Consider the following 115343-nt stretch of genomic DNA (forward strand, 5'->3'; position numbering starts at 1 on the left):
CAGCCACTGCTTCGATGTTAATTTTATCGCCCCAAGCAGAACCAACTGGTTTAACGTCTTTTAATTTATTTGCAATATGTGCATCAATTTTTTCTTGAGATGTATTAGCAGTAATAATTGGTTTCATACCAAAGATTAATAATTCTTCTGTTGAACCACTAAGGTCAGCAATTTTCTTTGGATTTGCAGGAATTTTAATTTCCCCTTTTGCGTGTTGTACAGTGCGCTCTTCAGTCTTCGCATCTGCTTTCTTTTCTTCTTCTTTGTTAGAACAAGCTGCAAATAGTACAGAAGTAACAACTAGTACCATTGCTAATAGTGCCATTTTAAAATTCTTCATATTCCGACTCCTTCTAGCTGTATTTCTCTTATAATTTGCATGTAACTATAAGAAACGAAAACAACATTTAATTAATATATTTTTATTAATTGTTGTTTATAACCCGTTCTAACGGGCGTTCAACTTCCCATCCGTGGGTAAGAAGCTCAACGTCCATTAGAACTCCCCCTCTCACCTCTTTAAGAGGGGGAAATTCTATTAATTATGCTTTTTTACGCAATTGATTATTAATCATCGCTAAATCGTATGTTAAACAAATTGGTTTACAGTTTACTGGACATGGAACGATTTGAGCTTCGATTTCAAATACGTTACGAAGCGTTTCACTTGTCATAACTTCATCTGGCGTTCCTTGTTTCATTAACTTCCCAGCTTTTAATGCAATCATATGATCAGAGAAACGAGAAGCATGATTTAAATCGTGAATAACCATAACAATCGTTCTGCCTTCTTCTTTGTTTAACTTCTTCAGTAAGTTTAATACCTCAAGTTGATGAGCCATATCTAAGTATGTTGTTGGTTCATCTAACACGAGTAAATCTGTTCCTTGTGCAAGAGCCATCGCAATCCATACACGCTGACGCTGACCACCTGATAAAGCTTCTGCTGGGCGATTTGCAAATTCTGTCATCCCCGTCACTTCAAGTGCCCAATGAATGTAGCGATAATCCTCTTCTTTCAATGTTCCAAATCCTTTTTGATGAGGAAAACGTCCATATGAAACAAGTTCAAACACAGTAAGGCCTGTTGGCACTTCTGCAGTTTGTGGTAAAATCGCCATTTTCTTTGCGATTTCTTTCGTTGGCTGTTTCTCAATTGCTTTTCCATCAAGATAAACAGTACCTCGTTTTGCTTTCAAAATACGAGAAGCCGTTTTTAATAATGTGGATTTCCCACAACCATTTGGTCCAATAATCGTTGTAATTTGTCCTTCCGGAATTTCAACCGTTAATCCATCTATAATTAACCCTTCATTATACCCAACAGATACCGCATCAACTGCTAAAGTTGCCATACAAAAAGCCTCCCTTTATTTTGTCCTCATAAGTAAATATATGAAATATGGTGCGCCAATTACAGAAATAACAAGACCGACCGGTATTTCTGAAGTTGGTAACACACTTCTTGAAATTACATCTGCAAATAAAAGTAAAAACGTTCCTATTAATGCAGCCGTTGGTAACATAATTTGATGTTTACCACCAACGAGGCTTCTCGCTAAATGCGGAGCCATTAAACCGATAAAACCAATACCGCCCGCAACAGCGACAGATGCACCAGCTAAACAAACTGCAATAAATAATAATTTACGTCTTTCCTTTTCTACGTTTACACCAAGACCAACTGCTGTAGAGTCGCCTAAATTCATTACATTTAATATGTGCGCTTTACTAATGGCCAGTGGTAAGAAAATAACCATCCATGGGAGTACACTTAGTACGAACTTCCAATCTGTTCCCCATAAACTTCCTGCCAACCAAATCGTTGCAAAACGGAAGTCGTTCGATGTCATCTTCATAGAAAAAATTAAACTAACAGCACCAAATCCGGCTGCAACAGCGATACCAACAAGAATTAATCGAGTGGATGAAACACCGTCTTTCCATGCTAGTAAATAAATAATAACCGCTGCTAATATCGCACCAACTAGCGCGAAGAATGGAAGGATAAATACAGATAAAAATGTACCAGTTCCAACTTTTCCAAAGAAAAAGTAGACGAATACTACAACTGTTAATCCCGCTCCGGCGTTAATACCGATAATACCTGGATCAGCAAGTGGATTTCGTGACAGCCCTTGCAAAATTGCACCTGACATAGCTAATGCAGAACCGACTAATATAGCAATAACCATACGTGGCATACGAAATTCAAATAAAATAACAGATTGATCTTCTGCACCTAATCCAACCAATGACTTTAATACATCCATTGGAGGTATTTTAAATGTTCCTGTATTTAAGCTTACTAAAAATACAGCAACGATTAATCCTACTAAAATTGTTAAAATAGAAATGTTCTTTTTTGTTAAGACGCTCGTCCTCACATTTTTCCTCTCCCTTCATTACGTGCTAAGTAGAGGAAGAATGGAACTCCAATTAGCGCTGTAATTGCTCCAATTGGCGTTTCAAATGGTGGATTAATAACGCGAGATAACATATCTGCACATTCAATTAACAATCCACCTAAGACTGCAGAACATGGAATAACCCATCTATAGTCTGAGCCTACAAGGAAACGAGTCATATGCGGAATTACAAGTCCAACGAATCCAACCGATCCTGCCATAGAAACCGCAGAACCTGTTAATACAAGAACAAGTACTGTTCCGATAAATTTAATTAATGTCGTATTTTGACCAAGTCCAATCGCAATTTCTTCACCAAAGCTTAAAATGGTAATATACCTCGACATCATAATTGCTATAATGAGACAAACAAGACCAATCGGTACTAACATATTAATACTTTGCCATTTCACTCCAGCAACACCGCCTGCATTCCACATACTTACCTCTTGGGCAAGGTTGAAATACAATGCAATTCCAGATGAAATTGCCCCTAATAAAGCACTAATTGCCGCACCAGCTAAAGCTAATTTCACAGGCGTTAATCCACCTGGTGAAGAAGACCCAATACCATATACAATGCTCGCTCCAAACGCAGCTCCAATAAAAGATGCAATAACAAACATTAAATAAGGTGAATTAGGGAAAAATGCATACATAATTGCAATCCCGAATACAGCACCATCTGTAATCCCCATTAACGATGGGGATGCAAGTGGATTTCGTGTCATACCTTGCATAATTGCTCCTGATACCGCTAAAAAGGCACCTGCAACTACGCCCCCTATTGCTCTAGGCATGCGAAGTTCTTGAATTACGTTATGATGCGTTATAGACCCATCAAACTGAAATACAGCTTGCCAAACGGTCTTTAAACTAATATCTGCTGCACCAAACGAAATAGAAACTGCCATGCTTAAAGCTAACAAAATTGTACCTGCTATTAAAATAATAGAAGCAACGAGCGGTCTGCTCTTAATCTCTTTAACATTCACATCTTGCTGTTCTATACTCCTTGCGCTCGCTTCCATCCCTCAACCATCCTAACCAACAACATATATTTAATAAAATGAAATTTATTCTCAAATAATAATAAAAAAATTAGGTGAATTGACCTTTTTCCTGATAATGATTCTCAGAATCAGACACTTTCTATTCTACCTACCACGTCAAAAGACTGTCAACCATTATTTTGAAATACGAATTCATACAAAACGCTATCTTATGGACATAAAAAAGAAGAGTAATCTGTTCACTCTTCTTTTTCTTACTTATTTAACTTTGCTTCAATTTTTATAATTAATTCGTCTTCTGTTGGAGCCGCAACTGGACGATTATTTACAAACGCGAATGATTTTTTACGACCAGGGCCACAGTAAGACTGACATGCAACCTCGATCGTTGCACATGAATCTACTTTTTTTAACTTCGGAATCAACGTTTTAACGTTCGTTGCCTGACAATCATCACACACACGAAATTCGTTTCCCATTATATATAACACTTCCTCTATTTTAAACTTTTCACAAGTACATTTAAAAATAAACACTAAATGGTATTTTACCGCTCTTTGAAGCTTGTTGCAAGTCTCCGGGCGTAGCTCTATTCCTATATAAAGCTACCTATTTTTTATATTTTCTCCTTCAAAAGCTTTCATCATTCATAGCCACATTTCTTCTCTTCATTGAAATCTACCATATTTTTAAAAGCTTTGTATAAAAGCTCATTTTTTTGCCCATTATAAAAATAGGAAGTTCATAAAAAGAAAGGGAGTTGAATCTATGAAAGTAAGACAAGATGCTTGGACAGACGAGGACGATTTATTACTTGCTGAAACGGTGCTTCGCCATGTTCGAGAAGGAAGTACTCAATTAAATGCTTTTGAAGAAGTAGGAGATCAGTTAAATCGCACATCTGCTGCTTGTGGTTTCCGCTGGAATGCTGTTGTTCGCTATAGCTATGAACAAGCTCTTCAACTAGCAAAAAAACATCGTAAAGATAAAATGCGTGCTGCGGGCGGTGAACAGACAAAAAAACGTTTGCTTTACACACCACCAGCTTCAGCGGCGGCAATAACTGATTATGAAGAACACGTATCGTATGAAACAGCTGTTCAATATACAGAAGCTACTCCATATCAAAAGCCGACTGTCCCTGCTCCAAAAAGCTCAATAACAATGCAAGATGTTATTTACTTTTTACAAACAGTTGGATCTTCAAATATAAAAGTAACAGCTCTTGAAAACGAGAATACGAGATTGAAACAAGAAATTAAAACGCAAATCCTGCGAAATGAAGAACTAGAAAAGAAACTAGAAAAATTAGAACAACAATCTCATACTGTACAAGAGGATTACGAAACACTTATGAATATTATGAACCGTGCTCGTAAATTAGCAGTAATGGATGATGAGGAACGCTCACAAACATCTTTCCGCATGGATCGAAACGGTAACTTAGAAAAAATTGCAGAATAAAAAGGATGCATGCAATGCATCCTTTTTATTCTTTCACCTCTAAACTTTCCCTTTATATATGGGAAAACCCCTTTCTACATTTTTTGCTATAATAGAGATTGTCATTTTAAAAATAAGGGGTTAGTTATATGAGCAATTCCCGTTCGATTTTATCTCAGCCAGAGTGGCGTATTGTGGATCAGTCTAGTTTAGGACCAACATTTCATGCACTTCAGTCATTCGCAATGGATGACACGTTATGCACAAGTATCGGAAAAGGCCAATCCGCTGCAACAATGCGTTCTTGGGTTCATCACAATACAATTGTTCTTGGCATTCAAGATTCACGTCTACCACATTTAGAAGAAGGTATTTCCTTTTTAAAAGAAAACGACTTCAATGTTATCGTTCGTAATTCTGGTGGACTTGCTGTTGTACTTGATGAAGGTGTTTTAAACGTATCACTTTTATTCCAAGAAACAGAAAAGGGTATCGATATCGACCTTGGATACGATACGATGTGGCATTTAATTAAGGAAATGTTAAAAGATTACGATGTTACTATCGAGGCAAAAGAAATTGTTGGTTCTTATTGTCCTGGTAGCTACGATTTGAGCATTCGCGATCAAAAATTTGCTGGTATTTCTCAGCGTCGTATTCGCGGAGGCGTTGCTGTACAAATTTACTTATGTGCGACAGGAAGCGGATCTGAGCGTGCCGCACTCGTTCGTGATTTTTACAACGTAGCAATTCAAGGCGAAGAAACAAGATTTACGTATCCTGAAATTGTACCGAGTACGATGGCTTCACTATCTGAATTACTTGGCGAAACAATTACAGTGCAAGATTTAATGATGCGCCTTTTAAAAACGTTGCAACAATTCACTCCAAAGTTAACATCATCTCAGCTAACAGTAGATGAAGTTCCTTTATATGAGACGAATTTACAACGTATTATTGACCGTAATAATAAGGCACTTGGTTTAGAAAAATAGAAACCAAAAAGACCATCCTATTTCAAAAGAAATAGGATGGTCTTTTTTCATATTAATTCGTTATAGAATTAAAGTGCTTGAGCTGCTGTAATTAAAGCTAACTTGTACACTTCTTCTTCGTTACATCCACGAGATAGATCATTTACAGGCATATTTAAACCTTGTAAGATTGGTCCTACTGCTTCGAAGTTACCTAAGCGTTGAGCGATTTTGTAGCCGATATTACCAGCTTCTAAGCTTGGGAATACGAATACGTTAGCATCACCTTTAATTGTAGAACCTGGAGCTTTCTTCTCAGCTACAGATGGTACGAATGCAGCATCGAATTGGAATTCTCCATCTAAAGTTAATTCAGGAGCCATTTCTTTCGCAATGCGAGTTGCTTCTACAACTTTTTCTGTTTCTGAAGATTTCGCAGAACCTTTTGTAGAGAAGCTTAACATAGCAACGCGTGGGTCAATGCCGAATAGTTCAGCAGTTTTCGCACTTTCGATACCAATTTCAGCTAAATCTTGGCTGTTTGGTGCAATGTTAATTGCGCAATCAGCGAATACATACTTCTCTTCTTCACGTACCATGATGAATACGCCTGAAGTTTTTGTAACGCCTGGTTTTGTTTTAATAATTTGAAGTGCTGGACGAACTGTATCAGCTGTAGAGTGAGCTGCACCACTTACTAAACCTTGTGCTTTGCCCATGTATACAAGCATTGTACCGAAGTAGTTTTCGTCTTTAAGAATTTTACGAGCATCTTCTTCTGTTGCTTTACCTTTACGGCGTTCAATGAAAGATGCTACCATTGCATCCATCTCTTCGTATGTAGCTGGATCATAAATATCAACGCCTGCTAATGTTAAGTTCATGCTAGCAGCTTTTGCGCTAATTTCTTCTTTATTACCAACTAAAATTGGTTTTACTAACTCTTCTTTTGCTAAACGCTCTGCAGCGCCTAAAATTCTTTCATCAGTTCCTTCAGGAAGTACGATAGAAATGCCTTTTCCTTGAACTTTTTCTTTTACTGCTGTAAATAAATTGCTCACGAATAAACCCTCCTACAAATGTTAAAAACTCTACCTTTAAGAATACTTCTTTTCAGCTATATTTTAAACTTATAGCTCCCAAAAAATAGATAAAATGAAAATGATTATATTTTCATAAAATTCAGCCGAGAAATAATGCCTACTTAACCCTTATTTTCTCCCGTTTTCCAGTAAATATAAATGTGACAGTTTTATGCGCCGAAACTTTATGTAGATGTTTTTAATCCTATATATGCTATAGTTAACGTGTAAAATATCATTAACTGAGGTGAATAGAATGAGTGAAGCAACAACAACGTTAGATGGCTGGTATTGTTTACATGATTTACGTTCTATTGATTGGGCAGCATGGAAAACATTATCTAGTGACGAACGCGGACAAGCAGTGTCTGAATTTTTAAATGTCGTTGAAAAATGGAACGAAGTAGCTACTGCAAAAAAAGGCAGTCATGCAATGTATACAGTTGTTGGTCAAAAAGCAGATATTATGCTTATGATCTTACGTCCAACAATGGAAGAGTTAAATGAAATCGAAACAGAATTAAATAAAACAACATTAGCTGAATATTTAGTTCCTGCATATTCTTACGTATCTGTTGTTGAACTAAGCAACTATCTTCCAGCTGATGAAGACCCATACCAAAACCCACAAATCTTAGCTCGCTTATATCCTGAGTTACCGAAAGCAAATCACATTTGCTTCTATCCAATGGATAAGCGTCGCCAAGGTAATGATAACTGGTATATGCTTCCTATGGATGAACGTAAGAAACTTATGTACAGCCATAGCAAAATCGGTCGCCAGTACGCAGGTAAAGTGCGCCAAGTTATTTCAGGATCAGTTGGATTTGACGATTTTGAGTGGGGCGTAACATTATTTGCTGACGATGTTCTTCAATTTAAGAAACTTATATATGAAATGCGCTTCGATGAAGTAAGTGCTCGTTATGGTGAATTCGGAACATTTTTCGTTGGAAACATTTTACCAGACGAAAAGGTAGAGAAATTTTTACACATATAAATCGTAAAAAAGGAACGAATTTCGTTCCTTTTTTTATTACCCTCTATATTTCTCCTCAAAAAACTTCTTTTCTCTGCAAATTTGAACAAAAATCGACAAATTCTTTTCAATTTCCTTACAAAATTGTAACCTTTCTATATCCAAATTTATGCTAAAATGGTACGAGCTATATGCTAATAACGATGCGAAGGTGATAATGTATATGAAGAAAATCTTGTCTATTTTACTAGTGTCTCTATTGTCATTTTCTTCCTTAGAAGTAACAACATCCCATGCGGAAGAAAAAATACATATAGAGGCAGCTGCTGCACTTCTATTTGATGCGGATACAGGAAAAATACTGCATGAACAAAATCCAGATGAATTACTAGCTATCGCTAGTATGTCAAAATTAATTGTTATTTATGCCGTATTAGAAGCAATTAAAGAAGGAAAAATCACTTGGGATACGAAAGTAACTATTTCTGATTACGCTTATGAAGTTTCACGTAATAATGAATTCTCTAATGTGCCGTTCGAAAAAGGACGTCAATATACTGTAAGAGAATTATACCATTCTATCGTTATCTTCTCTGCAAATGGATCTAGTATTGCTTTAGCAGAATTACTTGCAGGCAGTGAAAAGAACTTCTTAAATCTCGCAAATGAACATGCGAAAAAACTAGGGTTAAAGAAATATAAATTTGTAAACGCTACGGGGTTAAATAACGCTGATTTAAAAGGAAAACATCCTGAAGGAACTGATCCGAATGGAGAAAACTCCATGTCAGCTCGCGATATGGGGATTCTTTCAAAAACAATTATTACAAAGTATCCAGAAATGCTAGAGGATACAAAACAAAGATTTAGAAACTTCCCAGATAATCATCCAAAACCAATTCGTATGGAAAATTGGAACTGGATGTTACCAGGTGCTGCTTTCTCTTATGAAGGAGCAGATGGTTTAAAAACAGGAAGCTCTGATACCGCTGGGTATGGTTTTACCATTACAGCAAAACGCGGTGATTTACGTCTTATTTCTGTTATTATTAAAACGAAATCAATGGACGAACGTTTCACAGAATCTCGCGCATTAATTGAGTATGGATTTAATAACTTCGAAAAACAGAAATTAAAAATAGATAAAAACAACAAAATTTCTGTAGTAAAAGGAAAAGAAGACTACGTAACAGTTGCACCAGAAAAAGAAGTGACAGTAGTTACTGCAAAAGGTAGCAAATCACCTTACAAAATTTCTACTGAAGCAGATAAATCACTTGCTGAAGATGGGCATTTAGTTGCTCCTATTAAGAAAGATGCAAAGGTAGGTTCAATCGTCTTAGAGCCATCTGATAAATATGGTTTCTTAGACGGAAATAAAAGTATAAAAGTTACTGCAAAAACGACTGCAGAAGTAGAAAAAGCAAATTGGTTCGTATTAACAATGCATTCAATTGGCGATTTCTTCTCAAATTTATGGTCTAAAGTATTTTAATGATGAAAAGCTAGCTCACGCTAGCTTTTTTTATTTTCCCCTCTAGATGTAAAACTTCGTTTGGTTGTCATATCTGCGTCCTTTTTCTCATACGTATGAACTAGTAATTGTTCCACACTTCATCTAAGAAAAACCTCTTTCCAAAGGGTATTCCAAAAAGAGAGGTGACACATAATGGGTGTTATCGCACATACAGAAGAAGATGTAAAGTTATTAGCTAGACTCATGCGTGCTGAAGCTGAAGGAGAAGGGCAACAAGGCATGCTAATGGTTGGAAATGTCGGTGTAAATCGTGTCCGCGGAAATTGTTTAGATTTTAAAAAAGTACGGAACTTACGTCAGATGGTTTATCAAAATCCTGGTGGTTTTGAAGCTACTCAAAAAGGGTATTTTTATCAACGAGCAAGAGAACAAGATATTGCCTTAGCCCGTCGAACAATTCAAGGGCAACGTTTTTGGCCTGCAAATTTCGCTTTATGGTTTTTTAGACCTGAAGGTCCTTGCCCACCAACTTGGTATAACCAGCAAAACTCTGGACGTTTTAAAAAGCACTGCTTCTTCCAACCATCCGGGGAGGATTGTCCAAGCGTATATTAAGGAATGAAAATGAGGAGGGATTTTTGAATGACACAGCAACAAAACCCGTACTACGGAACAGGTTTTTATCAACCATCTGGAACTTATGTGCAACCGCAACAAATGACCGCGCAGCAACAGCAACAACAGCAAGCGATGCAACAACAAGCTGCTCAGGCTCAACTTGCAGTTTCTCAAGGTATGTTACCACTAGAGCAATCGTATATTGAAAACATCCTTCGTTTAAATAAAGGTAAGCCAGCTACAGTTGTAATGACTTATGAACGCGGTAGTTCGCTTGGTACACAATCTTATACAGGGATCATCGAGGCAGCTGGCCGTGATCATATCGTAATTAGTGAGCCGAAATCTGGAAAACGCTTTTTACTACTAATGATTTATTTAGATTATGTAGAATTTCCAGGAGAAATTACGTATTTACCTGGTCAACAAGCAACTTATGCTCCAAGACCATAAAAAAAAAGCTGGCGAATGCCAGCTTTTGTTTTTTATAACCCTTTTACAACTGCAGTTCCGACTAAAATCCACGCCACAATAAACGCTACACCACCAAGGGGTGTAATTGGACCAAAGAATTTAATACCTGTTGTACTTAATGCATAAAGACTGCCTGAGAACATAATAATCCCAGCTACCATAAGCCAACCCGCAGTGCTTAAAAGTGATGATTGCATTTTGTCCATTAATAGAGCAACTACGAATAAGCCACCTGCATGAAACATTTGATATGTAACGCCTGTCTTCCACACTTCTAACATTTTTGCAGAAATTTTATTTTCTAAACCATGTGCTCCAAAAGCCCCTAATGCAACAGATAGCCCCGCTGCAATACAACCTAGTAAAAAGAAAATTTTCATCTTAATTCCCCTTTTTATTTTTATCATAAGCAATTTTCACATATAATCCAAACGATTTAATCCCTAAAAATCAAATAAAGAATTACCATTTGCACCTTCTTCTTTTATATACACAGGTTCTCCAGAAACTGGCATAACCGGTTGAACTGTTGTTATAGGCTGAGATCCGATTATTTGTGATTGAACTTGTGGTTCTCTATACGTAGAAGGCTCAACTTGTTCATCTAATAATAAATCACATAATGCACGCACAACTAATAAATGCTCTTTTGATTTTTGTCCTTCACTACTTTTTGCCTTTGCAATTTCACTCGCCATTTTATTTAAAACCTTATCGCTAGATACTTGCATTCCTTGTCACCTCTTACTTTGTAGTTCTTTCTCAAATTGCCTCAGTTTCTCCACTGAACCAAATACTATTATCATATCATGTTCTTGCAGTTTTTCCTGCCCCGTTGGATTATGGATAATATCCCCATCTCTTAAAATCGCTAAAATTGTTACACCAAATTGATTTCTCACATTACTCTCTAATAACGATTTACTAGCTAAGTTAGAATCTTTACCAACTTGAATTTCTTCGATTACAAATGATTGCTCTATTCTATACAATACTGTATCAATATAATGCACTGTTAACGGATTCGCAATATCCAACCGTTAATACCGTAATCATCGTCATCCAAAATGCTTGAAACAGGCTAATCTCTTCAATTGTCATAAATCATAGCATTCCTAGAATTACAACAAAAGTCATACATATAATCGCTATCCATAATTGCTTCCGTACATTCATATTATGTTTCAACTCTTTTCTCTATCTACAATCTTTGCCAGAGGAAATGAAATACGTATATACTAGAAAACGGAATCTATGAAAGAGGTTGATATAATGAAGCTATTTCTTTCTGCCTTACAATGGGCACTATTTATTTTAGCTGGAAGTCTTATTGTACCAATTAGTGTCGCAACTAGTTACGGCCTTGATGGCGCTGAAGCTATCGCGTTTGTACAAAGAACATTATTTGTTCTCGGTTTTGCCGGTCTCTTGCAAGCTATATTTGGTCATAAACTTCCTATCCAAGAAGGTCCTGCAGGCCTTTGGTGGGGAATTTTCTCCTTGTATGCAAGTTTAGGCGTCGTATTATTTGGATCAAGCAATGAAACACTTAAGGTCCTTCAGTACGCTTTCCTATTAAGTGGCATCATTTGTATTATTCTTAGTGTTTTTGGACTTATTGATAAACTAGTTCGTTACTTTACACCGACAGTAATTGGAACGTATTTATTCCTTTTGGTCGCACAACTTAGTGGCTCCTTCTTAAAAGGCATGTTTGGCCTTGATGGACAACATACAGAAGTACAGCCAAAGGTATTTATTCTTTCACTCATTGTTATTTTACTATCTTTTTTCATTATGAAGCTACCTATTATTGGACAATATTCCGTTCTTTTCAGTATCGTCTGCGGCTGGATATTATTTGCGTGCTTCGGATTATCTAATCCAGTAACACCTGTGACAGATATAATTCTTCTTCCATCTCTGTTTGTTTTCGGAATGCCTCGCATTGAATGGAACATGGCAATTACGGTAGTTTTCGTCACACTACTACTTCTAACAAATATGTTAGCAAGTATTCGCGTTGTACAAAAGGTTGTTTCTAAGTATGAAGAAAATGCTCCAGATCGCTTCAAACAAGCTGGCATTATAACAGGAATAAATCAATTGCTAGGCGGTCTATTTTCAGCCATTGGCCCTGTTGCCATTTCTGGATCCGCAGGGTTTATTGCAACAACAAATATTTATAAGCGCCTTCCATTTATGTTAGGGTCAAGCTTTATCATTCTTGTTAGTATATTCCCAAAGATTACTTCATTCTTTGCAGCCATCCCCATTGCAGTTGGGTATGCTGCAATTTATCCTGTATTTGCAAGCATGATTGGTCTAGCTTTCCGCGAATATGACACTGTACAAAATAAAGAACAATTATTTAAAGTAGCAGGTCTTTCAATCTTTACAGGAGTCGGCGTTATGTTCGTTCCAGCAGGAGCGTTTTCTACGCTACCACCATTTTTAGCATCATTTTTAAGTAACGGTCTTGTTCTTGGATCTGTAATGGCTATCTTGCTGGAAATATTATTTTCTCGTTCGCACGAAAAACAACCATCGTAAATTGGAAAACTTCCATTATTGCACTCTATCTTTAGAGTTGTTACGATAATGATAAAGTGAAACTTTAATCAGTGGGGGGGTGTTCATCCCCACTGATTATTAGCCCGCACCAATCGGGCGTTTACGGGCAGTTAATCTCCCACCTAACTTCTTTGCTCCAGCTAAATTTTGAGGTGGGAGTCTTACTGCCCGCAAATAGCGGGATAAATTATCATGGGCAACACGCTCATGATAATTTATACTAACAATGCAGAACTTCTCCTAGTTTCATGCAAAGAAGTTCGATGTCTTACTATATATTCCCCACTATCTTCATAAAAATTTATTTCTATTTCAACAAAGAAAGGAATTTTCTATATGACTTATAAAATGATTGTTTTAGATTTAGATGATACTTTATTACGCGACGACCATACAATTTCACCTCGTACGAAAGAGGCTTTAATGACAGCACAAGAGCAAGGAGTTAAAGTTGTACTTGCTTCTGGGCGCCCAACATTCGCAATGCGTGCGATTGCAAAGGAATTACATTTAGCGGAATATGGAAGCTTTATTCTTTCATTTAACGGTGCAAAAATCATTAACTGCAAAACGGATGAAGAATTATTCAGCAGTACATTATCTCCTGAAATCGTTCACAGTTTATATGATATTAGTAAAGAAGAAAATGTATGGATTCATACATACATTGGTGACGATATTATAACTGAAGAAAATAACTCTTATACCGAAATTGAAGGTCAAATTACTGGTATGCCAATCGTAGAGGTAAGTAACCTTAAAGATGCTGTACAACAACCAGTTGTAAAAGTTCTAATGGTAGAAAAGCCAGAATACTTACAAGTGGTAGAAACAAAACTACAAAAACAATTAGAAGGTCAATTAAGTGTTATGCGCTCTAAACCATTCTTCTTAGAATTTACTGAACATGGTGTTACGAAAGGAACGAGCTTAAACCAATTAATCCAAAAACTTGGTATTAAACGCGAAGAAGTTATCGCAATGGGCGATAGCTATAACGATCAAGCGATGATTGAATTTGCTGGTCTTGGCGTTGCGATGGGCAATGCACCAGATGATATTAAAGAAATTGCAAACTATGTAACAGATACAAATATGAACGATGGCGTTGCTAAAGTTGTAGAGAAATTTGTACTAAAAAGCAAAGCGCTTGTTTAATATTTTCATTCATAAAACCTATTTGAAGTCAAATACTTCAAATAGGTTTTTATTTAAATTGCAATGCTTTTGTGACTATATTTTGAACTTTGCACTATTCTCGTAGTGTAAACTTTCTTTTTGTATATAATTAAACAAAATAGACTATTTCATTTTGAAAAAGAATACAAATTTACTATATACAAGCATACATTAAAGGAGGCTACTTCATGTTATCTACACCAATCGGAAGATTAAGAGCAATCGGCTTAATTGAGGGGATTTCTTTCCTATTACTATTATTTGTAGCAATGCCATTAAAATATTTTGCAGGGTTTGCAACAGCTGTTAAAATTACAGGTATGGCTCATGGCGTTTTATTTATTCTATTCATCTTTGCGGTAATTCAAGTAACAATCGTACACCGTAAAACAATTTTATGGGCACTTGGTGCACTTGTTGCATCAGTTATCCCATTTGGTACTTTTGTACTAGATGCAAAACTAAAAAATGAACAGTAATAGTAAAAAGGTAGTTAACAATCGTTAGCTACCTTTTTTGCGTTTATATATTCGGAATTTGCCAATCGATTTCTTTTTCATCCATGTTAGATAAAATCTCATTTACTTTAGAGTACGGCTTACTTCCAAAGAAACCACGTCTTGCTGATAATGGACTTGGATGTACGGACTCAATAATATAATGATTCGTATTCGTAATTAACTTTTTCTTCGCCTGAGCATGGCGTCCCCATAATATGAAAACAACTGGCTTTTCACGTTCATTTAATAGCTCAATTACGCGATCTGTGAAATGCTCCCATCCTTTTCCTTTATGAGAATTCGCCTCACCTTGACGAACCGTTAACACAGTATTTAATAGTAAAACCCCTTGCTCCGCCCATTTTACTAAATAACCATTATTCGGAATTTCATAACCGTATTCATCTCGAAGTTCTTTGTACATATTTAGCAATGATGGCGGCGTTTTAATACCAGGTTGTACCGAAAAGCTTAAACCATGTGCTTGATTCGGTCCATGATATGGGTCTTGTCCTAAAATAACAACCTTTGTATTTTCATAACTTGTATACTCTAGAGCGTTAAAAATATCTTCTTTCTTTGGATAAATCACATGCTCCTCATACTCTTCTTTTAAAAAGTTAGCTAAATTTTGATAGTATTCTTTCTCAAATGCTGACCCCAGTAATGGTCCCCAATCATTCTGCAAAATGTTTTCCATGCCTTCACTTCCTATCCAATTAATTCACCATATCCTGCCTTGTAAATACTACAAACGAAATGATAAGAGATACTACTGCCCAAACCGTTAAATTTATTAAAGAAAATCCCATTGATAACCCTTGTAATGCAGGAAGTTTTCCTGATAAATAATCTGTTAGCGATAAGTTGACACTAAAAATGTATTTCGCACCTTCCCAAGACGTTGCGAATGAACTTAAAATGCCGCCTGCAATTAACGCAGCTAACATAACGCCCATACCAGCTGGTGTATTACGAATTAAAACAGAGACCATAAATGATATAGTTCCAACAACGATAGCAACAAACCAAGCTAGTCCGTACGCCATTAAAATGTATTGCCACTGCGGAATAAGGTGTACAAAGTTTGTATTTAACGTTTCCTTATCAATGACGAATCCTGTTAGCACAGGTAAATTCCATCCAGAGTATCCAAATACAAGCCCTGATAATGCGTAAGCAAACAAACCGACAAGAAGCAATATGAGCGAAATGAAAAATAACATCGTCACATATTTACTAAGGAGTATTTTCCAGCGCCGAATTGGCCTCGTCAGAAGCATTTTCATCGTACCATCGCTTCGTTCTCCTGAAACAATATCAATGGCGACAATCATAACGAGCAATGGAATAAATAACGTTATTCCTTGTTCAATAAACGCCCTCACAAATGTCGGTGCTCCTGGCGCAGTCGGATTAATATTATGATCTAAATAATATTGTTGTTGTTCCACTCTTACTTTTAACCAATCCCGCCATTCTTCTGGCAATCTAGAATTGTTCAAGCGGTTTTGTGAATCAACAATTTGTTGCTGTAATGATACTTTCCAATCAGTCGTACCAAGCCTTTTTTGCGTCGTTTCTATTTCACGATACTGAGCATACACAAAAAGTGGAATCAAGATTGCTAAAATAAGCATGACAACAACAATCCGTTTCTTACGATAAATCTTTTCTGATTCATTTAAAACTAGATTCGCAAATTCACGCATGTTGCTCACCCCTTGTGAGTTCAATAAATAAATCTTCTAGCGTAAATACAAGCTCTTTGACGCTATGTACATCTATCCCGTTTTCTACAAAGTGCTTATTCCAAACATTAATAGACGCAACATCCATACGACATAATAAACGCTCATCTTCTACACTAACTTCCTCTATCTCTTCAGCAGCGTCTAACATGTCTTTCGCTTTGGAAATCGGTGTAACGACCCATTCCACACGATCACTCGCTGTTTTGATCAACTCTTCAATAGGTGCAACTGTTATCATTTTTCCTTTATGAATAATAGCAACACGGTCGCATATCAGTTGCACTTCACTTAATAAGTGACTCGAAATAAATACACTCATATTTTCTTCTTTTACAAGCTTATGTATAAATTCCCTAAGCTCTCTAATCCCAGCTGGATCTAAACCATTCGTCGGTTCATCTAATATGAGCAATTTCGGGTTTCCAAGTAGCGCCTGTGCAATTCCAAGGCGCTGCTTCATACCAAGGGAATATGTTTTTACCTTATCGTGAATACGCTCATCTAAATGAACCATTTTTGCAATTTCAACAATACGTTCATCTGATATATCACCAAGCATGCGCGCAAATTGCTTTAAGTTTTCCCATCCCGTTAAATATGTATAAAGCTCTGGGTTTTCAACGATACTTCCAATTTGACGCATCGCTTCTCTGAAATTTTCCTTAATAGAATAACCACCGATAGAAATAGTACCTTCTGTCGCTTTAATCAGTCCGACTAACATTCGAATTGTTGTCGTTTTCCCGGCTCCGTTCGGTCCTAAAAAGCCAAACACTTCTCCTTGTTTTACATCAAATGAAATGTCCTCTACAAGAGTCTTCTTTCCAATTACCTTCTTCAAGTCTCGTACAGAAAGTATCGTCGTCATTTTACCCCTCCTTGCTCTAGTTTTAATTTACTTACAACATTTTGGACTAAACGCTCCGCCATATATGTGTAACCTACTTCATTCGGATGAAAATGATCTGAGTATAATAAATCTTTCCCACGATTTTGGAATAAATCAAATGTCGGTGTAATATATACGTTTTTATCATTTAATGCTAACTTCTCTAAAGAAGCGTTCCAATCAACAACAATATTTGATGAACCTCTCAAATCTTCTACATCTTCAAAAGGATTGTATAATCCTAACCAAAAAATAGGGCTATCTGTGTTTAATTTACGAATTTCTTCTATAATTTTCTTCGCTTCATTTTGAAACGTTTCCGTATCAGGACGATACGTCTCTAAATCTATCTTTCCGAGCGATTCCCATCCTGGGAACAAATCATTTCCTCCAATTGTTAAAACAATTACATCTGCTTGCTTAATTGAATATTGAGCTCCGCTGCTTTCGATTTGTTTTAACAAATCGGGCATTTTCGCACCACTAACTGCCAAATTGCTTAGTGCAACTTTTTGTTTATAATCTTTTTGTAAATTCTCTTTCATTCGTCCAATATAGCCAATTCCTTCTTTATCACCAACGCCGCGCGTTAACGAATCACCTAAACTAACTACTTGTAACGTTCCTGTTTTCTTTTTCTCTTTTTCCACTACGTCAGTCTTCGTAATTAATTTTGAAGCTTTCGGATTTAATACATCATTTACACCCGAAACAAAACCATATGCAAATAAACAGAAAGACGCAATTGTAATGAGTAGAATTACTTTTACTAATTTTGATCTCATATCAAAACCCCTTTTAGCCCCTATAGATTGTCCATAATTATACCAAACGAATTTTCGAAAAGCGATTTTCACACCTTCTCTATTATGTCGTTTCCCTATCTACCAAATTTGGTAATAACTCTACATGTTTCACATCTATTTCCTCATCATTAATCTTTTCATATAATAATTCAAATGCCTTTACACCAACATTTTTACTGGAATGCGAAATCGTCGTAATACCTAATATATTTGCCACCTCTTGATCATCACATCCGATAATCGTAATATCCTCTGGGATACGAATTCCTTGTTTTTTCGCCTCCGTTACCATTCCTGCAGCAATATGATTGCAAGATACAAGAAAAGCCGTCGGTTTTACAGACATACGAGCCCATTCCCTGACTACATTGCGCCCATCTTCCACCGTAAAACAGCCCTTAAACTTCCAGGCATCTAACGGTGTTACAACAATCTGTTGAAGTGAATCCTCATACGCTTTTTTTCGCCTCTGGCTATTAATACTATTACTTCTTCCAATGCAATATCCGATACGTGTATGACCAGCATCTATTAAGCTTTTCATCCCGCGCAAAAATACTTTGTAGTAATCAATATGTACACTCGAAATGAATTTCGAATCTATTTCTTCACACATCACAATTGGACCAAACTTCGTATACTCTTCAAGCTTTTCCTTACTATTTGTCCGTGAACATATAATTACTCCATCAAGCTTTTTCATTTTTAACATATGTAAAATTTCAAGCTCTTTTTCTTCGCTATAATTTGTCTGGCAAAGCATCATATTATAATTGTTCTTTGCGGTTTCCTTTGATATCCCCCCAATAATGGCACTGTAATATTGATCATTTACGTGCGGCAATAAAACGCCAATTACATTCGTTTTTCCTTTCACTAAATGAATCGCATTCACATTTTGCGTATAATTTAATTCTTCAATAATCGCTAAAATCTCTTTTCGTTTCTGTTCATTCACATACGGATGATTATTGAGTACACGTGAAACAGTTGAAACAGATACCCCAGCAAGTTCAGCAATCTTTCTTATATTAGTCATCTCATTCTCCCCTTCCCCTCAAAAATTCCCGCTTGACCTGGTAAGCTTTCCACAGTATATCCTTTCTTAGCAAATACATTTTGAAAGGATATACAACTATGCTTCGATTCAAACTAGAATATATATTTTTCATTGGCGGTTTACTCATTCTCGCCATCGGTATTAATATGATGACGACAATTACTTCCTTTGGACTTAGCCCTTATGATTCCTTCTTTATTGCACTATATCAAAATTTTGGGATAAGTATTGGTTTTTGGATTTTCATGATTAACTTTGTTTTTACCCTGATCGTACTCTTTTGGGACAAAAAACAAATTACAATCGGCACAATTGTCACAATGATTCTTATTTCTCTTTTTGTTGATTGGGTTGGTTCTATTACGACTATTATGGATGCTATCCGCTCTCTTCCAAAATATATAACACTTGTTTGCGGAAATCTATTCGTCGGAGCCGGAATTGGTCTTTACGTCTCTACTAACCTTTGCGCAGCACCTCAAGAGGCTTTCGTTTTAACTGTTGCTGAGAAAAAGAAATGGACATTTAGAAGAACAGAAATTTCATTAGCTTTTTTATTTTTAACATTAAGCTTCTTATTAGATGGGCCAATCTATTTTGGAACAATTATCTTATCCTTTACAACAGGTTGGATTATTCAAGCTTTTATTCAAGTTGGTACGCAGATTTTAAATAGAAAAAAACCTATTAAGCAAGCCGCTTAATAGGTTTTTTCGTTTTATTAGAAGTGATACTACTTAGCATTTCCTTCAATTCGATAATTTGCTTTCACACAATCTATTTCTTCATACGATTGCAATGTATGTAGAATGTACTCATAATCCGCAAGAGAAGCACGATGCGTTACAATTACGATTTCTGCTTTCCCTTTCTCTTCAAGTGGCATTTGAATGATTTTTTCAAAACTAACACCGCGTTCAGAGAACAATGATGTAATTTTTGCAAATACACCAATTTCGTCTTTCACATGAAGTCTTAAAAACTTTTTCACAATAATTTCATCTGGCTCTTTTAGTACCTTTTGATATTGCGGGACTACAGCACTATTTCCGTTTACACCTAACCTAATATTTTGCATTACAGCAACTAGATCTGACACAACAGCTGTCGCTGTCGGTAAGCTTCCTGCTCCCGGACCATAAAACATCGTTTCTCCTACCGCTTCACCATACACATACACAGCATTATATTCATTTTGTACTGCCGCAAGAGGATGTGCATTTGGAAGTAACGTTGGTTCAACTGTAACCTCTAATTTTTCACCATCTCTCTTTGCAAGACCAATTAATTTAATTGTATAGCCTAAGCTCTTACTATATTCAATATCTTCTGCTGTAATAGAAGTAATCCCTTTTACCTTCACATCTCCAAGCTCTACATTTGTAGAGAAACCGAGAGTAGCCAAAATCGTCATTTTTCTTGCTGCATCTAAACCTTCTACGTCTGATGTTGGATCTGCTTCTGCAAATCCAAGCTGCTGAGCTTCTTTTAACACGTCGTTATATGCTCTCCCTTCGTCTGACATTTTCGTCAAAATAAAATTTGTCGTTCCATTTACAATTCCCATTACTTTCGTAATAAGATCTGAAGAAAGTCCTTCTACGATGCTTCGTAAAATCGGAATTCCTCCCGCTACACTTGCTTCATAAAATAGATCAGCCTTATTATCCTTTGCTACCGCTAATAATTCCGCTCCGTGTAACGCCATTAAATCTTTATTTGCAGTCACAACGTGCTTCCCACTTTGTAAAGCTTGTAAAATATATGCTTTTGCATCATCAATGCCACCCATCACTTCGATGACAACATCAATATTAGGATTATCTAAAATTTCATTCACATCTTGTGTTAATAGAGTAGAAAGCACGTCGACCTCTCTCTCTTTCTCAATATTTTGCACCAATACTTTCGTTACTTTCACTGGACAACCTACTTGGTGTATAAGTCGTTCTTGATGATCTGTAATAATACGAACTACACCACTACCAACTGTCCCAAGACCTAATAACCCCACTTGAATTTCTTTCATAATACTGTCCACCCCTCAAAAATTGTGTTTAGATGAATTATATAGATGAAAAATCTGAAAAACAATGAATTTAGAACATTCGGAAAAATAAAGGCTAATCTTTACAAGGAAAACGCTACCACGTGTTACACAATCATTTACAATACATAAGGGGTTTCTTGATACACGTAATAATTCAACCAATTAGAGAATAATAAATTCCCGTGACTCCTCCACCTAACAAGTGGCTTCTCATTTGGATTATTATGTTTAAAATAATTTTTTGGCACATCAATATTTAACCCTTTTTGGCAGTCCCGTTCGTATTCTTGCTTTAACGTATCACAACTGTATTCACTATGTCCGAGTGCGAAAACTTGCCTTCCATCTTGCCCAATAGCAAGATGAACACCTGCTTCTTCAGAATTGGCTAATAACGTTAATTCTTTCACCTTTTCAATATCACTCTCTCTTACTTCTGTATGACGAGAATGCGGAGCAAAAAACACTTCATCAAACCCTTGTAACAATTTCACATGTTGCTCGCGAACCTCATGTTCAAATACACCAAACATTTTTTCCGCAAGAGGATACTTCGGCACACCATAGTGATAATACAAACCTGCTTGTGCCCCCCAGCAAATATGAAGCGTAGATGTTACATTCGTTTTTGAATACTCCATAATACGTCCAAGCTCTTCCCAATAATCTACCTCTTCAAAAGAAAGAGTTTCAACTGGTGCTCCTGTAATAATGAGTCCATCAAATTTTTCATCCTCAATATCACGAAATGTTTTATAGAAGCTCGTTAAATGGTCCTGCGCTACATTGCGAGACAGATGCGATTCCATATGAAGTAAATGTACATCTAATTGCAACGGCGTATTTCCAATTAAACGAAGTAATTGCGCCTCTGTTTCTTGCTTTGTAGGCATTAAATTTAATATAGCAATTTTCAAAGCACGTATATCTTGTGTTACTGCTCGCTCCTTCGTCATTACAAAAATATTTTCCTTCTGCAATACTTTGCGAGCTGGTAAATCTTTATCAATTATGATCGGCATGTTGTTTGCCTCCGACTAGCGCCGCTTTTAAATCGGCAATAATATCAGAAACATCTTCTATACCGACCGATAAACGGATTAAATCAGATGTAACGCCAGCTAAACGCTGATTTTCTGCGCTTAATTGTCTGTGCGTCGTACTAGCAGGATGTATTACACAAGTTCTTGCGTCAGCTACATGCGTTACAAGAGTTGCAAGTTTTACATTTGCGATAAATTCTTTTGCTGCTTCTAATCCGCCTTTAATACCGAAAGTTAAAACTCCACTAGCACCTTTTTTCAAATATTTTTGTGCTAACGAGTAATTTTCATTACTATCTAACCCCGGATAATTCACCCATTCAATACGCTCATGATTAGCAAGCCACTTAGCAACTTCGAGAGCATTTTCACTATGACGCTCCATTCGTAAATGCAATGTTTCCAGGCCAATGTTGCTAATATATGCATTGAATGGGCTCATACAGTTTCCGTAGTCTCTTAATAATTGAACACGCGCTTTCACAATATACGCTGCTGCTCCAAAATTTTGAACATAGCTTACGCCGTGATAACTCGGATCAGGTTCGACAAGCTCAGGGTATTTTCCATTTGTCCAATCGAAGTTCCCTCCGTCTATTACAATGCCGCCTAGAGAACTTGCATGGCCATCAATATATTTCGTTGTAGAATGGACAATGATATTTGCCCCATGTTCAAACGCCTGGCATAAATAAGGCGTCGCTAATGTATTATCAACGATAAAAGGTACTTCTAATTCTTTTGCTGCTGCTGAAAGTTCTTTGAAATTCAAAACGTTCATTGCTGGATTTCCTAACGACTCTGCATAAACGAGTTTTGTCTTATCATTGGCAAGTGCCACAATCTCATCTGCCGTTAAATTAGGATTAAAGAACGTAACATCGATGCCAAGCTTACGCAAACTCACTCCAAATAAATTAAACGTTCCTCCGTAAACAGTTGAAGAACAAAGTAAATGGTCTCCACTACTGCAAATATTTAAAACCGCAAGCATAATAGCTGCCTGCCCAGAAGCTGTTGCAACAGCCCCTACACCGCCTTCTAAATCCGATAACTTCTGCTCGAATGCAGCTAGAGTAGGATTTCCAATACGCGTATATATATATCCTTCTGCCTCTAAATTAAATAGTGCTGCTAAATCATCTGAAGTATCGTATTTATACGTTGTACTTTGATAAAGCGGCAAAACACGCGGCTCACCATTTTTTGGCGTATAGCCGCCTTGCACACAAATCGTTCCTTTCCCCCATGATTCTCCCATCTCTCATTCTCCTTTCTTTTATCCCGCTATTTGCGGTCAGTAAGACTCCCACCTCAAAATTCGGCGAATGCGAGGAAGTTAGGCGGGAGATAACTACCTGATTGGTGTGGGCTAATAATCCGCGGGGGAGGGACAAAACCCCCACTGATTAAAGTTTCACTTTATGCAAAATAAAAAACTGCCCCTTTCCTGAAAACAAGAAAGGAGCAGTTTGAAAACACGCTCTAAAGGATCTTTCTTATCTCTCAGGATTATTACCTGCAGGATTTGGCACAATTCCGTTATACGGCTGTTGCCAAGGTTTCATCGGGCCTGTCCCTCCACCTTTTCTTGATAAGACTATGCAATTACCGTTGATTTTATAGCAATAATTTCCTGATGTCAAATAGTTTTTCTGAATGTTCTAAATTAAATGCAAGGAATTTAACACAAACAATAAAAGAAATATATTCCATATTCATTTGAAAAAGACCTTTTAAAAACTCCAATCCATATATAGAATTAAATAAGTGGTTTAACCGCGTTGGTTTCAAATTTTCATGAGATCCCAATATATTGAATAAGCCACCCCCTCAAAAAGATACTATATATATATTCAATTCACACTAGCATATTTAATCCTTTCTACATGAAAATTTACATAACGGAGGTACAACATGACAAATAAAAAGGACATGCACCATATACTCGTCCTATATGGCATTCTTTTAGGCTCTATAGTCGGAGTCACGGTCTGGTCATTTTTAGTCACAATAAATATCGGAATTCACTTTATTTGGGGATACTTACCTACTCTTTTCTCTTCTCCCCCTTATTACACCATTTGTGTAACAATCATCGGTGGTATCCTCGTTGGTTTAACACAAAAATACTTCGGTACATATCCACGTCTTATGCCCGAAGTGATGGCTGAATATAAAAAAACAGGTAGAATTGAATACCGTTTTGTACATAAAGCTACTTTAACTGCGATTATCGTTTTAATATTTGGAGCAAGTTTAGGACCAGAAGCTGCACTTGTTGGAATTATCGGTGGACTTTGTACATGGGTAGGAGATCGCTTTAAATTTGCTTTAAAGGGAATGAATGAACTAACAGAGGTTGGAATTGGTGCCACTTTAAGTGTTATTTTTAATGCACCATTATTCGGTTATTTAGCTCCGAATGAAAATGAGGGTGAACAAATTAATGAATTTTCGAAAGGAAAAAAAGCAATTGTATATTTAGCTACCACTTTTGCCGGTTTTTCCGTTTACTTATTGCTTAGTAAACTCGATAATCGTGGATCCTTTATTGTTGATTTTGGGGAAGGGTCTCTTGCTCTTAATGAATGGATCGCCTTTCTACCACTTGCTAGCATTGGTGCTATAGTTGGTTTCTTTTATTTCAAATTAGAATTCACATTAGAGAAATTAATCCACCCCTTCAAGGAATACAAGGTATCACTTGGAATTATAGGCGGTATTTTATTGGGGATCACAGGAACTTTTCTCCCGTACACGTTATTTTCAGGGGAACATCAATTAAAAGATTTAGTCGTTGAATGGAGCCAATTATCCTTCTCGGTACTACTTCTTTCCGGGGTTTTAAAATTATGTATTACTGCCGTTTGTTTAAATACGGGTTGGCGCGGCGGACATATTTTCCCAATTATATTTGCTGGATCAAGTATCGGATATGCTATAGCTTCTATTATCCCTATAGATCCAATAGCTTCTGTAGCCATCGTCACGACAGCTATTTCAAGCTATGCATTAAGAAAACCAATAGCTATAACATTACTATTACTCATGTTTTTCCCGCTCAATTTATTATTACCGATGCTCGGGGCAGCAGCGATTGGGAATGCATTTCCGCTTCCTAAAAACAATGAAGCTACAAACTAATACATACAGGCAGTAGGGACAAAAGTTCCACTGCCTGTTTTTATCCCGCTATTTGTGAGCAGTAAGACTCCCACCTCAAAATCCGGCGAGTGCGAGGGAGTTGGGTGGGAGATAACTGCCCGATTGGTGAAGGCTAATAATCAGTGGGCGATGGCCAAAACCCACACTGATTAAAGTTTCACTTTATTACACATGCTGCTTTAATAGCGCGTATAACTCTTCAAAACTATGCACTTCATATGTTGGCACAATCTCGCTATTATTTGGTTTCTTTTCTGAATTAAACCAACAAGTATCAATTCCCGCTACATATCCACCTTTAATATCAGCACTTAACGAATCCCCAATAATGAGCCCTTCTTCAAAAGCGAAATTAGGAATCCTTTCAAAAACATAATCAAAATACTCTTTCATCGGCTTTTGGAATCCCGTATCTTCAGAAACAAAAATATCTTTAAACAATGAATGTAATCCTGCATTACGTAAACGTTTATCTTGCGTCTTAGAAATACCGTTTGTCACTATATATAAATCATACTCACTTTGGATTTGATTTATAAATTCAAATGCACCTTGCATGAGTTGGTTTCCTTCTTCTAAGTAGATACGATAATTATTTTCGAATAATATCCCATCTACTTCTTCCCCGTACTCTTTAAACAAAATCGAAAATCGTGTATTTACGACTTCATCACGGTTTATTTCACCTTCTTCAAAAGCATCCCAAAGGCTTTTATTAATTTTTTTATACTGCGCTTCAACCTCGCTAGTTAAAGGAATCCCTTTCTCTTCAAAGAGCATACGTAACGCCACTTTCTCTGCCTTCTGAAAATCTAACAATGTATCATCTACATCAAATAGCAATGTTTTATATTTTTTCATAAACCCCTCACACTCTCTTTTCTACAAAAACAAATTTACATAAATCGTATCATTCTTCCTTGTAAAAATAATAGGAGATATCTCATACTAAACATGAGGTGAAAACATGAAAGTCAGTAAAAATAGCGAAGAAATCTCTCATTACATGCAAACTTATAACTTCCATACTCTTTTTTCTTTTGATGTCTTACCGTATGCTGAACTACATTCTTTTCAAAAGAAAGAAAGGATATGTAAGGAGGGAATCGACCTCCCTTATCTCTATTACTTAATTTCCGGGAAAGCCAAAATATATATGAGCCATAAAAATGGGAAAGTTTCTTTAATTAATTTTATTCAAGCACCTTCATTCATTGGGGAATTAGGATTAATTGGCGTAGAATCTGTTACGAAAGCGGTTGAGGTGATTGAAGATTGTATTTGCCTAGCGCTTCCTCTTAAAGATTGTCAGCATCTTTTATTGCAAGATGCTACCTTTCTACAGAAACTATGCAAATTTATCGGCGAAAAAACAATTACCCGAACAGAAAGTTACGCCAAAAACAATAGTTATCCGTTCGAAAATCAATTAGCGGCTTTTATTCTATTAACAGAACAAAATAACAGTTATACAGAAAAACATACTGAGGCTTCGGAATACTTAAATGTCAGCTACCGTCACCTTTTATATGTATTAAACCAGTTTTGCCAGCAAAACTACTTAAAAAAGGAAGGACGAACATATTATATACAAGATCGAAATCAATTAGAAAAACTTGCTGACGAGCTAAAAATATAAAAAACAGCATTAACATAAAAGTTAATGCTGTTTTTTGAGTGGCGATTATAATTTAAATTAAAATTTACTTGCTACTTTAGCCGCTTCTTCAAGACCTGCTGCAATGATCTCTTCTGCTTTATCTGGGAATTGGTTATGTCCTTCAATAACTACCGTTTCCATATTTGTTGCGCCGAAGAAGCCCATCATGCTCGCTACATATTTTACAGCCATTTCCATATCAGCTGCTGGTCCTTCAGAATATACGCCACCGCGTGCATTTAATAACGCAATCTTCTTATCTCCAATAAGCCCAACTGGACCTTCTGGTGTATATTTAAACGTTTTACCAGCACGGTTTAAATAATCAATATACGTGTGTAATACGGCCGGAATCGTTAAGTTCCATAACGGGAAACCGAAAACTACTTTATCAGCCTCTAAGAATTGATTTAAATACTTATCAGCAACTGCTACGACTTTTGCTTCTTCTTCTGTTAAATCAAATCCTCTACCTGCTTTGAATGTACCATTAATCATATCTACGCCTACATATGGTAATTCTTCTTTATATAAATCAAGTTCTACCACTGTATCATTTGGATGCGCTTCTTTATAGTTTGCTAAAAATGCCTCGTATAATTTCACACTAACTGCTTGTTCCGCTGGGCGGTTGTTTGCTTTTACAAATAAAACTGTTGCCATTGTTTTTCCTCCTACTACTCACTCTTATGTTGTTATATATCACTTACGAAAAAGGGTACTCCCTTATAATTATTGTTGCTTACAAATACATTTTATCTTTATATCAAAACAATTACGTCCTCACATAGACGTATTTTTCCATAAAAAAAGTCCACCTTCTAAAGGCGAACTAGGTCTTACGACTTTTGTCTTATACGATTCCATTTTTCACTGCATATAATGCTGCTTGTGTGCGATCGGATAAATGTAACTTACTCAAAATACTACTCATATGAGCTTTTACCGTTTTTTCTGTAATAACTAAAACAGAAGCAATTTCTTTATTACTCATCCCTTTCGCCAATAACTGCAATACTTCATTTTCTCTCGCTGTTAATACATCCACTTGAACGGAAGGTTCTTCTTCTTTCTCTTCCTGTGGTAATGTTTGAGAAAGAAGGGCATTTGCTATATCTGGATGTAATTGAATATTACCTTTATACGCGCTTCGAATAGCTTCAACAAGCTGATCTGGTTCGATATCTTTTAAAATATAACCGCTCGCCCCAGCTTTTAGTGCCGGCAATACATGAGCTTGATCAGAGAAACTAGTCAATACAATTACTTTCACGTTTGGATATTCTTTTTTAATACAAGCTGTTGCCTCAATTCCATCCATCTCAGGCATATATAAATCCATTAATACGACATCTGGACTTGTTTCGCCTACTTTCACTAGCGCCTCTTTCCCATTATTTGCTTCACCAACTAATTCAAAATCTTCCTGTGTGCTTAGAAAAAATGCTAATCCTTTTAAAACAACTGTATGATCATCAACTAACAATACTTTTATTTTCACAAACTTCCCTCATTTTCACATCATAATGGTACATTTACTTTTATACTCGTTCGTTTCTTACTACTTACAATTTTAATTGTTCCACCAACTAATTCTACTCTTTCACGCATCGTAGTCATACCGAGTGATTTCTTCTCTTTTATATCCTTTTCTACAAACCCATTTCCTTGATCGACTATTTCTAATGATACATTTTTCTCCGTCACTTTGAAATAAATCGTCGCTTCTCTTACATTCGCATGCTTACTTACGTTATTTAAAGCTTCTTGTCCAATTCGCCATAGCGCTTCTTCTACTACACGCGGCAAATCACGTACACCTGTAACTTGTTCCCGAATTTTCAATCCTAAACTTTCACCATATTGCTTTAAAGCTGGTAATAACCCTTTCTCTAATCCAGCCGGACGGAGCTGCCAAATTAATGTCCTCATTTCTTTTAAGGCACCTTGTGCTAATTCACGCATCTCATACAAAGACTGATCTACCTTTTCATTTTGACCCTTTAAGACAGCTTCAGCGCCTTTCGTCATAAACGTTAATGAAAACAACTTTTGTGAAACAGAATCATGTAAATCTCTAGCTAAACGATTACGCTCTTCCATTCGTACAAGTTCGCGGCGTTTTTCATTTAATCTTAAGTTCTCTATCATTAATGAAATATGATTTGCTAACGCTTGTACTACATCTATCGTATTTATATCAAATTCTCCATTATTAGAACTTACACTTAATACTCCAAATATATGATCTTGAATATGTATCGGAATAGCGATAACTGCCCTATTGGGATGCTCTATATTACCAACCTGACGCTTCAACAAAACAGATTCTTCTTTTTCCAACGCTTCCTGTGCTGCTGCCCTCAAATCATCTTGTAGTTCACCTTTCTTATAAGAAGCTCTCACAGCTAGTTCATTTTCTTCTCTAATAAAGAATACAACTTGCTCCCATAGAAATAAGCTCCCTATTTGCATTACAATCTCTTCTGGTAATGCATTAAATTTATGAATTGTCCTTAAAGCTTGAATAAAGCGTTCTAACTTTACATAATAATGAGCTCTTCTCTTTTCATTTTCATACAGTTTTGTACGCTTTAATGCCGTTCCAATTTGAAAGGCAACTGATTGTAATAGTACTAATTCTTCTTCCGAAAAATGCGTTTTACCTGGGCTAGCTACATTTAACACGCCAAATTCATCTTCTCCCGCTTTTAGCGGTACTGTCGCATGATGTACAATCCCTTCTGTATCTCCCCAGTTGTATTCAATCGCATTATTAATTCTCTTACATTCAATAATATTAACTGCTCGCTCTAGTTTTCCTTCCACAAAACGGTGTAAGCACCAGCAATTCCCCTCACACATCGGTCGTTTATTTTCGAATTTCAATCCCTCTGGTAATTGGTAATCAATTAATTTTGTATATCTACCATTTTCATCCGCAAGGAAAATCCATCCTGTCGTTAAACCAGTTACATTCAACAGCTTTTCCAGCACAGCTTGAAGTACGTGATATGTATCATTTGAGGTATTTAACGTTTCTGCAATCTCTTTTAATATAACTAATTCATTTGTACGATTCTCTTGAAACATAATTCGTCTCCTACATACAAGATTTTAAATAGTACTTAACATAAATCATCTACTTTTCACTTTGTACTTATTCGTAACATTGATATAATGGTGAAAACATAGTTTTCATTATATCACTTGAGGGGGCTTTCATAATGACATTGAATAAGGCACTTACTATCGCTGGTTCTGACACAAGTGGCGGTGCTGGTATACAAGCAGATTTAAAAACATTCCAAGAACTTGGTGTATACGGAATGACATCTCTTACGACAATCGTAACAATGGATCCACATAACGGTTGGGCACATAACGTATTCCCAATCCCAGCTTCTACATTAAAACCACAATTAGAAACGACAATTGAAGGCGTTGGCGTAGATGCTTTAAAAACGGGTATGCTTGGATCAGTAGAAATTATCGAAATGGTTGCGGAAACAATTGAAAAGCACAATTTCGAAAATGTAGTAGTTGATCCTGTTATGGTATGTAAAGGAGCGGATGAAGCGTTACATCCTGAAACAAATGACTGCTTACGTGACGTTCTTGTTCCAAAGGCATTAGTCGTAACGCCAAACTTATTTGAAGCATATCAATTAAGTGGTGTGAAAATTAATTCTCTTGAGGACATGAAAGAAGCTGCAAAAAAAATCCATGCTTTAGGTGCTAAATACGTACTGATTAAAGGTGGTAGCAAACTAGGCACAGAAACTGCTATTGATGTGTTATATGACGGCGAAACATTCGATCTTCTAGAATCAGAAAAGATTGATACGACAAATACACACGGTGCAGGTTGTACATATTCTGCTGCAATTACAGCAGAACTTGCAAAAGGAAAAACGGTGAAAGAAGCAGTAAAAACTGCGAAAGAATTCATCACAGCTGCAATTCGTCATTCATTTAAGATTAACGAATATGTAGGACCAACACATCACGGTGCATACCGTAAATTCGTTGCACCGAAAGAACTTGTCTAACACAAAGCTTTTTATTAATAAATTTAAAAATAGATTAAAACCCACAGAACATTTATTGTTCTGTGGGTTTTAATTACTTTACAGAAATGTTTTAAAGTACTCCCCAAATTCCTATGATGCTGAACTAACCTTGTTTCTACCATTTCTTTTTGAATAATATAACGCATCATCCGCTGATTGAATAAATTGCTCAGGTGATTTTTTATATTCTGAAAGCCCAAGAGAAACTGTAATTTTAATTTTTTCCCCATTTTGCAGTTGAAATGAATGCTTTTCAACTGCTAGTCGAATTTGTTCCCCTATACGAGTTCCAAATGCTACCCTTTTTTTCGGTAACAACAGAGCAAACTCTTCGCCACCCTTTCGAAAGACTAAATTTGGGAATGGTGCATTTTCTAACAAAATACGCCCTAGTTGTTTTAACACTTCATCTCCAGCAGGATGACCGTACGTATCATTTACATACTTAAAGTGATCAATATCTATAAGTAATAAACAAAGTGAATCATTTTTCATATGCTTGCTACCAATATGACGATTCATCTCGAAATCAAACTGTCTTACATTTCCTAGATTCGTTAATGCATCTATCGTTGCATAATGCTTCATCGTTTGAAATAATTCATTGGATTGCAATACGTAACTTGCACTTACAAATGTGATGTATGCCGCTACAATACAACAAATTAAATATAATACCACTACATATATATCCTTAAATAAAATATAAAGTGGTAGTATTAAAATAGACAAACTGTACACATTAAACCATATCCATTTTGTAAATATAGAAATCTTCATCCGCCAAATGAGAGTAATGCCAATCCCTATTGCCACGATAGTATAGCAGGCCAATTCAGAGGCTAAAGAATATTCAGTAAAAAATACCCGTGTTATTAAAGTGATCATAACTGTTATACTACTAGCTATCGGGCCACCGATTATAATCGCCAAAACAACAGCTAAATAACGTAAATCCAACATAATATCTTCAATATGCACACCAAAATGCATCAATAATATACTTAATATTCCAGTTAAAATACCGACCAAACATTTCTGCCAAAAAGAGAATCCTTCTTTTAATGGCTTATCTCTTAAAAGCTGAGCACCTACAAAGATAAAGGACAGAATGATTGTCATATTTACAAATAGATCTCTAAACATAAAATAATCTCCCTACTTTTTCTTTTCCATCTATCCCTTTCTATATGTTATTGTATTACGAAATCCCTATAATTCCCAAACTTTTTTATTATATTGTTCCACGTGGAACAGCAAAATAAAAAAGGAGACGAAATTTCGTCTCCTCCATTAACAACATCGCGATATCTTTCCGCCTTTTGCATTAAATCTAGCTTCTTGTGCCTCAGCAAAAAATTGCTTTTGACATAAAATTTTCTCTTCTGGATGATGTAATTTCATGTGATTTACATACGTTTCATAACTTGGAACTCCGACAAGTAAACTAATAAATTGCTTTCTCTTTCCCCATACGTTCCGTAAATTTTTAAGCATAGTTCCTCGACTCACTTTCATCTTTTGGAATATATGGTGCCTCTTTTAACGGCATTGGCTTATTTCTTAATACTTGAATCCAAATTCGAAGTGCAGAAATTAATACAGCAATTACAACTATCATAAAAATTCCACAAAGTGCTGCATCAATATAGTCATTAAAAATAATTTGTTTCATTTGCGCAACATTTTTAGCTGGAGCTAATACCTTACCATCATCTAATGCTCCCTGAAATACTTTCGCATGTGATAGAAATCCTATTTTAGGATTTTCATGAAATAACTTTTGATAACCAGCTGTCATCGTTACAATAAGTAATCCTATAGTCGGAATAAGCGTTACCCAAACGTATGCCTTTTTCCCCATTTTGAATAAAATTGTCGTTCCAATTAATAGTGCAATCCCCGCTAACATTTGATTTGCAATACCGAAAAGTGGCCATAGCGTATTAATTCCACCGAGAGGGTCAACCACCCCTTGATATAAGAAGTACCCCCAGCCTAATACGCATAACGTTGTAGCAACCACATTCGCTATTGTGGAATCTGTTTTCGCAAACGGCTTGTACACATGCCCTAAAATATCTTGAATCATAAATCGTCCTACGCGTGTTCCAGCATCAATCGTTGTTAAAATAAATAGTGCTTCAAAAAGAATCGCAAAATGGTACCAAAATGCCATCATCGCCGTTCCACCTATTACTTGTGAAAATATATGTGCCATACCAATTGCTAATGTTGGTGCGCCACCTGTACGTGATAAAATGGTCTGTTCTCCGACATTAACAGCAAGTTCTTTTAATTCATTCGGTGTAATAGCAAATCCCCACGAAGAAATAACTTGAGCCGCTTGTGATACATCTGTTCCGATCAGTGCTGCTGGACTATTAATTGCAAAATAAGTTCCTGGTGTTAATACACAAGCTGCAATCATAGCCATCGCTGCTACAAATGATTCCATTAACATTGCCCCATAACCAATTGGCTGTGCATGACCTTCTTGCTCAATCATTTTCGGCGTCGTACCTGATGAAACGAGAGCGTGGAATCCAGAGACAGCACCGCAAGCTATTGTAATAAATAAGAACGGAAATAAATTCCCGGAGAAGACAGGGCCTGTTCCATCAATAAACTTAGATACTGCCGGCATCTTCAAATCTGGAGCTACAATTAAAATACCAATTGCTAATCCAAGTATCGTTCCTATTTTTAAAAATGTACTTAAATAATCACGTGGTGCAAGGAGCATCCAAACTGGTAATGCCGATGCAATGAATCCATATACGATAAGCATAATAGCAATTGTTTCACCACTAAAAGTAAACATACTTGCAAGTGTTGGATTTTCTGCTACATACTGTCCACCAATAAGCGATAGAACTAGTAGAACAATACCGATTACTGACCCTTCCCCTACTCGTCCTGGTCTAATGTAACGCATGTAAACTCCCATTAAAATAGCAATTGGAATTGTTGCTGCGATTGTAAACATTCCCCATGGGCTTCCAACAAGTGCCTTCACAACTACTAAAGCTAATACTGCTAATAAAATTATCATAATACCTAAAATACCAATCATCGCAATTAATCCTGTAACAGGACCAATTTCATCTTTAATCATTTCTCCTAATGATTTACCATTACGTCTCATCGAAGCAAATAAAATTACAAAATCTTGTACAGCTCCGGCAATAACTACCCCAACGATAATCCAAATAGTTCCAGGTAAATACCCCATCTGCGCCGCCAAAATTGGTCCTACTAAAGGACCCGCCCCTGCAATCGCAGCGAAGTGATGTCCGAATAAAACCCATTTATTTGTTGGAACATAATCCTTCCCATCATTTAACGTATGAGCAGGCGTTTGCCTATTACTATCTAGGCCAAAAACTTTCCTTGCTATAAATCTACTATAAAAGCGATAAGCAATCGCATACACTGATACAGCAGCAACTAATAGCCATACAGCATTAATTGTCTCACCTTGTGATAAAGCTATTACACCAAAAGCAGATGCTCCTACCGCTGCAATAACTCCCCAAAGTAAAATTGATTTCAATGTTTTCACGTACAATCCCCCCATTACTACTTCTTAGAGGAGATTGTACTAAATTTTCTGAATATTTAATTTGAATCCTCCTTATCATGAAGGATTTCTAGGCTATTATGTTAAAATTCTCTCATTACTTGTCATAGCTCAATTTTATTTCGAAGCCGTTTTACATAATTACGGCTTACTGGAATCGGTTGCTCATCGTACCTGTCTAAATGCAAATTATACGTGCCATTATAATAAGGTTTAAGTTCTTGTACATATGACATATTAATTAAATAGCTTTTATGTACACGTAAAAAATCATATGCATTTAGTTTATTTTCTAATTCCTGGAGTGTGTATGTTGAAATATACTGATTATTCGTTGTATAAATTGAAACGGTTTTATTTTCCTTATTTTTACTAATATATACAATATCCTCCGGGAGAATATATCTAATCCCCTCATGGCCTTCTATCGGCAGTTTACGCAGATGACTCTTTGCTTTCTCACCTTGTTCTTTTCCCATTTTATATAAAATGAATTGTAAATCTTCTTCACGAAATGGTCGTAATAAATAATAAAACGCTTGGAAACGAAAAGCTGTAATTGCCTCTTCTATATCCTCACCAATAAAAATAAATTTCGTATAACAATTCACTTCTCGTAACAAACTCGAATATTCAAAGCCAGTACCATCCATTAATTGCGAATTTAAAAAAACAAAATCAGGTGTATGTTTTTTCATTATTAGCAAAGATTCTGTTCCAGTTTTCGCTTCAAAACATTCTACATTTCGAATGTTTTCAGTAAAGTTCTCAACTAATTTTCTTCGCTCTTCTGTTTCTTCCATGATAAGTAAGATTTTCATTTATCCAGCCACCTAATTCCTTTGTCCATATGTCTTGTTGTATACATTCGCTTTAGTAAGAAACATTCCCTTTTTCTTACTATACCATTATTTATCTAAAAAAACAGAAAAAAGGAAACCACTTTGGTTCCCCTTTTCTTTTATCCCGATTGGTGTGGGCTAATAATCAGTGGTTGATGGACAAAACACCACTGATTAAGGTTTCTCTTTATACTAATTCCCTCTGTTTCGTTTCTTGACCAAGTATAACTACAGCAAGTGCCCCAATTAAAATTGATCCACAGAAAATCGTAAATATTAGCGATAGTGAAGCTTGTGAAGCAACTAAATACCCTACTAATAGTGGTCCAAGAATACCACCAATACGCCCAAATGCAGCTGCCATTCCTGCACCTGTACCGCGAATAGTTGTTGGATACTGTTCCGGTGTATAAGCGTATAATGCACCCCAAGCACCTAAATTAAAGAAGGATAGTAACATACCCGCCACTATTAATGCTGTTAATGAATCCGAAATTCCGAACACATAAGCACTACATGCTGTACCAATTAAATACGTAACCAATACAAATTTACGACCAAGACGTTCAATAAACCATGCAGCTGTGAAATATCCTGGAAGTTGAGCTAAAGTCATAATGAGCACGTACTGAAAACTTTTTATTAAACTAAAGCCTTTCAGTACCATTACACTAGGTAACCAAAGGAACATTCCATAATAGGAAAAGACCACACAAAACCATAGAATCCATAACATAATTGTTGCTTTACGATATTCTCCAGACCAAACCGATTTTATATTTTCAATAACAGATGGCCTTTTTGCAACCTTTTGGAATCTTGGAGAATCGGGTAAATTCCATCTTAAATATAAAGCATATAACGCTGGAACTGCACTTAATACCATAGCAACTTCCCAACCGTATTTAGGAATAACAAAATATGAGATAAGAGCTGCGATTAACCAACCACCAGCCCAAAAGCTTTCTAATAGTACAACTATTTTTCCACGTTCGTGCGCTTCAACACTTTCTGATACAAGAGTAGATGCAACTGGAAGTTCCCCGCCAAGTCCCATACCAATTAAAAAGCGTAAAACGAGGAACATCGCGAATGTCGTCGTTAAAGCAGTTAAACCACTACCGATAGAAAATAGTAATAATGTAATAATAAAGACCGATTTCCGTCCTATTTTATCTGATAGTATCCCAAAAAGGAGCGCTCCTACTGCCATACCAATTGAATTAACGCTACCTATCCAACCCATTTCTTGAGTACTTAATCCCCAATCTTTTTGGAGTGCTACGATTACAAATGAAAGCATTCCAACATCCATTGCATCAAATAGCCAGCCAAGCCCTGCTATACCAAGTAGCTTTCGCTTCGAAATTTCTTTTACCTTGCTCACAAGAAGTCCTCCTTACACAGCTGTCTTTACACATCATTTTACATGTGTGTATTGCATAAGTAAAATACTTTCTTATAAAAAATTCCCCTTCATCATTCCCAAAAAGTAAAATGTTTATCAAAAATAAATAAAAAAAAGTAGCGATGTTCCGCTACTTTTTTGAACGCATTACTTCTTTTAAAAATTCAGCTAATACTAACTGACGACGCCAACGTGTTGGATTACTACATAATCTGTAAAACCACTCTAAATGAATAGATTGAATCCATTTTGGCGCACGCTTTACCTCCCCAGCCCACACATCTAAACTACCGCCTACTCCAACAGCCATTTTCGTTTCTAAACGATGCTTATTGTTTTGGATAAAGTTTTCTTGTCTTGGAAAGCCAAGTGCGACAAGTAATAGATCTGGTTTTGCCTCTTGAATACGTGAAACAATATTCTCTTCTTCTTCTTGTTTAAAATATCCATCTTGTATCCCCACGATAGATGCAGCCGAATATGTCTTCGTTAAATGATCAGCCGCGGCTTGTACAACATGTGGTTTTGCACCTAATAAGAAAACAGATACTGGTTTATTCTCTTCTGATAACTTCGCAAATAAATTACACATTAAATCAAAACCTGCTACACGTTCTTTTACAGGTGTACCAAGCATACCACTTGCTTTTACAACCCCAATACCATCAGGTGTAATTAAATCGGTATTTAGTAATGTTTTATGGAACTCTTCATCCTTTTTTGCACACATAACAATTTCAGGATTTGCTGTTACTACCTGAAAAGTATGAGTTTGCTCCAATTCTAGTTGTTCCTTTAAATATTGGACCGTTTCATCCATTGTCATTGTTGAGAAAGGAACACCTAGAATATCAACCGTTTGTACTGCCATATTTAACTATCCTCTCTATCATTAAAGGTTTTTTGCTATTAATTGCTTATATGTTTCTTTCGTATCTTCATATAATTTTTGAAGTGAGAAGTTCATAGTAGCATGCTCATAAATATGCTTGCCCATTACTGATAACTCTCCAGTTTTCCACTTATCATACGCCTCTTCTAATGCCGATGCCAATGCTTTTCCATCACCAGTTGGTACAATCCACCCATAAGTTTCATCTGCAATTAACGGTTCGATTTCTCCAGCTCTAGTCACAATTGATGGTACACGTTGATTTGCCGCTTCTAATAAAACTAATGGAAATCCTTCACTATGGGAAGTTAACAAATTGACATGTGATGAAGCAAATAATTGTTTCACATCTTGACGATGCCCTAAAAATTCAACTTTATCATTAATCCCTTTTTCAGTAGCTAACGCCTTTAGTTCTCTTTCTAACGGCCCGTCACCAACTAATAACACTTTAATTTTCTCCAATTTTGTTTGTTGTAACGCATCGAATAAAACTTCATGTCCTTTAACAGGATGCAAACGCGCTACTTGGATTGCCGTAAACACATCTTCATCAATATTAAACATTTCCTTTTTATTATAGCCATCTGCTTTTTCCTGATCATATTCAATCCCGTTATAGATAACATGCATCTTTTCATTTGAAATACCTAATGCGGCTAAGCTTTTTTTCAACCTATTCGTTACAACAAAAAATAAATCTATATTTTTTAAAGCTTTCAAATTTAATTTAGTAAAAATCCAGCCTTTTAAGCCTTGTTTAGTAAAGTCTTGAAATGGATCACTATGAATTGTCGTAACCCATTTTGCCGCGAATTTCTTCTTCATTAGAGAAACAAAGAAATTCGCCCTAGGACCGTGTGTATGAACTACATCAAATTTTTCTTTATTAATGAATTCACTTATGTTCTTTAAAATGGATAAATCATAGCGAGATTTTTGTGAAAACACATGAACTTTTATTCCTAGCTCTCTTGCTTCTTTCGCAACAATTCCATCTTCAAATACTGCTAATTCTACTTCACCATTCGGAAATTGATCGAGCAGTGAAATAATATGTGTTTTTCCTCCACCATCTTCTGCTCCTGCATTCATATGCAATATCCTCATATTTTTTCCTCCTTTAAATCCTCGCTACATTTCCATCTATCTTTATTTTACTGTACTAAAAAATAAAAGCTAACAAAAGTTAGCTTTTATTTTTATCATTCAATTTCTAAATCTACGATTAGATAAGCTAACACCACTACAAAGTAAATCCCTACTCCTGGTGCTGTCAAAATATGTCCTGCAATATATGCAATACCTAATGCTAATACTAAGCTTGCTGTAATCATTCCATATTTCACATTAAATATTTCCTTAAATCTTGTAATAAATGCTAGTAGGATTCTTACGCCGTAATAAATAAATGGAATCATCATTAACGCAAAACCAATAATTCCGAAATCATAAAACCAATCATGGAAGTCCATTTCGATTAGCTTCGGATCTGGCTGCTTTTGTTCATTATATTTATAGTTACCTGCATAACCCATTCCTAATAACTTTTGTGACGTTGGCGCTTCTTTAAAGAACTGCTTATGTCTCTCTTCATATACTTGACGTCCACTGAAAATAAGATTCTCTTGATTTTCTTTCTTTTGCTCTTTCTCAAGCTCTTTCTTAACTTCAGCTTCTACCTTCGCCTTTTCTTCTGGTTTCTCAACTTTATGTTGTTTTTCTTCTTTTTCTTTAATTTCTTGTTCTTTTTTCAGTTTATCTTTAATTTCTTGTTCTTTTTGACCGTGCTGTGCTACATTTTGTTCTGCTAAATAGTTATTATGAATGCCCATATTTTGTGCTAATGGCGTCATTTTAAATGTTCCAACTACACCAGCTAATAGGACAATCGCAATTAATGCATTAAGTGCAAGAGATTTTTTGTTCGGATTTCTTCTATCAAATAATAATTGTAGTACAATAATCCCGATTGCTGCCGCTAATGTAGCACCAATTGAGCCCATTCCTACTTTCGTACCAACTTGAATTAAAGAGTAAATCATTAGAAGCGATGGAATCCAATATAAAACGTGCTTCACGCTCTTTGTTTTTTGAATAGAATATAATACCACAATAGGGAAAATAATAGCTAAGATTGACCCTAGTTCATTACCTGCATAGAACCATCCTCGGGAACCAACCTTCATCCACTCATAACTTCCAAAGTCTGTAGAAGTTGTAATAGAAATAACCATAATAGCATTAATAATTAATGTTGAATACACAATGTTATTTCTAACTTTATCGCTAATATTTACTGTCTTCTTCAGTGATTTTAAAGCTAAAATGTATGAAACAAGCATAATATATATATATAATGCTTTTCCAATGAATTTAACTTCTTCTGCGATTACAATAGGACTCTTGATTAACTTATTATTAATAAATCCTATTCCTAATATAGCTCCTAGTAATACAAGATAAATCAAAAACTTCCTATTTTCTCTTTCTTTTGCCTGAATTAAAATATAAATACCACCCATTGCCATAATGAGGAATCTTACCATAATTCCAACTGTCGCATTTACTTTTAATAACTCAATGCTAAGAGACGTTAATAAATCTAAAACAGGCTGTAAAATAATAAAAATGAGCAAAAAATGCTCAAATCTAACCCTAGCTTGATTTGCTAACATTCCAAGACCTCCATACAAAATCTTCACATTATCTTTTAATCATAGTTTTCTACTGTTTAAACATACCTAGCAATTATAACATAACTCATATTTAAATTGAGAACTATTTTTCATGCCGAAACTAGTCAAATCCAGCATTATTAGTAACCGAAAACATTGTCTTTTAGCTATCCTTCCCTATCCCTATAAAAACTATCTAACACATATACACTTATTTTCGACCGTACAGAAATATTTTTTTATCATTTTATACAAATGTACAAAACGGACTTCTCCTATTGTACCATCCCTCTAACTAAGCTACATCAAAAAAACTATGCAATGAATCTTCCCACACTTTTTCACTTTACTTTATCGCTACTTATCAAGCATTTTCAAACGCTTTCTTTAGCTATTTCATCCATTTTTCTACATGTAGCGAAAAGTAATTGTTATTTCCAAAACTTTAGTGTATATTTTTTCTCTGGAACATCTTTAAGAGGAAGGAATTAAAGCCATGTTATTAATCGATATATTTACGTTTCTTGGCATTATCGCCGCTGCCATTTCTGGTACATTAGTTGGTTTGAAAAAAGATCTAGATTTATTTGGTGTCCTTTGTTTAGCTGTAGCTACTGCGCTCGGCGGCGGTATTATTCGTGATATTATGATTGGTAACCTGCCTCCTGTCGCATTTGTAAAACCCATTTACTTTTTCGTAAGTGTACTATCAGCATTATTCACATGTATGTTTTTTGAGCGCATTAATAAACTTCAAGTCGTTATTATGCTTTCTGATGCTGTTGGTTTAGGTGTATTTACAGCTATTGGTGCAAATGCAGCAATGTCACATCACGTTGACGCCTCGTTTTTAGTCGTTTCAATGGGAGTTATTACAGGTATTGGGGGCGGTATTTTACGCGACATTTGCGCTCAAGATATCCCGTATGTATTCCGAAAAGAAATATATGCAATTGCTTCTATTTTAGGAGCAGTTAGTTTCCTAATTACACATGCAATGGGGGCACACGTCTTAGCTTTCTATGTTTGTTTATTAATAACATTCGTTATTCGTGTAGTCACCGTAATATATAATGTACATTTCCCAGTTTTCTTTAAAACACATGTAAAAATTAATAAAGGCCATTAAGAGAATTCTGCATAGAATTCTCTTAATTTATATACAATTCCATATACTATAGAGTAATTGTATATAAAAATATATAATTACATTAGAATAAAAAAATGAAAACGTTTTATAAACAGGGGGAAGAATGATGCTTGGGGTTTTTAAAAAAAATAAAACAAACACCAGTATAATTGAATTAAGCAAAGGCCAACAAATCATATTTAACGTGCCTGCTAATTCTGAACTAAAAACTCAAATGGATATGCTACATATTTCAAAGGAAGATTTACAAATTGTTAAAGTATTACAGCCATTTATTTATGAGGAAATAGATTGGATAACAGAAAAATTCTACACCAACATCACAAAACAACCTAATTTAATTGCTGTTATTGAACGCTACAGCTCTATTCCAAAATTAAAACAAACTTTAAAGACACATATTAAAGAATTGTTCAGCGGGAATATGAATGAAGATTTTATTGAACAACGTGTTAGAATTGCAAAAAGGCACGTACAAATTGGTTTACATAGAAAATGGTATACCGCTGCTTATCAAGAATTATTCCGCTCCGTCATAAAGATTTTGCAAACGAAAATTTCAACGATAGACGATTTTTCTTATTCTATAAACGTAATAAATAAATTATTAACATTAGAACAAGAACTCGTTATTGCAGCTTATGAATCCGAATATGAAAGAATCCAAAAAGAACATGAAAAAGAAAAAGAACTGACAGCTATGACGATTACACATATTGCAACAGAACTAGCAGCAGTATCTGAAAAAACAAGCTCTTCTATTCAACAGTTAACATCTAAATCAGAAAGTATCGTAGGAATTGCAAAAACAGGTACATCATTAGCTACGACATCAGAAGAAAAGGCCAATAAAGGAAAAGAACAATTAAATCTGCAAAACAAACGAATGGAAAGCATCCAAACGAATATGGAAACTATCATTACTGATACTCATGAGCTTCTTGATATTTCTAACAAAATTAACGAAATCATTGATATTGTAAAATCAATCGCCGAGCAAACAAATTTACTAGCATTAAATGCTGCTATTGAATCTGCACGTGCTGGCGAATTTGGTAAAGGTTTTTCAGTCGTAGCGGGAGAAATCCGAAAGTTATCAGAGCAAACGAAAGAATCAATTTCCAACGTTACAAAACTCGTTGAAAAAACTAATGAACAAATTATACACGTCTCTTCTTCCGTGGAACAAATAAGCTCTCTCGTATCTGAAGGGACAGATAGTATGCATGCGACAGATCAATATTTCCAAGAAATCGTAAAAGATATGTCTAACTCTAAAGAACAAAATAAAAAAATTGAAAATGAATTAGAGACTATCTCACAAGTAATGAAGAGTATTCAAGACGATTCCTCAACAATGGCCTTAACAGCGGATAATTTACAACTAGAACTAAACCGATAAGACGAATCTCCACTTTGCATTCATCCTTATCATCCATCTACAAAAAAAGAATCCAAAATGGATTCTTTTATTTTCTGAAAAATATTTTTTGGCAATAAAAATAACTCATATAAACGCCAAAGCTTTGTAAAATAAACAAAGCTGGCATACTAATATTATAATATGCCATATCTACTCGGAAGAGCCTTAACGACACATATCCGGTAATTAATAATACAAACAACATATATCCTTCATTTTGTTGTTTCTTGATTAGAAAATGTAATAAAGCTATGGCCATAAACAATGTCACCACTATATATATAAGCTTTTCACTTTTAAATAGAATAGAGTTTGTTCCCTCATCTGAAAATTTGTTAATAACCGGTTTTAAGGGTTTAAATCTTTCTTCTTCAATTTCTTTCAACTCTTGATCAATATGCTCTTTTACACTTTGATTTTTGAATATTTTTTCTTCACTTTGACTTTTTCCAATTAAAACAGTTTGAACATAAGTCTCATTAGAAATTGTATACTGTGACATTCCCATCATCTTGATACCATAACTCACACCAAAATGAGTACTATAAAATACAATAAGGAGTCCTATCATTTTTAATAGTAATTTTTGTTTCGCCCCTGATTGAAACACTTCAATTAACAGCACATATGCAGCTATAAAAATAGGTAAAAATAACCCCATCGGGAAAATCATATTGCTAAGCGCAAATAAAATGGCTGAAATTACCCACATATAAGGATGGTCTAATCCCTTATATAAAAATATGTAACAAGCACAATAAAATAAAAATATTGCGAGTGATTCCGCCGTTAATACAGAACTCATAAATATATTTGGAATATATAAAGCGTAAAACATTGATGCAATACGACCACACTCTTCTCCAAAGACCATTGACGCAATGCGATAAATGAAAAATGCAGTTCCTGTACAAAATAAAATATTAAATAATTGTAAAGCGAATACCGTATCACCAAATATACGAATGATGATCGATTCATAAATAATAAAAGGTAACTGTGCTATATTTTCTATATTATTGCCAATTGCAATCTGCTTTGCAGACTCATACATAGCTTTCATATCACCTATCATCGGACTGTCTACAAATAGAACTGTAATCAGTCTTGCAACTATAGATATGCTTATAAGAAAAATAAGAAATTGCTTATCTGTAAAACGATATTGCAAAATCGATGCTATTAACAAAATAAGAATAATAAAAATCACTAATACGATTGTAATACTTGTTGTACTTCCTCCAAAAAATTGCTTACTTGTTTCAAAAGCCGACCAACAACTATAAACAAAAAATGCGAGTATCGTACCAATCATTATTTTACTAAAGAAAGAAGAAAAATTTGTTCTTATATGATTCATATGTCCATTGCACCTCTATTTCCATTCATAACAAAACGATTCTATCATGAATAGGCACAAGGTTAACAGGGAATTTCTATGACAAATACATGGTCATTACTTTTTCACTTGCAATGTAAGCGAATCCTCTTTTACACTACATTTTAGATAAAATAAATTTTCTTTCAGTTACATGAATACAAATACAGAAGTTTAACTAATCATCTTTTAGAATACACTTTACTTCATTAAGTATCTAATATGAGTATTCCACTTACACATTTCATTCTGATTGAAAACAGACTATAGGGGCTGAATATATGGAAAAGAAATTCATGCGAGAATCAAAAGCAATTAAAACAACACGTGTTTTTCCGAACGATTTAAATAATCACCAAACACTTTTCGGGGGAAAATTATTAGCAGAAATTGATAGTATTGCTTCAATTGCAGCTGCGAGACATAGCCGCAAACATTGCGTAACAGCATCTATCGATTCCGTTGATTTTTTAACTCCAATTCACCAAGCAGATTCTGTTTGTTATGAAGCATTTGTATGTTATACAGGGAAATCTTCAATGGAAGTTTTCGTAAAAGTAATTGCAGAGAATTTATTAGCAGGCGAACGTAGAATTGCTGCTACTTGCTTCATTACATTTGTGGCAATAAAAGATGGAAAGCCTTCGTCCGTACCACAAGTACTCCCTGAAACTAAGGAAGAACATTGGTTACACACAACCGGTTTAGAACGCGCGGAAAATCGAAAAAAGGGACGTTTAAAAAGTAAAGAGATGGCTGAAGTTTTAACTTTAAGTAAGCCTTGGAATATTTAACATAATCTTCTCATCATACATGCACGGGCTCTTCCTTGCATGTATTTTTTATTATAAAAAATACTATTTCTTGCCTATATATTCAGTGGCCCCCTCCTAAAGTCACCCATTAGTTTTTCCTTTATTTCCTTATACTATTAATGGTATATTAAGTAAAGTTGTTTGAAAATAACCATAATGTAGTTAAATATGTAAGGAGTGGTGCGATAATGTCTATCGAGGTACCAATTTCAATACCAAAAACGCTAATTATTATTCCAGCATATAATGAGGAAGAAGCAATTGCAGATACATTAACAAGATTATTAGAACTAAAACAACATTTTACAAGATTAAGCATTTGCGTTATTAATGATGGTTCACAAGATAAAACAGCTCAAATCGTAAAAAATTTCCCCGTTCATCTTATTAATTTACCATATAATCTGGGCATCGGTTCAGCTGTACAAACTGGCTATAAATACGCATATGAGAATGGATATGATATTGCAATTCAGTTCGATGCTGATGGACAACATAATCCGGATGATTTATACAAAATTATACAGCCTATTGCTGAAGGCCAATGCGATATGGTGCTAGGTTCACGCTTTACAGAAAAAACAGCTTATAAAGGTAGTATTTCAAGAAGAATCGGTATTTTTTATTTTACCGCCCTATTGAAAGTGTTAACGAAACAAACATTTATGGATCCAACTTCTGGATATCGTGCTATCAATCGAGAAGTAATTAAGATTTTTGCACACAATTATCCAAAAGATTATCCAGAGCCAGAAGTCCTTATTCATTTAAAAAAGAAAAAACTTCGCATTAATGAGATATCTGTAAATATGCAAGAGCGACAAGGTGGACAATCTTCCATCACACCTCTTAAATCTGCATATTACATGGTTAAAGTAAGCCTTGCTATATTGATGCAAAAAATCGTGAAAGGTTGATAGTGAATGCATATAATTACCTTTTCATTCATCTTTATTTTGTTATTATTCTTCTTAATTATTAATTCTATTCGTCGCGGGACTTTAGAAACAAAATATGCTATTTTGTGGATTTTCGTTTGTGTTGCAATGGCTATTTTAAGTTCTACTGATAAAATTATAAATTGGATTGGAAAACTATTAAAAGTAGAATATCCACCATCCATTTTATTCTTATTTGGATTATTATTCTGTTTCATCTTAATTTTTGACCTAACAAGAAAAATCTCTAAGCTACACCATCAACTTGTAACATTAACGCAAGATTATGCATTATTAAAGCAAAAGTTAAACGTAACGCAAACTGAAACAGATAACGAATAATTTTTTCTATTTAAATACTAATATATAAAAAAAACCCCTTAATCCTTCTAAGAATCAAGGGGCTTTTCATTTCAAACTATTTGTTTCTAATTAATAGTTTACTAATTTTCATAACCGTTGCCACGGTCCCTACTCCAATTATAATAAATAAGAATGGGATTAATGGTAATGCATATCTTTCATATGCAGCATAAAAGCATGTTAAAGCTGTTTGCAGTAAAAGGATTGACCATAAAAATGTAGTCTCTCTCCACCTTTTTAAAAGGAAGATAAATGAAAGTATTGTACATATTAAGAATATCGCCTTAATAAAATTATGTATTTCATTCATATCCTTTGCAGAAACATTGAATACTTCAATATTATGCTCTATAGAATAATACGGTTTTTTCCACATAATTTCTGGCTTCAAGATTAAATAACTCTCTATCATGGAATTCCTATCTGTTTTCCACCATTCTTTCATTTTATCTTTCGCTATTTTTTCTTCTAATTCCATAAATTCATGTGCTTCCAGGTTAGGGTACTTTGCGTGTAATTCTATTTCAAGTGTTGCCATATCCTTACCTTCTGGGTAGCCTTTCCCTTGATACGTTCCAAGTAATAACGGATTCCCTGCCCCAGCAGTTAGTGGAATAAATTTATCAAATTGAATGTAATTGCGGGCCCACCATGGTCCAAGTACGATAAGTCCTATTCCTATACTTATAATCGCTTGCTTCATCATAACGCGGAATGGATAGCGCTTCATTAAGAGATATACAAATAATGGTATTGGATATAAAGCAACTTGTACGCGTAAGTACAATGCTAAAAAGTAGAAAATTAATACAATTAGAAAATGTTTCGTTTTATGAGTATCAGCTAATTTTAAGCTCCAATATAATAATCCCAATGAAAAGAATAAAAACGGTCCTTCTGTTAAAGTTAAATTTTCTATAACAATCTCTGGAGGATACACAGCTAATAAGAAAGCACCTATTAATCCTGCAGCGGGATTCAATAAATAAGTACCAATCTTATAAGTTAGTAAAATACTAAGTACCCCTAATAGGATAATAATTAATTTAGCTACAAAAAGGCCTTCATTACCATTTCCAAAAAAGTAAAATACAGTAGCTAAAAACGCTGGAAAACCTGGCATAATATGAATAGTTGGTTTATCCGGCTCATGATATGTTAACATTCCTGTTTCCAATAAAATGGTTGCCGTTTTTTGATAGCCTATATCATCGCTAGCTATAGTCAAATCTGCACCATGTGTTTGTAAAGTTGCAAAACGAAGCGCAAAACCGACTATCATAATAATCCCTAAAAGGATTACATTAGATTTGCGAGTAAATCGCCTTAACATCTCATCTTCTCCCTTCAAATACATAATTTTCAAATTATATTTCTATATTTTTACAAGGCAATATATTCTATAATAAATACTTTTTATACAAAGTACAATAATAGAAAGTTGATTTACAAAGTTTATATGCGTTAAACTGATACAGATGTTCTTGTAATCTTCTTCCTTTCAAAAGGCTTGTATATATGGTGCAAGACATAAAAAATTTGAGGAGATAAAAATTCTATGATGGAACAAAAACAACTTGTTTCTGTTGTCATACCCCTGTATAACACAGAAAAATATATTGAAGAAACGATGCAGTCAATACTGGATCAAACATATAAAAACATTGAAATTGTAATTGTAGATGATGGAAGTAAAGATCAATCACCTTCTATCGTAAAAAATCTTGCAGAAAAATATCCGGGTCAAGTAAAATACGTTCACCAAAAAAACCAAGGTGTTTCAGTAGCTCGTAATACAGGGATTGAAAATGCTAGCGGAGAATACGTCGCTTTCCTTGATAGTGACGACTTATGGCATCCAACTAAAATTGAGAAACAAGTCGAGAGTATGCATAAAAACAACATGGACGCGTGCTATTGTGGTTATATGAATTTCTACGAAGAAACAGGCGAAAAGGTTGAGCATACAACAAACTTTATTAAAGGTGATATGACCAAACCTTTCTTAACGCATCAGGTTGTTGCTCAAACGAGTACTTGGATTTTCAAAAGATCTATCGTGATGGATCATAACATTCGTTTCACACCAGGATGTAGCTGGGGAGAAGACTTAGAGTTTCTATTTAAATTAATGAGCGTAACAAACGTATGCTATGTAGATGAATATTTGACATATTATCGAATTTTATCAGAAGGAAATCTTTCTTCTAAATATAAAGATTACGACTTAAAAACAACTAAAGAACTGGAAGTATTCAATCGTATGAAAGACTGGGTACATAATAAATCTCAAGACTTCATTACGAAAGACCCTCAGTCACTTATTGAGATTCTTGAGACCTATTTATTCCCTTATACGGTTATCAATAATGCTTGTATATACATTAAAGAAAACTCTCAATTAGATAATTCCCAAGTTCAATTAATCAAAAAAGATATAAAGAAATATTGCCGTAAAATCTATTCAAAAAACGGAAAGCGTAGTAAAAAACTATATGCAATGCTTTGGTTTGTACGAATTAAATTTCTGTTTTCTTAAACCGAAAATATAGTACTCACCTCTCTTTCCATAAACAAATCAAATTTACAAATAGGACAAACTAACAAGGTCCTAAAGAATAGAAAGGTCTTTTTCCATGAAAACAAACAAAATCCTTAAAAATGCCTCCTACCTCTTTGTAGGAAATATTACGGTTCGATTTGTACTTGCTATTGCGACGATTCTCTTTGCAAGATATGTTTCACCAGATGAGTATGGGATGTTTACAGTTGCATTAGCAGTTTCCGCTGTCATTTGTTATTTTACAGATGCAGGCTTGACACATACGTTTATGCGTGAAGGAACAAGAAGCGGCGCTAACATTAGCGTATTAATCAGTAGTTATTTACGTATTCGTTTCGTATTAGCTGTCGTAATTTCTGTACTCTTCGCTATTTTTGCTCAGTTCTTCTATACGGATGCCTACTTACGTGCCATGGTATATTGGGTTGTACTACCGACAATGTTTGGAGCAACTTTACAAGGCGTTGGAATGGCTTATTTCCAAGTAACAGAACGTATGCAATTTACAGCGATTATTTCTGTACTACAAGGTGTAACAGCCGCAGCTGCGCTTCTACTAGGAATGTCATTTAAATGGTCACTTATGATGGTCGCTGCCATGTACGGGGTCTCTAGTCTTATAACAGGAGTCATCGCCTTCATAATGGTGCTCCGCCATACAACAGTTCATAAAGGCTGGGACAAAGGTATTTTAGATCAACTGCTTATTTTCACAATCAATGGCATTATCATTATGCTTTTACCGCAGTTAGGTCCTATTATATTAGAAAAAGTTTCAACACATGAGCAAGTTGGATTCTTTGGGGCTGCCTATAAAATACCTGCCGTACTTTATCAAATACCTGGTGTGATTGCAGCTGCCTTTTACCCAAAGTTATTTGCTTTTGGAAATGAAAAGAATATTGATGAACATAGAAAGCTATCTCAGTTCGAATTAAAACTTATGTCTTTCTTAGGGATGGGAATCTCGATTCCATTTATCGCCGATCCAAGTTTTTGGATTGTTACTTTATTAGGCAAAGAATATGCACCAGCTGGTGATGCTCTTGCAATCTTAGCCTTTATGGTTATTTTACAATCTATCAACTATCCACTTGCTGATAATTTAACAACTATTGGTCAACAGTGGAAGCGTGCGACAACGATGGGAATTGGATTAGCTGTCGCTATCATAAGTTACATCGCATTAGGCAGCCAATTTGGAATGATGGGAGCTGCGGCAGCTGCGATCATTACCGAGATTACATTACTGATCGGATTTACTTTATTCGTTCGTAAAGGTTTTTCATTACTATTCAAAGGAATAATATTCAATGCACTAGCGTTTATAATCAGTTACGCAATATACCGTACAGCATTAATTAACTTACCCCCACTAATAGCTTTAACACTTACTGGTATATTGTACGGTATTATCGGTCTTGCCATTGACCCACAAATACGTGGATTGATTTTAGGATCTATAAATAAAAAGCTGGCTCGAAAATAAATAAAAATAAAAACTTCAAATTTAATTTGAAGTTTTTATTTTATCTTCTTCACTTAGAATGAGCCCTGTTTTCAATCTATATCTTAAATTGACTTGCCTTTCTGGAATGATTATACTTGGAAACGAACAGCCCTAGATGTACAACACCTAGTATTAAAGCAATTCGCAGTTAATCTTTTATACAAACATTAACTCGTTACACCATAAATTACACAACAGAAAACTTTATTACTACCGTTAAAAATCGTCGATTCATCCATAGTTTTTCTTCATTATAAGACAATATCTAAATATGGAGAATATGGATTAAATCTTAATAATTGTATTGGGGAGGCTTATTCATTTAATGACTTCAGAGGTAAATAAAAGAACATTTTTTACTAAAAGCACACTTATTATCATTCCATTATTAATAATATGTGCATTTGCTTTTCATTACTTTTTCTTAAAATCAGACAGTGTATTTTCTAGTACGGGAGATGCATTATCACAATTCAGCTTCTTTACATTCCTTTTACAACATGCATTTAAAGATGGGAATTTATTTTGGTCTTGGGATTATGGCTTAGGTGGAGATTTATTCGGGGAATTTAGTTATTACTATAGTACAGCACCATTTTTCTGGCTTACGCTTCTACTTCCTAAACTAAATTTTGACCAAATCTTTGAGATGAAGCTATATATGAGTATTTTAAAAAGTACATTAGCGATGTTATTCATGTATGGTTCTTTACGTTATCATAATAAAACTATTTTTTCTTCTTTCATTTCTGCCATTATATATGGAGGATGTGTGACTTTTGTTCGCCATTCTTTATTATGGGATTTCATGGCAGATGCTATAGTGTTTTTACCTTTAGTAATATGGGGATTAGATAAATATATTTTAGAGCGAAAAAAGGGATTATTCCTGCTTGCAACAGCACTTATGCTTGCATCAAATTTCTATTTTGCTTTCATTACTAGTATTTTCATCTATATTTATGCCTTTTTCCAATATTTTGCTACACAGCAGAATAAAACAATTAAAACATTTATAACTTATTATATTAGAATTGCTTTCCTATATTCTTTATCACTAGGTTTAGCCGCTGTTTGCTTTATACCATCTGTAAATGGGGTATTTAGTTCAGATCGACTAGCTACAAAATTTACTATTCCATTATTTTTTGAAGATACGTTTTATAAAAACTTAATAGAAAGTATCTTTTTCATTAATAATACAGAGGATTATCAGCTCGCATTCCCAGTTTTCATCCTCTTCCTTATTACAAGTGCGCTTCTAATACGCAATAAACTTGTCACAAATAAGTTACTCTTTACTGGGTTTATGTTAGTTCTATATATGCTTCCATATACGTATTCCGTATTTAATGGCTTTTCCGCTATGCAATACAGATGGTTTTACTTATTTGCATTTGTAGTTGCGCAAACTGCCGCCTACATTTTAGATTGGATGCTACTTAACAAAAAGAAGGTCAACTCTTTAATAGGTCCTTTGCTAGCAACAGCACTATTTATTTACGCATTCTATAGAAAAGTAAATATAAACGGACAACCACTAGAAACGATTGATAAAATTTTAATCGGTACTACTGTTTTATCTATTATTACAATATTACTATGGCGCTATTTGTCAAAAGCAGTCTTACAATCTTTCATTATATTGAATGTACTGGTCAATGTAATATGTATTAATTACATCTATGCAGATACAGCTCTTAGTAAACACTTTAATCAAGCAGGCGCAACAAAAGAATCATTACATGGTCCAGGTCTCGATAATAAGGATGAAATTGACGCAATTCATTATATACAAAATCAAGATAAAGATTTTTATCGAATTATCAATCCAAACAATAATTATAAGAATACACCGATGCTGCAAGGTTATCATGGTACAAGTACTTATCAAAGCTTAGTCAATCGTGATGTTCATGACTTTATGAAAAATAAGTACAATGTTTTCCAAGGATATGATAGTCCATCTATGTTCTTCCAGTTAGATAAACGACTATTCCTTGAGAACATGCTAGGGGTAAAATATTATGTATTAAGTGAAGGTGCTAATAAAACTGATATTCCGTATGGTTATAAATATTTACAACAAGTAGGTCCTTACAACATTTATAAAAACGAATTTGCACTACCATTAGGCTATGTATACGAAGCTGGAATAAGTGATGAAGAATTTTCAAAACTTAATTTTGCTGAGAGAGATCAACTTTTATTAGATGCTGTAGTTGTAGATAATGTTGGAAGTCTTCCGTTAAAACAATTTAATACAAAACAGCTAGATTCAAAACAAATTAAGATTAATCCAAATAAAATTAAGTGGGAAAATATAGATAAAGAGAAAGATATACTCACTGTTCATGAAAATGGGCGTATAATAGTACCTGTTGATAATACCGATATGTTAGGTGATCTCCTTGTTGAAATTAAAATTAGAAATATAAATAAGGAATCATTTGGGGTTACTGTGAATGACAAATCTATGATAAAAGGTAATGAAGATGGAGCTTATGCTTACCCGTTAGAAAGATTTGTTTACAATTTAGGAAAAGATGCGAAGCCAACTGAGCTAATCATTTCTATCCCTACTCCTGGCCAATACGAGTTGAAAGACTTACAAGTCAACAGTACCAACTATAAAACTGTCCCGAAAAAAGTGAATACTTTAAAAGAAAATAGCCTACAAAATATTTACTATAAAGGTAACTACTTAAAAGGTAATATTAATTCTACTAAAGATGGATTACTATATTTATCTGTACCGTATAGTAAAGGATGGTCAATACAGGTTGACGGTAAAGAAACTGAGTTTACGAAGGCTAATTCTTCCTTTATTGGTGTTCCTATTTCAAAAGGGCAGCATGTAGTTGAAATGAAATACGTCACACCTTATTTCAAAATGGGTCTCGTTATTTCTATCATTTCATTTATCATTTGTATCTCGCTTCTAGTTCTTGGAGATAAGGATCGATATAAAAAATTTAAAAGTCGTTTTAAAAAAAGTTATTAAAATAAAGTGAAGTAAAAGTTGAAGATAATTGCTTGAGCTTTTACTTCATGCCCAGTTTAAAATTACACCTAAGGAGGTCCTAACATGACCCTTTCAATAGTAGTACCTTGTTATAATGAAGAGAAGGTACTCAGAGCTTTCTATTCAGAGACTTCTCTTGAAATTCATAAACTAACTACTGATTATGAATTTGTTTTCGTCAATGATGGAAGTAAAGATAACACACTAGAAATTCTACGTGACCTAGCCGATTCAGACTCAAGTGTGCATTATATATCATTTAGTAGGAATTTTGGAAAAGAAGCTGCTATGCTTGCCGGTCTAAAGTATGCTACAGGCGACGCTGTGGTTATTATGGATGCTGATCTACAACATCCACCCGAACTAATAAAAGATATGCTAGACGGCTATAATAACGGCTATGATCAAGTAATTGCAAAGCGAACTAGAACGGGTGATTCACCAGTACGTTCTTTCGTTTCTAGCTTATATTATAAAGTCATGAATAAATTCGTTGATATTGAGCTAGTAGATGGCATCGGTGATTTTAGACTTTTAAGTAGAAGTGCAGTCGATTCACTACTATCTCTAACTGAATACAATCGTTTTTCAAAAGGTTTATTTTCTTGGATTGGTTTCAAAGAACAAATTATTGAATACGAAAATGTATTACGTTCTGACGGAGAAAGTAAATGGACTTTCTCTAAGTTATTAAATTACGGGATAGATGGTGTAATTTCGTTTAACAATAAACCATTGCGATTATCTATATACCTTGGATTATTAACAACGCTTTTAGCTGTTTTATATGTAATCACTACATTTATTCAAATTACCGTTAGCGGCGTCGATGTACCAGGATACTTTACATTAATTTCTGCCATATTATTTATCGGTGGTATTCAACTCATTTTCCTAGGGGTTATCGGTGAATACATCGGTCGTATTTATTATGAAACAAAGCGTAGACCACATTTCATTGTAGCAGAAAAAAAAGTTAGTAAAGTAAAACAAAAAGCTTAGTAAAAAAGTTACTTCTGTAAATAGAAGTAACTTTTTTACTATTATATTTCCCAAAAAAATTAACGCAAAATAATTCTTGAAAAAAGATACATTTTGAAAGGATAGCATTATACTCAATAATTTAGTATCATGATTCAAGGTACTATTTCAAGTTGGACGGAGGATACTATGAGCTTATTAACAGTAGAAAAACTAGGCCATACATTTGGCGATCGCACATTATTTAAAGATGTATCCATGCGTTTACTAGCAGGAGAACATGTTGGATTAGTCGGTGCAAACGGTGTTGGTAAATCAACATTTATGAATATTATTACTGGTCAACTTATCCATGATGAAGGCCGTGTAGAATGGACACCTGGTACAAATTACAGTTACTTAGACCAGCATACAATTTTAACACCTGGTCGCACAATTCGTGATGTATTAGCTGACGCGTTTTTACCTTTATTTGAAAAAGAAAAAGCTTTAAATGAAGTTGCAGAAAAAATGGGAACGGCAACACCGGAAGAATTAGAGGACCTTCTTGAGCAGATGGCAGAAATACAAGATGCTCTCGAAGCAGGTGGTTTCTATTTACTAGATATGAAAATCGAAGAGGCAGCAAGAGGTCTTGGAATTGATGCAATCGGTTTAGATCGTGATGTTTCAGCACTAAGTGGTGGACAACGTACAAAAGTATTACTTGCAAAGCTATTACTTGAGCAACCAGAAGTGTTATTACTCGATGAGCCTACTAACTATTTAGACGTTGAACATATTCATTGGTTAACTAATTATTTAAAAGAATATCCACATGCATTCTTATTAATTTCTCATGATACGGAATTTATGAACAAATGCGTTGATGTTATTTTCCATCTAGAATTTACAAAAATGACGCGCTATACTGCGACATACGAAAAATTCCTAGAACTAGCAGAAATCAATAAAAATCAACATATAAACGCTTATGAAAAGCAGCGTGAGTTTATTAAAAAGCAAGAGGACTTCATCGCAAAGAACAAAGCTCGTTATTCAACTACAGGTCGTGCAAAGAGTCGTCAAAAACAGCTTGATCGCATGGAGCTTATCGATCGTCCTGAAACAGCAATTAAGCCAGAATTCTCATTTAAAGAATGTCGCGCAAGTAGCCGTTTCGTCTTTGAAGGTGAAAATGTAGAAATCGGATATACACACCCATTACTACCAAAACTAACAATGACAATTGAACGCGGTGAAAAAATTGCCATCGTTGGATGTAATGGTGTTGGTAAATCAACATTACTAAAAACAATTTTAGGAAAAATTAAACCTTTAAGCGGTAAAACGAGCCTTGGTGACTTCTTAGAGCCTGCATACTTCGAGCAAGAAGTAAAAGCGGATAATATAACACCAATTGATGATGTTTGGAACACATTCCCTAGCATGGACCAACATCAAATTCGTGCAATGTTAGCAAAATGCGGATTAAAAAATGAGCATATCTCTCGCCCGCTAAATCAATTAAGTGGTGGTGAACAAGCAAAAGTTCGTTTATGTAAGCTAATGGGTGAAGAAAGTAACTGGATCCTATTCGATGAGCCAACAAACCATCTTGATGTTACAGCAAAGGAAGAACTTCAAAAAGCTCTGAAAGCATATAAAGGGACAATCCTTCTTGTATGTCACGAACCAGAATTTTATGAAGGCTGGATAACAAAAGTTTGGAATATTGAAGAATGGGCAGAAAAAAATAACTAAATTATTTCATGTCAGTAAAAAAGGGCCGTTCCTAAAAGGTAATTAGGGACGGCCTTTTTTTATAAACAAAGATTCTTTTCTCTCTCACCACTTAAGAGAACTTCTCACAATATAAAGAAATTAAAAATGTAAATAATATCCTTAATTTTATAAACTTACATTTAGAAGATAATTTTGGTATCATTTAGATAAAATAGGAAAGGAATTAATTAAAATGGTATTTAGTAACCTTGTCTTTTTATGTTTATTTTTACCCGCTGTACTCTTAATTTATTATGCTGTACGCAAAGAACTACAAAATATAGTTTTATTATTTTTTAGTTTAGTATTTTATGCTTGGGGCGAACCCATCTATGTTTTCCTAATGCTGTTCTCTATCTTTGTTAACTATTGGTTTGGTATCTTGTTAGGGAATAGTCGCTTCACAAATGGGCAAAGAAAACTATTATTAACGTTTGCAATTATAATGAACACAGCTATTTTAGGATATTTTAAATACGCAAACTTTTTAGTGGATAATATCAATTCTATCTTCCATACCAATATTATTCTTGAAAAAATACCTTTACCAATTGGTATTTCATTTTTCACGTTCCATGCGATGAGTTATATTATCGATATTTATAAGAAAAAAGTCGATGCTCAACGAAATATCTTTGATTTGGCTTTATACTTTACTGTATTTCCACAATTAGTAGCAGGACCAATTGTTCGTTATAATACAATTTCTCACCAATTACACCAGCGAACTGTTGATGCCGAAAAATTCTCTGAAGGAGTTCGCCGTTTTATTATTGGTTTGGGGAAAAAAGTTTTAATTGCTAACCAATTAGGTGCTATAGCCGATGAGATTTTCGCAATGAATCCTTCTGATATGAGTGTATCATTAGCTTGGATGGGAGCCATTGCCTATACGCTACAAATTTACTTTGATTTTTCTGGATACAGTGACATGGCAATTGGATTAGGAAAGATGTTTGGATTTGATTTTCTAGAAAACTTTAATTATCCATATATCTCAAAATCCATTTCTGAATTTTGGCGTCGTTGGCATATTTCGCTCGGTTCTTGGTTCCGTGACTATGTCTATATTCCTCTTGGAGGAAATCGCGTTACAACTTGGAAAATTTATCGTAACCTCTTCATTGTATGGGGATTAACCGGGTTTTGGCATGGTGCCAGTTGGACCTTTATGATTTGGGGTATTTATTATGGAATTCTAATTGCACTTGAAAAAGCAGGACTTGAAAACCTACTTCAGAAATTATGGAGTCCTCTCCAACATATTTACGTTATGTTTTTAGTTATTATTGGATGGGTATTTTTCCGAGCAGATAATTTCAGTTATTGCCTTGAATTTTTAAAATCCATGTTCGGATTTAACGGTCCATTAACAGACATTAATAGTTATTTCTATGTAATGAATTATTGGGGAATTTTCCTATTAGCTATTATTACTGCAGCGCCCGTATTTCCATGGTTACAAAAAGTGTTATCAACAAAAAGATTTGCTGTTTTATCGCCAATTTATTATTTAAGTATTTTAGTCATTGTTTTAGTATTCCTAACAAATGCAACTTATAATCCATTTATTTATTTCCGTTTTTAAAGGAGGTTCACTATGAAAAAATTTCAAAACCTCACTTTAATAATGGGGTTTCTTACAGTTATTTTTGGAGTGGGTATTTGGACAGCAAAAGTTATCCTTATAGATAAAAAAACATTTTCTGAATTTGAGAACAGAAACTTAGCAATTAGACCTGCTGTAAATGCTTCCACTATAAAAACTGGCGAATTATTTAAAGGTATCGAAACACATTTTACAGATCATATTGGACCTAGAGATTTCTTTCTTGAAAGTTATATAAAGTTCCAATTGTCTATGAATCGAACATTCGTAAACAACATTCATGTTACAAACGATCAATTTATTTTTAATAGGCCTAATATGGAAAATCATTTAAACGATGTTGATGCTGGGGTTCATGAATTAAATACTTTGAAAAAAGATTTTCCTCAAACAGAATTCTATTTTTCTTTAGTTCCTAGTAAGCAAACAGCGTTACAATATAAGCTTCCCTCTTACCTAAATCTTGGGTACGAACAAATACTTAGGGATCACCTTGCTGAGAAATTGGCAGAAACTAAATTCCCTATTATTGATGTATTACCGATGTTTAAAGAAAGTTTTACTAACAAAGAACTAGAACGAATGTATTTAACTACAGACCATCATTGGAATATGGAAGGTGCCTTTTATGCATATGAGGATACGATGAATTTTATTAATTCTCATTCAAACAAATATAAAGGGCAACCAATAAAGAAAGATGACTACACCATTAACTGGGAAAAACCGAAAGGAAAGTTTGTTGGTAGCTGGAATAATCAATTGTACCGCTTAATTGATACTTCATCTGTACAAATTCCGTATGTCCATTATAATTCGGGTGAATCTTGGGACGACTACACAGTTTACTATGGTGCTATTAAAGATGATACCGCTAAGGAATCTATGGCTCAGTTTTACGGAAAAGAAAAAAATAGTCCTGCTCCTGGATATGCTAATGTTTATCAAACGGATTTCCCTGAAATAAACATCATTAATGAAAAGGCAGACAACGATTTACACATTGTTATCTTAAAAGATTCGTATGCTGATGCTACATATCCTTTATTTGCGCGTAATTTTGCTAAAACAACTTTTATTGATCCTCGTTACACTCAAGGAAAAAGTGTGAAACAGCAAATAGAAGAACAAAATGCAGATATTATATTGTTTATATACAACGACACCAACGTTTATGGTGATATGTATAAATTTCAAAATGTAAAATAAAAACTTATTTTCAACTATAATCAGTGGGATTTCAATCCCACTGATTATAGTCTCAATTTATATAGTAATATCGGGCTAACCTCAATCTAAAATCATTCAAATCATTATACGTTTCCAAATTCGCTAACATCCCTCGAATAACTGGAATTCTTGGATTTTGCAATCTCATTTCTGCTTCTAAAACATCTAAAGTTACAAGTAACTCATCATTTTCTAATTGATCAGCTAATGTTCGTTTAAATACAATAATTTCACTTAGAAAATGTTCCTTCACCCGTTCCTTAATAAGCTCGGAACTACAAAGAAATTCTCCTAGTCTCTCTTCATGTAGGACAGGTTCCTCCGAAGATTCTAGAAGCCCCTCTACTAAATTGTCTATCCTTTTTAAAATAAAAGCTGAGACATAGGACAAATCAATTTCTGGTGCATTTAAAATAATTAATTCTAAATACCCACGGCATATCCCTTCCACCATAATTACTAGATCTAACAAGTATGGAATAACCTTTTCACCATAAATGGACAGTAAGCTATTCCGATAAAATGCATGAGACTCTAATTTCATCCTCATCATAAACTCTTCTACTTCTTTATTAAACGGAATTGCATTTTCTCTTGCATGCATAATAATAAATTCTTTATGTTTTTGCACATCAGTAAACTGACAATATAATTGTTTTTCAAATTTTTCACGTGGTAATAAAGATTCTTTTTCAATATCCAGCATTTTCTTCTGAATCTTGTCATAATAATATCGAAGTGTGGCCAATAATAACTCGTCTTTTGATTTGAAATATAAATAAAAAGCTCCTTTTGATATACCACATGCGGTTACGATTTCTTGTACTGACGTTGCATTTACACCCTTAGTTGCAAATAACCTCATAGCCATCTCTATAATTAAGCGCTCTTTTTCTTTCATATTCTCTCTCCTAAATTTAATCTCGCATCTTATGTAAATTCAAACTTGATTTTATTCCACATTAACTGAAAATAAAACTCCCCATATAAAATTTAATGGAGTAAATGGTTTATATAGAAGCCTTTCCATCTATAAAATTCGGTTAGTAAAAGCCAATGATCAGAAAAAGAATAGGAAACCGACTACTTACAGTTTGATTTTATTATACCATCTCTTTTCATTGACGACTGACCAATCGGTCAGTTATATTATGTATTAGACTGACCGATTGGTCAATATAATAAAAAGGGAGCGCAAACATGAACAAAATCATCAATTTCACGTTAAAAAATAAGTTCGCAGTTTGGCTACTAACCATTATTGTTACTATTGCGGGTATTTATTCTGGACTCAATATGAAGCTGGAGACAATTCCTGATATTACAACACCGATTGTAACAGTAACCACGGTTTATCCTGGTGCTACACCAGAAGAAGTAGCCGATAAAATTTCAAAACCAATGGAAGAGCAACTCCAAAATTTAAGCGGTGTAAACGTTGTTAGTTCATCATCTTATCAAAACGCATCTTCTATTCAGGTAGAATATGATTTTGATAAAAATATGGAAAAAGCCGAAACGGAAATTAAAGAATCGCTCGCAAACGTGAAACTGCCAGAAGGTGTGAAAGACCCGAAAGTCTCACGAGTAAACTTTAATGCCTTTCCTGTTATTTCATTAAGCGTAGCGAGTAAAAATGAATCTTTAGCTGCCTTAACAGAAAATGTAGAAAAAAATGTTGTTCCTGGATTAAAAGGACTTGATGGTGTCGCATCTGTTCAAATCGCAGGTCAACAAGTAGATGAAGTACAGCTTGTCTTCAAAAAAGATAAGATGAAAGAATTAGGTTTAAGTGAAGATACTGTAAAAAATATGATTAAAGGTTCGGACGTATCGTTACCACTTGGCTTATATACATTTAAAGATACGGAAAAATCAGTTGTTGTCGATGGTAACATTACAACAATTAAAGCATTAAAAGAATTAAAAATTCCAGCTATCCCTTCATCACCGAATGGTCAAGGTAGTCAAAACGCTGGTGCTGGAACACAAGCACCACAGATGAATCCGGCCGCTATGAATGGCATACCAACGGTTACATTAGAAGAGATTGCTGATATTAAAGAAGTTGGAAAAGCGGAATCCATTTCTCGAACGAATGGAAAAGAAGCAATCGGTATTCAAATTGTGAAGGCTGCTGATGCGAATACAGTTGATGTTGTAAATGCAGTTAAAGATAAAGTAAAAGACCTTGAGAAAAAATATAAAGACTTAGAGATTATTTCAACATTCGATCAAGGTGCGCCTATTGAAAAATCAGTCGAAACAATGCTTAGCAAAGCTATTTTCGGTGCTATCTTTGCGATTGTTATTATTATGTTGTTCCTGCGAAACATTCGAACAACACTAATCTCTGTCGTTTCTATACCACTTTCTTTATTAATTGCAGTTTTAGTAATAAAACAAATGGATATTACCCTTAACATTATGACACTTGGAGCAATGACAGTTGCTATTGGACGCGTTGTTGATGACTCAATTGTTGTTATTGAAAATATTTACCGACGTATGTCTTTATCAGAAGAGAAATTACGTGGGAAAGATTTAATTCGTGAAGCTACGAAAGAAATGTTTATCCCGATTATGTCTTCTACAATTGTAACAATCGCTGTATTCTTACCTCTTGGGCTTGTAAAGGGTATGATTGGTGAAATGTTCTTACCATTTGCTTTAACAATTGTTTTTGCCCTACTTGCTTCCTTACTTGTGGCAGTTACAATTGTGCCGATGCTAGCACATTCCTTATTTAAGAAGGAAAGCATGAGAGAAAAAGAAGTACATCATGAGGAAAAACCAAGCAAATTAGCAAACGGCTATAAACGTATACTTGAATGGGCGTTAAACCATAAAATTATTACATCAAGTATCACAGTCCTCCTATTAGTAGGCAGCCTTGCACTTGTACCAATCATCGGTGTCAGCTTCTTACCATCTGAAGAAGAAAAAATGATTATCACAACGTACAAACCTGAGCCAGGTCAAACGTTAGACGACGTTGAAAAAATTGCAACGAAAGCTGAAAAGCATTTCCAAGATAAAAAAGACGTCAAAACGATTCAATTCTCATTAGGCGGCGAAAACCCAATGAGCCCTGGTCAAACAAATCAAGCGATGTTCTTCGTTCAATATGATAACGATACGAAAAACTTTGAAAAAGAGAAAGAACAAGTCGTTAAAGATTTACAAAAGATGTCTGGAAAAGGTGAATGGAAAAACCAAGATTTCGGAGCAGGTGGCGGTAGTAACGAAATTAAGCTATACGTTTATGGAGATAGCTCTGAAGAAATTAAGCCTGTCGTGAAAGACATTCAAAATATCATGAAGAAAAATAAAGATTTAAAAGACATAGACTCTAGTGTTGCAAAAACATATGCAGAATATACTTTAGTCGCTGATCAAGAAAAGTTAAGTAAAATGGGGCTAACTGCTGCTCAAATTGGAATGGGACTTTCTAATCAACATGACCGCCCTGTTCTTACAACAATTAAAAAAGATGATAAAGATATAAATGTATATGTAGAAACTGAAAAACAAAACTATGAAACGATCGATGACTTAACAAATCGTAAAATTACAACACCACTTGGTAATGAAGTTGCTGTTAAAGATGTTATGACTGTAAAAGAAGGTGAAACTTCTAACACAGTAACACATCGTGATGGCCGTGTTTATGCGGAAGTTAGTGCAAAACTAACATCTGATGACGTTTCAAAAGCATCTGCCGCTGTTCAAAAAGAAGTAGATAAAATGGATCTTCCTTCTGGTATAGATGTTTCTATGGGTGGTGTTACACAAGATATTCAAGAATCATTCAAGCAACTTGGCTTAGCGATGTTAGCTGCGATTGCCATTGTATACTTCGTTCTTGTTGTTACATTTGGCGGTGCCCTTGCACCATTCGCAATTTTATTCTCGCTACCATTCACAATCATTGGTGCACTCGTTGCCTTATTAATTTCTGGCGAAACGTTAAGCGTATCTGCGATGATTGGGGCTCTTATGCTAATTGGTATCGTTGTAACGAACGCAATCGTGCTCATTGACCGTGTTATTCATAAAGAAAATGACGGCCTATCAACACGTGAAGCATTATTAGAAGCTGGTACAACACGCCTGCGTCCTATCTTAATGACTGCAATTGCAACAATCGGGGCTCTTATCCCGCTTGCATTAGGATTTGAAGGTAGCGGCTTAATTTCTAAAGGACTTGGCGTAACAGTAATTGGTGGATTAACAAGTTCAACATTATTAACACTTCTTATTGTTCCAATCGTTTATGAAGCATTAAGCAAATTTAAAAAGAAAAAAGTAAAATAAAAAAATAACCTCGCTGACTGCGAGGTTATTTTTTATTCCCAAACAAGATTAGGAAATCACCATATCCTTCTTTTTCTAAATCTTCTTTTTGAATAAAGCGTAGCGCTGCCGAATTAATACAATAACGAAGGCCGTTTTGTCCCGGGCCGTCTGAAAATACATGCCCAAGATGTGAATCTCCTTCTTTACTTCTCACTTCCGTACGCGTCATATTATGGCTAACATCCATTTTTTCTTTCACACTAGCTGACATAACTGGTTTCGTAAAACTCGGCCATCCACAGCCGCTATCGAACTTATCGAAAGAAGTAAATAATGGTTCCCCCGAAACAATATCTACATAAAGCCCTTCTTCTTTATGATTCCAATACTCATTTTGAAAAGGCGGTTCTGTCCCATTTTCCTGTGTTACATAAAACTGCATCTCGTTTAATCTTTCTTTTAAATGAGCATTATTCTTTGGCCAATGTTGTTTAATAAAAGCATCTCGACCTGAGCCTTTACGATATAACTCATAGCGAAATGTATTCTTCTTATAATATCCTTGGTGATATTCTTCAGCTGGATAAAACGTAGCAGCTGGCAATATTTTTGTCGCAATTGGCTTCGAAAAATGCCCACTTTTCTCGAGCTCTTCTTTTGAAGCCTCTGCCTTTTTATGTTGTTCTTCATTATGATAAAAAATCACCGTTTCATAAGACTGCCCGCGGTCGTGGAATTGTCCCCCTATATCAGTCGGGTCAATTTGTCTCCAATATATATTTAACAACTCTTCATACGGCATTTTATTTGCATCAAATGTAATTTGTACTGCTTCATAATGCCCAGTTGTTTCCGAGCACACTTCTTTATACGTTGGATCCTCTTTATGGCCACCTGTATAGCCTGAAACAACCTGTATAATCCCTTCCATCTCTTCAAATGGCGAAACCATACACCAGAAACACCCTCCGGCAAACGTAGCTAACTCTATCTTTTCATTTACAGCCATTATTTCACCCCTATTCTATCTTCTCCTTACAGTATGGCATAAGGAACGTCATGTTATAAAAGAAAAAGCATCGAACATCGATGCTTTTTCTTTACTTCACTTTATTTTTTTCAACGTCCTTCTCCATTTCATCACTTGTCACATCTAAGACATCTAATAAGAAAATGAAGATTGGAATACCGATAATAAGTCCCCACACACCTAAGAAATGCTCAGAGAAAATTAATACCATAAATGTGTAGAAGATTGGTAAGTTTGTTTTTTGAGACATAAACTTCGGATTTAATACATAGCTCTCAAGTGCATGAATTACTGTTACGATAACTACAATATAAACGACATACATAATACCGCCAATATTGTAAGCAATCATACAGAGTGGGAATAACGAGATAATAACACCCGCCACTGGAATTAAACCAAGCAAGAAAATCATTAACGCTAAACCTAGTAATTGCGGGAATCCTAATATCCATAATGCAATAACAGATAAAACACAGTTAACAATTGCAATTAAAAATTGTGCTTCGATTACTTTTCCAAATGAGCGTGCAAATTTCTTTCCGAAATACTCTATTTCGTTATAGAAAATTGCAAGTCGGCTTTCTTTAAATTTCGAAGTAAAAGCAACGATACGTGCTTTTTCAAGTAAGAAAAATAAACTTAAAATTACAGAAAGTAAAACTTGAAGGCCAAATTTCCCAACATTCGTAATAGATTTATACAAAATGTCTACGCCTTGCCCCACATATTTAGAAAGCTCCATATGATTAACAGCATTAACTGCATACTTAATTAATTCACTATCAGGTGGATTTCTTAAAAATACATTAAATTGATAAATCAATTGTGAAATTTGTATTGTTAATACCGGTAAATATTTAAATAGCGTAATGGCAATTCCTGCCACTAACATTACATATAAAAGCGCTATAATAATTTTTCGATTAATTGGCATGAAATGATCTAATTTACGAGAAATAAACTTTTGGAATCGATCCATTAAATACGTCAACATAAACGTAATTAAAATTAAATTTAACATACTTTGCATCCCATACAATATGAGAGCAAGTAATACTAATACGATTAACCTCTGAAATCCTTTGCTTTGAAACAGGTTTTTTATTTGCATAATCGACGAGTACTCTCTCCTGTCCTATAAAGTAAAACGTTAACAAGTAGATCTCTCTCTATTTTCTACTTATAATTATCCTTTAATATTAAAGCCATTGCGAGCAATTTATATTCAACCCTAACCACCCGTTAATTGTGCTATATATTATGTTACTTCTTATTTTACAATACAATGACCTATTTCAGAACGCATTATACGTAGTATTAATGAAGATTTAAGGAAACTTTTATCCTTCAATAGGTCTTACCACTACTGTAACATAAAAAGCAAGCTATCAGTAGAAATCCGTCCTACAAATAACTTGCTTTTATATTTTTTTTAGTAAGTTTTATTATCCAATAAACGGCATGAACATTGGAATAACCACCACTGTTACGACACCAACCACTGTCACAGCGATACTGGCCATAGCTGCTTCTACTTCACCCATTTCGATACCTACTGCAACCCCTAACGCATGTCCTGCTGTTCCAAGCGCTAAACCTTTAGCAATCGGATGTTTAACTCTAAATGTTTTTAAGAATAAAGCTCCTAATGCGTATACGATAACAGCATTAAAGATAACTGCAAATGATGTAATTGCTGGAATACCACCGATACTTTCAGAGATTGGTAATGCAATTGCTGTTGTTGCTGCCTGCGGTAACATTGAGTTCATTACAGCTGTATCTAGACCAATTGCTTTTGCGACAATGAACACCACAACCACTGAACAAATAGATCCAACCACGATAGCCGATAAAATTTGCCACCAATATTTTTTTAACTTATCAACTTGTTTATATAATGGAATTGCAAAGGCGATTGTTGCTGGCTCTAAGAAGAAACTAATCATCTTCCCGCCCGTATTATATTCCTCAAAGGTAAAGTTACCTACCTTTAAAAATACAATCCCTAATACCATTGCTACGAATAGTGGTGTAAATAAGAAGAATCCTTTTGAGTGTTTGAATAAAAACGTTCCGATTCCGTATGCAATTAACGAAACGACGATTCCAAAATATGGAGTCATTGTGCTTGCCATGTTCATTCCCTCCTAACAATATATACTAAATTGGTTACGCAACTTTTCCGTGCTTACGTCCTTTATTTACTACTTTCAATTCTTTCGTATCTTCTATTTCTTTATCGTCTTTTCCTAAAATAAATTGTGCAAATAATCCTGTTACAGCGAGTAAAATAATTGTTGCGACAACAATTACAGTTAAAATTTGTACAAAATATTGTCCCATTACACCGAGAGAATTAATAACCGAAATACCTGATGGAACGAAAAGGAATCCGATAATACCTGTTAAAGCCGTTCCGAGTGATTCAACTTGTTCCAATTTAATAACTTTTAAACATAATAGGCTAAATAAAATAACTAATCCGATCACCGATGAAGGCATCGGAATTGGTAAATGCGTTGCAATAATATTAGAAACTAACATAATAGCTGAAAATATGAATGCTTGTGATAAGAAACTATATACTTTTTTCGTACTCATTTTGGCCACCTCTTTCGATTTGGTACCTTTATTGTATAAGATAAAAACAAAGCTGTAAGCGTTTACATAACAGAACGTCAAATATACAAAATTAGTTACAAAAATAGGCAGACGAAATACAAAAAGCTACTTCTTAAATACGAAGTAGCTTTTTGAGTTCTTTTGCATATGTACGGCTAACAGGTACTTTTGATCCTTCTTTCATAATTAAATTATATGTAGAATTGAACCATGGTTGTATTTCTGTAATATGATTAATATTTGCAATAAAACTGCGATGGACACGCATAAAACTTGCTTGCGGCAACTTCTTTTCCAAAATTACAAGTGTATCGTGTGTTACATATGTTTCTCTCATCGTTTTTACTGTCACCTTTCCGTCCACAAGTCCTACATATATAATATCTTCAATATTTACGAGTACAATCGATTCTTCAATTGGTAATGCTAATTTATGCATCTCGGCCGTTACATCTACACTCTTTACATCTTGCTTTGTTTCTAACTTTATTTGCTTTTGTTTTTTATATTTCTTTAATGTCTGTACGATACGTTCTTCATCAAATGGCTTTAAAATGTAATCTAACGCATCTACTTCAAATGCTTGCAACGCATATTGATCATATGCAGTAGCAAACACAATTGAAGGTGGGTTTTTCATTTTCTTTAATATATTCGCGATTTCAAATCCATTATCATCAGATAATTGAATATCTAGAAAAACAATATCTGGTTTGTTTTTCATTAATTCTTCTAATGCATCCTCTACACAATCCGCCTCACCAATTATCTCTACTTCTTTTGTTTTCTCTAATAAATATTTCAATTCATCCCGTGCTAACATTTCATCATCAACTACTAATACTTTTAACACTCCGTTTTTCCTCCTCTACTCTTTTCGGAATCACAAAGAGGATCTTTGTCCCTTGCTCTAATTCACTTTCAATTTGAAGCATTGTCTCTTTCCCAAATAACCCGATAAGTCGTTCATTAATATTATATAAGGCTGTTCCCGTCCCTTTCTTTGATGGAACTACCATTTTTCCTAATTGCTCTAGACGTTCACTCTCAATCCCTTGTCCATTATCCTTTACTTCAAAGTGAACCATCCCTTCTTTTTCAAACACATGTACCTCGACTTGGCACACTGGCTGCTTTTTCGGAAAAGCATGGCGCAATGCATTTTCAACTAATAGCTGAAGCACAAATGGTGGAACTAAAGTCACCTTTAGTGCCTCTTCAATGTACATCTTCACTTCATACTTATTCGGAAACCTCGCTTGCTCTAACGATAAATATGCATGTACATGATTCAACTCTTGTTCTAATGGAATAAGTAATTGTCGTGCCCCTTGCAAATTACAACGAAAATAAACGCTAAGCTGCAATAATAATTTCCTCGCTTTTTCTACATCTGTTCGGCATAAAGCCGATACGGTATTAATTGCATTAAATAAAAAATGCGGATTGATTTGCGCTTGCAACGCTTTTATTTCGGCATCTTGCAATAACTTACTTTGTAACTCAGCTTCACCTAACTCAAGCTGTGTGGAGAATATTTTCGCTAGCCCTTCCGCTAACTCTTCTTCAACACGACTTAATTGATTAGGGTTTTTAAAATAAAGTTTTAATGTTCCTATCGTATTTCCATGTGAAGTTAATGGAATAACAACTGCCGCTTGTAATGGACACCCTTCATGTTGACAATTAATAATCTCACGTGATTTTGCCTTCATTATTTTCCCTGTTTTTAATACTTCTTTTGATAAACCTGTTATTAAACTGTGTGAAGGAATATGATGATCTGATGCTAATCCAACGTGAGCTAAGATTTCCTCTGTATCTGTTAAGGATACCGCATCTGTTCCCGTAAAGCGGTGAATAATTTGTGCCACATGTTTACAAGACTCTTCTGTTAACCCTTGGCGGAAATATGGTAACGTCTTATCAGCGATTCGTAATACTTTATGCGTTTGCAAAGCTTTTGCGTTTTCTTCTTGTCGTAAAATAGCTAGTATCATCGAAAGTAAAATGAAACTGCCAAAACTATTTACAAGAATCATCGGTAGCGCAATTGTTTTCACAACACTAAGTCCATCTTCTATAATTAATAGAATCATAAGCATTTCTAAAGTAACGATAAAAACACTTAAAATCGCAGAAAATTTAGGAGTAATAGTACGGTTATATTTTTTGAAAATGTATCCAATATAACCTGTTATAATCCCAGCCAAAATTGATGAAATTGCACAACTTACCGCCGTCGTCCCGCCAAGCATATAACGATGAATACCCGCAATAGAACCTACTCCAATTCCGACGATAGGACCGCCAAGCAATCCACTAATTCCAACACCCATGATTCGTGTATTCGCAATTGTGCTGGATGATGAAACACCTTGTAACCAATTTTCATTCATAATAGTATTTCCTGCTATTTCAATCCCTGTGTAATTGCTTACAATTGTAAACACTGAAAAAATACAAATAAGCTTAAACTTATCTACATATCCGTCTTGCTTATGAAGAAGACGCCGGAACGTTTTAATATGAGAGAGTAAAAATCCTAAAATAACAATAAGTCCGACGCGTTCAATCATCATAAGTACTAAATTTAGCATCTGTGATTCATTCCTTTTTATATTAGTTAGTTTTATTATGGGAAAATAATGAAGCGTGCGTCAAGGAGAATGAAATGTTTTTTGAAATATTTTACACATAACTATCCCCTCTTTATTTGACAATCTAACAGAAGAGTGCTAAAAATAAAGTAATATAATACAGTCCTTTAACCCAACCCCGTGAGGTTGAGAAGGAAGTCGGAATATACTATACGTATGGTCTTTTTTAGGGATACGTATGCTTTTTTGGCCTTCTCATCATATCAGGTGAGAAGGCCTTTTGTTATTCTTCCATAGTGACTGTAGAAGAAAATAAGGAGGAGTAATGATGAACGTCACTACTGATGTACAATCAACAACAGAGGAGACGAAAGAGAAAAGATATAAAACATTGTTTGGTTCTGCGCTAGGATATGCAGCAGAAGGTTTAGACATGTTGCTCTTATCTTTCGTACTCGTCTACATTTTAAAAGAATTTCATTTAAGCCCTGTTGAAGGTGGAAACTTAACATTAGCTACCACAATAGGAATGCTAATCGGGTCTTATTTATTTGGATTTATTGCTGATTTATTTGGGCGTATCCGTACGATGGCCTTCACAATCTTACTATTCTCACTAGCAACAGCACTTATTTATTTCGCAACAGATTATTGGCAATTATTAATTCTTCGCTTTTTAGTTGGAATGGGAGTTGGTGGTGAATTCGGGATTGGGATGGCCATCGTAACTGAAACATGGTCTAAAGAAATGCGCGCTAAGGCGACATCCGTTGTTGCACTTGGATGGCAATTTGGCGTACTAGTCGCTTCACTCCTTCCGGCATTTATCGTCCCGCATTTCGGATGGAGAGCTGTTTTCTTATTTGGACTCATTCCCGCTCTACTAGCTGTTTACGTCCGCAAAAGTTTAAGTGAACCGAAAATATGGGAACAAAAACAACGATACAAAAAAGAATTGTTACAAAAAGAAGCTAAAGGTAATTTAACAACTACTGAGGCAGAACAACTAAAGCAAATGAAAAAGTTCCCACTTCGAAAGTTATTTGCCAATAAAAAAGTAACGATAACAACAATTGGTCTTATTATTATGTCATTCATCCAGAACTTCGGATATTATGGAATTTTCACATGGATGCCAACTATTTTAGCGAATAAATATAACTACACATTAGCAAAAGCGAGCGGCTGGATGTTCATCTCTACGATCGGCATGCTAATTGGAATTGCGACTTTTGGTATTCTAGCCGATAAAATTGGTCGCCGTAAAACTTTTACAATCTATTATGTCGGTGGTACTATATACTGTCTCATTTACTTCTTCTTATTCACAGACTCAACATCGTTGTTATGGGGAAGTGCATTGCTTGGATTCTTTGCCAATGGCATGATGGGGGGATTCGGAGCAATTTTAGCTGAAAACTATCCTGCTGAAGCTCGCTCGACAGCAGAGAACTTTATTTTCGGTACAGGACGTGGGTTAGCTGGATTTGGACCTGTTATTATCGGCTTACTTGCTGCAGGTGGTAATTTAATGGGAGCATTATCTCTCATCTTCATTATCTATCCAATCGGTTTAGTTACAATGCTATTATGTGTCCCAGAGACGAAAGATAAAGTATTAGAATAGATTGAAACTATACGAAATATTTATCCAAATACTGTCCCCTCAGGAAAAGTATTTGGATAAATAGCAAAGAGGAAGCATCTCAAATGAAATGCTTCCTCTTCTTATATAAATACAATTATTTATTTTGATTTACTAGCTTTTTGGAACAAGAAGCTAGTTTTATCTTCTTCTTTTACAATACCTTGTTTTAACGCTAATTCCCCTGCGACTTTAGGCGCTAGCCATAGCATTGGGAATAACAGAATAGATACCGGAACAGCCGTCACTACAATGAAGGATTGTAAGGCGTTAATACTTCCCTCACCCATATATAAAAGAATCGCCGCAACTGCGCCCATAATAAGCGACCAAAAAACTCGCAAACTAATTCTAGGATCTCCATCTCCAGTCACTGCCATTGAAATCGAATAAGCCATTGAATCTCCTGTTGTCACTACAAATAAAATTGTTAATAAAAGAAATGCAGGTCCAATAATATTAGATAGTGGCAGTTGCTCTGTAATTGCAATCATAGCCGCTGGCATACCAGATTCACTTAATGCGGTCGAGATAGAACCAGGATTCATTAACTCATAAAACACACCTGATCCCCCTAGTATAGTAAACCAAAACGTTGTAATAATAGGTGCAATAATTCCAATTGCAACGATGATTTCTCGGATTGTTCTTCCTCTTGAAATTCGGCTCACTAAAATTGCCATCATCGGTCCATATCCAATAAACCATCCCCAGAAAAAGATTGTCCACGATCCTAACCAAGCTGTATCACCACGATATGTGCTCATTGGAATAAATTCATTTATATAAAATCCAAACGAAGAAACAAATGAATCGATAATAAATCCACCTGGTCCAAATAGTAATACAAATACCATTAATAGAACTGCTAACCTAACATTTAAATTACTTATAATTTGAATCCCTTTATCAATTCCTGTTACCGCAGATATAGTAGAAACAGCTACTACACAAACAATAATGGCTAATTGAGTAGTAAACACATCAGGAATGTTAAACAATGCTTGTAACCCATAACTTGCTTGCAAGCCTAAAAATCCGATTGGACCAATCGTCCCTGCAGCTACCGCAATAATGGCAAATACATCGATCATTGTTCCAAGCCAACTCTTTCGTAATTTCTCTCCAAAAATAGGATATAAAAGCGTTCGAGGTTTTAAAGGCATATCTTTATGATAATGCCCGTACATCATAACTACCGCACTAATTGTACCTAAAATCGTCCAAGCCAGGAAACCCCAGTGCATATAACTTTGTGCTAAAGCCGGCATTACCGCTTCTTTCGTTCCAGCAGTTATACCTTCATGTATTGGTGGCACCGTCATCAAATGGTACATCGGCTCTGCGGCTGCCCAAAAAACGCCACCTCCGGCAAGTAATGTAGACATAATAATAGCGAGCCATTTTGTCGTACTAATCTCAGGTTTTTCTAGTCCCCCAAGTTTAACTCTCCCATATTTCGAAAACGCCATACACATTGCAACAACAAATGTACCAATTAATAAAACCTGCCAAAAGGCACCAAAATATTTAATTGAAGCTGCAAAACTGCTATTAATGGCTCCCTCTACGTAACTTTTATTTAAAATAACTGCAATTACAAATAATAAAAGTGAGCCACCACTAATAAGAAATACAGGCCAATCCGTTTTTCGACTCTTCATCCTCATTTACACTTCCTCCTTCCTCAGCAATCTAAAAAAACAACTTTATTATGTTTTCTTGTTTACACCCAAAACACAATGATTATATAAGCATAATAATTCATCAATTTCCTACACACTTATGTTGTCCCTAAAAATATGCTAAATCCCTTATTTAAAAGAAAATTTCTATTCCTATTACATAAAAAAGCAAAACAAAAGACCTTATATTTCTATAAGGTCTTCGAAACAGAAATTTGATTATAACATAAGGAACTCCTTGGTTCAAAAAGCCCTTTCCAAAAATAGCCGATAGTAAAGGCTTCCATTTGCTACGTAACAGTAATTAAAAAAAATTATATTTTGCAGAAAAAAAACTATACTAGCTATTATTTATGAAAGAAATTCGGCTTCAAAATTTCATTTGGATACGGTTTATGATAAATATGAGTGGTAGCTGGCGACAACGGTGGAATGAGCCACACCCAATTACCTGTTACAACCCGCCCACATGCCGCTTCCTGCTTCTCAAATTGTTGAAATTGTTGTGCAGCTGTATGGTGATCCACAATACTAACTCCTTGTTTTTTAAAAGAATGTAAAACAGCCACGTTTAATTCAATTAGCGCCTTGTCTTTCCATAACGTACCGTTTCTCGATGTATCGAGCTTCATCATCTCCGCAACAGCCGGAAGTAAATTATAGCGATCATGATCCGCTAAGTTACGAGCCCCAATCTCCGTTCCCATATACCATCCATTAAACGGGGCTGCCGTATAAGAAATACCGCCAATTTCTAAGCACATATCTGAAATCATTGGAACCCCATACCATTTTGCTCCAAGTGACGAAATCGGGTATTCTGGGTGTTCAATTGGCACTTCTTTTACTTCTTCTCTCGGAATTTCTTTATATATAGGTGCCTTCCCGTTTATAGAAAACACAAGTGGCAATACATCGAAATTCGTACCTTCTCCTTGCCAGCCAAGTTCCTGACAAAAATCTGTAAACGCAGTGGAATGAGAGTCACCAATCACTCCCATTTCTGTTTTATATCCTGCATACCGAATCAATTGGTGATTATAAATTCGTATATTATTTTCTTCACCTTGATATTGCTTAAAAATTGTAATTGTCGGTTTAACTTTCCCATCGTTCGTTGCATATTTAATATGATGAATTAATGCATTGTATACACCTTCCTCATCATTTACCTCACGTGCATCTAATATGTGCATCTTACTCCAAAATAGTCTTCCGATACATCGATTACTATTGCGCCATGCCATTCGTGATCCATGAACAAGTTCTTCAAATGTATGCTCATACGTCCCCGTCTTCTCTATCTCAACTTGAATTTCTTTTATTCTCTCTTCTATGAATTGTTCTTTATTAAGCTCTTTATAGCAAACCGTAATAAAATGACTCGCTTCCTCTATTAATTGTTTCGTTTTACTCATAAACGATCTCCTTCTATTTCAACAAAACGTTACTACTTTACAGTATAAGCAAAAAGAATAAGAGTCACAAATGAAATTCGAAGTGTTACTTTTATTGTAATATTTTTCAGAAAATTAAAGAGATTACTATTGACTTGTATAAAAAATAGGTGTATTTTTGACTCAGGTAAATTATTTTTACCTAGACCAACTTTTTAATAAGAAAGGAGGGAATGTTATGTCTTCATTTCAATTGCCAAAGCTTTCATATGACTATGATGAACTAGATCCATATATCGATAGCAACACGCTTTCTATTCATCATGGAAAGCACCATGCGACATACGTAAATAACTTGAATGCCGCTTTAGAAAACTATACGGAATTACATAATAAATCTTTAGAAGAGTTACTATGTAATTTAGAAACTTTACCAAAAGAAATTGTTACAGCTGTCAGAAATAACGGTGGTGGACATTATTGTCATAGTCTTTTTTGGGAATTAATGAGCCCGCGAGGTGGCGGTGAGCCTAATGGAGACGTTGCAAAAGTAATTGATTATTATTTCAATACCTTTGACAACTTAAAAGATCAACTTTCCAAAGCAGCTATTAGTCGTTTTGGAAGTGGCTATGGATGGCTTGTTCTTGACGGTGAGGAACTTTCCGTTATGAGTACACCCAATCAAGATACACCTTTGCAAGAAGGTAAAATTCCATTACTCGTCATCGATGTATGGGAACACGCCTATTATTTAAAGTATCAAAATCGGCGTCCAGAATTTGTTACCAACTGGTGGCATACGGTGAACTGGGACCTGGTAAATGAAAAGTATTTACAAGCAATTCAATCACAAACACATTAGTCGTGCGTATAAGGTAAATTTGGTAATGTAAAATTAGTATTGTCGAAATCCTCCAGAATCCCCCGGATTGCCACCGGGGGATTTATGATTATTTCATTGTATTTATGTAATAACGTAAAACTTTTTCCGTCTCTAATTTCAACTCTCGGAACGGGAATCCTAATTCACGAGCCTTTCCATTATGTAACGTACAATTAATCACTCCATTATAAGGAGCTATATTATCTCCTACTTCTTGAATGAGCGCTTTTCTCCCGGTATTCTCTTCTATGAAACGAATAACTTCTCTGGTAGAAACCACCCCGTTACTACAAGCATTAATTGGCCCTTCTATGTTTCCCATCCCGCACCAAGCTAAAAACTGTCCTGCTTCCTTTTCATGTATAAATGACAACTCTCCATCTACATGATCCACAACGATAGACTCTTGTTTCACAACATGTTCAACGTAAAATTGTAATCTTTTCGTATAATCGTTTTCTCCAATAACAACTGGAAAACGCACTGCGACAACTGGAAATGTTGCATGTTGAAATAAAACTGCTTCGGCTAATCGCTTACCTTCACTATAATTGAAATCATTCCTACCTCCATACGTAATTGTATACTCGTACGGATTGAAGTTTTCTTCTAACAGGCCTAGCGCAGGCTCATAGACAGCCATTGAAGATGTCATAATGTATTTCTTCGTTTTTCCTTTTAGCACTTCACATATTATCTTCGCTGCATTCGAGCTATAGCATAAATTATCGTATACGATATCATAACTTTTACCTTCAAAACGCTCTTCTAGTAGCCTCTCATCTTCTCTATCTACAATCAGTCTTTTTACTGCATCTCCAAAGGAATCTTCAGTAACTCCCCTCGTCGCAATCGTTACATCATGTCCAGCTTGCAACAGTACTTCTACTAAATGTTTACCAAAAAATCTTGTTCCCCCTAGCACCAATACTTTTTTCACCTTCATCATCCCCGTTTTCAAAAATTGTAAAATACTACCTCTATTATTATAAACGCTAAAATAAAAAAACATGGAATCAGTTTAACGATTCCATGTTTTTTCTACACACGATACATTAACGTACTCGATATTTAAAAATACAATAGCAGCAATATAAAATAGAAATTACTGATACATAAACCCATAGTTCATATATGAATCCCTCGCCCCATACTCCCATAAAATAAAAGAGTGAAGGCAACGTCAATGTTACCCATGATTGTACAAAGGCAATTCTGCCAAGATATTGATTGATATTCTTTTTTTGTGCATTTAATACAAAGAATAAATACCAAAGTAATGCCCACATAAACCATGTTAACGCATTAACAACATCGTGGAATTGAACAAATGAAACAATCATATAGAATAAAGCAATAATTGCTACCCAAATACAGAACCAGCCTAGTCCACTACTATCCATTCCTTTAATAAAAGTAACGCCTACATATAAATAAGTTAAACCAAATAAAAAAGTAGCCGCATATGAATATACCGTCCAATTACTTTGATCAGAAATCATAATCAAATAGAACGGAATGATAATTTGTAATGCCCCCACAAATAAATTAAAGACACCTGCACTTTTCATCTCTACTTTGCCTAATATGACAAGACTATTTAAAAATAAAGCTGCACCTGAAAGTAATAATCCTACGTAACCCATATATATTCGTGTGAAAATCTTTCCCTTTCACACTTTTAACCTCCCCACAATATAAAGTGATACTTTATCCCGCATTAACGAGCAGTAAAACTCCCACCTCAAAATTCAGCTGGAGCAAAGAAGTTAAGTGGGAGATCAACTGCCCGTAAAGCCCGATTGGTGAAGGCTAATAATCAGTGGGGATGAACAACCCCCACCCACTGATTAAAGTTTCACTTTATTATTTTTCTTCCTATTTAAAACTACATACATAATTTTTAATCTGAATAAGTCAGACTTCCTACCTTAAAAAATAACAAATTTAAAACGCTTTCAATAATAAATAACCCTATCAAAACATGAAATAGGATTCCTTGATTATAAACGTACTCTAACAATGATACAAGTGTTGGAATACTTTTCAATACTACGTTTTGAATTTCTATAAAAAATTAGTAGAATGATACATTTTCCCTATCTCATTCTATTAATTATTTGCATAGAATATCGTACACTCATATTAATTTAGAAAGGTTTGATATTTATGCCTCTTCATTATCCAAATCATTTTGTTTTTCACTCCACAGGTGTATTAACAAGAGAGCCTGCAACTGTTTCAGCAGTAGTAAACATTGTAAATTTAGATGCATATTACACACACCATGTAACTATAGAGGTTTGGGATTGGTCTAACTATTCTAATCCTGTAAAATTACCTGTACTACTTGGTGAAAATACGGAAGTAGCATTCCCATATATTTTACAAGGCAACCACTTAGCAGTTTTTTATGCTGATTTAGATGACTCTATTGATTTGTATGAAATCCGTATTTCTTATCCTGGCCACTCCAATATTGTTGCAAATTGTTTTGGGCGAAGTATCCCGCCATATACAAGCCAAGAAGGTAATACAGTATACCATAAACAACTCGTTCGAATTCATTAAATCTCCCCTATTATGTGAAAGGGGCTGGTCAGTAATACATTTATCTTTATAAGATAATCGTATTACTGACCTAAAGCGTGATAGTCAATCTTGATAGTTTCTCATTTTGAACACTTGCTATTTATCATAAATATCATTCGGATTTATTGTAGGAACAAATCCATTTGTAGAACTATATTTTTTAGATACATTATCTGGGGTCACGGTAAACGTTACAATTTTATTGCTTTGTTGTTTAAAATAACGCATCCAATTTTGACTCCATTCATCTTTCGCAATAACTTGTTTATTGAAGTCTTCCCACAATACACCATGTATAAAATTCAAGGATGTATTTTTGATTGTGTCAAATCCCCAATTCTGTATAAGAAGCAGGTTGGAATCAACACTTTTAATTTCTTTTAATAAATTTACATATGCTTCTCGAAATTTCCCTTGTGTAGACGGCTGATCATAAAAATAGTCATCAATATCACCAGCTGTATCTAAAAACACCCCATCTATTCCTTTTCCAATGACTTGCTGTTTCACCTTATTCACAACAATCCCACGGTAGTGTTCATCAGCTAAATTCATAATATATGTATCCCACTGCTCAATTTTCATTTTCTTACCATCTCTATAATAATAGTCTGATTCAACTACTTGCGATTTATGCCACGATTCTAATTCTAAAACACTAACATAGCCAAGAACTACCGTTCCTGATTTTTTTAATTGCTGAACCTGTTCTTTCGTAAATGCATATGGCTCTATAATAACCATGTCATACTTTGAAAGTCTCTCAATTACTTGCTCATTTGCTTCACCATAATAAATTTTATAACTTCGTACATTTTTTAAAACTGGTTCCACAACATTTGCTTGTGCGGATGTACTTGAGGAAAAAATAAAAGAAAATATAGCTAAAAAGCATACGGAACGTTTCCACTCCATAATAATATTACCCCCTATACAACTGTAATTTTCTATTGTTTTAAATGTTAATACAAATATAGTAATACCATAACATTCTACATTTTTTCAAACTCGATTTTTATAAAAATTCCAATAAATGCAATACATTAACAGAAATTAGAATTTATTTCACTTGAATTTACTACATCTCTGTTGATAAAATGATTTGGGCTTTATATATTATATATCTTAAAATAATTCTTTTAAATTATGTATTTTATTTCAGTGTACTATTCCTCAAAATTAAATTTGCAAACGAAAGAAGGGGTTTTTTTATGCACTATAGACAATCTAATATATTCCAAAAGATGATTGAACCTACGATTCTCTTTATTGCACTATTTTTTCTATCAATACTAACTGATTTTCTTACACCAACGTATGAATACTTCCTACTCTTATTTATTACATTAATTATCTCCAGCCGGTATGGCATATCTATTGCCCTTTTTGCCTTTCTGGAAGCAATGATTTATATTTTCATAAGCGGTATATATAAAGAAAATGATGTATTACTGTACTTTTATTCATTAGATTACTGGATAAGTTGGATTTTCTTACTTGTTATTAGTTTATGCTGTGGACTGATGAGCACTGCACAAAAAGAACGTTATGAAGATGTACATATGATAAATAATGAGTTGAAAGCTGAAAATAAAGAATTAAAATATGTCGTGAAACAATTGGATGAAACACGTATTACACTACGTTCTCGTGTACTTGAATCAAATAACCACTTATCTAAAATGTATCATATGTTTAAAGCTTTAAATCATACACATCCTGAAATTGTACTGGATGAAGGAATGAATGTATTAAAAATGTATTTTGGAGCAAAAAAAATTGGTATCTATCACGTTGATAACAATAAACAATCGCTTCGTATTAAATTAAGAGCTGAAACTGGTAAAAATACATTATCTCAATCTATTTTCGTTAAAAACGCTTCCTTAGTCATCAAAAATGCGCTAGCGCATAATCGACCTTTTTTCCGTACAGATGAGGATTTTCAAGACGCTCCACTTTTAGTTGGTCCCGTCCTATTCCAAGATGATGTACAATACGTCATTATATTAGACGAAATCGAATTTTCAAAAGTAACTTCTGAGCAATTCGAACTTTTCACATGGTATTTACGCTGGATGGGTGATCGTTTACAAAACGCTTCTAATCTTTGGCTATCCAGTCAAGAGGATCGTACATTCCCTAAAACAAGCATTTATTATGAAGATGAATTTAAACATTTACTAAAAATAGAAAAGAAACGTTACGAAACACTATCTTATCCATATTCCTATTTTGAGTTCAATGCTCCACAAGATTATTTAGGAATGATAAATTCTATTTTAAAAGACCATTTGCGAGATATCGATATATTCGGTTATAGTACGACCGAGCAGAAAATCATGATTTTATTACCTGGCACTGAAGAACATTTTTGTATACAAGTTCAAACTCGTATACAAAACGCTCTTTCTTCTAAAGGAGTGATAGTCTAATGATTTTACTCCTTCTTTATTTTATTTATGTTATTTTGGTTTTTCTTTTATTTCGATTTACGAAAAGTTTGATTACTAAAGATAAAAAAGGAATTATTGAATTTTGCTTGATTCTATCTCTTCTTTTCCCGCTTATCGGACTTATTGTATCAGCAATCATGTTATTACTTAATATAAGACGTTCCAAAACCGAGTGGTTACAGCAATACTCTAATTATGTTGCCTTTCACGTTGATAATTACGAAGATATTTTGGAATCAGCAAAACAAGATATGGACTTAATTTCATTTTCTTCTGGATTAGAACTAGATAAGCCTGAATTACATAAACAACTCATTGTACAGTTAAGCTCCTCCTCTATTGCTAATGAAGGAGGCTTATTGAAAGAAGCCATTCACCATAAAGATCCTGAAACTGTGCATTACGCAGCAACTACTATTAATTTACTAAATGAACGGTACGAAAAACAAATCGAATACTTAAATAAGCAATTTCTACAAAATCCACAAAATGAAATTGCAAAAGAATTGGTTTCTAACTATTTAAGATATATAAACAGTGGTCTTCTTTCTAATCAGCAAAAAGAAAAAATAATCGCTAAATTTATGAATTTTATTACACAAGGTGTAGAACTATTCCCTAACGAACCTCTTTACCCTTTCCATCTTGGAAATCTGTTTCTACACACAAAACAATATGCAAAGTCTGAAGAACAATTTTTAAAGCTTATTCATTTCTATCCTGAATCATATTACGGTTACGTTGGTTTACTTGAAATATATTATGAGCAACAGTTATGGGACGAGCTCTATAACTTAATCAATAATCTAACGGATGCAAAAAGAGTTCATATACTACCGCGTAAATATCAATTATTTGTAAGGCAGTTTGGAGGCGCACACATTGAAAAAGGGGATTAATATATATATCGGGATTATTAGTATCATTTTATTTCTCTTAATTTTATCCATCCTTATATATCGAACAGAAAATTTTCATCAAAAGTTTTCTGTTCCTAAAACTAAAGAAACAGATACTGTTAAAACACTCAAAGCAAAAGATGTAGCTCAAAATGGACAAAAAATGCAATTATACGTTTTAAAAACGGATAATACATTAGGGCAACAAGTCGAATTTAATACGAAGAAGGCAATGGATTACGCACACCTACACTATAAAGATATTACAGCTAATGAAATTAAGGGACTTACACCCTCTCCCTATACAGGGATTATTATTACAGGTGAAATAATGGAGCAACTTCCACAAGCTGATATTCAAAATTTTGTACAAATGGGCGGAAGAATTATTATCGCAAACCGACTTGATTCAGATCCTTCCTGGAACACATTATTTGGTATTACCCAAAAAGAAGGTTTCAAAGATGCGAAAGGATTAACCTTTGAAGAAGTTTTATTCCCTGGTTATCCAGATCTCTCAAGTTCTTCTCCATTGTTTACTCATAGCTCAATGAATATTACGCTAGATGAGAATACAACTAATACTTGGATTACAGCGGAAGATACTCCCATCCTTTGGACCAATGACTACGGTGAAGGAAAAGTCTTATATTGGAATACAACAGCATTGAACGATAAATTAGGTAGAGGTATGTTCGTTCAATCACTGGGTACTATTTTCCCGACTTTCGCTTCAGCACAACTTGGAGCGGAGATTATGTATATCGATGACTTCCCATCTCCGATTCCAAGTGGAGAACTAAAAAACTTAACGAAAGAAAAAATTTCTGTTGAAGAATTTTATAAAAAACATTGGTGGAAAAATATGAAGGATATCTCTGAAGATCTTGATATTAAATATACGGGTGTTGCCATTGGGACGTACCAAAATAAAGTAACGCCACCCTTTGAAGATTTCACAGGTAAAAATAGAAATACCTATTTATTATTTGGGAGAGAATTACTAAGTCACGGCGGGGAAATAGGCATTCATGGCTATAACCATCAACCTTTATTATTACCACCAGATCCAGTAGATAAAGCACTTGAATATGTTCCATGGAATTCAAAAGAGGATATGGAGAGCTCCTTAGATGCTCTGCAAAAACTCGTGTATAACTTCTTTCCAAACGAAAAATTAAAAACCTATGTACCACCATCCAATATTATAAATACAGCTGGATTAAGTGCATTAAACGACGCAGTTCCAACTATGGAAACAGTTGCTTCTCTATATGTGGGAAGTAAAAATAACGGTAGTTTAATTCAAGAATTTGGACCAGATGAACATAATAAAAACATTTATCACTTCCCGCGCATTACGAGCGGCTATGCTATCACAGATGAAGAGCAATTTATCTTAACTGATGTTACCGCAAATTTAGGGGTTATCTCACATTTCGTCCATCCAGATGATATCCTTGATGAAAAACGCTCAGGTAATTTAACATGGGAAGAATTATTTAAAGCTTATAAAAAGACAATTAAAGAAATACGAGAAAGATATCCTTATATAAAAAGTATGACCCAAAGTGAAGCAACTGCTTCTATGAAAATTTATCAAACTGGTGACCTAGATGTTTCTTATGAAGATGATGCTGTTCACATTGCATATAAAGGGTTACCAAACCATACTTCAACAATTATACGTGTAGAAGAAGGTAAGAAGATACAACCTAGCTCATTCTCTTACGGTACAGTTAAAAAGCTTGATTCCCAAATTTATAGCGTTACGTTAACGAAAGCCAGCGCTACGATTCCAATTAAAGGAGCATAACAGATGAGAATAGGTTTGGTCGTTGAAGGCAGCTATCCCTTTGTAAGTGGAGGGGTAGCAAGCTGGGTTCAAATGATTATCCAGCAGTTTAAAGAACATGAATTTACGATTTTCGCGATAGTCCCTCAAGTAAAAACAGAAGATGAATATCAATATGAAATTCCAAGCAATGTAAAAGACATCATTCTGATTCCTTTGCAATCAGAAAATGAAGCAAAACATATAAAAACTAATTTAACTAAACAAGAAGTACAGACACTTCAAAAATGGTTTACATTTCAAGCCAACGATACAACAGCATTACAAATATTAGGGAATAAACAAAAACTAGGAACACTCCATTCCTTCTTCGAAAGCCGTGAGTTTTATGCAATTGTTAAAGAAAGCTATTTATATGAAGAAAGTAGTGGATCCTTCTTAAATTACTTTTGGATGTGGAGATCTATGTTCACACCAATCATTCAAATTTTACAAATTGATTTTCCTGAATTAGATCTTATTCATTCTGTATCGACAGGGTATGGTGGATTGCTTGGTGCTGCAATTAGTGCCAAGTCCGATATACCATTTATTCTAACTGAACACGGTATTTATTCTCGGGAGCGTGAAGAAGAAATACTACAATCTACTTGGATACCAATTGAATATAAAAAAAGATGGGTTTCTTTCTTTCATCACTTGTCTCATCAAGCATATGAACAAGCCGCTGATGTAATTACGTTGTTCGGCCGAAATAGTGCATATCAAAAAGAATTAGGTGCTCCGGCCCATAAACTAAAAATCGTTCCAAATGGCGTTACTTTATCTGACTATAAAGGGTTACGTAAGCCAAAATACAATTCGGATAAACTCATCATTTCCGCTATTATACGAGTTGTGCCAATTAAAGATGTAAAAACAATGATTTATGCAGCTAAATTATTATTAGAAAAAGATATTCCATTTATATTTTACTTACTAGGTCCTGATACAGAAGAAGCAGAATATGCTCAGGAATGTCGTGATTTAATTCAACAATTAGGATTAGAAGAGCATGTAATAATGACCGGCAAAGTAAATATTAAAGATTACTTAAAACAAACAGATATTCTCGTATTAACAAGTATATCTGAAGGACAACCATTAGCTATGTTAGAAGGAATGGCAGTAGGATTACCATGGGTTGTTACAGATGTCGGCTCTTGTAAGGAATTAATTTACGGACAAGATGAAGATCCTTACGGACAATGTGGATTTGTTGTACCACCTGTATCTCCTGAACAAGTTTCCATTCATTTAGAGTGGTATTATCGTCACCCTGAATCCATTCAACAATTTGGGGATAACGGGCGCAATCGTATTGAAGCGCACTATCAATTATCAGGTGTCGTTGATAGTTATCGTAAGCTTTACTTAGAAAGAGGTAAAAAAACATGGCAGGGATAGGATTTCGTTTACAAAAATTATTCCAAGAAGACTACTATTCTTCCAGAATAAAAGCGTACGGATTTTCATTATTTGTTACAGCTGGTCCTTGGTTAGTCGTTATTTTAGCAGTAACAGCTATTCGATACATTTTAAGTTTGTTCCATTCTATTTCAATTGAGGAACAGCGCCTTTTCACAATTTCAATTTCATACTGCTTCATTTTTTCTCAAATCATATATGGTGCCTTACAGCTCATCGTAACTAGATATGTGGCCGACCTTTTATACGAGCAAAAAGCTGATAAAGTATTTTCTTCCTTTTTAGGAATGACGAAAATCACACTTTTTTTAGCTATTATCTTATGGATTTTGTTTGCAATTTTTACACCATTAGCCTTGTATTATAAAATCGTGATGCTATTTTTATTTTTAGCTTTAAACATCATTTGGATTCAATCCATTTATTTAACAGCAGCTAAAGATTATCAGTCCATCGCTCTTGCATTTTTAATTGGTTCCATTTTCTCCTTATCTGGAATTGCGCTTATTGCTTACTGGCATCCAACACTTGGAATAGAACATGGATTGGCCCTATTACTTTTAATTTCTTTTACAATCGGGACTTTCATTACATTAGTGTGGTTAAGTATAGTTATTGTACGAATGTTTCCAAATAGTGATGCTACTGAACAATTTACCTTTCTTTCTTATTTAGATAAATATCCAGAACTATTTTGGTCAAGCTTACTTTACAATATTGGCATTTGGGTATGTAACTTTGTTATTTGGTTCGGAGAAGGGCGAGGAAATATTGAAAACACGTTTATTTATCATCAAATTTATGATACATCTGTTTTCTGGGCTTATTTAAGCATTATCCCAACCTATATTTTCTTCGTAGTATCCATTGAAACAAGGTTTTATGAACGGTATAAGAAGTTCTTCGGTTCAGTTAACAATGGGGCGACATTAAATACAATTTTACAATTAAAAGAATCAATGAACTTTGTCCTAAAGCAAGAAATGGAACGAATACTTCGTAATCAAGGTATTTTTTCTTTACTTATTATTTTTATAATATGGATGTTTAGTTCGCAATCTGGGAACGTAACACTTGAATACTCTATTTTGCAGCTGACTATAATTGGTGCTTATGCAAACGGGATGATCCTTGTTATCACATTACTACTCTTATATTTTGAAGATCGTAAAGGAGCATTTCGAACATCAGTCCTGTTCTTTTTTGCAAACCTGTTATTAAGTCTTCTTCTACTTCCATTTGGATTTAATGGTTACGGTATTAGTTTTGCACTCGGATCTTCTATTACATTCTTATATGCTATTTCTAGACTCTTTACTTACATTAAAGATATTGATTACTATACGTTTTGTCAGTCAAATACTCCTATAAAAAGGCGAACTTTCTTTACTAAATTTGCTAATAAACTTAATGGAAATAAATAAATAAAAATGACCTTTTGCTCCCGCAAAAGGTCATTTTTTTATCTGTTTATTAAACTTCTAGATAGCCATTTTTGTTATTTGATTGCCATCTCCAAGAGTCTGCACACATCTCTTCTAATCCGCGTTTTGCTTCCCATCCTAATTCACGCTTCGCTTTCGATGCATCTGCAAAACATACTGCCACATCACCAGGACGACGTTCCGTAATTTTATAAGGAACTTCCTTGCCTGAAACTTTTTCAAATGCTTCAACCATTTCTAATACACTATAACCAGTACCTGTACCGAGATTGTATGCATCTATCCCAGTAGTGCCAAGTACCTTTTCAAGCGCCTTTACATGGCCATTTGCTAAGTCTACAACATGAATATAATCACGGACACCCGTGCCATCTTTTGTTGGATAGTCATTTCCAAATACACTTAATTCCTTTAACTTCCCTACTGCTACTTGTGTTACATATGGCATTAAGTTATTTGGAATTCCGTTTGGATCTTCTCCAATACGTCCACTTTCATGTGCACCAAATGGGTTGAAATAACGAAGTAATGTGATACTCCATTCTGCATCCGCAAATGCTACGTCACGCATAATTTGTTCAATCATTAATTTCGTTTGACCATATGGATTTGTTGCACTTAATGGAAACTCCTCCGTAATTGGTGATGTTTCTGGAATACCATACACTGTTGCAGACGAACTGAAGATCATCTTCTTCACATCATGCTTCTGCATCACTTCACATAGCACTAATGTGCTTGTAATGTTGTTATGATAATACGTTAACGGAATTTCTACTGATTCCCCTACAGCCTTAAAGCCTGCAAAGTGAATAACAGCTTCAATTGTATTTTCTTCAAAAATCGTATCAAGTGCTTCTCGATTTAAAATATCTTCTTTATAAAATTTAAACTGTTTTCCTGTTATCTCTGTCACTCGATTTATAGACTCTACTGAGCTATTCGAAAGATTATCTACTACTATAATTTCGTAACCGTTTTTTAGTAATTCTACGCATGTATGACTACCAATATATCCTGCTCCACCTGTTACAAGTATTGCCATAATTATAGTCCTCCATATTTCATTCATTATAAACTTCTCAAAGTATATCACATATTTCTTATCATATGTTTATTATGCGAACACAGAAACTTACATTTTATCCCATGATTTTTTGTACAATACACGATTCAAATCAGGTAATAAAAAAAACGCCACATAACAGACATCGCGTGGCGTTTTTTGATTAAATTACGTAACAATATACACTTAGAAAATGTGCAAGACTACCTAACAATACAAAAACATGAAAAATTTCATGGTGTCCCATATATTTAAACTCCAACCATTTTGGCTTCGCACCGTAAATAAACCCACCAATTGTATAAAAAATGCCTCCAAGTACTAAGAAAATAATACCTCCTGTACTTAGATTCTCAGCTAGCGGTGCAAAGAATAGAACAATTAGCCAACCCATCAGAAGATAAATTGCTGTCGATAACCATCTTGGACAATTAAACCAAAACATTTTAAAAACAATACCACAAATTGCCGTTGCATAAACTAAACAGAATAATAGTAAACCATTTGCCGAATTTAATGTAATTAAGCAAAAGGGTGCATATGTACCTGCAATTAATATGAAAATCATAGAATGATCTAGCTTCCTAAAGAAATAAATAACACGTTCACTAGCTACGACACTATGATACACAGCTGATGCCATATAAAGGACCATCATCCCGATACCGAATAAAATAACAGCTGTAATTGCAGCAACAGATGGCATCTTAACAGAAACTTTCACAAGCATAGCTAATAATGCAATAAATGATAATACAGCTCCTCCTAAGTGAGTAAATGCATTAACTGGTTCTCTTACATAAACATTCATATAAACACCCCTCATATAATTACATGTAGTTTTAATAACTACATGTAATTATATACATATTTTCCGTACGGGTCAACATTTACAATTCATTTGTTTCGTAATACCATATTTAAAGATATACTAAACATTAAGTTCCACTAAGTTATAAAAGTGAGGGGTTCTACGTGGAAAATATAAATAAATTACTTGAATCATTACATTTAGAAAAAAGTATTAAACTTGAGGATATCCCAAATGTCGACTTATATGTAGACCAAGTTGTCCAACTATTTGAGAATACTTATGTGGATACAACGAGAACTAATGATGAAAAAGTATTAACAAAAACAATGATTAACAATTACGCAAAAGGGAAATTATTCATCCCTATCAAAAATAAAAAGTATTCAAAAGAACATATGATTTTAATCAGCTTAATTTATCAATTAAAAGGAGCTCTTTCCATTAATGATATAAAAAGCTCCTTAGAAAATATAAATGCACCGTTAATAAACGATGATACATTCGAATTAAACACTCTATATAAAGATTACCTTTCTCTTACTGACACCAATGTGGAAAGCTTTAAGCAAGACGTGAATAACCGTGTTAAGGAAGTAAACGAGGTTTCTTCCTTAGAAGATCCAAAGCTAGAAAAGTTTTTATTACTAACATCCTTCGTGACTATGAGTAATATGTATAGACGTTTAGCAGAGAAACTAGTTGATGACCTCAAAGAAACTTAAACAAAAAAACTATCCACCTGTTAGAGGTGGATAGTTTTTTTGTTTACTTAATTGCTTCATGAACCTTTAATTGTTTCCCTTTAATCGTTGTGTTTTTCATAATTTTTAAAACAAGTGGTCCTTTTCCATTTAATATTTCAACGTAAGAAACATTGTCTTGTATTGTAATAATGCCTATATCTTCTGCTGTAACACCTTTAATTTTAGCAATTGTACCGACGAAATCTACCGCCCTAATTTTCTTTTTCTTCCCGCCATTAAAGTACAATTTCATAATTCCTTTGTTTAGGCCTGCATTTTTATCTTTCTTTATAATTGGTTTAGCATGTATCTTTTCCTCAAATACTGCTTTACCTTTCATAACTTCTTCTTTTGAAGGTGCAAGTGCCTTTGGAATTTCAAAGCCAATGTACTCCTCAATCTCTTCTAAAAATCTATTTTCATACGGCGTCATGAATGTAATAGCTTTCCCGTTATTACCAGCTCGTCCCGTTCTTCCCGTACGATGTACATAACTTTCTTTTTCTAATGGAATATCATAGTTAATAACATGTGTAATATTATCAATATCAATTCCTCTAGCAGCTACGTCTGTCGCTACTAAATAACGGAACTTTCCTTTTCTAAAATCGTCCATAACTTCAAAACGATCTTCTTGTACCATACCACCATGTATTTTGTCACAAGGATAGTTAACCCGCTTTAACTGTTGAAATACGTGATCTACATTTTCTTGCGTACGGCAAAAAATAATACAACTATCTGGATTCTCAATCGTTGTTACATCTTTAAGAAGTGAAAGCTTCTCCTCTTCTCTCATCTCAAAAAGTGTATGTTCAATCTTATCTGTTGTAATCCCGGTAGCCTTAATTTCAATATGCGTTGGCGAATCCATATACGTACGAGATAACTTTTCAACATCTTTTGGAAGTGTTGCTGAAAATAGCATTGTCATTCGTTTTTTAGGTAATTCGTCAATAATTGCCTCTACTTGATCGATAAAACCCATATTCAGCATTTCATCCGCTTCATCAATAACTAAATACTTCAAACACTCTAAAGAAAGGGTACCTTTTTCAATATGATCTAACACACGGCCAGGAGTCCCAACTACAATATGTGTTTTTTGCTTTAACTCTAATTTTTGACGTGCAAATGGAGATTTACCATAAACTGCAGCGGCCTTAATTCTTTTGAAACGACCTATATTCGTAATGTCTTCTTTTACTTGCACCGCAAGCTCTCTCGTCGGTGTTAAAACTAAAGCTTGTGGCTTATTCTCTTCCCACTCCACCATTTCACAAAGTGGTATGCCAAATGAAGCGGTTTTTCCACTTCCAGTCTGTGATTTCACGACAAGGTCTTTCTTTTGCAAGGCAACTGGAATAACCTCTCCTTGCACTTCCGTTGGATGTTCATATCCTAAACCAGTAAGTGCTCTTACAATTTCTTTACTTAATGCATAATCAGCAAAACTTTTTTTACTCATATGTTAACCTCTTTTTATTCTGTATTATTTTCTTTTTTCGCTTTTCCTATCAATGAATCATCATATACCTTATTATGACCTTATTCATTATACTTGAAAGCTCACATAAAAAGGCGAATCATTCGTGATTCGCCTGACTAAACAAAAGGATCTTCTATTTTAAAAACTTGTTAAAAATATTATTCCATATATTGCTCAACTAACTGATAACATCTTTCCCTCGTACTATTTGCATTCGATGAAATAGTTGCTATCCCTGATAATGTTCCCCGCCCAGATTCATTCCAAGCTTCTTCCGCCTTGCGATCTCGATACGTAATCCATTCACGCTGTTTCTCTCTCAAAGTGTTCATTTCACTTGTAGAAAGTTGCTTTTTCAAAACAGCATAAATCTCATTTAAAGCTTGATCCCATGCATCGTATCTTTTAACTTCCCCTTCTTTCATTTCAGTTGTAATTCCGTTCTCATATAAGTAATCGAGCTTTTTCAAACTCTCCTCAATACTATTTAGTTTAGTAATATATTCTGCCTTCTGACCGGTAATAACACTTTCTTTCTTCGGCTTCTCTTCTATTACTTTTTCTTCCTTACGGTTCTCATCTTTTGTTTTATCTACATCTACCGCCCTCGGCACACTCTGTATAATTTGTTCATTCGCATTTTGATAATATATTTTAAACTGTTCTTTCCCTTTCGTTTCCCTAATAATTACGTTAAGTTGCTCTTTTACATCCGCAAACTTCTGCTCATTTTTCAACTCCTCTACTTTAACTAGCATTTGCTTATATTTTTCTTCCTCATCTTTTTGATTAGCTAAAACTTCTCGTTTTTCTTTTGCTTGTTTGGCTAATATAACTGAACTAGCAGAATCATTTTCAATTTCCCTCCTTTCTTTTTTATAAACGAACATTATGCATAAGAAATCTATTTAAATTCGTTTTTAACGTTATTTTTTAAAAATATTGGCTTCTTTTTAAAAAAACGTTAAGAAAATCTTTGACTTCTTACTGAAAATGATGTAAATTATCCTATGGACGAACATTTTCAATCAATAAAAATAAAATATTCGTATTTTAGGGGTGTAAATGATGGAAAACGTATTTGACTATGAAGATATTCAATTAATTCCTGCAAAATGCATTGTAAATAGCCGATCTGAATGTGATACAACTGTCACTTTAGGAAAACATAAATTTAAATTACCTGTTGTACCTGCAAATATGCAAACGATTATTGATGAAAGAATCGCAACTTATTTAGCTGAAAATAATTACTTCTATATCATGCATCGTTTCCAACCAGAGAAACGAATTTCATTCATTAGAGATATGCAATCACGTGGATTAATTGCTTCAATCAGCGTTGGTGTTAAAGAAGACGAGTACGAATTCGTACAACAATTAGCTGCTGAGCAACTTTCACCTGAATACATTACAATCGATATCGCACATGGTCACTCTAACGCTGTGATCAACATGATTCAACATATTAAAAAACATTTACCAGAAAGCTTCGTTATCGCTGGAAACGTTGGAACTCCAGAAGCGGTAAGAGAATTAGAAAACGCTGGTGCTGATGCAACAAAAGTTGGCATTGGACCTGGTAAAGTTTGTATTACTAAAATTAAAACAGGCTTTGGAACTGGCGGTTGGCAGCTAGCTGCACTTCGCTGGTGTGCAAAAGCTGCAAGTAAGCCAATTATCGCTGACGGTGGTATTCGTACACATGGCGACGTAGCTAAATCAATTCGATTTGGAGCAACTATGGTTATGGTCGGTTCTCTATTCGCAGGTCATGAAGAGTCTCCAGGGGAAACAATCGAAAAAGATGGCAAACTTTATAAAGAGTACTTCGGTTCAGCTTCTGAATTCCAAAAAGGTGAGAAGAAAAACGTTGAAGGTAAGAAAATGTTCGTTGAGCATAAAGGTTCTTTAGAAGACACTTTAATCGAAATGGAACAAGATCTTCAATCTTCTATCTCTTACGCTGGTGGAACAAAATTAGACGCAATTCGTACTGTAGATTATGTAGTCGTGAAAAACTCTATTTTCAACGGTGACAAAGTATATTAATTTATAAATTTAACTAGAAGGACAAGCATTTTTTATGCTTGTCCTTCTTTTTCATGTATAAAAATGTAAAATATTTTCATTTCACTGAATTTTCTAGTATCATATTTTTAGATACTTATAATAAGGGGGATATAACAAATGAAAAATGTAATTGAGGAACGCCTTATTCGCGCGGAAGTCTCTACTGAATTGACATGGGACCTTTCTGATTTATACGAATCTGATAAAGAGTGGGAAACTGCATTACGTGTATTAACAGACGATATAAAAAAACTTGATGCATTTAAAGGACAATTACACACTAGCCCCGCTACCTTATTAAATTGCCTACTTTTAGAAGAAGAACTTTTAATGAAGTTAACAAAACTCGGCGCATATGCAAATTTAAAAGAATCCGCTGATCGTACAGATTCAGTTATTCAAGCGAACTCTTCCAAAATTTCCGCTCTAGGAACGAATGTACATACCGCACTATCCTTTATTCATAACGAAATTCTCTCATTTGAGGAGGGAATAATTGAAAAATATTTAACTGAGGAAATAAAACTTGAACCTTTCCGTAAATCATTACTAGAGATACTCAAAAAGAGGCAGCACACTCTCTCTCCTGAAACAGAAGAAGCTCTTGCTGCACTCGGCGAAGTTCATAGTTCACCCTACAAAATTTACGGCATGACTAAATTAGCCGATATGGATTTCCCTTCTATACAAGATGAACAGGGAAATGATTTGCCTGTATCGTTTGCATTATTCGAAAGCAAATATGAATTTTCTCCAAGCGCATATATACGTAAAAAAGCATATTCATCATTTGTTTCCACATTGAAACGATATAAAAATACAGTTGCAACAACATATGCTACTGAGGTAAAAAAACAAGTGGCGCTTTCTCGTTTGCGCAAGTACGAGTCCGTTACCCATATGCTTTTAGAGCCTCAAAAAGTTCCACTTGAAATGTATAACAACCAACTAGATATTATTTATAACGAATTAGCGCCTCATATGCGCCGTTTTGCAGATTTAAAAAAGAATGTATTAGGGCTTGATCAAATGCTTTTCTGTGACTTACATGCACCGTTAGATCCTGAATTTAATCCAACAATCACTTACGAAGAAGCTGGCAAACTCATTCAAGATTCTTTAAAAGTATTAGGAAATGAATATAGTTCCATTATCGAAAAGGGCTTCAAAGAAAGATGGGTAGACCTTGCAGATAACGTAGGAAAATCAACAGGTGCCTTCTGCTCTAGCCCATACGGTTCTCACCCTTATATTTTAATTACATGGCAGGGTACGATGCGCGGGTGTTTCACATTAGCTCATGAATTTGGACATGCTGGTCATTTTTATTTAGCAAATAAAAATCAGCGTATTATGAATGTGCGTCCATCTATGTACTTCATTGAAGCTCCATCAACGATGAATGAATTACTATTAGCCCAGCATTTACTTGCGACTACTGAAGATAAGAGAATGCGCAGATGGGTTATTCTGCAACTACTCGGCACATATTACCACAACTTCGTTACCCATCTACTTGAGGGAGAATATCAAAGAAGAGTATACGCTCTAGCAGAAGAAGGGCAAGCACTCACAGCTACAACTTTAACTGAAATAAAAACGAAGGTCCTTTCGACATTCTGGGGAGATTCCGTAGAAATTGATGAAGGCGCCGGTTTAACATGGATGCGTCAACCTCACTATTATATGGGCTTATATTCTTACACATATTCTGCGGGACTAACTGCTTCTACCGCTGTAGCTCAAATGATTAAAGAAGAGGGACAACCTGCTGTTGATCGCTGGCTTGATGTACTCCGTGCAGGCGGTACAATGAAACCACTTGAATTAATGAAACACGCTGGAGTAGACATGTCAAAACCAGATACAATCCGTAAAGCTGTTTCTTACGTAGGTTCCTTAATTGATGAATTAGAACGTTCTTATCAAGAATAAAAATAAGCCCTCGCTTTATGAGGGCTTATTCTATATTTACTTTCCAAATCTTTTGCGGTATCCGCACTTTCTACATAGTTCTTCTACTGCAACCCTTTTCGAAAATCCATCTACAATATTGTTCGCTCTTTCGCCTTCAATAATATTAGAGAATGAATCATTATTAATATTTCCAAGATTAATAATTCCCTCACCATCTAGACAACAAGGAATAACAGTTCCGTTCGCTAAGATTCCAGCCTGATTTCGAAGACCATGACAGAATCCTTTTCCATCATCCTCTTCTTCATGCAATGCCGGCCACTGGAATTCATAGTCTTGATTAATAAAGACACGTTCCGCAATTTTTATACCTTTTCCCGGTGTAAGCTTCTCTTCAATTTGATAAGATAGATCAAACTCATTTTCAATTATAGATAATAAATCCCTATTTTTTTGGATTTCAGCATTTGTTTTATTATCCTGAGTTAAATTCCATAATCTTAGTGAAACGATTAAGTCCGATTGACTTGTTGCCTCTCTAATGAAAGAAAGTATACTCCTTACATAGCCCTCTTTATCTTGCGAACCTGGGTGTCCATCAAAACTGTGCAGTGAAAAATTCATTTGTCTTAACGCAGGCTTATTTAACAGTCTATGCCTTCTCTTATTAATTAACGTTCCGTTCGTTGTAATATTAACTTTAAACCCTTTTTCATGGCTTAAATCTAATAGTTGATCTATTTTCGGATGGAGCAACGGCTCACCCTTCACGTGCAAATAAATGTAGTCTGTGTGAGGTTTAATTTGGTCTAATCTTTTAGCAAAATCCTCTACAGAAATGAATTGCTTCTGCCTTTCCGTCGGCGGACAAAAGCTGCACGCGAGATTACATACACTCGTAATCTCCAAGTAAAACTTCTTAAACTTCTTCACCTTTAATTCCTCACTTCTATGACTACTTATACTTTTTCCCTCTTCATATTACAGCATATTTTTTTAGAAATAGAAACATACTTATTTTAGGAAATCTACATACCATCTATTAATGTTTAAAAGACCATCGGTGATTTTTGTCCAATGGTCTTTTTTACTCTTTATATACAAATGAAAAATTTATTTATGATACGGTTCACCACGATTAATCCGAAACGCTCTATACACCTGCTCAAGCAATACTAATCGCATTAATTGATGTGGTAATGTCATCTTTGAGAAAGAAAGAGATTCGTTTGAACGCTTCATTACTTCCGAACTAAGCCCCAGTGATCCGCCAATTACAAATATGATCTTGCTCTTTCCATATGTAGCAAGGCGATCTATACTTACCGCAAATTCTTCTGATGATTTTTGCTTTCCTTCTATTGCTAATGCAATGACGTGCGTATCATCAGAAATTTTATCTAGTATACGAATACCTTCTTTTTCTTTTACAATTAACATTTCTGCTGCACTTAAATTTTCTGGTGCCTTTTCATCTGGCAATTCAATTACTTCTACTTTTGCGTAAGAAGATAATCGTTTTAAATATTCTGCTATACCTTGTTTTAAGTACTTTTCTTTTAATTTCCCAATTGAAATAATCGAGATATTCACATTTATTCCCCACCTTACAAACACGTTATCCACAAGACTTATCCACATATCCACAAATGTTACCCACATATTGTGTGAGAATCTGTGTTCGATACAACATATGTCGCCTCATTTTGACAAAATTCACATGTTTTTTTCTCTTCTTTAGAGTTATCCACATTGTTAATAACCGGTGCGACTTCACACTCATCCACAATGATATCTAATGCTAATTCAACATGTTCTAAACAACAAGGTAAATTCATATTCTTCACCTCACTTTTCTACAATAGAAAACAGGAGGTAGGCCCTCCTGTTTTTAATACTTTTGAATGCCTAATTTCACCGTTGTTGTCGCTCGTTTTGTACCACGATAAAACGTAAGAGTCATTTTATCATTAATTTTTTTATTATATAAGGCCGTGCGGAACCCAATAATATCGTGCACCGCTTTTCCATCTACCGCCACAATAACATCATGTTCTCTAAGACCCGCATCCGTACCTGGCGAAGGACTTTTCACATCTAAAATGCAGACTCCTTCTTTTACGTTATCTGGTAATCGTAACGTTTTTGACCAATAGTAACTCGGAATCTCGTTTAAAGACCTTAGTTCAATCCCAACGTAAGGTCTTTTTACTTTACCGTACTTTTCTAGTTCATTCATAATAGGAACAGCTCTCGTAACTGGAATAGCTAGTCCAATTCCTTCTACTTCTTTTGCTGCAATCTTCATTGAGTTAATACCTATTAATTGTCCCGCTACATTTACAAGCGCTCCACCACTATTACCTGGATTAATTGCCGCATCTGTTTGCAATACTTCTACTTGCCAATCGTAATGTCCATCTTGATTTAAATCTACAGGAACAATACGCTCATTAGCCGAAATAATACCTTGTGTGACAGTTCCGGAAAATTGTAGCCCAAGTGGATTTCCAATCGCAATAACTGGTTCTCCTCTACGAACGGTATTAGAATCGCCAATTTCAATCACTTTCTTCACATACTTCGCATCTATTTCTAGTACCGCTAAATCAGTGACTACATCGGTTCCTAATACTTTACCTGGAATTTTCTTACCGTCACTTAAGCTCACTTCAATACGATTCGCCCCAGCAACAACGTGGTTATTCGTTACAATATACGCATGTCCATCTGTTTTCTTATAAATCACACCAGATCCTGTACCAGCTTCCGAATCAGCCTCTGAAAAATCGTCTCGTTGAATATTAATAACACCAACAACAGCCTCTGAAGCACGATCAACAGCGTCTACAAAGCTAATCTGTTTAACAGGAACATTTCCACTTTGAGCTTCAGCCATATTTTTTTCACTCGCTTCAACTTGCGGAAGCTTACCTTCATCATTTGAAAATAAAGGCGCTCCAAATGCAAATAATGAAGCCCCTACAATTGTTCCCGCTATACTAGAAATAACAATACCTTTATGTTTCTTTTTCCCTGCACGTTTAATACGATATTTTTCTTCATCAATAAAGGACATATTTGTTCACCTATCTTCCTGAAAACAACTATATTCACCTTTATTGTTTACTAAAATGAAGAATTATACGTATTGAATTTTCGTAGGCATTTTTGGATCTGTATCATGTATTTCAAAGGATTCTCCAACCCCAAAACCTTTTTCTTCTAATACTTGTGATACAGACATACGCGCTAATTCTTTCATGTTATTATCTAAGCTTAAATGCGCTAAATAAATGTGTTTTGTATCGTCTGTAATAACATCCGCCATCGCTAATGCAGCATCCTCATTACAAACGTGACCAACGTCGCTTAAAATACGTCGCTTAATGCTCCATGGATAACGTCCCATACGAAGCATTTCCACATCATGATTGCTTTCAAACACGAAAGCATTCGCTCCCTTAATAACACCTTTCATACGGTCACTTACGTAGCCCGTATCTGTAATAAGAGCTAACTTTCTATTATTGTTATGAAAAGCATAAAACATCGGTTCTGCCGCATCGTGAGAAACACCAAATGATTCAACTTCAATATCTCCAAATGTTTTCACGTCTCCTACTGAGAAAATGAATTTTTGATCAGTTGGGATATTACCTATTAAATGTTCCATTGCATTCCATGTTTTCTCGTTCGCATAAACAGGTAAATCATATTTACGCGCCAATACACCTAATCCTTTAATGTGGTCACTATGCTCATGCGTTACAAGAATACCTGATATGTCATTTATATTCAGTTCAGCTTGCTTAAATAAGGCCTCTGTAGCTTTACCACTTAAACCTGCATCGACGAGCAATTTTTTTTCATCTGTTCCTACATATAGCATATTCCCTGTACTTCCACTTGCAAGTACACTAAAGTGCATACTCATTCTTTCTCACTCCATTATGTTCTTCCGGCACTTGAGTTTCCCCTAATTCCATAACTTGTCCTTCAATTGCATTCACAAAATAGTCCTTTTTCTGCTCTGTCTTTAAGTTCCACGTTGGAGCAAGCACTTGTATATTAGAAGAAGATTCAGCTAGAGTCGCATATCCAATCTGCGCCTCTTTCACGTGCGTATTTTCTGCAATTTTATTTTTTACATATATATTTTCTAAAGCTGTTTGAGCAGTGATAATTTCTTGTTCTTTCGTTTTTTCACTTTCGCCCATTTCCTTCAAATCCGTTAACATTGTTTGTGTATACGAAACAAGCTCATTTTTTTCATTCAAATCTACAACAATCATTGCATGATTGTTGTAGAAAATCGGCTTATCCTTATACTTTTGAAAGAAATAAATTTTTGAATCTTTCATTGCCCCAAACTCGTATTTCTGCCCATCAAGCACGTAGTTTTTTAAGAAATCATTATACTTGTCCTTTGATAACGATTTTGCATTTAAAAATGGTTCTTTCAACTTACTTTCTATCTTATATTCTTCTTGCAGATGCACTGTTTGATTTTTTAAAGACTGCACATCTTCTTCCTTAAAGCTTTTATTTTTCGCCATAATAAACGACTCTTTTTTCGGCTCTTTAGGAAAACTTCCCATAGTAATTTTAGACTCTTTTAATTGTTGATCAATTTTTGTTTCTGTCACAAGTTCCAATTGATTACTATCTTGCTTTTGAATGAACTGAAAGATAAGAAAGAGATCTAAAACAAAAAAGGTCACAATAAATATGGTTTTAATTCGATCCCAATCCATTTAGTCCCCCCTCACTCCATTCAAATATTTTTTGCTTACCATTTTCTTCACATTTTACATACCATATTGGCTTTAAAATAATGTTTTTTCCTTCGTTAATGGAATCTTCCAATGATAACTTATAACCAATTCCAACATCCTGAATTGAATTTTTATCAATTTGCGGATTATTCTCTAATGATGTCATCACTGTACGACCCGATGCGAGAGAAGTTGTTAGTTGTTTTCTAGGTAATTTGAAACTTGGATCAAAAAAGGATCTTTCATACTGCATGATTTCACCTGAACCCCATGCTTGCTTTAATTCCGCCATTCCATCGCTATTAAATACAGGCAACCCATCCTCATAAAAACGGAAGGACGTTTTCCCCTTATTAATATAATCAAAACGATAGAGCTTTAACGCACCACTATGCCCACTTACAAAGTCAAAACTTTTTTGTAAAAGTGCTGCATTATCCATAGATTCATCACTATGTACAGCGGAGTTTTTATATTTCAACATTGCATTTGACTGATCAATTTCCATAGAACGTATACCATCTGTAAATGTTTTCTTTGATTTCTCAGAAATAGGGCTTAAATAACGTGGATCACTAAATAATGCATTTTTAAATGTATCCTCATCTAACCTAGCTCCAAAATACTCTACCTCACTTAATTCCGTAATTCCATCTGGTAAGTAAAGTTTTTTTCTATCACTTATTTGATATTCAAAATACGGTCTCGCTACTGTTATAAGTTGATTTTGAGCATTTATAACATCCTTTACGTAAACACCACTCAATTTTGCTTCATATATTTTACGATAAGGATAAGTATCATAGGAAACAAAACTAATTTTAATTTCTTGGTCCTTACTTCGAGAAGGATCAATTATAATACGATTGAAACTCCTATTACCTTCTATGTTTTTATCTTTAAAATTAAACATACTTTTAATCGTACCCAGTGGAATGTTTGTAGGAAAAACAAATTCAATTTTTTCTTCTCCATGTACATACGAAAGAAAATCACCTTTAGGAACTGTCCCTGTTATTTCCTTTAAATCATGTAACTCTCCATTTTCAAGAATTCTATAAATTAAATCCACATTACTCTTGTTTTCACTCACATAATGATTTTTCTCTTTATGAACGATTACAGAGGATGGGCGAACAACCTCCGAAAGTTTTATTGGATTTATCTCTTCATTACCTTGAACAAATTTTGCATTTTGTATCGAGGTAGAATCAGGAACATATGTCCATAAGTTAAAAGTAAGAAATAGGCTAATAACAACTAAATTAATTAAAACTATTGTTTTAAAGTTTTCCATACTCATTCCCAATCGTCCTCTTCATCAGTTGCCATTGGCAGTGTGAAATAAATAGTTGTTCCTTTTCCTTCCTCACTTTTCGCCCAAATTGAGCCGCCGTGTGCCTCAATCATTTCTTTCGCAATGGCTAATCCAAGACCTGTACCACCCATTTGTCTCGAACGCGCTTTATCTACACGGTAAAAACGTTCAAATATTTTATCTACATTTTCCTTCGGGATACCCATTCCTTGATCACTCACACTAATTTCTAATAACTCACCACGGTCACGCAGGCGATATGTTACTGTGCCACCTTCTGGCGAATATTTTAATGCATTGGAAATAATGTTATATAAAACTTGTGTAATTTTGTCTGTATCCATATCAATAAATCGAGATTTTTTAGAGAAAGATCGTTTGAAGCTTACATTTTGCTCTTTAGACATTTCAAAGCGATCGATAACGTTATTAAAGAAATCAGTAAAGTCGACCCATTCCTTCATTAAGCGATGTTCTGTACTATCTAGTTTAGATAGTTGTAACAACGCATTTACAAGTCTAATCATTCTTTCTGTTTCTTCTTGTGTAACCGTTAAAAATTGCGGTGCGATATTCGGATCTTGCCATGCCCCATCCGTAAGTGCTTCTAAGTAACTGCGCATCGTTGTTAACGGTGTTCTTAGCTCATGAGATACGTTCGCAACAAACTCACGACGCTCTCGCTCTATACGCTCCTGCTCCGTTACATCATATAATACAGCAATTAAACCATTTGCCTTCCCTGTTTCTTTTTGAATGACAGAGAAACTAGCACGTAAAATATATGGTTCATTCCTCGTACTAAAATCTAATAAAACTGAATCAGGTTCTTCATATAAATGATCCAGCGTAAATTCTTCTTGTATTCCTAACACTTCTAAGACAGATTGATCTAATGCCGTTTCACGCGAAACATTTAACATTTTTTCCGCAGGATCATTTAATAAAATGATGTCACCTTTTCGATCAGTAGCAATTACTCCATCTGTCATATGTGATAAAACAGATGATAGTTTGCGCCTTTCACTCTCTGTTGAAGAGCGGGCTTGTTGTAATTTTTTTGATAAATTATTGAAAGATAATGCTAGTTGTCCAATTTCATCATGGCTATGCACTTTTACTTTTCTCGAATAATTTCCTTTTGCCATTTCAATTGCTTGTCTCCGCATATCTGAAATTGGTCTTGTAATTGTTTGAGCCAACAAAATCCCAAGTACAGCTGTTACTAGTAAAGCAATTACTGTCCCCGTCGCGAAAATTTGGTTTATATCTTTCATTTGTTTATACACATCTTCCATAGATGCAACAATACGAATGACGCCAAGTACCTCTCCTTCTTGCTCTTTTAGAATAGGAGTAATCATCACTTGAACCCGATGACCTGTTTTCACGTCTTTCTCAACCTTTGACTCTGGTTTTTTTTGTACCATTACCCGTTGTACAGCTGTGTCTGCTGACGTTCGTCCTACTTTATTTTGCTTAGACGCGTCTGAAATTGCCATTAATTTTTTAGTAGAATCAATTACACTTATTTCTTGAATATCTTTCTTACGATCCGATGCAAGTTTTTGAATCGAATCATTAATAGCTTTATCTACTGATTCTGCTTTAGGACGCTCTTTTACAAACTCTTGCTTCAGGTTATAAGAAAGTAAATTTGTTTGCTGCGTTAAGGAATCTTGAAAACCTTTTACAAGGCTTTTTTCTAATTCCCTAACGAAATATACACCAATTACTTGCATTGCTATTAATATTAACAGCATATATATGAGCACAAATTTTAAATGAATAGATTGAAAAAAACCAACTTTCTTCATATACTATTCCTGTTCTGGGTCACGCAAGTAATACCCTACCCCACGTCTAGTTACAATTAAAGTAGGATGACTTGGATTATCTTCAATTTTTTCGCGTAAACGACGTACTGTTACGTCTACTGTACGTACATCTCCAAAATAATCATAACCCCAAACTGTTTGTAATAAATGTTCACGAGTCATAACTTGACCTAAATGCTTCGCTAAATAATGTAGTAATTCAAATTCACGATGTGTAAGCTCAATGCTTTCTTCACGCTTCGTTACACTATAAGCGTTCGAATTGATAACGATTGGTCCAATAACCATTTCGGTATTTTCTTCTTTCTCTGCAGCACCACCCTGCTGATGGCGACGTAAATTTGCTTTCACACGAGCAAGTAACTCCCTCGTACTAAATGGCTTCGTTACATAATCATCTGCCCCAAGCTCAAGCCCTAATACTTTATCAATTTCAGAGTCTTTTGCTGTAAGCATAATAATTGGCATTTCTGAGCTTTTACGTATTTCACGACATACCTCTAAACCGTCTTTTCCCGGTAACATAATATCTAATAAAACCATATCTGGCTGTTCTTCATTTGCTTTTTCAATCGCCTCATCACCATCATGCGCCATTACAATTTCAAAACCTTCTTTTTCTAGGTTGAACTTCAAAATATCCGCAATTGGCTTTTCATCATCAACTACTAAAATTTTCTTTCCCATCATCGTCTATTTCCTCCTTATAAAAATATGATCAATAATCCTCAAACATATTGGTGTTTCTATAGTATGTTCCTATATGACAACAATCTTAGTCTAAGTATTTCTCCTCTATTCTCATAGACTCATGTATCATCCACTTTTACACGGAATCCTATACGATCTATAGAAAAACCTCTAGCTTCAACTGCTAGAGGCTCCTCATTCTATTGTAAAATAACTACCCACATTTGTAAAACTGGACAAAATAAAAAGGATATTAAGTGGGCCCACTTAATATCCTGAGAGTGGCTCGGGACGGAATCGAACCGCCGACACGAGGATTTTCAGTCCTCTGCTCTACCGACTGAGCTACCGAGCCAAAACTATATATAAAACCACTAATGGTGGTATAAACAAAAGTGGCGGTCCCGACCGGGGTCGAACCGGCGATCTCCTGCGTGACAGGCAGGCATGTTAACCACTACACCACGGGACCAAAAATGAACATAAAAAAACATGACCCGTACGGGATTCGAACCCGTGTTACCGCCGTGAAAGGGCGGTGTCTTAACCACTTGACCAACGGGCCACGAAAAATAAAATGGTGAGCCATGAAGGATTCGAACCTTCGACCCTCTGATTAAAAGTCAGATGCTCTACCAACTGAGCTAATGGCTCATACTCACCAACGTCATATTTTCGTGACGACAAGACATATCATAACATGCTATCTTTCATTTTTGCAATACCTTTTTTTATTTTTTATAAAAAAATAAGAAAAAACTCATAAAAATATGAGTTTTTTCTTAAAAAAATCAATTTTTTATATCAATTAAGCTTCGTATACGTTACGAACGATATTTGTTTGATTACGATCTGGTCCAACCGAGAACATAGATAATTGGATTCCTGTTAATTCAGAAACACGCTCTACGTATTTTCTTGCATTTTCAGGAAGTTCATCCAATGATTTCATAGCAGTAACATCTTCTGTCCAACCTGGAAGCTCTTCATATACAGGCTCACATTTCGCTAAAATGTTTAAGTTAGCTGGAACTTCATCGATAACTTCGCCATTGTATTTGTAAGCAACACAAATTTTAAGAGTTGGGATACCTGTTAATACATCGATAGAGTTTAATGATAAGTCTGTTAAACCACTAACGCGACGTGCATGTCTTACAACAACGCTATCGAACCAACCTACACGGCGTGGACGACCAGTTGTTGTTCCGTATTCACGACCAACTTCACGAATTTGATGACCGATTTCATCATTAAGTTCCGTAGGGAATGGACCATCACCTACACGGCTTGTATATGCTTTACATACACCTACAACGCGAGTAACTTTCGCAGGACCAACTCCAGTTCCAACTGTTACACCACCAGCAATTGGGTTAGAAGATGTAACGAATGGATACGTACCGTGGTCGATATCAAGCATAACACCTTGTGCACCTTCAAATAATACACGATGATTGTTATCTAGTGCATCATTTAATACGACAGATGTATCGCATACATACTGTGCGATTTGTTGTCCGTATTCGAAGTACTCTTCAAAGATTTCTTCTACGCTGAAACCTTCTGTATCGTACATTTTTTCAAATAAACGATTTTTTTCCACTAAATTGCGCTCAAGCTTCTCTTTAAATGCTTCACGGTCTAAAAGATCAGCCATACGGATACCAATACGAGCAGCTTTATCCATATATGCAGGACCGATACCTTTTTTGGTTGTACCGATCTTGTTATCACCTTTACTCGCTTCTTCTAACTCATCTTGTTTTAAGTGATAAGGTAAAATAACGTGCGCACGGTTACTTACACGTAAATTATCAGTACTTACACCACGATCGTGTAAGTATTTTAACTCTTCAAGTAATGCTTTCGGATCTACTACTAAGCCGTTTCCGATTACACAAATTTTCTCTTTATAGAAAATACCAGATGGAATTAAGTGTAATTTATATTTAACTCCGCCGAAAACAATTGTATGTCCCGCGTTATTTCCACCTTGATATCTTGCAACTACTTCCGCATGCTCAGAAAGAAAATCAGTGATTTTACCTTTTCCTTCGTCGCCCCATTGTGTTCCTACAACTACTACTGAAGACATTATTAAAGCACCTCCGCAATTTTCAAACGATCTATTCAAACAATATAATTGTACCAAAACAGAAAGAGAAGTCAACCAAAAAGCGAACATTTTTTTATAGAAAAACGTTTTCGTTCGTAAGAATTACATATTCACCTTATGAAATCCCTATCTTTCATATAAAAAAAAAAGAAACACATCTTATTATAAGAAATGCGTTTCTTTTTTATACTGCCTTTATGCGTGCGGTGCATGTCCATCCTCAAAGCGGCGTTCTAAGTTGACGAATTTATTAAATTCCTTAACAAACGCAAGCTCTACTGAACCTACCGGACCATTACGTTGTTTTGCAATGATAATTTCAATTGTATTTTTATTTTCTGTTTCACGATCATAGTAATCTTCACGATATAGGAAGGCTACAATGTCAGCATCCTGCTCGATACTTCCTGATTCACGAATGTCAGACATCATCGGACGTTTATCTTGACGAGATTCTACACCACGAGATAACTGCGACAAGGCGATAACAGGTACTTGCAATTCACGTGCAATCCCTTTTAATGTACGAGAAATCTCAGATACTTCCTGCTGACGGTTTTCTCCTGATTTCCCACTTCCTTGAATAAGCTGTAAATAGTCAATCAAAACCATCCCAAGACCTTGTTCTTGCTTTAATCTACGACATTTTGCTCGAATCTCATTTACTTTAATCCCTGGTGTATCATCAATATATATACCAGCATTAGAAAGGCTACCCATCGCCATTGTTAATTTCGCCCAATCATCAGAAGTTAATGAACCGGTACGAAGTCTTTGCGCATCAATATTTCCTTCCGCACAAAGCATACGCATAACAAGCTGATCAGAGCCCATCTCCAAACTAAAAATCGCTACATTTTCATCAGTTTTCGTCGCTACGTTTTGTGCGATATTTAATGAAAATGCAGTTTTCCCTACCGATGGACGCGCCGCCACGATGATTAAATCATTTCGCTGAAAACCTGCGGTCATCTTATCTAATTCAGTAAATCCAGTTGGTATCCCGGTAACTTCACCCTTTTGATTATGCAAAAGTTCAATTTTATCATAAGCATCTACAAGAACATCTTTAATGTTTTGGAATGCTTTTGCATTTGTTTGGTGAGATACTTCTAATATTTTTTTCTCAGCCTCATTTAAAAGGCCATCCACATCATCTTCTCGCTCGTATCCATCCGATACAATATGAGTCGCCGTTCGAATTAAACGACGTAAAAGTGCCTTTTCAGCGATGATGCGTGCATAATATTCTACGTTAGCAGCTGTTGGAACAACTTCTGCTAACTCTGCTAGATAAGAAACCCCACCAACTTCTTCTAGTAATCCTTGATCAGCCATCGCTGATGTCATTATTACTAAGTCGATTGGTTCTCCCTTATCAGACAACCCAAGCATGACTTCAAAAATCTTTTGATGTTTCGTTCGATAGAACGAGTCAGGTAGCAACAGCTCTGATGCTGACGTTAATGCATCTTGATCAATCAATATAGCCCCTAAAACCGCCTGCTCTGCTTCTATATTATGCGGAGGGGTACGATCAGCCATTACATCACTCATGCGCAATCCTCCTTGCTTAATTTATTTTTATTGTTCACTAACATGAACTTTTACTGTTGCTGTTACTTGCGGATGCAATTTCACAGTGACGTTTGTATAACCTAATGCACGGATTGCATCATCCATTTCAAATTTACGTTTATCAAGTTTAATCTTGTGTGACTTTTGCATTACATCTACAATTTGTTTACTCGTGATAGAACCAAATAAGCGGCCACCTTCTCCAGATTTCACCTTTACTTCTACAGTTAATTTCTCTAATGTTTCTTTCAGCTCTTTTGCATTCTCAACTTCTGCTGCTGCATCTTTTTCCTCTTTGCGCTTTTGAGCATCTAAAGTTTTCATACTGCTGTTTGTCGCTTCGGCAGCTAACCCCTGTTTTAGTAAGAAATTATTTGCATAACCGTCTGGTACGTTTTTTATTTCTCCTTTTTTACCTTTACCTTTTACGTCTTTTAGAAAAATTACTTTCATGATTGTGTGCCTCCCTGTAAATAGTCATCAATAACAAATCGAAGCTTCTCCTCCGCTTCATCTACTGTAACATTTTTCATTTGTGTGGCTGCATTTGTTAAGTGCCCGCCACCTCCTAAATTCTCCATAATTAGCTGTACATTCAATTCACCTAAAGATCTACCACTAATTCCAATGAAATTTTCTCCACGTTTTGCAATAACAAACGATGCAATGATACCTGTCATTGTCAATAATGTGTCTGCTGATTGTGCAATAAGTACTTGGTCATAATATTCATCACCATCAACTTTAGCAATCGCAATTCCATTTTTATAAATGTACGCATTTTTAATGGCTTTTGCAACTCGTAAATACTGACCCATATCTTCTTTTAAAAGTTCTTGTACAAGTACAGTGTCTGCGCCATGCGAGCGTAAATAAGAAGCGGCATCAAATGTACGAGCGCCTGTACGGAATGTAAAACTTTTCGTATCAACAATAATACCAGCTAACAATGCCGTTGCTTCTAACATTGTCATCTTTAAATTTTTCGGTTGATACTCAAGTAATTCTGTAACAAGCTCTGCCGTTGAAGAAGCGTATGGCTCCATATAAACAAGTAATGGATCTTCAATGAAATCTTCCCCGCGGCGATGATGGTCAATAACTACTACATTTTCAATCTTGTGTAACAGTTTTTCCTCCATCACCATTGAAGGTTTATGCGTGTCAACAACAACAAGTAATGAATCATCGTTTGCAAATTCCATCGCTTGCCCTGGTGAAATAAAATGTGACCATAACTCTTCATTTTGTTTCACTTTGTCCATCAAACGTTTGATTCCTTTATCAGAATCATTTTCATCTAATACAATATATCCTTTGCGCTCATTTAATTGAGCTACCTTTAAAATACCAATCGCTGCACCAATCGCATCCATATCAGGAGCTCTATGCCCCATTATAATGACATTACTGCTTTCTAATACTAAATCCTTTAATGCATGTGAAATAACTCTAGCACGTACACGAGTACGCTTTTCGACCGGATTCGTCTTGCCACCGTAAAACTTAACTTTACCCGTCGCTTGTTTTATAGCTACTTGGTCTCCTCCTCGTCCTAATGCAAGGTCTAAACCAGATTGAGCCATCGCTCCAAGCTCCGATAAAGGTAAATCACCCGAGCCAACACCAACACTTAGCGTAAGTGGTATATTCCTTTTTGATGTTTCTTCACGCACTTGATCCAAAATACTAAATTTCCCTTTCTCCATTTGTGCTAAAATACTTTCATTTAGTACAACGAAGAACCTTTCTGAAGATGCACGTTTCAAATATGCACCATACTTAACAGCCCATTCATTTAGACGTGACGTCACAAGACTTGTTATATTCGTGCGTAATTGATCATCTAACCCTTGTGTAACTTCATCATAATTATCTAAATAAATAACAGCTAAAACGGTGCGCTGATCCTCATACATTTTTTCAATCTCTGTTTGCTCAGTTACATCAAAAAAATAAATTAGTTTTTCTTCTTTCCTTACAAACACACGGAACTTTCGACTATTTAAAGATACTATATCGTCAGAAGTCTCTCCTTTAATAAAAAGGAGTAATGTTTCTGATACATCGTACAGATGCCACCCAGCTAATGCGTGTTGCCCCAAACATGAAGACAAGTAAGGATTTGCCCAATCAATCCCATACTCCTTATTGTATAACAATATACCGATTGGCATCTGGTTGAATGCTTCGTTACTCACTTTTTTTACCCTAGTAATCATATCTGTCGTATACTTTTCAAAATTCCTTTGAAAGTTAAGTTCAAATCGTATAACTAAAAAGAAAACGATGCTAAAAATAAAAAAGGCAGCTATCCCCATAATTAAGTGAAAATAACAGAGAATCGAGATTAGCACCAACACAAAAAATGCCAATACGTAAACAGGATATAAAAACCACTGTTTCTTATAAAATTCAGGCATGTATACAACTCCTATAAAGTAAAACTAACTCACTTTCCAGTTAGTTAAACAAATTAAAATAGTGTAAGGAATATTATTTTATTCCCCTATTTTAGAACGCAATGAAATCCCTAAATCAATTATACCTAAGATTGTCACAAGAGGAAACATCATCGGAATAAACATGCAGACAATAAAACTAATAATAGGAACACCTTTAGTAAATCCTTTTCTATGTGCTAAAAAGGCGATAAATGTCAGACCTTGCAGTACGAGCAATAGTGCAAAGATTACATATAGGTTAGAAAATACCATATGTAAATATGATGTTGGTTCTACCTTTATAAAAGTTGCTAACAGAATAAATATGACGTAATACCAAATAATACTCTTTGGCAATTGTATGTCTTTAAATTTAGGCCAAAGTGTTACTTCATGCTTTAACTTTTTCAAAACACTACCTGATATCATAACCGTAATCCAAGAAAGACACACAGAAACCATTACAAGTATACTCGGGAGTATCGTTTGTAATATATCATTCATTTGTGCGAATAAATCTTTTTGTTTCTTACTAACCTGCATACCAGCAGCATTTGCTATCTTTTCACTTTGTACTACACTTTCACTAAACATATTTTGCATTTTCTGTATTAAATCTATGTTGAAAAATTTTATACTCACAACATAAATGAGCATAATACCGATTAAGTATGCAAGTGTCCCTGCTATCAAAATTTCCAACGGCTTTCTTTGTTTTTTATACATGTATCCTAAAACAATACCCGTACACCCAAACATAATTGTCTTTACTAGACCTATTGGTTGACCCACAATAACAGCAATGAAAAATGCTGCTGTAAAAATCACAAAGGCATTAGGTACACCATATTTTATCGTTAACAATATAAATGGTAACGGCAATACAAATGTTACAACTGTACCCAAAATCGGAACATACATAGATATGAGCAATAACATTGCATATACAGCCAATAACGCTGCGCCTTCGGTAATAAACCTTGCTTGTTTCACATTTTAACCTCTCTTTCAAAAAGAAAAGCATAGCAAAATGCACAGTAGAGTCCGACTCTACTGTGCATTTCATACGCTATTATTCACCAACATATGGTAAAAGTGCCATTTGACGAGCACGTTTAATTGCAACTGTAAGTTTGCGTTGGTATTTCGCGCTTGTTCCTGTTACACGACGAGGTAAAATTTTACCGCGCTCAGAAACGAAACGTTTTAATAAATCAACATCTTTATAGTCAATGCGAGTGATGCCGTTAGATGTGAAGAAACACACCTTACGACGCTTCGCACGTCCACCTTTGCGTCCTGCCATGTCTATTCCCTCCATTCTTTGTTAAAAATAGCCGATTCACACCATTAAAATGGTAAATCGTCGTCCGAAATGTCAATCGGTTGACCAACATTCGAAAATGGATCGTCATTCTTCGTAAATCCAGAGTTACCTTGATTACCTTGGTTACCTGAATTACTAGATTGACCAAATGGGTTAGAGCTTTGGTTACCGAAACCAGCTCCTGATGGTTGCTGATTGAATGAACCACGTTGCTCCCCACCGCCATTACGCGGCTCTAAAAATTGTACGCTCTCCGCAAGAACTTCTGTTACATATACACGTTTACCATCTTGTCCATCGTAATTACGAGTTTGAAGACGTCCGTCTACGCCTGCTAAGCTACCTTTTTTCAAATAATTTGCCACGTTTTCTGCTTGTTTACGCCATATTACACAATTAATAAAGTCAGCTTCACGCTCACCTTGTTGATTCGCAAATGCGCGATTCACAGCTAACGTAAAAGTAGCTACTGCAACACCATTGGGCGTGTAACGTAAGTCAGGGTCCTTAGTTAAACGACCAACGAGGATAACACGATTCATCAATCGAACCACTCTCCCTTATATATCAATTATTTTTCTTCTTCTTTAACAACGATATGACGAAGGATATCTTCGTTGATCTTAGCTAAACGGTCGAATTCGTTAATCGCCTCTGAGTTAGAGTTCACGTTTAAGATCATGTAGAAACCTTCACGTAAGTCGTTGATTTCGTAAGCTAAACGACGCTTACCCCACTCTTTTGTGTTAATGATTTCTGCACCATTGTTTGTTAAAACACCTGCAAAACGTTCAACTAAAGCTTTTTGAGCTTCTTCTTCAACGCCAGGACGAATGATGTACATAATTTCGTACTTTCTCATTACACTTTCACCTCCTTTTGGTCTAAACGGCCCATAATGGGCAAGGAGCAATTAATTTATAGTAATTACTCACGAGTTTAGATTATATCATAGTAAGTTATATGAATCAACTCACCAATACGTAAAAAACTTGGCAAACACATAATATATTTGCCAAGTTCATATCTTTATTTTTCCTAGGAAATATTAAATTAAACGTTAAAGCGGAAGTGCATAACATCTCCGTCTTTTACGATATACTCTTTTCCTTCTAAACGTACTTTACCAGCTTCTTTTGCAGCTGTCATAGAACCGTTTGTCATTAAATCATCATAAGAAACTGTTTCTGCGCGAATAAATCCACGCTCAAAGTCTGTATGAATTACACCAGCACATTGTGGTGCTTTCATACCTTGTTTAAACGTCCATGCACGTACTTCTTGCACACCAGCTGTGAAGTAAGTAGCAAGTCCTAATAAATCATATGCAGCACGAATTAATTGATCTAAACCAGATTCTTCAATGCCTAGTTCTTCAAGGAATACTTTTTTCTCTTCCTCGTCTAGCTCAGCGATTTCTTCTTCGATTTTTGCACATACAACGATTACTTGAGAATTTTCATTTGCTGCAAATTCTTTTACCATTTGTACATATTTATTGTCAGAAGGATCCATAATATCATCTTCACTTACGTTTGCTACGTATAGCATTTCTTTCGTTGTAAGTAAATGAAGGCCTTTAACAATCTTCATTTGCTCTTCTGTAAATTCAACAGTACGAGCTGGTTTTCCCTCTTCAAAAGCTTCTTTTAAACGAACTAAAATTTCATGCTCATATACAGCTTCTTTATCTTTTTGTCTTGCTAACTTCGCAACTCGTTCGATACGCTTATCAACAGATTCCAAATCCGCTAAGATTAGTTCTAAGTTAATTGTTTCAATGTCATCAATTGGATCTACTTTTCCTGAAACGTGCGTAATATTTTCATCTTCAAAACAACGAACAACTTGGCAAATTGCATCTACTTGACGAATGTGAGATAAGAATTTATTTCCTAACCCTTCACCTTTACTCGCACCTTTTACGATACCTGCAATATCAGTAAATTCAAATACAGTCGGAACAGTTTTTTTCGGTTCTACTAATTCCGTTAATTTATTTAGACGCTCATCTGGTACTTCTACAATCCCTACGTTTGGATCGATTGTACAGAATGGATAGTTCGCAGATTCTGCTCCTGCTTGTGTAATTGCATTAAATAAAGTGGACTTACCTACGTTAGGTAATCCAACAATCCCAGCCGTTAATCCCATATTTTTCACTCCTATGTCTCAATCTTTCATCATTATAGATAGTAACGAAAAAAATGACAAGTTTCCACCAAATGAAAAAAAGCAACGGCTGTCTACTGCAGCTGTTGCTTTTTCACTATTCTTCGTGCTTCACAAGTATTTTTTTCACCTTGCGATCAAACTCTCTTCGAGGAATCATTACCGAATGGTCACACCCCTCGCACTTAACGCGGATATCCATTCCCATACGAATAATCTTCCAGCGATTTTCACCACATGGATGGGCTTTCTTCATTTCCACAACATCGTACAAGTTATATTGCTTTTGCTCCATTCTCTAAATCCCTCCCACTATTAAATTGCTTTTTCACTAACTAATTCTTCGCGACTATATAAAACCATACGTGGGTATGGAATTTCAATACCATGTAAATCAAGACGATTTTTAATCTCTTTGCGAAGAGCCCTCGCAATAACTGCATGCTGCATCGGCTCAACTTCAGCAATAACACGTAATACAACTTCAGACGCTGCCAATGTTTGAACACCTAGCAATTGAGGTGTTGTTACCATTTTCTCATATTTTTCTGGTAGTTCCACTAATAAATCTTCAATAACTTGCTCCGCTCGTACTATATCACTTTCATAAGAAATAGATACATCAACAAATGCTACACTATTACTAACGGAAAAGTTCGTTACTTGTACAATACTACCATTTGGTATTATATGAATTTCACCTGTCCAGCTTTTCATCTTCGTTGTACGTAGTCCAATTTCCAAAACAGTTCCTTCAAATTGACCTATTCTTACATAATCACCTACTGAAAATTGATCCTCTAACAAAATAAATAATCCTGTAATAACATCTTTAACTAAACTTTGTGCACCAAAACCGACTGCTAAACCAATTACCCCAGCACCGGCTAATAGACCTGATGCATTAATATCAAACACACCTAAAATCGCAATTAACATAATGAACATAACAACGTATGCCACAATATTTTCAAGCAACTTCGCTACCGTAACTGTACGACGTTCTGAAATTTGAATCGGCGAACGGCTTCCCATACGAAACGCATTTCGTACAATTGCCCTTGCAACTCGCACAACGATTGCACCAAGTATTAAAATAACGATTATTTTTAGTGACTTCACACCTATATTCGTCCAATCAATGGACTCAAACCATTTCAACGCTAAATCCATGTCCCTCTACCTCTCTGGCTAGAATTTCTTTTTAGTTATCCTTATTATTGTATCAGAACTCTCTCTGATTTCTGAAAAAAATTTATGACTTTAATTCCATTTGTTAACTTCCATTCAGGTATAAAATGAAACGAATATATATATACTAGTACTATTATTTCCGTTTTCATTCACAGTTTGTAAAAAGTATGCACTTATAATTTTCCATTTCACACACCATATAACATATTGTGAAAATTTATTAAAAGGATGGGTGCTTCATGAATATTAGAAGTTTTCGCTTACCTTTTTTTGAAAAAGAAACTCAAAATGTTATGCATCATGACTTAGAAGCCTCTGAGACAATCAGTAATTTCTTACTTTCCCATATTCCCATTAAGACTAATATGCCACTCATTCTCATTTGTATCGGAACAGACCGTTCCACCGGTGATGCACTTGGCCCATTAGTTGGTACTAAACTAGAACAAATTGAAATCAAAAACCTTCAAGTATTCGGCACACTAGACGAACCAATACATGCACTAAATTTAGAAGAGAAAATTCAGAATATACAGAAAGAAAATCCTACTTCATTTATTATTGCTGTTGATGCATGTTTAGGGAAATCTCAAAGTATCGGTTCTATAACTACTGGAAAGGGCCCTAGTAAACCTGGAGCTGCGATGAATAAGAAATTACCTGAAATTGGTGATTTGCATATACATGGCATCGTAAATTTAAATGGTTTCATGGAGTTTTTCGTACTTCAAAATACAAGACTAAGTTTAGTCATGAAGATGGCTGATGTAATTGCACAAAGTATAAAAGAAACAGACCAAAAATTATCTGCATTAAAAAAAGCAAACCATCTATAAACAATAAGATGGTTTGCTTTTTAATTTTCCTTTGATAATAATTCTAAAATTCGATTTAAATCTTCTTTATTAAAAAATTCGATTTCGATTTTACCTTTTTCTTTTTTCGTTTCTTTGATTTTTACATCCGTACCAAACTTTTCTCTTAAAAACGTTTCACGCTCTACAAAAAATATATTTCTTTCTTTTTTCACTTGTTGTGTTTCACGTGAAACACGTTGATTAATTTCCTGGACAATTTGTTCCAATTGGCGAACATTCAGTCCTTCTTTTTCAATTCGCTTCAATAAAGATTTCAACTGTTCTTCATCTTTTATTGTAAGTAAAGTTCTTCCATGAGCCATTGAAAGCTCACCGTTTGCAATCATATCTTGAACGAATGAAGGGAGGCTTAACAAACGAGTATAATTTGCGATATAAGGTCTGCTTTTACCAAGACGTTTTGCTAATTGTTCTTGTGTTACATTTAGCTCGCTCATTAACATCTGATATGCCATTGCCTCTTCCATAGGATTTAAATCTTCTCGTTGTAAGTTTTCAAGCAAAGCAAATTCCATCATTTGCTGCTCATTTAATTGCCTTACAACAGCAGGCACTTTCTCAAGTCCGGCCTCTTTAGCAGCACGATATCTTCTTTCACCTGCAACTATTTCATATCCTTTAATACTCTTTCGAGCAATTAACGGTTGCAATATACCGTGCTCTTTAATAGAAGCCGCTAATTCCTGAATCGCTTCTTTATTGAAA

General features: G+C 35.0%; 106 protein-coding genes, 4 tRNA genes, 3 pseudogenes and 1 riboswitch (2 of these 114 only partly in view). Of the genes and pseudogenes, 39 read left to right on the forward strand and 74 right to left on the reverse strand.

The annotated features are described in order from the left end of the window. The 5 genes from ABH960_RS02345 to ABH960_RS02365 all read right to left on the reverse strand — a co-directional run. Positions 1-340, reverse strand: partial view of an ABC transporter substrate-binding protein gene (locus tag ABH960_RS02345; protein ID WP_113936167.1) — the start only. It extends 599 nt beyond the left edge of the window; the window shows 340 of its 939 coding nt (coding positions 1-340); it begins with the start codon at positions 338-340; the stop codon falls past the left edge of the window. A 202-nt stretch (positions 341-542) separates the two neighbouring features. Beyond that, positions 543-1355 (reverse strand): ABC transporter ATP-binding protein, encoded by an 813-nt coding sequence (locus ABH960_RS02350; RefSeq protein WP_000212073.1) that lies wholly within the window; start codon positions 1353-1355, stop codon positions 543-545. Between the two features lie 15 nt (positions 1356-1370). Next, a complete protein-coding gene (locus ABH960_RS02355; RefSeq protein WP_404442426.1) occupies positions 1371-2387 on the reverse strand; it encodes a FecCD family ABC transporter permease in 1017 nt (338 codons plus the stop codon). Further along, a complete protein-coding gene (locus ABH960_RS02360) occupies positions 2384-3439 on the reverse strand; it encodes a FecCD family ABC transporter permease (RefSeq protein ID WP_000388282.1) in 1056 nt (351 codons plus the stop codon). The genes ABH960_RS02355 and ABH960_RS02360 overlap by 4 nt, the downstream gene beginning before the upstream one ends. Before the next feature lie 236 nt (positions 3440-3675). After that, on the reverse strand, positions 3676-3900 hold the full coding sequence (locus ABH960_RS02365) for a YuzB family protein (protein WP_002089811.1): 225 nt from the start codon (positions 3898-3900) through the stop codon (positions 3676-3678). 289 nt (positions 3901-4189) lie between these two features. On the opposite strand from ABH960_RS02365, the gene ABH960_RS02370 reads away from it, so the two are divergent. Beyond that, positions 4190-4885, forward strand: coding sequence for an RsfA family transcriptional regulator (locus ABH960_RS02370; protein ID WP_404442430.1), 696 nt, complete (start codon positions 4190-4192; stop codon positions 4883-4885). Positions 4886-5013: 128 nt separating this feature from the next. Then, complete coding sequence (gene lipL / locus ABH960_RS02375; protein ID WP_404442433.1) at positions 5014-5859, forward strand: octanoyl-[GcvH]:protein N-octanoyltransferase; 846 nt, start codon at positions 5014-5016, stop codon at positions 5857-5859. A 68-nt stretch (positions 5860-5927) separates the two neighbouring features. Here the strand turns inward: lipL and pta are convergent, their stop codons facing one another. Further along, positions 5928-6899 (reverse strand): phosphate acetyltransferase, encoded by a 972-nt coding sequence (pta, locus tag ABH960_RS02380; protein ID WP_404442436.1) that lies wholly within the window; start codon positions 6897-6899, stop codon positions 5928-5930. A gap of 277 nt (positions 6900-7176) precedes the next feature. Here pta and hemQ point away from each other — a divergent pair, with 277 nt between their 5' ends. The 4 genes from hemQ (at position 7177) to gerQ (ending at position 10447) form a co-directional block, all read left to right on the forward strand. Further along, positions 7177-7920: a hydrogen peroxide-dependent heme synthase gene (gene hemQ, locus ABH960_RS02385; protein ID WP_002089820.1), complete on the forward strand. Its 744-nt coding sequence runs from the start codon at positions 7177-7179 to the stop codon at positions 7918-7920. Between the two features lie 196 nt (positions 7921-8116). After that, positions 8117-9394 carry a serine hydrolase gene (locus tag ABH960_RS02390; protein WP_404442439.1) on the forward strand — a complete coding sequence of 426 codons (1278 nt, stop codon included), beginning with the start codon at positions 8117-8119 and terminating at the stop codon, positions 9392-9394. A 174-nt stretch (positions 9395-9568) separates the two neighbouring features. Then, complete coding sequence (gene cwlJ / locus ABH960_RS02395; protein ID WP_002089824.1) at positions 9569-9991, forward strand: cell wall hydrolase CwlJ; 423 nt, start codon at positions 9569-9571, stop codon at positions 9989-9991. 27 nt (positions 9992-10018) lie between these two features. Further along, complete coding sequence (gene gerQ, locus ABH960_RS02400; protein WP_002184497.1) at positions 10019-10447, forward strand: spore coat protein GerQ; 429 nt, start codon at positions 10019-10021, stop codon at positions 10445-10447. A gap of 32 nt (positions 10448-10479) precedes the next feature. On the opposite strand, the gene ABH960_RS02405 is transcribed toward gerQ, so the two are convergent. From ABH960_RS02405 to ABH960_RS02420, 4 genes and pseudogenes are all read right to left on the reverse strand, one after another. Then, positions 10480-10848 carry a DUF423 domain-containing protein gene (locus ABH960_RS02405; RefSeq protein ID WP_002016371.1) on the reverse strand — a complete coding sequence of 123 codons (369 nt, stop codon included), beginning with the start codon at positions 10846-10848 and terminating at the stop codon, positions 10480-10482. Between the two features lie 63 nt (positions 10849-10911). After that, positions 10912-11199, reverse strand: coding sequence for a YwdI family protein (locus ABH960_RS02410; protein WP_001198367.1), 288 nt, complete (start codon positions 11197-11199; stop codon positions 10912-10914). A gap of 6 nt (positions 11200-11205) precedes the next feature. Then, positions 11206-11499, reverse strand: a pseudogene (locus tag ABH960_RS02415) (cation:proton antiporter regulatory subunit); the annotation flags it as partial. Continuing rightward, positions 11468-11569: an ion channel gene (locus ABH960_RS02420; protein ID WP_002130114.1), complete on the reverse strand. Its 102-nt coding sequence runs from the start codon at positions 11567-11569 to the stop codon at positions 11468-11470. The pseudogene ABH960_RS02415 and the gene ABH960_RS02420, both read right to left, overlap by 32 nt. 171 nt (positions 11570-11740) lie before the next feature. Between ABH960_RS02420 and ABH960_RS02425 the strand changes: the two genes are divergently transcribed. From ABH960_RS02425 to ABH960_RS02435, 3 genes are all read left to right on the forward strand, one after another. Further along, complete coding sequence (locus ABH960_RS02425; protein ID WP_404442631.1) at positions 11741-13021, forward strand: purine/pyrimidine permease; 1281 nt, start codon at positions 11741-11743, stop codon at positions 13019-13021. A 357-nt stretch (positions 13022-13378) separates the two neighbouring features. After that, positions 13379-14200, forward strand: a complete 822-nt coding sequence (locus ABH960_RS02430; RefSeq protein ID WP_404442445.1) for a Cof-type HAD-IIB family hydrolase — start codon at positions 13379-13381, stop codon at positions 14198-14200. Between the two features lie 209 nt (positions 14201-14409). Further along, on the forward strand, positions 14410-14700 hold the full coding sequence (locus ABH960_RS02435) for a DUF3817 domain-containing protein (protein ID WP_002144657.1): 291 nt from the start codon (positions 14410-14412) through the stop codon (positions 14698-14700). A gap of 43 nt (positions 14701-14743) precedes the next feature. Here ABH960_RS02435 and ABH960_RS02440 read toward each other — a convergent pair whose 3' ends face one another. Genes ABH960_RS02440 through ABH960_RS02460 form a run of 5 tightly spaced genes read right to left on the reverse strand, consistent with a single transcriptional unit; the run spans position 14744 to position 19209 of the window. Continuing rightward, positions 14744-15421: a uracil-DNA glycosylase gene (locus tag ABH960_RS02440; protein WP_404442449.1), complete on the reverse strand. Its 678-nt coding sequence runs from the start codon at positions 15419-15421 to the stop codon at positions 14744-14746. 19 nt (positions 15422-15440) lie between these two features. Further along, positions 15441-16433, reverse strand: a complete 993-nt coding sequence (locus ABH960_RS02445; RefSeq protein ID WP_002089839.1) for an ABC transporter permease — start codon at positions 16431-16433, stop codon at positions 15441-15443. Next, positions 16426-17343 (reverse strand): ABC transporter ATP-binding protein, encoded by a 918-nt coding sequence (locus tag ABH960_RS02450; RefSeq protein WP_113936156.1) that lies wholly within the window; start codon positions 17341-17343, stop codon positions 16426-16428. The genes ABH960_RS02445 and ABH960_RS02450 overlap by 8 nt, the downstream gene beginning before the upstream one ends. After that, positions 17340-18221 carry an SGNH/GDSL hydrolase family protein gene (locus ABH960_RS02455; protein ID WP_113936155.1) on the reverse strand — a complete coding sequence of 294 codons (882 nt, stop codon included), beginning with the start codon at positions 18219-18221 and terminating at the stop codon, positions 17340-17342. Before ABH960_RS02455 ends, ABH960_RS02450 begins: the two co-directional genes overlap by 4 nt. A 10-nt stretch (positions 18222-18231) precedes the next feature. Next, positions 18232-19209, reverse strand: a complete 978-nt coding sequence (locus tag ABH960_RS02460; RefSeq protein WP_002068605.1) for a LacI family DNA-binding transcriptional regulator — start codon at positions 19207-19209, stop codon at positions 18232-18234. Positions 19210-19307: 98 nt separating this feature from the next. Between ABH960_RS02460 and ABH960_RS02465 the strand changes: the two genes are divergently transcribed. After that, the gene (locus ABH960_RS02465) at positions 19308-19934 is read left to right on the forward strand and encodes a YczE/YyaS/YitT family protein (protein ID WP_219300782.1); all 627 of its coding nucleotides are present in this window, start codon (positions 19308-19310) and stop codon (positions 19932-19934) included. A gap of 29 nt (positions 19935-19963) precedes the next feature. Here ABH960_RS02465 and ABH960_RS02470 read toward each other — a convergent pair whose 3' ends face one another. The 3 genes from ABH960_RS02470 to ABH960_RS02480 form a co-directional block, all read right to left on the reverse strand. Next, positions 19964-21259 carry a homoserine dehydrogenase gene (locus tag ABH960_RS02470; RefSeq protein ID WP_404442455.1) on the reverse strand — a complete coding sequence of 432 codons (1296 nt, stop codon included), beginning with the start codon at positions 21257-21259 and terminating at the stop codon, positions 19964-19966. A 137-nt stretch (positions 21260-21396) separates the two neighbouring features. Further along, positions 21397-22302 carry a homoserine O-acetyltransferase MetA gene (metA, locus tag ABH960_RS02475; protein WP_113936153.1) on the reverse strand — a complete coding sequence of 302 codons (906 nt, stop codon included), beginning with the start codon at positions 22300-22302 and terminating at the stop codon, positions 21397-21399. Continuing rightward, on the reverse strand, positions 22286-23584 hold the full coding sequence (locus ABH960_RS02480) for a bifunctional O-acetylhomoserine aminocarboxypropyltransferase/cysteine synthase (RefSeq protein ID WP_113936152.1): 1299 nt from the start codon (positions 23582-23584) through the stop codon (positions 22286-22288). Before ABH960_RS02480 ends, metA begins: the two co-directional genes overlap by 17 nt. A gap of 235 nt (positions 23585-23819) precedes the next feature. Further along, a riboswitch (SAM riboswitch) is annotated at positions 23820-23924 on the reverse strand. A gap of 316 nt (positions 23925-24240) precedes the next feature. On the opposite strand from ABH960_RS02480, the gene ABH960_RS02485 reads away from it, so the two are divergent. Then, entirely contained in the window at positions 24241-25470 is a 1230-nt protein-coding gene (locus ABH960_RS02485) for a chloride channel protein (protein ID WP_404442459.1), read from the forward strand. 186 nt (positions 25471-25656) lie between these two features. Here the strand turns inward: ABH960_RS02485 and ABH960_RS02490 are convergent, their stop codons facing one another. After that, positions 25657-26352: a YjjG family noncanonical pyrimidine nucleotidase gene (locus ABH960_RS02490; protein WP_404442462.1), complete on the reverse strand. Its 696-nt coding sequence runs from the start codon at positions 26350-26352 to the stop codon at positions 25657-25659. A 106-nt stretch (positions 26353-26458) separates the two neighbouring features. Here ABH960_RS02490 and ABH960_RS02495 point away from each other — a divergent pair, with 106 nt between their 5' ends. Beyond that, entirely contained in the window at positions 26459-27130 is a 672-nt protein-coding gene (locus ABH960_RS02495) for a transcriptional regulator YeiL (protein WP_404442465.1), read from the forward strand. Positions 27131-27187: 57 nt separating this feature from the next. Here ABH960_RS02495 and ABH960_RS02500 read toward each other — a convergent pair whose 3' ends face one another. From ABH960_RS02500 to ABH960_RS02510, 3 genes are all read right to left on the reverse strand, one after another. Beyond that, positions 27188-27814: an FMN-dependent NADH-azoreductase gene (locus ABH960_RS02500; protein ID WP_404442468.1), complete on the reverse strand. Its 627-nt coding sequence runs from the start codon at positions 27812-27814 to the stop codon at positions 27188-27190. A 190-nt stretch (positions 27815-28004) separates the two neighbouring features. Further along, a complete protein-coding gene (locus tag ABH960_RS02505) occupies positions 28005-28652 on the reverse strand; it encodes a response regulator (protein ID WP_002016393.1) in 648 nt (215 codons plus the stop codon). Positions 28653-28672: 20 nt separating this feature from the next. Continuing rightward, complete coding sequence (locus ABH960_RS02510) at positions 28673-30244, reverse strand: GAF domain-containing sensor histidine kinase (protein WP_113936147.1); 1572 nt, start codon at positions 30242-30244, stop codon at positions 28673-28675. A 134-nt stretch (positions 30245-30378) separates the two neighbouring features. Here ABH960_RS02510 and pdxK point away from each other — a divergent pair, with 134 nt between their 5' ends. Then, positions 30379-31203: a pyridoxine/pyridoxal/pyridoxamine kinase gene (pdxK, locus tag ABH960_RS02515; RefSeq protein WP_002016397.1), complete on the forward strand. Its 825-nt coding sequence runs from the start codon at positions 30379-30381 to the stop codon at positions 31201-31203. A gap of 111 nt (positions 31204-31314) precedes the next feature. Here pdxK and ABH960_RS02520 read toward each other — a convergent pair whose 3' ends face one another. The 8 genes from ABH960_RS02520 to ABH960_RS02555 form a co-directional block, all read right to left on the reverse strand. Next, positions 31315-32370, reverse strand: coding sequence for a diguanylate cyclase (locus ABH960_RS02520; RefSeq protein ID WP_404442473.1), 1056 nt, complete (start codon positions 32368-32370; stop codon positions 31315-31317). 147 nt (positions 32371-32517) lie between these two features. Further along, positions 32518-32721: a YbdD/YjiX family protein gene (locus ABH960_RS02525; protein ID WP_002184484.1), complete on the reverse strand. Its 204-nt coding sequence runs from the start codon at positions 32719-32721 to the stop codon at positions 32518-32520. Then, the gene (cstA, locus tag ABH960_RS02530) at positions 32714-34789 is read right to left on the reverse strand and encodes a carbon starvation protein CstA (RefSeq protein WP_404442477.1); all 2076 of its coding nucleotides are present in this window, start codon (positions 34787-34789) and stop codon (positions 32714-32716) included. The genes ABH960_RS02525 and cstA overlap by 8 nt, the downstream gene beginning before the upstream one ends. Positions 34790-34911: 122 nt before the next feature. Continuing rightward, positions 34912-35628: a LytR/AlgR family response regulator transcription factor gene (locus ABH960_RS02535; protein ID WP_002089871.1), complete on the reverse strand. Its 717-nt coding sequence runs from the start codon at positions 35626-35628 to the stop codon at positions 34912-34914. Between the two features lie 208 nt (positions 35629-35836). Then, complete coding sequence (locus ABH960_RS02540) at positions 35837-37036, reverse strand: MFS transporter (protein WP_404442480.1); 1200 nt, start codon at positions 37034-37036, stop codon at positions 35837-35839. A 151-nt stretch (positions 37037-37187) separates the two neighbouring features. After that, a complete protein-coding gene (locus ABH960_RS02545) occupies positions 37188-37928 on the reverse strand; it encodes a WecB/TagA/CpsF family glycosyltransferase (RefSeq protein WP_002016406.1) in 741 nt (246 codons plus the stop codon). Between the two features lie 21 nt (positions 37929-37949). Then, positions 37950-39059 (reverse strand): glycosyltransferase family 4 protein, encoded by a 1110-nt coding sequence (locus tag ABH960_RS02550; RefSeq protein ID WP_088033868.1) that lies wholly within the window; start codon positions 39057-39059, stop codon positions 37950-37952. A 95-nt stretch (positions 39060-39154) separates the two neighbouring features. Further along, a complete protein-coding gene (locus ABH960_RS02555; protein WP_404442484.1) occupies positions 39155-40627 on the reverse strand; it encodes an O-antigen ligase family protein in 1473 nt (490 codons plus the stop codon). A 496-nt stretch (positions 40628-41123) separates the two neighbouring features. Between ABH960_RS02555 and ABH960_RS02560 the strand changes: the two genes are divergently transcribed. The 3 genes and pseudogenes from ABH960_RS02560 to ABH960_RS02570 all read left to right on the forward strand — a co-directional run bounded on the left by ABH960_RS02560 (position 41124) and on the right by ABH960_RS02570 (position 43179). Beyond that, the gene (locus ABH960_RS02560; protein WP_404442487.1) at positions 41124-41756 is read left to right on the forward strand and encodes a trimeric intracellular cation channel family protein; all 633 of its coding nucleotides are present in this window, start codon (positions 41124-41126) and stop codon (positions 41754-41756) included. Positions 41757-41997: 241 nt separating this feature from the next. Continuing rightward, positions 41998-42378: pseudogene (locus tag ABH960_RS02565) on the forward strand (protoglobin family protein); the annotation flags it as partial. Then, positions 42373-43179, forward strand: coding sequence for a methyl-accepting chemotaxis protein (locus tag ABH960_RS02570; RefSeq protein ID WP_404442634.1), 807 nt, complete (start codon positions 42373-42375; stop codon positions 43177-43179). The pseudogene ABH960_RS02565 and the gene ABH960_RS02570, both read left to right, overlap by 6 nt. Before the next feature lie 67 nt (positions 43180-43246). On the opposite strand, the gene ABH960_RS02575 is transcribed toward ABH960_RS02570, so the two are convergent. Then, positions 43247-44560: an ArnT family glycosyltransferase gene (locus ABH960_RS02575; protein WP_219300759.1), complete on the reverse strand. Its 1314-nt coding sequence runs from the start codon at positions 44558-44560 to the stop codon at positions 43247-43249. 299 nt (positions 44561-44859) lie between these two features. On the opposite strand from ABH960_RS02575, the gene ABH960_RS02580 reads away from it, so the two are divergent. From ABH960_RS02580 to ABH960_RS02590, 3 genes are all read left to right on the forward strand, one after another. Next, positions 44860-45372, forward strand: coding sequence for an acyl-CoA thioesterase (locus tag ABH960_RS02580; RefSeq protein WP_002144630.1), 513 nt, complete (start codon positions 44860-44862; stop codon positions 45370-45372). Between the two features lie 209 nt (positions 45373-45581). Next, the gene (locus ABH960_RS02585) at positions 45582-46310 is read left to right on the forward strand and encodes a glycosyltransferase family 2 protein (RefSeq protein WP_113936141.1); all 729 of its coding nucleotides are present in this window, start codon (positions 45582-45584) and stop codon (positions 46308-46310) included. A 6-nt stretch (positions 46311-46316) separates the two neighbouring features. After that, positions 46317-46673, forward strand: a complete 357-nt coding sequence (locus tag ABH960_RS02590) for a DUF2304 domain-containing protein (RefSeq protein ID WP_070145695.1) — start codon at positions 46317-46319, stop codon at positions 46671-46673. Positions 46674-46749: 76 nt separating this feature from the next. Here ABH960_RS02590 and ABH960_RS02595 read toward each other — a convergent pair whose 3' ends face one another. Beyond that, positions 46750-48027 (reverse strand): glycosyltransferase family 39 protein, encoded by a 1278-nt coding sequence (locus ABH960_RS02595; protein ID WP_404442492.1) that lies wholly within the window; start codon positions 48025-48027, stop codon positions 46750-46752. A 225-nt stretch (positions 48028-48252) separates the two neighbouring features. Here ABH960_RS02595 and ABH960_RS02600 point away from each other — a divergent pair, with 225 nt between their 5' ends. The 7 genes from ABH960_RS02600 (at position 48253) to ABH960_RS02630 (ending at position 59355) form a co-directional block, all read left to right on the forward strand. After that, positions 48253-49233: a glycosyltransferase family 2 protein gene (locus ABH960_RS02600; protein WP_404442495.1), complete on the forward strand. Its 981-nt coding sequence runs from the start codon at positions 48253-48255 to the stop codon at positions 49231-49233. A gap of 97 nt (positions 49234-49330) precedes the next feature. Further along, a complete protein-coding gene (locus ABH960_RS02605; RefSeq protein WP_404442498.1) occupies positions 49331-50746 on the forward strand; it encodes an oligosaccharide flippase family protein in 1416 nt (471 codons plus the stop codon). Positions 50747-51092: 346 nt separating this feature from the next. Continuing rightward, positions 51093-53771 (forward strand): YfhO family protein, encoded by a 2679-nt coding sequence (locus tag ABH960_RS02610; protein ID WP_404442501.1) that lies wholly within the window; start codon positions 51093-51095, stop codon positions 53769-53771. Positions 53772-53855: 84 nt separating this feature from the next. After that, on the forward strand, positions 53856-54794 hold the full coding sequence (locus ABH960_RS02615) for a glycosyltransferase family 2 protein (RefSeq protein WP_000175832.1): 939 nt from the start codon (positions 53856-53858) through the stop codon (positions 54792-54794). Positions 54795-54923: 129 nt separating this feature from the next. After that, the gene (locus tag ABH960_RS02620) at positions 54924-56516 is read left to right on the forward strand and encodes an ABC-F family ATP-binding cassette domain-containing protein (RefSeq protein WP_404442504.1); all 1593 of its coding nucleotides are present in this window, start codon (positions 54924-54926) and stop codon (positions 56514-56516) included. Positions 56517-56730: 214 nt separating this feature from the next. Continuing rightward, positions 56731-58125, forward strand: a complete 1395-nt coding sequence (locus tag ABH960_RS02625; RefSeq protein ID WP_002144620.1) for an MBOAT family O-acyltransferase — start codon at positions 56731-56733, stop codon at positions 58123-58125. A 12-nt stretch (positions 58126-58137) separates the two neighbouring features. Further along, on the forward strand, positions 58138-59355 hold the full coding sequence (locus ABH960_RS02630) for an alginate O-acetyltransferase AlgX-related protein (protein WP_404442508.1): 1218 nt from the start codon (positions 58138-58140) through the stop codon (positions 59353-59355). 52 nt (positions 59356-59407) lie between these two features. Here the strand turns inward: ABH960_RS02630 and ABH960_RS02635 are convergent, their stop codons facing one another. After that, entirely contained in the window at positions 59408-60277 is an 870-nt protein-coding gene (locus ABH960_RS02635; RefSeq protein WP_404442511.1) for a TetR/AcrR family transcriptional regulator, read from the reverse strand. 299 nt (positions 60278-60576) lie between these two features. Between ABH960_RS02635 and ABH960_RS02640 the strand changes: the two genes are divergently transcribed. Beyond that, the gene (locus ABH960_RS02640; protein WP_404442514.1) at positions 60577-63693 is read left to right on the forward strand and encodes an efflux RND transporter permease subunit; all 3117 of its coding nucleotides are present in this window, start codon (positions 60577-60579) and stop codon (positions 63691-63693) included. A 25-nt stretch (positions 63694-63718) separates the two neighbouring features. On the opposite strand, the gene msrB is transcribed toward ABH960_RS02640, so the two are convergent. The 7 genes and pseudogenes from msrB to lytS all read right to left on the reverse strand — a co-directional run bounded on the left by msrB (position 63719) and on the right by lytS (position 69933). Then, complete coding sequence (msrB, locus tag ABH960_RS02645) at positions 63719-64171, reverse strand: peptide-methionine (R)-S-oxide reductase MsrB (RefSeq protein ID WP_404442637.1); 453 nt, start codon at positions 64169-64171, stop codon at positions 63719-63721. Positions 64172-64216: 45 nt separating this feature from the next. Beyond that, a pseudogene (msrA, locus tag ABH960_RS02650) lies at positions 64217-64684 on the reverse strand (peptide-methionine (S)-S-oxide reductase MsrA); the annotation flags it as partial. Positions 64685-64775: 91 nt separating this feature from the next. Beyond that, complete coding sequence (locus ABH960_RS02655) at positions 64776-65819, reverse strand: AI-2E family transporter (RefSeq protein WP_002089894.1); 1044 nt, start codon at positions 65817-65819, stop codon at positions 64776-64778. Between the two features lie 334 nt (positions 65820-66153). Next, positions 66154-66846 carry an antiholin-like protein LrgB gene (lrgB, locus tag ABH960_RS02660; protein WP_404442517.1) on the reverse strand — a complete coding sequence of 231 codons (693 nt, stop codon included), beginning with the start codon at positions 66844-66846 and terminating at the stop codon, positions 66154-66156. 34 nt (positions 66847-66880) lie between these two features. Then, the gene (gene lrgA / locus ABH960_RS02665; protein ID WP_000104908.1) at positions 66881-67312 is read right to left on the reverse strand and encodes an antiholin-like murein hydrolase modulator LrgA; all 432 of its coding nucleotides are present in this window, start codon (positions 67310-67312) and stop codon (positions 66881-66883) included. 133 nt (positions 67313-67445) lie between these two features. After that, positions 67446-68186 (reverse strand): LytR/AlgR family response regulator transcription factor, encoded by a 741-nt coding sequence (locus ABH960_RS02670; RefSeq protein ID WP_404442521.1) that lies wholly within the window; start codon positions 68184-68186, stop codon positions 67446-67448. Beyond that, entirely contained in the window at positions 68164-69933 is a 1770-nt protein-coding gene (lytS, locus tag ABH960_RS02675; protein WP_404442524.1) for a two-component system sensor histidine kinase LytS, read from the reverse strand. The genes ABH960_RS02670 and lytS overlap by 23 nt, the downstream gene beginning before the upstream one ends. Positions 69934-70261: 328 nt before the next feature. Here lytS and ABH960_RS02680 point away from each other — a divergent pair, with 328 nt between their 5' ends. Beyond that, positions 70262-71560 carry an MFS transporter gene (locus ABH960_RS02680; RefSeq protein WP_016127605.1) on the forward strand — a complete coding sequence of 433 codons (1299 nt, stop codon included), beginning with the start codon at positions 70262-70264 and terminating at the stop codon, positions 71558-71560. A gap of 119 nt (positions 71561-71679) precedes the next feature. Here ABH960_RS02680 and ABH960_RS02685 read toward each other — a convergent pair whose 3' ends face one another. Then, on the reverse strand, positions 71680-73248 hold the full coding sequence (locus tag ABH960_RS02685) for a BCCT family transporter (protein ID WP_002089904.1): 1569 nt from the start codon (positions 73246-73248) through the stop codon (positions 71680-71682). Positions 73249-73610: 362 nt separating this feature from the next. After that, the gene (locus tag ABH960_RS02690) at positions 73611-74681 is read right to left on the reverse strand and encodes a nitric oxide synthase oxygenase (protein WP_002089906.1); all 1071 of its coding nucleotides are present in this window, start codon (positions 74679-74681) and stop codon (positions 73611-73613) included. 217 nt (positions 74682-74898) lie between these two features. On the opposite strand from ABH960_RS02690, the gene sodA reads away from it, so the two are divergent. After that, on the forward strand, positions 74899-75525 hold the full coding sequence (sodA, locus tag ABH960_RS02695; RefSeq protein ID WP_404442529.1) for a superoxide dismutase [Mn]: 627 nt from the start codon (positions 74899-74901) through the stop codon (positions 75523-75525). A gap of 88 nt (positions 75526-75613) precedes the next feature. Here sodA and ABH960_RS02700 read toward each other — a convergent pair whose 3' ends face one another. Further along, positions 75614-76558 (reverse strand): NAD-dependent epimerase/dehydratase family protein, encoded by a 945-nt coding sequence (locus tag ABH960_RS02700; protein WP_404442532.1) that lies wholly within the window; start codon positions 76556-76558, stop codon positions 75614-75616. Between the two features lie 43 nt (positions 76559-76601). Beyond that, positions 76602-77192, reverse strand: coding sequence for an AmiS/UreI family transporter (locus tag ABH960_RS02705; RefSeq protein ID WP_002068662.1), 591 nt, complete (start codon positions 77190-77192; stop codon positions 76602-76604). Positions 77193-77715: 523 nt separating this feature from the next. On the opposite strand from ABH960_RS02705, the gene ABH960_RS02710 reads away from it, so the two are divergent. Continuing rightward, entirely contained in the window at positions 77716-78117 is a 402-nt protein-coding gene (locus tag ABH960_RS02710) for a hypothetical protein (protein WP_002143948.1), read from the forward strand. 117 nt (positions 78118-78234) lie between these two features. Here the strand turns inward: ABH960_RS02710 and ABH960_RS02715 are convergent, their stop codons facing one another. After that, positions 78235-79053 carry a glycoside hydrolase family 191 protein gene (locus tag ABH960_RS02715; protein WP_016096433.1) on the reverse strand — a complete coding sequence of 273 codons (819 nt, stop codon included), beginning with the start codon at positions 79051-79053 and terminating at the stop codon, positions 78235-78237. A 296-nt stretch (positions 79054-79349) separates the two neighbouring features. Here ABH960_RS02715 and ABH960_RS02720 point away from each other — a divergent pair, with 296 nt between their 5' ends. From ABH960_RS02720 to pelG, 5 genes are read left to right on the forward strand one after another with little or no spacing between them, the layout of a single operon-like run. Continuing rightward, positions 79350-80573: a GAF domain-containing protein gene (locus tag ABH960_RS02720; RefSeq protein ID WP_044438341.1), complete on the forward strand. Its 1224-nt coding sequence runs from the start codon at positions 79350-79352 to the stop codon at positions 80571-80573. Continuing rightward, positions 80573-81493 (forward strand): tetratricopeptide repeat protein, encoded by a 921-nt coding sequence (locus ABH960_RS02725; RefSeq protein WP_404442537.1) that lies wholly within the window; start codon positions 80573-80575, stop codon positions 81491-81493. The genes ABH960_RS02720 and ABH960_RS02725 overlap by 1 nt, the downstream gene beginning before the upstream one ends. Continuing rightward, positions 81477-83309 carry a DUF2194 domain-containing protein gene (locus ABH960_RS02730; RefSeq protein ID WP_404442540.1) on the forward strand — a complete coding sequence of 611 codons (1833 nt, stop codon included), beginning with the start codon at positions 81477-81479 and terminating at the stop codon, positions 83307-83309. The genes ABH960_RS02725 and ABH960_RS02730 overlap by 17 nt, the downstream gene beginning before the upstream one ends. A 3-nt stretch (positions 83310-83312) precedes the next feature. Then, positions 83313-84734, forward strand: coding sequence for a GT4 family glycosyltransferase PelF (pelF, locus tag ABH960_RS02735; protein WP_404442543.1), 1422 nt, complete (start codon positions 83313-83315; stop codon positions 84732-84734). Beyond that, the gene (gene pelG / locus ABH960_RS02740) at positions 84722-86179 is read left to right on the forward strand and encodes an exopolysaccharide Pel transporter PelG (protein ID WP_404442546.1); all 1458 of its coding nucleotides are present in this window, start codon (positions 84722-84724) and stop codon (positions 86177-86179) included. Before pelF ends, pelG begins: the two co-directional genes overlap by 13 nt. 49 nt (positions 86180-86228) lie before the next feature. Here pelG and galE read toward each other — a convergent pair whose 3' ends face one another. Further along, positions 86229-87245: a UDP-glucose 4-epimerase GalE gene (gene galE, locus ABH960_RS02745; RefSeq protein WP_002016440.1), complete on the reverse strand. Its 1017-nt coding sequence runs from the start codon at positions 87243-87245 to the stop codon at positions 86229-86231. Positions 87246-87429: 184 nt separating this feature from the next. Next, complete coding sequence (gene trhA, locus ABH960_RS02750) at positions 87430-88077, reverse strand: PAQR family membrane homeostasis protein TrhA (protein ID WP_105586729.1); 648 nt, start codon at positions 88075-88077, stop codon at positions 87430-87432. A 164-nt stretch (positions 88078-88241) separates the two neighbouring features. Here trhA and ABH960_RS02755 point away from each other — a divergent pair, with 164 nt between their 5' ends. Then, positions 88242-88802: a DUF1836 domain-containing protein gene (locus tag ABH960_RS02755; RefSeq protein ID WP_372488433.1), complete on the forward strand. Its 561-nt coding sequence runs from the start codon at positions 88242-88244 to the stop codon at positions 88800-88802. Between the two features lie 43 nt (positions 88803-88845). Here the strand turns inward: ABH960_RS02755 and ABH960_RS02760 are convergent, their stop codons facing one another. Both ABH960_RS02760 and ABH960_RS02765 read right to left on the reverse strand, forming a co-directional pair. Next, positions 88846-90291, reverse strand: a complete 1446-nt coding sequence (locus ABH960_RS02760) for a DEAD/DEAH box helicase (protein WP_219300729.1) — start codon at positions 90289-90291, stop codon at positions 88846-88848. Between the two features lie 179 nt (positions 90292-90470). After that, a complete protein-coding gene (locus ABH960_RS02765) occupies positions 90471-91202 on the reverse strand; it encodes a lysozyme inhibitor LprI family protein (protein WP_404442552.1) in 732 nt (243 codons plus the stop codon). 178 nt (positions 91203-91380) lie between these two features. Here ABH960_RS02765 and guaC point away from each other — a divergent pair, with 178 nt between their 5' ends. Both guaC and pepF read left to right on the forward strand, forming a co-directional pair. Continuing rightward, positions 91381-92364 carry a GMP reductase gene (guaC, locus tag ABH960_RS02770; RefSeq protein WP_002068771.1) on the forward strand — a complete coding sequence of 328 codons (984 nt, stop codon included), beginning with the start codon at positions 91381-91383 and terminating at the stop codon, positions 92362-92364. 138 nt (positions 92365-92502) lie between these two features. Continuing rightward, entirely contained in the window at positions 92503-94320 is a 1818-nt protein-coding gene (pepF, locus tag ABH960_RS02775; RefSeq protein ID WP_404442555.1) for an oligoendopeptidase F, read from the forward strand. 36 nt (positions 94321-94356) lie between these two features. On the opposite strand, the gene ABH960_RS02780 is transcribed toward pepF, so the two are convergent. From ABH960_RS02780 to ABH960_RS02895, 24 genes are all read right to left on the reverse strand, one after another. Further along, positions 94357-95235 (reverse strand): radical SAM/SPASM domain-containing protein, encoded by an 879-nt coding sequence (locus ABH960_RS02780; protein ID WP_002016446.1) that lies wholly within the window; start codon positions 95233-95235, stop codon positions 94357-94359. A gap of 180 nt (positions 95236-95415) precedes the next feature. Then, positions 95416-95895: a 23S rRNA (pseudouridine(1915)-N(3))-methyltransferase RlmH gene (gene rlmH, locus ABH960_RS02785; RefSeq protein WP_404442558.1), complete on the reverse strand. Its 480-nt coding sequence runs from the start codon at positions 95893-95895 to the stop codon at positions 95416-95418. 59 nt (positions 95896-95954) lie between these two features. Next, a complete protein-coding gene (locus ABH960_RS02790) occupies positions 95955-96140 on the reverse strand; it encodes a CxxH/CxxC protein (protein WP_002035001.1) in 186 nt (61 codons plus the stop codon). Positions 96141-96193: 53 nt separating this feature from the next. After that, the gene (locus ABH960_RS02795) at positions 96194-97381 is read right to left on the reverse strand and encodes a S1C family serine protease (RefSeq protein ID WP_002191364.1); all 1188 of its coding nucleotides are present in this window, start codon (positions 97379-97381) and stop codon (positions 96194-96196) included. Between the two features lie 63 nt (positions 97382-97444). Then, positions 97445-98239 carry an MBL fold metallo-hydrolase gene (locus ABH960_RS02800; RefSeq protein WP_002191365.1) on the reverse strand — a complete coding sequence of 265 codons (795 nt, stop codon included), beginning with the start codon at positions 98237-98239 and terminating at the stop codon, positions 97445-97447. Continuing rightward, complete coding sequence (locus ABH960_RS02805; RefSeq protein WP_000383744.1) at positions 98223-99059, reverse strand: two-component system regulatory protein YycI; 837 nt, start codon at positions 99057-99059, stop codon at positions 98223-98225. Before ABH960_RS02805 ends, ABH960_RS02800 begins: the two co-directional genes overlap by 17 nt. After that, positions 99040-100383, reverse strand: coding sequence for a YycH family regulatory protein (locus tag ABH960_RS02810; RefSeq protein ID WP_002191367.1), 1344 nt, complete (start codon positions 100381-100383; stop codon positions 99040-99042). Before ABH960_RS02810 ends, ABH960_RS02805 begins: the two co-directional genes overlap by 20 nt. Beyond that, the gene (gene walK / locus ABH960_RS02815; RefSeq protein WP_002191368.1) at positions 100380-102215 is read right to left on the reverse strand and encodes a cell wall metabolism sensor histidine kinase WalK; all 1836 of its coding nucleotides are present in this window, start codon (positions 102213-102215) and stop codon (positions 100380-100382) included. The genes ABH960_RS02810 and walK overlap by 4 nt, the downstream gene beginning before the upstream one ends. 3 nt (positions 102216-102218) lie before the next feature. Beyond that, complete coding sequence (walR, locus tag ABH960_RS02820; RefSeq protein WP_000971867.1) at positions 102219-102926, reverse strand: cell wall metabolism DNA-binding response regulator WalR; 708 nt, start codon at positions 102924-102926, stop codon at positions 102219-102221. A gap of 282 nt (positions 102927-103208) precedes the next feature. Then, a tRNA-Phe gene (locus tag ABH960_RS02825) sits at positions 103209-103281 on the reverse strand. A gap of 41 nt (positions 103282-103322) precedes the next feature. Further along, positions 103323-103398, reverse strand: a tRNA-Asp gene (locus ABH960_RS02830). A 21-nt stretch (positions 103399-103419) separates the two neighbouring features. Next, a tRNA-Glu gene (locus ABH960_RS02835) sits at positions 103420-103491 on the reverse strand. Positions 103492-103504: 13 nt separating this feature from the next. Next, positions 103505-103580: transfer RNA gene (locus ABH960_RS02840), tRNA-Lys, on the reverse strand. Between the two features lie 154 nt (positions 103581-103734). Next, positions 103735-105024 carry an adenylosuccinate synthase gene (locus tag ABH960_RS02845; RefSeq protein ID WP_002138921.1) on the reverse strand — a complete coding sequence of 430 codons (1290 nt, stop codon included), beginning with the start codon at positions 105022-105024 and terminating at the stop codon, positions 103735-103737. A 216-nt stretch (positions 105025-105240) separates the two neighbouring features. Further along, complete coding sequence (gene dnaB, locus ABH960_RS02850) at positions 105241-106602, reverse strand: replicative DNA helicase (RefSeq protein WP_002089943.1); 1362 nt, start codon at positions 106600-106602, stop codon at positions 105241-105243. Between the two features lie 27 nt (positions 106603-106629). Continuing rightward, entirely contained in the window at positions 106630-107076 is a 447-nt protein-coding gene (rplI, locus tag ABH960_RS02855) for a 50S ribosomal protein L9 (RefSeq protein WP_044438332.1), read from the reverse strand. Continuing rightward, the gene (locus ABH960_RS02860) at positions 107073-109046 is read right to left on the reverse strand and encodes a DHH family phosphoesterase (RefSeq protein WP_002068737.1); all 1974 of its coding nucleotides are present in this window, start codon (positions 109044-109046) and stop codon (positions 107073-107075) included. Before ABH960_RS02860 ends, rplI begins: the two co-directional genes overlap by 4 nt. Positions 109047-109124: 78 nt before the next feature. Next, positions 109125-110060 carry a YybS family protein gene (locus ABH960_RS02865; protein WP_002016461.1) on the reverse strand — a complete coding sequence of 312 codons (936 nt, stop codon included), beginning with the start codon at positions 110058-110060 and terminating at the stop codon, positions 109125-109127. A 79-nt stretch (positions 110061-110139) separates the two neighbouring features. Further along, a complete protein-coding gene (rpsR, locus tag ABH960_RS02870; RefSeq protein WP_000918874.1) occupies positions 110140-110373 on the reverse strand; it encodes a 30S ribosomal protein S18 in 234 nt (77 codons plus the stop codon). A 44-nt stretch (positions 110374-110417) separates the two neighbouring features. Further along, positions 110418-110939: a single-stranded DNA-binding protein gene (gene ssb, locus ABH960_RS02875; RefSeq protein WP_000981963.1), complete on the reverse strand. Its 522-nt coding sequence runs from the start codon at positions 110937-110939 to the stop codon at positions 110418-110420. 26 nt (positions 110940-110965) lie between these two features. Continuing rightward, entirely contained in the window at positions 110966-111256 is a 291-nt protein-coding gene (gene rpsF, locus ABH960_RS02880) for a 30S ribosomal protein S6 (RefSeq protein WP_001233782.1), read from the reverse strand. A gap of 191 nt (positions 111257-111447) precedes the next feature. Continuing rightward, positions 111448-112548: a redox-regulated ATPase YchF gene (ychF, locus tag ABH960_RS02885; protein ID WP_002089951.1), complete on the reverse strand. Its 1101-nt coding sequence runs from the start codon at positions 112546-112548 to the stop codon at positions 111448-111450. 115 nt (positions 112549-112663) lie between these two features. After that, the gene (locus ABH960_RS02890) at positions 112664-112861 is read right to left on the reverse strand and encodes a DUF951 domain-containing protein (protein ID WP_000436054.1); all 198 of its coding nucleotides are present in this window, start codon (positions 112859-112861) and stop codon (positions 112664-112666) included. A gap of 20 nt (positions 112862-112881) precedes the next feature. Then, on the reverse strand, positions 112882-113739 hold the full coding sequence (locus ABH960_RS02895; protein WP_002089952.1) for a mechanosensitive ion channel family protein: 858 nt from the start codon (positions 113737-113739) through the stop codon (positions 112882-112884). 260 nt (positions 113740-113999) lie between these two features. Between ABH960_RS02895 and yyaC the strand changes: the two genes are divergently transcribed. After that, positions 114000-114596 (forward strand): spore protease YyaC, encoded by a 597-nt coding sequence (gene yyaC, locus ABH960_RS02900; RefSeq protein ID WP_016096412.1) that lies wholly within the window; start codon positions 114000-114002, stop codon positions 114594-114596. Positions 114597-114616: 20 nt separating this feature from the next. Here yyaC and spo0J read toward each other — a convergent pair whose 3' ends face one another. Then, a protein-coding gene (spo0J, locus tag ABH960_RS02905) for a stage 0 sporulation protein Spo0J (RefSeq protein ID WP_195743302.1) crosses the window boundary here: on the reverse strand, positions 114617-115343 show its 3' portion. The gene runs 125 nt beyond the window's last position; 727 of the gene's 852 nt are visible here — the last part of the coding sequence; its start codon lies off the right edge, out of view; its stop codon occupies positions 114617-114619.

Origin of the sequence: Bacillus sp. RC252 (assembly GCF_044909215.1) — a bacterium.
In the GTDB taxonomy this organism is placed as follows: Bacteria; Bacillota; Bacilli; order Bacillales; family Bacillaceae_G; genus Bacillus_A; species Bacillus_A mycoides.

What these genes read in the sequence shown, in the direction of transcription:
- ychF (WP_002089951.1), bottom strand. Translation starts at nt 112,548, where the DNA reads ATGGGATTAACGGCTGGGATTGTTGGATTACCTAACGTAGGTAAGTCC.
- ABH960_RS02725 (WP_404442537.1), top strand. Translation starts at nt 80,573, where the DNA reads ATGATTTTACTCCTTCTTTATTTTATTTATGTTATTTTGGTTTTTCTT.
- ABH960_RS02765 (WP_404442552.1), bottom strand. Translation starts at nt 91,202, where the DNA reads ATGTTCGTTTATAAAAAAGAAAGGAGGGAAATTGAAAATGATTCTGCT.
- ABH960_RS02635 (WP_404442511.1), bottom strand. Translation starts at nt 60,277, where the DNA reads ATGAAAGAAAAAGAGCGCTTAATTATAGAGATGGCTATGAGGTTATTT.
- ABH960_RS02370 (WP_404442430.1), top strand. Translation starts at nt 4,190, where the DNA reads ATGAAAGTAAGACAAGATGCTTGGACAGACGAGGACGATTTATTACTT.
- ABH960_RS02525 (WP_002184484.1), bottom strand. Translation starts at nt 32,721, where the DNA reads ATGCTTAAAAATTTACGGAACGTATGGGGAAAGAGAAAGCAATTTATT.
- ABH960_RS02480 (WP_113936152.1), bottom strand. Translation starts at nt 23,584, where the DNA reads ATGGGAGAATCATGGGGGAAAGGAACGATTTGTGTGCAAGGCGGCTAT.
- ABH960_RS02520 (WP_404442473.1), bottom strand. Translation starts at nt 32,370, where the DNA reads ATGTTTAGAGATCTATTTGTAAATATGACAATCATTCTGTCCTTTATC.
- pelF (WP_404442543.1), top strand. Translation starts at nt 83,313, where the DNA reads ATGAGAATAGGTTTGGTCGTTGAAGGCAGCTATCCCTTTGTAAGTGGA.
- ABH960_RS02795 (WP_002191364.1), bottom strand. Translation starts at nt 97,381, where the DNA reads ATGTCCTTTATTGATGAAGAAAAATATCGTATTAAACGTGCAGGGAAA.
- ABH960_RS02410 (WP_001198367.1), bottom strand. Translation starts at nt 11,199, where the DNA reads ATGCAAGTATCTAGCGATAAGGTTTTAAATAAAATGGCGAGTGAAATT.
- pdxK (WP_002016397.1), top strand. Translation starts at nt 30,379, where the DNA reads ATGACATTGAATAAGGCACTTACTATCGCTGGTTCTGACACAAGTGGC.
- ABH960_RS02720 (WP_044438341.1), top strand. Translation starts at nt 79,350, where the DNA reads ATGCACTATAGACAATCTAATATATTCCAAAAGATGATTGAACCTACG.
- ABH960_RS02495 (WP_404442465.1), top strand. Translation starts at nt 26,459, where the DNA reads ATGAAAGTCAGTAAAAATAGCGAAGAAATCTCTCATTACATGCAAACT.
- ABH960_RS02440 (WP_404442449.1), bottom strand. Translation starts at nt 15,421, where the DNA reads ATGGAAAACATTTTGCAGAATGATTGGGGACCATTACTGGGGTCAGCA.
- ABH960_RS02810 (WP_002191367.1), bottom strand. Translation starts at nt 100,383, where the DNA reads ATGAGTATGGAAAACTTTAAAACAATAGTTTTAATTAATTTAGTTGTT.
- ABH960_RS02700 (WP_404442532.1), bottom strand. Translation starts at nt 76,558, where the DNA reads ATGTTTTTTTATTTTAGCGTTTATAATAATAGAGGTAGTATTTTACAA.
- ABH960_RS02655 (WP_002089894.1), bottom strand. Translation starts at nt 65,819, where the DNA reads ATGCAAATAAAAAACCTGTTTCAAAGCAAAGGATTTCAGAGGTTAATC.
- ABH960_RS02575 (WP_219300759.1), bottom strand. Translation starts at nt 44,560, where the DNA reads ATGAATCATATAAGAACAAATTTTTCTTCTTTCTTTAGTAAAATAATG.
- ABH960_RS02545 (WP_002016406.1), bottom strand. Translation starts at nt 37,928, where the DNA reads ATGGCAGTACAAACGGTTGATATTCTAGGTGTTCCTTTCTCAACAATG.
- rplI (WP_044438332.1), bottom strand. Translation starts at nt 107,076, where the DNA reads ATGAAAGTAATTTTTCTAAAAGACGTAAAAGGTAAAGGTAAAAAAGGA.
- ABH960_RS02580 (WP_002144630.1), top strand. Translation starts at nt 44,860, where the DNA reads ATGGAAAAGAAATTCATGCGAGAATCAAAAGCAATTAAAACAACACGT.
- ABH960_RS02620 (WP_404442504.1), top strand. Translation starts at nt 54,924, where the DNA reads ATGATTCAAGGTACTATTTCAAGTTGGACGGAGGATACTATGAGCTTA.
- walR (WP_000971867.1), bottom strand. Translation starts at nt 102,926, where the DNA reads ATGATGGGAAAGAAAATTTTAGTAGTTGATGATGAAAAGCCAATTGCG.
- gerQ (WP_002184497.1), top strand. Translation starts at nt 10,019, where the DNA reads ATGACACAGCAACAAAACCCGTACTACGGAACAGGTTTTTATCAACCA.
- ABH960_RS02390 (WP_404442439.1), top strand. Translation starts at nt 8,117, where the DNA reads ATGTATATGAAGAAAATCTTGTCTATTTTACTAGTGTCTCTATTGTCA.
- ABH960_RS02705 (WP_002068662.1), bottom strand. Translation starts at nt 77,192, where the DNA reads ATGGGTTACGTAGGATTATTACTTTCAGGTGCAGCTTTATTTTTAAAT.
- guaC (WP_002068771.1), top strand. Translation starts at nt 91,381, where the DNA reads ATGGAAAACGTATTTGACTATGAAGATATTCAATTAATTCCTGCAAAA.
- ABH960_RS02805 (WP_000383744.1), bottom strand. Translation starts at nt 99,059, where the DNA reads ATGGATTGGGATCGAATTAAAACCATATTTATTGTGACCTTTTTTGTT.
- ABH960_RS02790 (WP_002035001.1), bottom strand. Translation starts at nt 96,140, where the DNA reads ATGAATTTACCTTGTTGTTTAGAACATGTTGAATTAGCATTAGATATC.
- ABH960_RS02535 (WP_002089871.1), bottom strand. Translation starts at nt 35,628, where the DNA reads ATGAAAATCTTACTTATCATGGAAGAAACAGAAGAGCGAAGAAAATTA.
- dnaB (WP_002089943.1), bottom strand. Translation starts at nt 106,602, where the DNA reads ATGAGTGATGTAATGGCTGATCGTACCCCTCCGCATAATATAGAAGCA.
- pepF (WP_404442555.1), top strand. Translation starts at nt 92,503, where the DNA reads ATGAAAAATGTAATTGAGGAACGCCTTATTCGCGCGGAAGTCTCTACT.
- ABH960_RS02690 (WP_002089906.1), bottom strand. Translation starts at nt 74,681, where the DNA reads ATGAGTAAAACGAAACAATTAATAGAGGAAGCGAGTCATTTTATTACG.
- ABH960_RS02350 (WP_000212073.1), bottom strand. Translation starts at nt 1,355, where the DNA reads ATGGCAACTTTAGCAGTTGATGCGGTATCTGTTGGGTATAATGAAGGG.
- trhA (WP_105586729.1), bottom strand. Translation starts at nt 88,077, where the DNA reads ATGAATGTTTATGTAAGAGAACCAGTTAATGCATTTACTCACTTAGGA.
- lytS (WP_404442524.1), bottom strand. Translation starts at nt 69,933, where the DNA reads ATGCTAAATTTAGTACTTATGATGATTGAACGCGTCGGACTTATTGTT.
- ABH960_RS02630 (WP_404442508.1), top strand. Translation starts at nt 58,138, where the DNA reads ATGAAAAAATTTCAAAACCTCACTTTAATAATGGGGTTTCTTACAGTT.
- pelG (WP_404442546.1), top strand. Translation starts at nt 84,722, where the DNA reads ATGGCAGGGATAGGATTTCGTTTACAAAAATTATTCCAAGAAGACTAC.
- lrgA (WP_000104908.1), bottom strand. Translation starts at nt 67,312, where the DNA reads ATGAGTACGAAAAAAGTATATAGTTTCTTATCACAAGCATTCATATTT.
- ABH960_RS02500 (WP_404442468.1), bottom strand. Translation starts at nt 27,814, where the DNA reads ATGGCAACAGTTTTATTTGTAAAAGCAAACAACCGCCCAGCGGAACAA.
- ABH960_RS02860 (WP_002068737.1), bottom strand. Translation starts at nt 109,046, where the DNA reads ATGCCTGAATTTTATAAGAAACAGTGGTTTTTATATCCTGTTTACGTA.
- yyaC (WP_016096412.1), top strand. Translation starts at nt 114,000, where the DNA reads ATGAATATTAGAAGTTTTCGCTTACCTTTTTTTGAAAAAGAAACTCAA.
- ABH960_RS02800 (WP_002191365.1), bottom strand. Translation starts at nt 98,239, where the DNA reads ATGAGTATGCACTTTAGTGTACTTGCAAGTGGAAGTACAGGGAATATG.
- ABH960_RS02430 (WP_404442445.1), top strand. Translation starts at nt 13,379, where the DNA reads ATGACTTATAAAATGATTGTTTTAGATTTAGATGATACTTTATTACGC.
- ABH960_RS02615 (WP_000175832.1), top strand. Translation starts at nt 53,856, where the DNA reads ATGACCCTTTCAATAGTAGTACCTTGTTATAATGAAGAGAAGGTACTC.
- ABH960_RS02625 (WP_002144620.1), top strand. Translation starts at nt 56,731, where the DNA reads ATGGTATTTAGTAACCTTGTCTTTTTATGTTTATTTTTACCCGCTGTA.
- ABH960_RS02595 (WP_404442492.1), bottom strand. Translation starts at nt 48,027, where the DNA reads ATGTTAAGGCGATTTACTCGCAAATCTAATGTAATCCTTTTAGGGATT.
- ABH960_RS02590 (WP_070145695.1), top strand. Translation starts at nt 46,317, where the DNA reads ATGCATATAATTACCTTTTCATTCATCTTTATTTTGTTATTATTCTTC.
- ABH960_RS02560 (WP_404442487.1), top strand. Translation starts at nt 41,124, where the DNA reads ATGTTATTAATCGATATATTTACGTTTCTTGGCATTATCGCCGCTGCC.
- ABH960_RS02360 (WP_000388282.1), bottom strand. Translation starts at nt 3,439, where the DNA reads ATGGAAGCGAGCGCAAGGAGTATAGAACAGCAAGATGTGAATGTTAAA.
- galE (WP_002016440.1), bottom strand. Translation starts at nt 87,245, where the DNA reads ATGGCAATACTTGTAACAGGTGGAGCAGGATATATTGGTAGTCATACA.
- ABH960_RS02760 (WP_219300729.1), bottom strand. Translation starts at nt 90,291, where the DNA reads ATGAGTAAAAAAAGTTTTGCTGATTATGCATTAAGTAAAGAAATTGTA.
- ABH960_RS02845 (WP_002138921.1), bottom strand. Translation starts at nt 105,024, where the DNA reads ATGTCTTCAGTAGTAGTTGTAGGAACACAATGGGGCGACGAAGGAAAA.
- sodA (WP_404442529.1), top strand. Translation starts at nt 74,899, where the DNA reads ATGTCTTCATTTCAATTGCCAAAGCTTTCATATGACTATGATGAACTA.
- ABH960_RS02600 (WP_404442495.1), top strand. Translation starts at nt 48,253, where the DNA reads ATGATGGAACAAAAACAACTTGTTTCTGTTGTCATACCCCTGTATAAC.
- ABH960_RS02680 (WP_016127605.1), top strand. Translation starts at nt 70,262, where the DNA reads ATGAACGTCACTACTGATGTACAATCAACAACAGAGGAGACGAAAGAG.
- ABH960_RS02405 (WP_002016371.1), bottom strand. Translation starts at nt 10,848, where the DNA reads ATGAAAATTTTCTTTTTACTAGGTTGTATTGCAGCGGGGCTATCTGTT.
- ABH960_RS02890 (WP_000436054.1), bottom strand. Translation starts at nt 112,861, where the DNA reads ATGGAGCAAAAGCAATATAACTTGTACGATGTTGTGGAAATGAAGAAA.
- ABH960_RS02365 (WP_002089811.1), bottom strand. Translation starts at nt 3,900, where the DNA reads ATGGGAAACGAATTTCGTGTGTGTGATGATTGTCAGGCAACGAACGTT.
- ABH960_RS02465 (WP_219300782.1), top strand. Translation starts at nt 19,308, where the DNA reads ATGCTTCGATTCAAACTAGAATATATATTTTTCATTGGCGGTTTACTC.
- hemQ (WP_002089820.1), top strand. Translation starts at nt 7,177, where the DNA reads ATGAGTGAAGCAACAACAACGTTAGATGGCTGGTATTGTTTACATGAT.
- ABH960_RS02585 (WP_113936141.1), top strand. Translation starts at nt 45,582, where the DNA reads ATGTCTATCGAGGTACCAATTTCAATACCAAAAACGCTAATTATTATT.
- rpsR (WP_000918874.1), bottom strand. Translation starts at nt 110,373, where the DNA reads ATGGCAGGACGCAAAGGTGGACGTGCGAAGCGTCGTAAGGTGTGTTTC.
- ABH960_RS02445 (WP_002089839.1), bottom strand. Translation starts at nt 16,433, where the DNA reads ATGCGTGAATTTGCGAATCTAGTTTTAAATGAATCAGAAAAGATTTAT.
- ABH960_RS02715 (WP_016096433.1), bottom strand. Translation starts at nt 79,053, where the DNA reads ATGGAGTGGAAACGTTCCGTATGCTTTTTAGCTATATTTTCTTTTATT.
- walK (WP_002191368.1), bottom strand. Translation starts at nt 102,215, where the DNA reads ATGAAGAAAGTTGGTTTTTTTCAATCTATTCATTTAAAATTTGTGCTC.
- ABH960_RS02450 (WP_113936156.1), bottom strand. Translation starts at nt 17,343, where the DNA reads ATGACGACGATACTTTCTGTACGAGACTTGAAGAAGGTAATTGGAAAG.
- ABH960_RS02490 (WP_404442462.1), bottom strand. Translation starts at nt 26,352, where the DNA reads ATGAAAAAATATAAAACATTGCTATTTGATGTAGATGATACATTGTTA.
- lrgB (WP_404442517.1), bottom strand. Translation starts at nt 66,846, where the DNA reads ATGGCAAGCACAATGACTCCATATTTTGGAATCGTCGTTTCGTTAATT.
- ABH960_RS02420 (WP_002130114.1), bottom strand. Translation starts at nt 11,569, where the DNA reads ATGACAATTGAAGAGATTAGCCTGTTTCAAGCATTTTGGATGACGATG.
- ABH960_RS02895 (WP_002089952.1), bottom strand. Translation starts at nt 113,739, where the DNA reads ATGGATTTAGCGTTGAAATGGTTTGAGTCCATTGATTGGACGAATATA.
- ABH960_RS02610 (WP_404442501.1), top strand. Translation starts at nt 51,093, where the DNA reads ATGACTTCAGAGGTAAATAAAAGAACATTTTTTACTAAAAGCACACTT.
- ABH960_RS02710 (WP_002143948.1), top strand. Translation starts at nt 77,716, where the DNA reads ATGCCTCTTCATTATCCAAATCATTTTGTTTTTCACTCCACAGGTGTA.
- metA (WP_113936153.1), bottom strand. Translation starts at nt 22,302, where the DNA reads ATGCCGATCATAATTGATAAAGATTTACCAGCTCGCAAAGTATTGCAG.
- cwlJ (WP_002089824.1), top strand. Translation starts at nt 9,569, where the DNA reads ATGGGTGTTATCGCACATACAGAAGAAGATGTAAAGTTATTAGCTAGA.
- ABH960_RS02640 (WP_404442514.1), top strand. Translation starts at nt 60,577, where the DNA reads ATGAACAAAATCATCAATTTCACGTTAAAAAATAAGTTCGCAGTTTGG.
- lipL (WP_404442433.1), top strand. Translation starts at nt 5,014, where the DNA reads ATGAGCAATTCCCGTTCGATTTTATCTCAGCCAGAGTGGCGTATTGTG.
- ABH960_RS02485 (WP_404442459.1), top strand. Translation starts at nt 24,241, where the DNA reads ATGACAAATAAAAAGGACATGCACCATATACTCGTCCTATATGGCATT.
- ABH960_RS02425 (WP_404442631.1), top strand. Translation starts at nt 11,741, where the DNA reads ATGAAGCTATTTCTTTCTGCCTTACAATGGGCACTATTTATTTTAGCT.
- rpsF (WP_001233782.1), bottom strand. Translation starts at nt 111,256, where the DNA reads ATGAGAAAGTACGAAATTATGTACATCATTCGTCCTGGCGTTGAAGAA.
- ABH960_RS02510 (WP_113936147.1), bottom strand. Translation starts at nt 30,244, where the DNA reads ATGTTTCAAGAGAATCGTACAAATGAATTAGTTATATTAAAAGAGATT.
- ABH960_RS02685 (WP_002089904.1), bottom strand. Translation starts at nt 73,248, where the DNA reads ATGAGGATGAAGAGTCGAAAAACGGATTGGCCTGTATTTCTTATTAGT.
- ABH960_RS02435 (WP_002144657.1), top strand. Translation starts at nt 14,410, where the DNA reads ATGTTATCTACACCAATCGGAAGATTAAGAGCAATCGGCTTAATTGAG.
- ABH960_RS02605 (WP_404442498.1), top strand. Translation starts at nt 49,331, where the DNA reads ATGAAAACAAACAAAATCCTTAAAAATGCCTCCTACCTCTTTGTAGGA.
- ABH960_RS02460 (WP_002068605.1), bottom strand. Translation starts at nt 19,209, where the DNA reads ATGACTAATATAAGAAAGATTGCTGAACTTGCTGGGGTATCTGTTTCA.
- ABH960_RS02550 (WP_088033868.1), bottom strand. Translation starts at nt 39,059, where the DNA reads ATGAGGATATTGCATATGAATGCAGGAGCAGAAGATGGTGGAGGAAAA.
- ABH960_RS02555 (WP_404442484.1), bottom strand. Translation starts at nt 40,627, where the DNA reads ATGTTAGCAAATCAAGCTAGGGTTAGATTTGAGCATTTTTTGCTCATT.
- ABH960_RS02470 (WP_404442455.1), bottom strand. Translation starts at nt 21,259, where the DNA reads ATGAAAGAAATTCAAGTGGGGTTATTAGGTCTTGGGACAGTTGGTAGT.